The sequence below is a fragment of the Dokdonella fugitiva genome, assembly GCF_014138265.1.
Lineage (GTDB): Bacteria > Pseudomonadota > Gammaproteobacteria > Xanthomonadales > Rhodanobacteraceae > Dokdonella_A > Dokdonella_A fugitiva_A.
On sequence record NZ_JACGXL010000005.1, the window covers coordinates 165,390 to 277,356 of the forward strand.

General features: G+C 69.2%; 112 protein-coding genes, 5 tRNA genes and 1 other RNA gene (2 of these 118 only partly in view). 74 read left to right on the top strand and 44 right to left on the bottom strand.

All coding sequences use genetic code 11. The annotated features are described in order from the left end of the window. From FHW12_RS15345 to FHW12_RS15395, 11 genes are all read left to right on the top strand, one after another. On the top strand, positions 1-21 hold the 3' portion of the coding sequence (locus FHW12_RS15345) for a glycine zipper 2TM domain-containing protein (RefSeq protein WP_182531919.1). 519 nt of this gene lie to the left of the window's left edge; the window shows 21 of its 540 coding nt (coding positions 520-540); its start codon lies beyond the left edge, outside the window; its stop codon occupies positions 19-21. A 454-nt stretch (positions 22-475) separates the two neighbouring features. After that, entirely contained in the window at positions 476-1,483 is a 1,008-nt protein-coding gene (locus FHW12_RS15350) for an N-acetylornithine carbamoyltransferase (RefSeq protein WP_182531920.1), read from the top strand. A gap of 39 nt (positions 1,484-1,522) precedes the next feature. Then, positions 1,523-2,719, top strand: a complete 1,197-nt coding sequence (locus FHW12_RS15355) for an argininosuccinate synthase (RefSeq protein WP_182532143.1) — start codon at positions 1,523-1,525, stop codon at positions 2,717-2,719. Next, positions 2,716-3,810, top strand: a complete 1,095-nt coding sequence (locus FHW12_RS15360; RefSeq protein ID WP_182531921.1) for an acetylornithine deacetylase — start codon at positions 2,716-2,718, stop codon at positions 3,808-3,810. Before FHW12_RS15355 ends, FHW12_RS15360 begins: the two co-directional genes overlap by 4 nt. Before the next feature lie 103 nt (positions 3,811-3,913). Further along, positions 3,914-5,221 (top strand): acetylglutamate kinase, encoded by a 1,308-nt coding sequence (locus FHW12_RS15365; protein WP_182531922.1) that lies wholly within the window; start codon positions 3,914-3,916, stop codon positions 5,219-5,221. Between the two features lie 28 nt (positions 5,222-5,249). Beyond that, complete coding sequence (gene argC / locus FHW12_RS15370) at positions 5,250-6,206, top strand: N-acetyl-gamma-glutamyl-phosphate reductase (protein ID WP_182531923.1); 957 nt, start codon at positions 5,250-5,252, stop codon at positions 6,204-6,206. A gap of 52 nt (positions 6,207-6,258) precedes the next feature. Continuing rightward, complete coding sequence (proS, locus tag FHW12_RS15375) at positions 6,259-7,602, top strand: proline--tRNA ligase (RefSeq protein WP_182531924.1); 1,344 nt, start codon at positions 6,259-6,261, stop codon at positions 7,600-7,602. Next, entirely contained in the window at positions 7,599-8,894 is a 1,296-nt protein-coding gene (argH, locus tag FHW12_RS15380; RefSeq protein WP_182531925.1) for an argininosuccinate lyase, read from the top strand. Before proS ends, argH begins: the two co-directional genes overlap by 4 nt. A gap of 76 nt (positions 8,895-8,970) precedes the next feature. Further along, positions 8,971-10,005 carry a PIG-L deacetylase family protein gene (locus FHW12_RS15385; RefSeq protein ID WP_182531926.1) on the top strand — a complete coding sequence of 345 codons (1,035 nt, stop codon included), beginning with the start codon at positions 8,971-8,973 and terminating at the stop codon, positions 10,003-10,005. 27 nt (positions 10,006-10,032) lie between these two features. Further along, on the top strand, positions 10,033-10,881 hold the full coding sequence (locus FHW12_RS15390) for an alpha/beta hydrolase family protein (RefSeq protein ID WP_310735260.1): 849 nt from the start codon (positions 10,033-10,035) through the stop codon (positions 10,879-10,881). 178 nt (positions 10,882-11,059) lie between these two features. Next, positions 11,060-11,416: a hypothetical protein gene (locus tag FHW12_RS15395; RefSeq protein ID WP_182531928.1), complete on the top strand. Its 357-nt coding sequence runs from the start codon at positions 11,060-11,062 to the stop codon at positions 11,414-11,416. Between the two features lie 85 nt (positions 11,417-11,501). Here the strand turns inward: FHW12_RS15395 and FHW12_RS15400 are convergent, their stop codons facing one another. Next, positions 11,502-12,194: a hypothetical protein gene (locus tag FHW12_RS15400; protein WP_182531929.1), complete on the bottom strand. Its 693-nt coding sequence runs from the start codon at positions 12,192-12,194 to the stop codon at positions 11,502-11,504. A gap of 386 nt (positions 12,195-12,580) precedes the next feature. Here FHW12_RS15400 and FHW12_RS15405 point away from each other — a divergent pair, with 386 nt between their 5' ends. Then, positions 12,581-13,714, top strand: coding sequence for a site-specific integrase (locus FHW12_RS15405; RefSeq protein WP_182531930.1), 1,134 nt, complete (start codon positions 12,581-12,583; stop codon positions 13,712-13,714). An 82-nt stretch (positions 13,715-13,796) separates the two neighbouring features. Here the strand turns inward: FHW12_RS15405 and FHW12_RS15410 are convergent, their stop codons facing one another. From FHW12_RS15410 to FHW12_RS15435, 6 genes are all read right to left on the bottom strand, one after another. Further along, positions 13,797-14,522, bottom strand: a complete 726-nt coding sequence (locus tag FHW12_RS15410; protein WP_182531931.1) for a S1 family peptidase — start codon at positions 14,520-14,522, stop codon at positions 13,797-13,799. A 16-nt stretch (positions 14,523-14,538) separates the two neighbouring features. Continuing rightward, complete coding sequence (locus tag FHW12_RS15415; RefSeq protein WP_182531932.1) at positions 14,539-15,279, bottom strand: DUF6988 family protein; 741 nt, start codon at positions 15,277-15,279, stop codon at positions 14,539-14,541. 13 nt (positions 15,280-15,292) lie between these two features. Beyond that, on the bottom strand, positions 15,293-15,607 hold the full coding sequence (locus FHW12_RS15420) for an HIRAN domain-containing protein (protein ID WP_182531933.1): 315 nt from the start codon (positions 15,605-15,607) through the stop codon (positions 15,293-15,295). Between the two features lie 429 nt (positions 15,608-16,036). Beyond that, positions 16,037-16,561: a hypothetical protein gene (locus tag FHW12_RS15425; RefSeq protein WP_182531934.1), complete on the bottom strand. Its 525-nt coding sequence runs from the start codon at positions 16,559-16,561 to the stop codon at positions 16,037-16,039. A gap of 156 nt (positions 16,562-16,717) precedes the next feature. Continuing rightward, a complete protein-coding gene (locus FHW12_RS21840; protein ID WP_428993631.1) occupies positions 16,718-16,849 on the bottom strand; it encodes a DUF4224 domain-containing protein in 132 nt (43 codons plus the stop codon). 78 nt (positions 16,850-16,927) lie between these two features. Beyond that, the gene (locus tag FHW12_RS15435; RefSeq protein WP_182531935.1) at positions 16,928-17,551 is read right to left on the bottom strand and encodes a hypothetical protein; all 624 of its coding nucleotides are present in this window, start codon (positions 17,549-17,551) and stop codon (positions 16,928-16,930) included. 92 nt (positions 17,552-17,643) lie between these two features. Between FHW12_RS15435 and FHW12_RS15440 the strand changes: the two genes are divergently transcribed. The 15 genes from FHW12_RS15440 to FHW12_RS15510 all read left to right on the top strand — a co-directional run bounded on the left by FHW12_RS15440 (position 17,644) and on the right by FHW12_RS15510 (position 27,229). Further along, positions 17,644-17,844: an excisionase family DNA-binding protein gene (locus FHW12_RS15440; RefSeq protein ID WP_182531936.1), complete on the top strand. Its 201-nt coding sequence runs from the start codon at positions 17,644-17,646 to the stop codon at positions 17,842-17,844. Beyond that, on the top strand, positions 17,841-18,047 hold the full coding sequence (locus FHW12_RS15445) for a hypothetical protein (protein ID WP_182531937.1): 207 nt from the start codon (positions 17,841-17,843) through the stop codon (positions 18,045-18,047). Before FHW12_RS15440 ends, FHW12_RS15445 begins: the two co-directional genes overlap by 4 nt. 125 nt (positions 18,048-18,172) lie before the next feature. Next, entirely contained in the window at positions 18,173-18,376 is a 204-nt protein-coding gene (locus FHW12_RS15450) for a hypothetical protein (protein WP_182531938.1), read from the top strand. Continuing rightward, entirely contained in the window at positions 18,373-18,549 is a 177-nt protein-coding gene (locus FHW12_RS15455) for a hypothetical protein (protein ID WP_182531939.1), read from the top strand. The genes FHW12_RS15450 and FHW12_RS15455 overlap by 4 nt, the downstream gene beginning before the upstream one ends. Continuing rightward, positions 18,546-19,007, top strand: coding sequence for a hypothetical protein (locus FHW12_RS15460; RefSeq protein WP_182531940.1), 462 nt, complete (start codon positions 18,546-18,548; stop codon positions 19,005-19,007). Before FHW12_RS15455 ends, FHW12_RS15460 begins: the two co-directional genes overlap by 4 nt. 4 nt (positions 19,008-19,011) lie before the next feature. Beyond that, complete coding sequence (locus FHW12_RS15465; protein ID WP_182531941.1) at positions 19,012-19,485, top strand: hypothetical protein; 474 nt, start codon at positions 19,012-19,014, stop codon at positions 19,483-19,485. Between the two features lie 97 nt (positions 19,486-19,582). Then, positions 19,583-19,846, top strand: coding sequence for a hypothetical protein (locus FHW12_RS15470; RefSeq protein WP_182531942.1), 264 nt, complete (start codon positions 19,583-19,585; stop codon positions 19,844-19,846). A gap of 357 nt (positions 19,847-20,203) precedes the next feature. Continuing rightward, positions 20,204-20,560 carry a helix-turn-helix domain-containing protein gene (locus FHW12_RS15475; protein ID WP_182531943.1) on the top strand — a complete coding sequence of 119 codons (357 nt, stop codon included), beginning with the start codon at positions 20,204-20,206 and terminating at the stop codon, positions 20,558-20,560. 21 nt (positions 20,561-20,581) lie between these two features. Beyond that, a complete protein-coding gene (locus FHW12_RS15480) occupies positions 20,582-21,466 on the top strand; it encodes a hypothetical protein (RefSeq protein WP_182531944.1) in 885 nt (294 codons plus the stop codon). After that, entirely contained in the window at positions 21,466-21,828 is a 363-nt protein-coding gene (locus FHW12_RS15485; RefSeq protein ID WP_182531945.1) for a head decoration protein, read from the top strand. The genes FHW12_RS15480 and FHW12_RS15485 overlap by 1 nt, the downstream gene beginning before the upstream one ends. Positions 21,829-22,007: 179 nt before the next feature. Further along, positions 22,008-22,196, top strand: a complete 189-nt coding sequence (locus FHW12_RS15490) for a hypothetical protein (RefSeq protein ID WP_182531946.1) — start codon at positions 22,008-22,010, stop codon at positions 22,194-22,196. A gap of 14 nt (positions 22,197-22,210) precedes the next feature. Then, complete coding sequence (locus FHW12_RS15495; protein WP_182531947.1) at positions 22,211-22,411, top strand: hypothetical protein; 201 nt, start codon at positions 22,211-22,213, stop codon at positions 22,409-22,411. A gap of 276 nt (positions 22,412-22,687) precedes the next feature. Next, positions 22,688-23,185, top strand: coding sequence for a hypothetical protein (locus FHW12_RS15500; protein WP_182531948.1), 498 nt, complete (start codon positions 22,688-22,690; stop codon positions 23,183-23,185). Next, complete coding sequence (locus tag FHW12_RS15505; RefSeq protein ID WP_182531949.1) at positions 23,178-26,921, top strand: tape measure protein; 3,744 nt, start codon at positions 23,178-23,180, stop codon at positions 26,919-26,921. Before FHW12_RS15500 ends, FHW12_RS15505 begins: the two co-directional genes overlap by 8 nt. Beyond that, entirely contained in the window at positions 26,918-27,229 is a 312-nt protein-coding gene (locus FHW12_RS15510) for a hypothetical protein (RefSeq protein ID WP_182531950.1), read from the top strand. Before FHW12_RS15505 ends, FHW12_RS15510 begins: the two co-directional genes overlap by 4 nt. Before the next feature lie 24 nt (positions 27,230-27,253). Here the strand turns inward: FHW12_RS15510 and FHW12_RS15515 are convergent, their stop codons facing one another. Together FHW12_RS15515 and FHW12_RS15520 are read right to left on the bottom strand one after the other, a co-directional pair. After that, entirely contained in the window at positions 27,254-27,523 is a 270-nt protein-coding gene (locus tag FHW12_RS15515) for a hypothetical protein (RefSeq protein ID WP_182531951.1), read from the bottom strand. 57 nt (positions 27,524-27,580) lie between these two features. Continuing rightward, the gene (locus FHW12_RS15520) at positions 27,581-28,036 is read right to left on the bottom strand and encodes a hypothetical protein (RefSeq protein ID WP_182531952.1); all 456 of its coding nucleotides are present in this window, start codon (positions 28,034-28,036) and stop codon (positions 27,581-27,583) included. Positions 28,037-28,059: 23 nt separating this feature from the next. Between FHW12_RS15520 and FHW12_RS15525 the strand changes: the two genes are divergently transcribed. The 3 genes from FHW12_RS15525 to FHW12_RS15535 all read left to right on the top strand — a co-directional run bounded on the left by FHW12_RS15525 (position 28,060) and on the right by FHW12_RS15535 (position 30,158). Further along, positions 28,060-28,413 carry a hypothetical protein gene (locus FHW12_RS15525; protein ID WP_182531953.1) on the top strand — a complete coding sequence of 118 codons (354 nt, stop codon included), beginning with the start codon at positions 28,060-28,062 and terminating at the stop codon, positions 28,411-28,413. A 379-nt stretch (positions 28,414-28,792) separates the two neighbouring features. Next, positions 28,793-29,293, top strand: a complete 501-nt coding sequence (locus FHW12_RS15530) for a hypothetical protein (protein WP_182531954.1) — start codon at positions 28,793-28,795, stop codon at positions 29,291-29,293. A 181-nt stretch (positions 29,294-29,474) separates the two neighbouring features. After that, a complete protein-coding gene (locus FHW12_RS15535; RefSeq protein WP_182531955.1) occupies positions 29,475-30,158 on the top strand; it encodes a hypothetical protein in 684 nt (227 codons plus the stop codon). Positions 30,159-30,200: 42 nt separating this feature from the next. Here FHW12_RS15535 and FHW12_RS15540 read toward each other — a convergent pair whose 3' ends face one another. The 5 genes from FHW12_RS15540 to FHW12_RS15560 form a co-directional block, all read right to left on the bottom strand. Next, a complete protein-coding gene (locus FHW12_RS15540; protein ID WP_182531956.1) occupies positions 30,201-30,443 on the bottom strand; it encodes a hypothetical protein in 243 nt (80 codons plus the stop codon). Between the two features lie 93 nt (positions 30,444-30,536). Further along, positions 30,537-30,905, bottom strand: coding sequence for a hypothetical protein (locus FHW12_RS15545; protein WP_182531957.1), 369 nt, complete (start codon positions 30,903-30,905; stop codon positions 30,537-30,539). 34 nt (positions 30,906-30,939) lie between these two features. Next, a complete protein-coding gene (locus FHW12_RS15550; protein ID WP_182531958.1) occupies positions 30,940-31,227 on the bottom strand; it encodes an ADP-ribosyl-(dinitrogen reductase) hydrolase in 288 nt (95 codons plus the stop codon). Between the two features lie 218 nt (positions 31,228-31,445). Continuing rightward, a tRNA-Pro gene (locus FHW12_RS15555) sits at positions 31,446-31,522 on the bottom strand. Positions 31,523-31,614: 92 nt separating this feature from the next. After that, positions 31,615-32,076: a cytochrome P460 family protein gene (locus FHW12_RS15560; protein ID WP_182531959.1), complete on the bottom strand. Its 462-nt coding sequence runs from the start codon at positions 32,074-32,076 to the stop codon at positions 31,615-31,617. 173 nt (positions 32,077-32,249) lie between these two features. Here FHW12_RS15560 and hisS point away from each other — a divergent pair, with 173 nt between their 5' ends. Genes hisS through FHW12_RS15575 form a run of 3 tightly spaced genes read left to right on the top strand, consistent with a single transcriptional unit; the run spans position 32,250 to position 35,847 of the window. After that, entirely contained in the window at positions 32,250-33,635 is a 1,386-nt protein-coding gene (gene hisS / locus FHW12_RS15565) for a histidine--tRNA ligase (RefSeq protein WP_182531960.1), read from the top strand. After that, positions 33,632-33,940: a hypothetical protein gene (locus FHW12_RS15570; RefSeq protein WP_182531961.1), complete on the top strand. Its 309-nt coding sequence runs from the start codon at positions 33,632-33,634 to the stop codon at positions 33,938-33,940. The genes hisS and FHW12_RS15570 overlap by 4 nt, the downstream gene beginning before the upstream one ends. Next, positions 33,937-35,847 carry an HAL/PAL/TAL family ammonia-lyase gene (locus tag FHW12_RS15575; protein ID WP_182531962.1) on the top strand — a complete coding sequence of 637 codons (1,911 nt, stop codon included), beginning with the start codon at positions 33,937-33,939 and terminating at the stop codon, positions 35,845-35,847. The genes FHW12_RS15570 and FHW12_RS15575 overlap by 4 nt, the downstream gene beginning before the upstream one ends. 62 nt (positions 35,848-35,909) lie before the next feature. On the opposite strand, the gene FHW12_RS15580 is transcribed toward FHW12_RS15575, so the two are convergent. The 4 genes from FHW12_RS15580 to gloB all read right to left on the bottom strand — a co-directional run bounded on the left by FHW12_RS15580 (position 35,910) and on the right by gloB (position 39,434). Next, positions 35,910-36,446 (bottom strand): hypothetical protein, encoded by a 537-nt coding sequence (locus tag FHW12_RS15580; RefSeq protein WP_182531963.1) that lies wholly within the window; start codon positions 36,444-36,446, stop codon positions 35,910-35,912. 10 nt (positions 36,447-36,456) lie between these two features. Next, a complete protein-coding gene (locus FHW12_RS15585) occupies positions 36,457-37,239 on the bottom strand; it encodes an enoyl-ACP reductase FabI (RefSeq protein WP_182531964.1) in 783 nt (260 codons plus the stop codon). A 105-nt stretch (positions 37,240-37,344) separates the two neighbouring features. Further along, positions 37,345-38,679: a transglycosylase SLT domain-containing protein gene (locus FHW12_RS15590; RefSeq protein ID WP_182531965.1), complete on the bottom strand. Its 1,335-nt coding sequence runs from the start codon at positions 38,677-38,679 to the stop codon at positions 37,345-37,347. After that, positions 38,676-39,434 carry a hydroxyacylglutathione hydrolase gene (gene gloB, locus FHW12_RS15595; protein ID WP_182531966.1) on the bottom strand — a complete coding sequence of 253 codons (759 nt, stop codon included), beginning with the start codon at positions 39,432-39,434 and terminating at the stop codon, positions 38,676-38,678. Before gloB ends, FHW12_RS15590 begins: the two co-directional genes overlap by 4 nt. A gap of 193 nt (positions 39,435-39,627) precedes the next feature. On the opposite strand from gloB, the gene FHW12_RS15600 reads away from it, so the two are divergent. Genes FHW12_RS15600 through dnaQ form a run of 3 tightly spaced genes read left to right on the top strand, consistent with a single transcriptional unit; the run spans position 39,628 to position 41,509 of the window. After that, on the top strand, positions 39,628-40,320 hold the full coding sequence (locus tag FHW12_RS15600; RefSeq protein WP_182531967.1) for a methyltransferase domain-containing protein: 693 nt from the start codon (positions 39,628-39,630) through the stop codon (positions 40,318-40,320). Then, the gene (gene rnhA, locus FHW12_RS15605) at positions 40,317-40,781 is read left to right on the top strand and encodes a ribonuclease HI (RefSeq protein ID WP_182531968.1); all 465 of its coding nucleotides are present in this window, start codon (positions 40,317-40,319) and stop codon (positions 40,779-40,781) included. The genes FHW12_RS15600 and rnhA overlap by 4 nt, the downstream gene beginning before the upstream one ends. Further along, a complete protein-coding gene (dnaQ, locus tag FHW12_RS15610) occupies positions 40,778-41,509 on the top strand; it encodes a DNA polymerase III subunit epsilon (protein WP_182531969.1) in 732 nt (243 codons plus the stop codon). Before rnhA ends, dnaQ begins: the two co-directional genes overlap by 4 nt. Positions 41,510-41,694: 185 nt before the next feature. Here the strand turns inward: dnaQ and FHW12_RS15615 are convergent, their stop codons facing one another. Then, positions 41,695-42,399, bottom strand: coding sequence for a PP2C family protein-serine/threonine phosphatase (locus FHW12_RS15615; protein ID WP_182531970.1), 705 nt, complete (start codon positions 42,397-42,399; stop codon positions 41,695-41,697). A 186-nt stretch (positions 42,400-42,585) separates the two neighbouring features. Here FHW12_RS15615 and FHW12_RS15620 point away from each other — a divergent pair, with 186 nt between their 5' ends. Both FHW12_RS15620 and FHW12_RS15625 read left to right on the top strand, forming a co-directional pair. Then, a complete protein-coding gene (locus FHW12_RS15620) occupies positions 42,586-44,271 on the top strand; it encodes an amidohydrolase (protein WP_182531971.1) in 1,686 nt (561 codons plus the stop codon). 460 nt (positions 44,272-44,731) lie between these two features. Continuing rightward, positions 44,732-45,931 (top strand): GGDEF domain-containing protein, encoded by a 1,200-nt coding sequence (locus FHW12_RS15625; RefSeq protein ID WP_182531972.1) that lies wholly within the window; start codon positions 44,732-44,734, stop codon positions 45,929-45,931. 143 nt (positions 45,932-46,074) lie between these two features. Here the strand turns inward: FHW12_RS15625 and FHW12_RS15630 are convergent, their stop codons facing one another. The 4 genes from FHW12_RS15630 to FHW12_RS15645 all read right to left on the bottom strand — a co-directional run bounded on the left by FHW12_RS15630 (position 46,075) and on the right by FHW12_RS15645 (position 49,829). Next, on the bottom strand, positions 46,075-46,401 hold the full coding sequence (locus FHW12_RS15630; protein WP_182531973.1) for a PGPGW domain-containing protein: 327 nt from the start codon (positions 46,399-46,401) through the stop codon (positions 46,075-46,077). 97 nt (positions 46,402-46,498) lie between these two features. Beyond that, positions 46,499-47,473, bottom strand: a complete 975-nt coding sequence (locus tag FHW12_RS15635) for a hypothetical protein (RefSeq protein WP_182531974.1) — start codon at positions 47,471-47,473, stop codon at positions 46,499-46,501. Then, positions 47,470-48,375, bottom strand: a complete 906-nt coding sequence (locus FHW12_RS15640) for a hypothetical protein (protein ID WP_182531975.1) — start codon at positions 48,373-48,375, stop codon at positions 47,470-47,472. Before FHW12_RS15640 ends, FHW12_RS15635 begins: the two co-directional genes overlap by 4 nt. A 986-nt stretch (positions 48,376-49,361) precedes the next feature. Next, complete coding sequence (locus FHW12_RS15645; protein ID WP_182531976.1) at positions 49,362-49,829, bottom strand: hypothetical protein; 468 nt, start codon at positions 49,827-49,829, stop codon at positions 49,362-49,364. Between the two features lie 168 nt (positions 49,830-49,997). Between FHW12_RS15645 and FHW12_RS15650 the strand changes: the two genes are divergently transcribed. The 5 genes from FHW12_RS15650 (at position 49,998) to FHW12_RS15670 (ending at position 53,645) form a co-directional block, all read left to right on the top strand. After that, entirely contained in the window at positions 49,998-50,831 is an 834-nt protein-coding gene (locus FHW12_RS15650) for a hypothetical protein (protein ID WP_182531977.1), read from the top strand. A gap of 222 nt (positions 50,832-51,053) precedes the next feature. Then, positions 51,054-51,803: a hypothetical protein gene (locus FHW12_RS15655; protein ID WP_182531978.1), complete on the top strand. Its 750-nt coding sequence runs from the start codon at positions 51,054-51,056 to the stop codon at positions 51,801-51,803. A 75-nt stretch (positions 51,804-51,878) separates the two neighbouring features. Next, the gene (locus FHW12_RS15660; RefSeq protein WP_182531979.1) at positions 51,879-52,397 is read left to right on the top strand and encodes a hypothetical protein; all 519 of its coding nucleotides are present in this window, start codon (positions 51,879-51,881) and stop codon (positions 52,395-52,397) included. Between the two features lie 476 nt (positions 52,398-52,873). Then, positions 52,874-53,176, top strand: coding sequence for a hypothetical protein (locus tag FHW12_RS15665; protein ID WP_182531980.1), 303 nt, complete (start codon positions 52,874-52,876; stop codon positions 53,174-53,176). A 31-nt stretch (positions 53,177-53,207) separates the two neighbouring features. Next, positions 53,208-53,645, top strand: coding sequence for a hypothetical protein (locus FHW12_RS15670; RefSeq protein WP_182531981.1), 438 nt, complete (start codon positions 53,208-53,210; stop codon positions 53,643-53,645). Between the two features lie 170 nt (positions 53,646-53,815). Here the strand turns inward: FHW12_RS15670 and FHW12_RS15675 are convergent. From FHW12_RS15675 to rnd, 6 genes are all read right to left on the bottom strand, one after another. After that, positions 53,816-53,891, bottom strand: a tRNA-Ala gene (locus FHW12_RS15675). 81 nt (positions 53,892-53,972) lie between these two features. Then, positions 53,973-55,286 carry a threonine synthase gene (gene thrC / locus FHW12_RS15680; RefSeq protein WP_182532144.1) on the bottom strand — a complete coding sequence of 438 codons (1,314 nt, stop codon included), beginning with the start codon at positions 55,284-55,286 and terminating at the stop codon, positions 53,973-53,975. Between the two features lie 11 nt (positions 55,287-55,297). After that, the gene (locus FHW12_RS15685) at positions 55,298-56,221 is read right to left on the bottom strand and encodes a homoserine kinase (RefSeq protein ID WP_182531982.1); all 924 of its coding nucleotides are present in this window, start codon (positions 56,219-56,221) and stop codon (positions 55,298-55,300) included. Further along, on the bottom strand, positions 56,218-58,713 hold the full coding sequence (thrA, locus tag FHW12_RS15690; protein WP_182531983.1) for a bifunctional aspartate kinase/homoserine dehydrogenase I: 2,496 nt from the start codon (positions 58,711-58,713) through the stop codon (positions 56,218-56,220). The genes FHW12_RS15685 and thrA overlap by 4 nt, the downstream gene beginning before the upstream one ends. Positions 58,714-58,808: 95 nt before the next feature. Beyond that, complete coding sequence (locus FHW12_RS15695; RefSeq protein ID WP_182531984.1) at positions 58,809-58,958, bottom strand: hypothetical protein; 150 nt, start codon at positions 58,956-58,958, stop codon at positions 58,809-58,811. Positions 58,959-59,103: 145 nt separating this feature from the next. Continuing rightward, positions 59,104-60,216 carry a ribonuclease D gene (gene rnd, locus FHW12_RS15700; protein ID WP_182531985.1) on the bottom strand — a complete coding sequence of 371 codons (1,113 nt, stop codon included), beginning with the start codon at positions 60,214-60,216 and terminating at the stop codon, positions 59,104-59,106. A gap of 56 nt (positions 60,217-60,272) precedes the next feature. Between rnd and FHW12_RS15705 the strand changes: the two genes are divergently transcribed. Together FHW12_RS15705 and FHW12_RS15710 are read left to right on the top strand one after the other, a co-directional pair. Then, positions 60,273-62,201: a formylglycine-generating enzyme family protein gene (locus FHW12_RS15705; RefSeq protein ID WP_182531986.1), complete on the top strand. Its 1,929-nt coding sequence runs from the start codon at positions 60,273-60,275 to the stop codon at positions 62,199-62,201. Positions 62,202-62,312: 111 nt separating this feature from the next. After that, positions 62,313-64,868 (top strand): serine/threonine-protein kinase, encoded by a 2,556-nt coding sequence (locus tag FHW12_RS15710; RefSeq protein WP_182531987.1) that lies wholly within the window; start codon positions 62,313-62,315, stop codon positions 64,866-64,868. Positions 64,869-64,937: 69 nt separating this feature from the next. Here FHW12_RS15710 and FHW12_RS15715 read toward each other — a convergent pair whose 3' ends face one another. From FHW12_RS15715 to FHW12_RS15725, 3 genes are all read right to left on the bottom strand, one after another. Continuing rightward, the gene (locus FHW12_RS15715; protein WP_182531988.1) at positions 64,938-65,330 is read right to left on the bottom strand and encodes a DUF6165 family protein; all 393 of its coding nucleotides are present in this window, start codon (positions 65,328-65,330) and stop codon (positions 64,938-64,940) included. 80 nt (positions 65,331-65,410) lie between these two features. Further along, positions 65,411-65,501 (bottom strand) — tRNA-Ser (locus FHW12_RS15720). A gap of 48 nt (positions 65,502-65,549) precedes the next feature. Continuing rightward, entirely contained in the window at positions 65,550-66,629 is a 1,080-nt protein-coding gene (locus FHW12_RS15725; protein WP_182531989.1) for a glycosyltransferase family 9 protein, read from the bottom strand. 70 nt (positions 66,630-66,699) lie between these two features. Here FHW12_RS15725 and FHW12_RS15730 point away from each other — a divergent pair, with 70 nt between their 5' ends. The 14 genes from FHW12_RS15730 to FHW12_RS15795 all read left to right on the top strand — a co-directional run bounded on the left by FHW12_RS15730 (position 66,700) and on the right by FHW12_RS15795 (position 78,181). Beyond that, a complete protein-coding gene (locus tag FHW12_RS15730; protein ID WP_182531990.1) occupies positions 66,700-67,446 on the top strand; it encodes a 3-deoxy-D-manno-octulosonic acid kinase in 747 nt (248 codons plus the stop codon). Beyond that, positions 67,443-68,204, top strand: a complete 762-nt coding sequence (locus FHW12_RS15735) for an MBL fold metallo-hydrolase (RefSeq protein WP_182531991.1) — start codon at positions 67,443-67,445, stop codon at positions 68,202-68,204. The genes FHW12_RS15730 and FHW12_RS15735 overlap by 4 nt, the downstream gene beginning before the upstream one ends. Beyond that, entirely contained in the window at positions 68,204-69,259 is a 1,056-nt protein-coding gene (gene moaA, locus FHW12_RS15740; protein ID WP_182531992.1) for a GTP 3',8-cyclase MoaA, read from the top strand. The genes FHW12_RS15735 and moaA overlap by 1 nt, the downstream gene beginning before the upstream one ends. Next, on the top strand, positions 69,260-69,742 hold the full coding sequence (gene moaC, locus FHW12_RS15745; RefSeq protein ID WP_182531993.1) for a cyclic pyranopterin monophosphate synthase MoaC: 483 nt from the start codon (positions 69,260-69,262) through the stop codon (positions 69,740-69,742). It begins immediately after the preceding gene. After that, a complete protein-coding gene (locus tag FHW12_RS15750; RefSeq protein ID WP_182531994.1) occupies positions 69,739-69,978 on the top strand; it encodes a MoaD/ThiS family protein in 240 nt (79 codons plus the stop codon). Before moaC ends, FHW12_RS15750 begins: the two co-directional genes overlap by 4 nt. A gap of 11 nt (positions 69,979-69,989) precedes the next feature. Then, positions 69,990-70,412 (top strand): molybdenum cofactor biosynthesis protein MoaE, encoded by a 423-nt coding sequence (locus FHW12_RS15755; protein ID WP_182531995.1) that lies wholly within the window; start codon positions 69,990-69,992, stop codon positions 70,410-70,412. Between the two features lie 192 nt (positions 70,413-70,604). Next, on the top strand, positions 70,605-74,195 hold the full coding sequence (locus tag FHW12_RS15760; RefSeq protein ID WP_182531996.1) for a reprolysin-like metallopeptidase: 3,591 nt from the start codon (positions 70,605-70,607) through the stop codon (positions 74,193-74,195). Between the two features lie 152 nt (positions 74,196-74,347). Continuing rightward, positions 74,348-74,476, top strand: a tRNA-Ser gene (locus tag FHW12_RS15765). Positions 74,477-74,530: 54 nt separating this feature from the next. Next, positions 74,531-74,622, top strand: a tRNA-Ser gene (locus FHW12_RS15770). A gap of 51 nt (positions 74,623-74,673) precedes the next feature. Then, positions 74,674-74,770, top strand: an RNA gene (gene ffs / locus FHW12_RS15775) — signal recognition particle sRNA small type. Positions 74,771-74,999: 229 nt separating this feature from the next. Further along, positions 75,000-76,640, top strand: coding sequence for a DNA polymerase III subunit gamma/tau (gene dnaX, locus FHW12_RS15780; protein ID WP_182531997.1), 1,641 nt, complete (start codon positions 75,000-75,002; stop codon positions 76,638-76,640). Positions 76,641-76,803: 163 nt separating this feature from the next. Further along, positions 76,804-77,127: a YbaB/EbfC family nucleoid-associated protein gene (locus tag FHW12_RS15785; protein ID WP_182531998.1), complete on the top strand. Its 324-nt coding sequence runs from the start codon at positions 76,804-76,806 to the stop codon at positions 77,125-77,127. Next, a complete protein-coding gene (gene recR / locus FHW12_RS15790) occupies positions 77,127-77,723 on the top strand; it encodes a recombination mediator RecR (protein ID WP_182531999.1) in 597 nt (198 codons plus the stop codon). The genes FHW12_RS15785 and recR overlap by 1 nt, the downstream gene beginning before the upstream one ends. Positions 77,724-77,836: 113 nt before the next feature. Further along, a complete protein-coding gene (locus FHW12_RS15795) occupies positions 77,837-78,181 on the top strand; it encodes a histidine triad nucleotide-binding protein (RefSeq protein WP_182532000.1) in 345 nt (114 codons plus the stop codon). Positions 78,182-78,187: 6 nt separating this feature from the next. On the opposite strand, the gene FHW12_RS15800 is transcribed toward FHW12_RS15795, so the two are convergent. The 5 genes from FHW12_RS15800 to FHW12_RS15820 form a co-directional block, all read right to left on the bottom strand. Next, positions 78,188-78,724, bottom strand: coding sequence for a Slp family lipoprotein (locus FHW12_RS15800; RefSeq protein ID WP_182532001.1), 537 nt, complete (start codon positions 78,722-78,724; stop codon positions 78,188-78,190). A 73-nt stretch (positions 78,725-78,797) separates the two neighbouring features. Next, on the bottom strand, positions 78,798-79,373 hold the full coding sequence (locus tag FHW12_RS15805; RefSeq protein ID WP_182532002.1) for a Slp family lipoprotein: 576 nt from the start codon (positions 79,371-79,373) through the stop codon (positions 78,798-78,800). Positions 79,374-79,470: 97 nt separating this feature from the next. Then, a complete protein-coding gene (locus FHW12_RS21640; RefSeq protein WP_182532003.1) occupies positions 79,471-81,414 on the bottom strand; it encodes a transglutaminase TgpA family protein in 1,944 nt (647 codons plus the stop codon). Further along, complete coding sequence (locus FHW12_RS15815; protein ID WP_182532004.1) at positions 81,407-82,399, bottom strand: DUF58 domain-containing protein; 993 nt, start codon at positions 82,397-82,399, stop codon at positions 81,407-81,409. Before FHW12_RS15815 ends, FHW12_RS21640 begins: the two co-directional genes overlap by 8 nt. 2 nt (positions 82,400-82,401) lie before the next feature. Next, positions 82,402-83,352, bottom strand: coding sequence for an AAA family ATPase (locus FHW12_RS15820; RefSeq protein WP_182532005.1), 951 nt, complete (start codon positions 83,350-83,352; stop codon positions 82,402-82,404). Between the two features lie 192 nt (positions 83,353-83,544). Here FHW12_RS15820 and FHW12_RS15825 point away from each other — a divergent pair, with 192 nt between their 5' ends. From FHW12_RS15825 to FHW12_RS15870, 10 genes are all read left to right on the top strand, one after another. Next, on the top strand, positions 83,545-84,786 hold the full coding sequence (locus FHW12_RS15825) for a lipoprotein-releasing ABC transporter permease subunit (protein ID WP_182532006.1): 1,242 nt from the start codon (positions 83,545-83,547) through the stop codon (positions 84,784-84,786). Then, the gene (gene lolD, locus FHW12_RS15830; RefSeq protein ID WP_182532007.1) at positions 84,779-85,480 is read left to right on the top strand and encodes a lipoprotein-releasing ABC transporter ATP-binding protein LolD; all 702 of its coding nucleotides are present in this window, start codon (positions 84,779-84,781) and stop codon (positions 85,478-85,480) included. Before FHW12_RS15825 ends, lolD begins: the two co-directional genes overlap by 8 nt. Before the next feature lie 95 nt (positions 85,481-85,575). Continuing rightward, the gene (locus FHW12_RS15835; protein ID WP_310735261.1) at positions 85,576-87,948 is read left to right on the top strand and encodes a DNA internalization-related competence protein ComEC/Rec2; all 2,373 of its coding nucleotides are present in this window, start codon (positions 85,576-85,578) and stop codon (positions 87,946-87,948) included. A 33-nt stretch (positions 87,949-87,981) separates the two neighbouring features. Continuing rightward, the gene (locus tag FHW12_RS15840; protein WP_182532009.1) at positions 87,982-88,650 is read left to right on the top strand and encodes a MotA/TolQ/ExbB proton channel family protein; all 669 of its coding nucleotides are present in this window, start codon (positions 87,982-87,984) and stop codon (positions 88,648-88,650) included. A gap of 10 nt (positions 88,651-88,660) precedes the next feature. Further along, positions 88,661-89,092: an ExbD/TolR family protein gene (locus tag FHW12_RS15845; protein WP_182532010.1), complete on the top strand. Its 432-nt coding sequence runs from the start codon at positions 88,661-88,663 to the stop codon at positions 89,090-89,092. Further along, positions 89,089-90,876, top strand: coding sequence for a lipid A export permease/ATP-binding protein MsbA (msbA, locus tag FHW12_RS15850; protein ID WP_182532011.1), 1,788 nt, complete (start codon positions 89,089-89,091; stop codon positions 90,874-90,876). Before FHW12_RS15845 ends, msbA begins: the two co-directional genes overlap by 4 nt. A gap of 65 nt (positions 90,877-90,941) precedes the next feature. Continuing rightward, the gene (gene lpxK, locus FHW12_RS15855; RefSeq protein ID WP_182532012.1) at positions 90,942-91,934 is read left to right on the top strand and encodes a tetraacyldisaccharide 4'-kinase; all 993 of its coding nucleotides are present in this window, start codon (positions 90,942-90,944) and stop codon (positions 91,932-91,934) included. A gap of 203 nt (positions 91,935-92,137) precedes the next feature. Then, positions 92,138-94,837 (top strand): magnesium-translocating P-type ATPase, encoded by a 2,700-nt coding sequence (gene mgtA / locus FHW12_RS15860; protein ID WP_182532013.1) that lies wholly within the window; start codon positions 92,138-92,140, stop codon positions 94,835-94,837. Positions 94,838-95,006: 169 nt separating this feature from the next. Further along, a complete protein-coding gene (locus tag FHW12_RS15865) occupies positions 95,007-99,473 on the top strand; it encodes a DEAD/DEAH box helicase (protein ID WP_182532145.1) in 4,467 nt (1,488 codons plus the stop codon). 153 nt (positions 99,474-99,626) lie between these two features. Next, entirely contained in the window at positions 99,627-100,160 is a 534-nt protein-coding gene (locus tag FHW12_RS15870; RefSeq protein ID WP_182532014.1) for a DUF4142 domain-containing protein, read from the top strand. A gap of 75 nt (positions 100,161-100,235) precedes the next feature. Here FHW12_RS15870 and FHW12_RS15875 read toward each other — a convergent pair whose 3' ends face one another. Then, positions 100,236-101,474 (bottom strand): dicarboxylate/amino acid:cation symporter, encoded by a 1,239-nt coding sequence (locus FHW12_RS15875; protein WP_182532015.1) that lies wholly within the window; start codon positions 101,472-101,474, stop codon positions 100,236-100,238. Between the two features lie 199 nt (positions 101,475-101,673). Between FHW12_RS15875 and FHW12_RS15880 the strand changes: the two genes are divergently transcribed. Next, positions 101,674-101,937, top strand: coding sequence for a hypothetical protein (locus FHW12_RS15880; RefSeq protein ID WP_182532016.1), 264 nt, complete (start codon positions 101,674-101,676; stop codon positions 101,935-101,937). Between the two features lie 15 nt (positions 101,938-101,952). Here FHW12_RS15880 and FHW12_RS15885 read toward each other — a convergent pair whose 3' ends face one another. Further along, positions 101,953-102,402: a YbaY family lipoprotein gene (locus FHW12_RS15885; protein WP_182532017.1), complete on the bottom strand. Its 450-nt coding sequence runs from the start codon at positions 102,400-102,402 to the stop codon at positions 101,953-101,955. Between the two features lie 114 nt (positions 102,403-102,516). On the opposite strand from FHW12_RS15885, the gene thpR reads away from it, so the two are divergent. Continuing rightward, positions 102,517-103,089, top strand: a complete 573-nt coding sequence (gene thpR, locus FHW12_RS15890; RefSeq protein WP_182532018.1) for an RNA 2',3'-cyclic phosphodiesterase — start codon at positions 102,517-102,519, stop codon at positions 103,087-103,089. A gap of 71 nt (positions 103,090-103,160) precedes the next feature. Here the strand turns inward: thpR and FHW12_RS15895 are convergent, their stop codons facing one another. Beyond that, positions 103,161-103,586 (bottom strand): OsmC family protein, encoded by a 426-nt coding sequence (locus FHW12_RS15895; RefSeq protein WP_182532019.1) that lies wholly within the window; start codon positions 103,584-103,586, stop codon positions 103,161-103,163. 119 nt (positions 103,587-103,705) lie between these two features. Here FHW12_RS15895 and FHW12_RS15900 point away from each other — a divergent pair, with 119 nt between their 5' ends. After that, a complete protein-coding gene (locus FHW12_RS15900; RefSeq protein ID WP_182532020.1) occupies positions 103,706-104,419 on the top strand; it encodes a pseudouridine synthase in 714 nt (237 codons plus the stop codon). A 74-nt stretch (positions 104,420-104,493) separates the two neighbouring features. On the opposite strand, the gene FHW12_RS15905 is transcribed toward FHW12_RS15900, so the two are convergent. Beyond that, a complete protein-coding gene (locus FHW12_RS15905; RefSeq protein ID WP_182532021.1) occupies positions 104,494-104,991 on the bottom strand; it encodes a Rid family hydrolase in 498 nt (165 codons plus the stop codon). A 201-nt stretch (positions 104,992-105,192) separates the two neighbouring features. On the opposite strand from FHW12_RS15905, the gene FHW12_RS15910 reads away from it, so the two are divergent. Further along, the gene (locus tag FHW12_RS15910) at positions 105,193-106,614 is read left to right on the top strand and encodes a M20/M25/M40 family metallo-hydrolase (protein WP_182532022.1); all 1,422 of its coding nucleotides are present in this window, start codon (positions 105,193-105,195) and stop codon (positions 106,612-106,614) included. 100 nt (positions 106,615-106,714) lie between these two features. On the opposite strand, the gene FHW12_RS15915 is transcribed toward FHW12_RS15910, so the two are convergent. The 3 genes from FHW12_RS15915 to FHW12_RS15925 form a co-directional block, all read right to left on the bottom strand. After that, positions 106,715-107,392: an HAD family hydrolase gene (locus FHW12_RS15915; RefSeq protein ID WP_182532023.1), complete on the bottom strand. Its 678-nt coding sequence runs from the start codon at positions 107,390-107,392 to the stop codon at positions 106,715-106,717. A 116-nt stretch (positions 107,393-107,508) separates the two neighbouring features. Continuing rightward, positions 107,509-108,225 (bottom strand): YebC/PmpR family DNA-binding transcriptional regulator, encoded by a 717-nt coding sequence (locus FHW12_RS15920; protein ID WP_182532024.1) that lies wholly within the window; start codon positions 108,223-108,225, stop codon positions 107,509-107,511. A gap of 183 nt (positions 108,226-108,408) precedes the next feature. Continuing rightward, on the bottom strand, positions 108,409-111,246 hold the full coding sequence (locus FHW12_RS15925) for a S53 family peptidase (protein WP_182532025.1): 2,838 nt from the start codon (positions 111,244-111,246) through the stop codon (positions 108,409-108,411). A 121-nt stretch (positions 111,247-111,367) separates the two neighbouring features. On the opposite strand from FHW12_RS15925, the gene FHW12_RS15930 reads away from it, so the two are divergent. After that, a protein-coding gene (locus tag FHW12_RS15930; protein WP_182532026.1) for a queuosine precursor transporter crosses the window boundary here: on the top strand, positions 111,368-111,967 show its 5' portion. Its footprint extends 156 nt past the window's final position; only the first 600 of its 756 coding nucleotides appear in the window; it begins with the start codon at positions 111,368-111,370; its stop codon lies off the right edge, out of view.

Genomic DNA, 111,967 nt, shown 5'->3' on the forward strand with positions numbered 1-111,967 from the left:
AGCGTCGAGCCTGCCGAGTAGGGCGGCATGGGCGGCATCCACCGACGAATCAAGGCCGGGCCGCTGCGCCCGGCCTTTTCGTTTGCGGCGTCGGATTTTTCGCACCGACGTATTGCGCCGCACCAGATTTGCCGTTAAGGTCCGTCGACCTCATCCGAGTCCACCCGCGAGCACGATGCCCCGAATCGCCGTCCAGCCGCAGATCGTCACCAGCGCCCGCATGGCCGCTGGCATGACCTCGCGCGCGCGTCGACCGGAACCGTGCCATTCCGCCGGGTAGCCTGTCGCGCGTTCTTCACACGAATCGACGAAAAACCCGGCCTACGCGCCGGGTTTTTTTTTGTTTTTCCACGATCCATCGCCTGTACGCGGCTCCCTCCGCGCGAAGAACAAACCGAGATGTACCCGTGCGCGGCTCCCTCCGTGCGAAGAACCGGCCCTCCGTGGCCGGACTTTCAACTGACAGCAGGTTCCGATGACAACTCGCCATTTCTTGAGTACCCAGGACTGGTCGCGCGCCGACCTCGACGCGCTGCTCGCGCAGGCCGCCGCGTTCAAGCGGACGAAGGCGGGGCGCGAACTCGCCGGCAAGTCGATCGCGCTGCTGTTCTTCAATCCGTCGATGCGCACGCGCACGAGCTTCGAACTCGGCGCGTTCCAGCTCGGCGGCCACGCGATCGTGCTCGCCCCCGGCAAGGACGCGTGGCCGATCGAGTTCGACGTCGGCGCGGTCATGGACGGCGAGGCCGAGGAACACGTGGCCGAAGTCGCGCGCGTGCTCTCGCGCTACGTCGATCTCATCGGCGTGCGCGCGTTCCCGAAGTTCCAGGACTGGTCGGTCGATCGCGAGGATCGCGTGATCCGCACGTTCGCCAAGTACGCGACCGTACCGGTGATCAACATGGAGACGATCACGCATCCGATGCAGGAGCTCGCGCACATCCTCGCGCTGCAGCAGCACTTCGGCACGAGCGACCTGCGCGGCAGGAAGTACGTGCTGACCTGGACCTACCATCCGAAGCCGCTCAACACCGCGGTCGCCAACTCCGCGCTGCAGATCGCCACGCGCTACGGCATGGACGTGACCCTGCTGTGCCCGACGCCCGACTACGTGCTCGATACGCGCTACATGGACTTCGCGCGTGCGAACGTCGCCGAGAACGGCGGCTCGCTGAGCGTGAGCCACGATCCCGACAGCGCCTACCGCGGCGCGCACGTCGTCTACGCCAAGAGCTGGGGCGCGCTGCCGTACTTCGGCCGCTGGGCCGACGAGAAGCCGATCCGCGATGCGCACAAGCACTTCATCGTCGACGAACGCAAGATGGCGCTCACCGACGGCGGCGTGTTCAGCCATTGCCTGCCGTTGCGCCGCAACGTCAAGGCGACCGATGCGGTGATGGATTCGCCTGCCTGCATCGCGATCGACGAGGCCGAGAACCGCCTGCACGTGCAGAAGGCGGTGATGGCGAAGCTCGCCTCCTGATGGTTGCCTGACGAAACCACCCCGACTTTCGAGACATCCATCATGAGCAAAGACATCGTCCTCGCGTTTTCCGGCGGCCTCGACACGAGCTTCTGCGTGCCCTACCTCAAGGAGCGCGGCTGGGCCGTGCACACCGTGTTCGCCGACACCGGCGGCGTCGACTTCGACGAGCGCGCCTACATCGAACAGCGCGCGCACGAGCTCGGCGTCGCGTCGCACGTGACCGTCGACGGTGGTCCGGCGATCTGGAACGGCTTCGTCAAGCCGTTCATCTGGGCCGGCGAGGGCTACCAGGGCCAGTACCCGCTGCTCGTCTCGGACCGCTACCTCATCGTCGACGCGGCGATCCGGCGCGCGCACGAACTGGGCACGCGCGCGATCGCTCACGGTTGCACCGGCATGGGCAACGACCAAGTGCGCTTCGATCTCGCCGTGAAGGCGCTCGGCGACTACGAGATCGTCGCTCCGATCCGCGAGATCCAGAAGGAGCACACGCAGACGCGCGCCTACGAGCAGGCGTACCTCGAAGAGCGCGGCTTCGCCGTGCGCGCCAAGCAGAAGCACTACACGATCAACGAGAACCTGCTCGGCGTGACGATGTCGGGCGGCGAGATCGACCGCTGGGAAGCGCCCGGCGAAGGCGCGCGCGGCTGGTGCAAGCCGCGCGCGGAATGGCCGCCGCAGCCGATGCGCGTGACGATCGGCTTCGAGGACGGCGAGGCCGTGCTCGTCGACGACCAGACCTTGCCAGGGCCGGTGCTGCTCGGCGAACTCAATCGCGCGTTCGCCCACTACGGCGTCGGCCGCGGCCTCTACACGGGCGACACGACGATCGGCCTGAAGGGACGCATCGTGTTCGAGGCGCCCGGCCTCACCGCGTTGCTCGTAGCGCACCGCGCGCTCGAGGAAGCGGTGCTGACCAAGCAGCAGAACCGCTTCAAGCCCGAGGTAGCGCGCAAGTGGGTCGAGCTCGTCTACGAAGGTTTCTTCCACGACCCGCTCAAGGCCGACCTCGAGGCGTTCCTGAAGAGCTCGCAGCGCCAGGTCACCGGTCTCGTCACGCTCGAGACGAACGGCGGCAGCGTGCACGCGGTCGCGGTGCAGTCGACGCACATCCTCAACACGAAGGGCGCGACCTACGCGCAGTCCGCCGACTGGGGCGTCGCCGAAGCCGAAGGCTTCATCAAGCTGTTCGGCATGAGCTCCACCGTGTGGGCGCAGGTCAACCGCCCGTGAGCAGCCTGCTCGCCCGCACGCTCGGCCACCTCGACGCGCTCGTCGGTTTCGACACGCGCAATCCGCCGCGCGCGATCGGCGCCGGCGGGATGTTCGATTACCTGCGTGCGCAGTTGCCCGGCTTCCGCGTCGACGTGACCGACCACGGCGACGGCGCGGTGTCGATGCTCGCCGTGCGTGGCGCGCCGCGGCGCGTGTTCAACGTGCACATGGACACCGTGCCGGATTCGCCCGCGTGGAGCGCGGATCCGCATCGCCTGCGCGTGACCGGCGAACGCGCGATCGGCCTCGGCGCGTGCGACATCAAGGGCGCGGCCGCGTGCCTGCTCGCCGCGGCGGCCGACACGCGCGGCGACGCGGCGTTCCTGTTCACGACCGACGAGGAAGCGAACGACGCGCGCTGCATCGCCGGGTTCCTCGCGCGCGACCACGGTTTCGCCGAAGCGATCGTCGCCGAGCCGACGCGCTGCGAGGCGGTGCTCGCGCACCGCGGCATCAGTTCCGTGCTCATGAAGTTCCGCGGCGTCGCCGGCCATGCATCGGCCGCGCAGGCGCTGCAGGCGAGCGCGCTGCACCAGGCCGTGCGCTGGGGCGGCGCTGCGCTCGAACTCGTCCAAGCGCAGGCGCACGCGCGCTTCGGCGGCCTCACCGGCTTGCGCTTCAACATCGGCCGCGTCGAGGGTGGCATCAAGGCGAACGTGGTCGCGCCGTCGGCGGAACTGCGCTTCGGCTTCCGCCCGTTGCCGTCGATGTCGATCGACACGCTGCACGAGCGTTTCGCGACGCTCGTCGACGCCGGTGCGATCGAGCGCTACGAGGAGACGTTCCGCGGGCCGGCGCTGCCGGCCGGCGACGTCGCCGACGCCGAGCGTCGCCGCCTCGAGGCGCGCGACCTCGCCGATGCGCTCGACCTGCCGATCGGCAACGCGGTCGACTTCTGGACCGAAGCCGCATTGTTCTCGGCGGCCGGCCTCACCGCGATCGTCTACGGCCCGGGCGACATCGCCCAGGCGCACGCCGCCGATGAATGGGTTTCGCTCGACCAACTCGCCGCCGCCGCGGCGACCTACCAACGCCTGCTGGAGCACTGAGTCATGAACGCCTTGCTGTCCGCCGCCGCCGCCCTGCACTCGACCGTCCGCAACGACGATCGGGGGGCGCTTCCGGCATCCGTTCGCTGAGCGTCCGCTGACGATGAGCGACATGCGCACGACGATCGTCCGCCTGCTGTCCAACATGGCCAGCACGAAGGAGATCCAGCAGTACCTCAAGCGCTTCTCGCAGCTCGACGCGGCGCGTTTCGCCGTGGTCAAGGTCGGCGGCGCGATCCTGCGCGACGAACTCGACGCGCTGGTGTCCTCGCTCGCGTTCCTGCAGCAGGTCGGCCTCACGCCGATCGTCGTGCACGGCGCGGGTCCGCAGCTCGACGAGCGCATGCGCGAGGCCGGCATCGAGAAGCGCACGGTGGACAACCTGAGGGTGACCGACGCCGCCGTGCTCGCGGTCGTGCGCCAGGTCATGCGCCAGGAGAACCTGCGCCTGGTCGAGGCGCTGCAGGCACAGGGTGTGCGCGCGACCTCGATCCAGTCGGGCGTGTTCGAGGCCGACTTCCTCGACCGCGACGTGTACGGTCTCGTCGGCAAGGTCGTGCGCATCGACACCGACGGCATCCAGGCCGCGATCAAGGTCGGCTCGATCCCGGTGATCGCCTCGCTCGCCGAGACGGGCGAAGGGCAGATCGTCAACGTCAACGCGGACTTCGCCGCGAACGAACTCGTGCAGGTGCTGCAGCCGTACAAGATCGTCTTCCTCACCGGCACCGGCGGCCTGCTCGACGAGCACGGCAAGGTGATCGACTCGATCAACCTGTCCACCGAGTACGAACACCTGCTCGCGCAGCCGTGGATCAACGGCGGCATGCGCGTGAAGCTCGAGCAGATCAAGGACCTGCTCGACGGCCTGCCGCTGTCGTCGTCGGTGTCGATCACGCGTCCGGCCGAACTCGCCAAGGAACTGTTCACCCACAAGGGCTCGGGCACGCTCGTGCGGCGCGGCGAGCGCGTGCTGCGCGTGACTGCGTGGGACGAACTCGATCGCGGTCGCCTCAAGCAACTCGTCGAATCCGCGTTCGGCCGCCGCCTGCTGCCCGACTACTTCGAGCGCACGCGCCTGCTGCGCGCCTACGTCAGCGAGAACTACCGCGCGGCGGTGATCCTCACCGACGAGGGTGGGCAGGTCTACCTCGACAAGTTCGCCGTGCTCGACGACGCGCAGGGCGAAGGCCTCGGCCGCGCCGTGTGGCAGGTCATGCGCGAGGAAACGCCCCGGCTGTTCTGGCGCTCGCGCCGCGGCAATCCGGTCAACCCGTTCTACTTCGCCGAGAGCGACGGCTGCATCAAGCTCGCGAAATGGAAGGTGTTCTGGTACGGCATCGACGGCTTCGACGCGATCGAACATTGCGTCGAGCATTGCCGCGATCGCGCGCCTACCCTGGTCGACTGAAGCGGCACGGACGAGAAGACGGGAACACATGACGACCGCGAAGAACACCATCGGTATCGTCGGCGCGCGCGGCCACACGGGGGCCGAGCTGATCCGGCTCGTCGCGGCGCATCCGCGGCTCGAACTCGCGTTCGTGTCGTCGCGCGAGCTCGCGGGACAGCCGGTGCGCGATCACGTCGCCGAGTACGACGGCGCGCTCCGCTACGAGAACCTCTCGCACGAGGACGTTGCCGCGAAGGGCGCCGACGCGGTCGTGCTCGCGCTGCCGAACGGCAAGTCGGCCGAACTCGTCGCGGCGATCGATGCCGCGAAGCCGGCGACGGTCGTCGTCGATCTCTCGGCCGACCATCGCTTCGACGAGCGCTGGTACTACGGCCTGCCCGAGCTCACGCGCGGCGCCTACGCGGGCCAGCGCCGCATCAGCAATCCCGGTTGCTACGCGACCGCGATGCAGCTCTCGATCGCGCCGCTGGTCGACGAACTCGCCGCGCCGCCCGCGTGCTTCGGCGTGTCCGGCTACTCCGGCGCAGGCACCACGCCGTCGGACAAGAACGACCCGGCCAAGCTGCGCGACAACCTCATGCCGTACGCGCTCGCCGACCACGTGCACGAGCGCGAGGTGACGCGCCGGCTCGGCGTGCCGGTCGAGTTCATGCCGCACGTCGCGCCGCATTTCCGCGGCATCACGATGACGGTCAACCTCTGGCTCATGCATCCGTCGACGCGCGACGCGGTCCGCGCGCGCTACGCGTCGTTCTACGACGGCGAGCCGCTCGTGCGCGTCGTCGACGAGGCGCCGTGGGTCAGCGCGATCGCCGGGCGCCATCACGCGGAGGTCGGCGCCTTCACGCTCGCCCCCGGCGGCAAGCGCGTCGTCGTCGTCGCGACGCTCGACAACCTGCTCAAGGGCGCGGCGACGCAGGCGCTGCAGAACCTCAACCTCGCGCTCGGCTTCGACGAGTGGACCGCGATCCCGCGACCGTGACGCGCGACCCGCGCCGCGCCCCGTCGATCGTCCACTCCTGGAGCACACCGTCATGCGTCTCTCCCGCTACTTCCTGCCGACCCTGAAGGACAATCCCGCCGAAGCGCAGATCGCCTCGCATCGGCTCATGCTGCGCGCCGGCCTGATCCGCCAGGAGGCGGCCGGCATCTACGCCTGGCTGCCGCTCGGCCTGCGCGTGCTCGAGCGCATCGCGCGCATCGTGCGCGAGGAACTCGACCGCGCCGGCGCGATCGAGCTGCTCATGCCGACCCTGCAGCTCGCCGACCTCTGGCGCGAGAGCGGTCGCTACGACGCCTACGGGCCGGAGATGCTGCGCATCCGCGACCGCCACGAGCGCGAACTGCTGTATGGGCCGACCAACGAGGAGATGGTCACCGAGATCGTGCGCGCGGGCGTGAGCTCGTGGCGCGAACTGCCGCGCAACCTGTACCAGGTGCAGTGGAAGTTCCGTGACGAACAGCGGCCGCGCTTCGGTGTCATGCGCGGCCGCGAGTTCCTCATGAAGGACGGCTACTCGTTCGACCTCGACGAGGCCGGCGCGCGCCGTTCGTACCAGCGCATGTTCGTCGCCTACCTGCGCACGTTCGCGCGGCTCGGCGTGAAGGCGATCCCGATGCGCGCCGAAACGGGACCGATCGGCGGCGACCTCTCGCACGAGTTCATCGTGCTCGCCGACACCGGCGAGTCCGACGTGTACTGCGACCGCGCCGTGCTCGACCTCGCCGTGCCCGGCGTGGAGGTCGACTACGACGGCGACCTCGAAGCCCTGATCCGCGCCTGGACGTCGCCGTACGCGGCGACCTCGGACGTGCACGACGCCGCGCGTTACGAAGCCGAGGTGCCGGAAGCGCGGCGCCTGCACACGCGCGGCATCGAGGTCGGCCAGATCTTCTACTTCGGCACCAAGTATTCGCAGCCGATGCGCGCGCAGGTGACGATGCCCGACGGCAGCGCGCGCCTGTTGCACGGCGGTTCGTACGGCATCGGCGTGTCGCGCCTCGTCGGCGCGATCATCGAGGCCTGCCACGACGATGCCGGCATCGCCTGGCCCGATGCGGTGGCGCCGTACGCGGTCGGCCTGCTCGACCTGCGCCCCGGCGATGCGGCGACCGGTGCCGCATGCGCGGGCCTGTACGCACGCCTGCAACGCGCGGGCGTGGGCGTGCTGTTCGACGACACCGCCGCGCGCGCCGGCGAGAAGTTCGCGCGCATGGACCTGATCGGGCTGCCGTGGCAGCTTTCGGTCGGGCCGCGCGGGCTCGCGCAGGGCACGGTCGAACTCAAGCGGCGCGCGAGCGACGCGCGCATCGAACTCGACGTCGACGCGGCGATCGCCCGCATCGCCGGCATTCCATCCAACGGAGACATCCCGTGAGCGACCTCCTCTGGCAGAAGGCGGGTACCCGCACCGACGAGCGCGTGATGCGCTTCCTTGCCGGCGACGACGTGCGGCTCGACCGCGAGTTCTTCCTCTACGACATCGCCGCGAGCGAAGCCCACCTGGAAGGCCTGGCCCATATCGGCATCGTCAGCGAGGACGAGCGCCACGAGCTCATGGTCGAACTGGAAAACCTCGCTTGGGATTTCCGCAACGGCCAGTTCGTGCTCGACGAGAAATACGAGGACGGCCACTCCGCGATCGAAGCGCATTTGACCGAGCGCCTGGGCGACACCGGGCGCAGGCTGCATACCGGCCGCAGCCGCAATGACCAGGTCTTGGTCGCCACGCGGCTCTGGCTCAAGGCCAAACTCGCCGTCTTGCACGCGCTGTGCATCGACGTCGCGAAGATCGCGCTCGATCGCGCGGCGGCGTCGCCGCTGCCGCTGCCCGGCTACACCCACCTGCAGCGCGCCGTGGTGTCGTCCACCTCGATGTGGTTCGCCGGCTTCGCGGAGGCGTTCATCGACAACACGCAGCGCGCACGCGACACGCTGGCATGGATCGACGCCAATCCGCTCGGCACCGCCGCAGGCTACGGCGTCAATCTACCGCTCGACCGCGAGCACACCAGCGAGGTGCTCGGCTTCGCCCGCCTGCAGGTGTCGCCGGTCTACGCCCAGCTGTCGCGCGGCAAGTTCGAACTCGCCGCGCTCGACGCGCTCGGCTCGGCGCTGCTCGACCTGCGTCGCCTGGCCTGGGACTTGTCGCTGTTCACCACCGCCGAATACGGTTTCGTGGCGCTTCCCGCCGAGTACACGACCGGTTCGTCGATCATGCCGAACAAGCGCAATCCCGACGTGGTCGAGCTGATGCGCGCGACCTACGCCAGCGTCGCCGCGGCACGCACCGAAATCGAACAGTTGCTGTCGCTGCCGTCCGGTTACCAGCGCGACCTGCAGTTCTCCAAGGGGGCGCTGGTACACGGCTTCGCGCGTGGCCTGGCGGCGCTCGAACTGCTGCCGGACCTTCTCGCGCGCATGCAATGGAACGAAACCGCCATGCGCGCTGCGATCGAACCGTCCATGTACTCGACCGACGTCGCGATCGAGCAGGCCGCCGAGGGCGTGCCGTTCCGCGAAGCGTATCGCCGTGCCGCCGCGGCCGCGGACGAAGCGGGGCAGGGACGAACGCCCGAGGCGAGCCTCGCCGCACGCGTGTCACCGGGCGCGGCCGCGGACCTGCGCCTCGCCGAGCTGAATGCGCGCCTCGCCAGCCTCGCCGCGTGATGCACGCCGTGCGAGCGATGCGCTAGGCTGTCGCTGCCGCGCCCCGGGCGGGGCCGTACCGAAGGGATGAAGGTCGATGCCGGCGTCGCTGCCGCTTTCTGCACAGGATCGCCTGCTCGTCATTGCGCCGCACCCGGACGACGAGACGCTCGCCGCCGGTGAACTGATCCAGGCCGCGCTCGCCGCGGGTGCCGCCGTACGCGTGCTCTACGCGACCGACGGCGACAACAACCCGTGGCCGCAGCGCTGGATCGAGAAGCGCTGGCGCATCGACGCGTCCGCGCGCGAGCGCTGGGGCCGTCGCCGCCGCGACGAGGCGGCCGCCGCGCTCGCCGCGCTCGCGCCCGAACACGCGGTCGAGGTCCGCCATCTCGGCTGGCCCGACCAGGGCCTCACCGACGCGCTCATGCGCGACGACGCCCCCGTCGCGCGATTGCAGCTGGAGTTCGATGCATTCGCGCCGACGCATGTCGTCATGCCGAGCCTCGCAGACCGCCACCCCGACCACAGTGCGTTGCACGTGATGCTCGAACTCGCGCTGTTGCGCCGCGGATGCGCGTGCCAGCGGCTCGCCTATCTCATACACGCCGACGACGGCGCGGATGGCGTCGTGCTGCCGCCGCTGCCGCAGCGACAGGCGCGCAAGCGCGCCGCGATGGAGGCCTACGCGAGCCAGCTTTCGTTGAGCCGCGGGCGCCTGCTCGCGCTCGCGATGCGCGCGGAACACTACGTCGCACTCGACGCGCCGGTGCCGCGCGAGCACGCCGGGCTGCGCGTGTCGCGGCCGCGCGCGGGGCGCTGGCGCGCGCATGACCTGCTGCTCGTGCTCGCGAACGGCGACCGCACCTTGCGCTTCCGCGCGCGCCTGCCGCGGCGCGCGCGCGCGTTCACGCTCGAAACGCAAGGCTGCATCCTGCATGCGCGCATCGACGGCGACGCGATCGAGGTCGCGATGCCGGCGACGCTGCGCGCGTGCGTCGCCTGGGCCAAGCTGCATCGCAGCGACGCGCGCGTGGTCGTGTTCGATCGCGCGACCTGGCACGCCGTCGACGTGGCGAGCGGCGCCGTACCGGCGCCGCTCGATGCGCGCGTCGCGACGGGGCTCGGCTGAATGGCGGGCGCGGAACCGGAACGCACGGTGCGTGAACGTGTCGTGCCCGTCGTCGCGGGTGACGGTGCGCGCGCGGAACTCGCCCTCGTCGAGCCGACCGGGTCGGTACGCGACGTGCTGCTGTGGTTGCCTGCGCTCGGCGTCACCGCGCGCAACTACCTGCCATTCGCGCGTGCACTGGCGGCGAACGGCGTCGCCGTTGCGTTGCACGAATGGCGTGGCGCGGGTTCGAGCGACCGTCGCGCGGGACGGTCGCTCGACTGGGGTTATCGCGAGCTGCTGCTCGAGGACATCCCGGCGAGTCGCGCCGTCCTGCGCGAGCGGTACGCGCACGCCACATCGAGGATCGGCGGGCACAGCCTCGGCGGTCAGCTCGCGACGCTCGTCGCCGCGCTCGAGCCCGCCGACATCGCCGGCCTCGTGCTCGTCGCGAGCGGTTCACCGTACTGGCGCTGCTTCGGCCATCCGTGGCTCATCCGCGCGTTCTACTCGGCGGTCCCGACGATCGCGGCCGCGTGCGGCTATTTTCCCGGGCGCCGGCTCGGCTTCGGCGGGCGAGAAGCACGCGGCGTGATGACGGACTGGTCGCGCAGCGGTCGCAGCGGGCGCTATGCCGCTGAAGGGGTTGCCGTCGACCTCGAGGCGCGCCTGGCGCAGGTTACGTCACCGATCGTCGCGCTGCGCTTCGCCGACGACTGGCTCGGGCCTGCGGCGTCCCTTGACTGGCTCCTGTGCAAGCTTCCTGCTGCGCCGCAAGAGACCGTACTTCTCGGCGAAAACGACCTCGGAAATATCAGGGCGGACCATTTTTCATGGATGAAATCACCCAGTGCCGTAGTCCGTTCGATTATTAGTAAAATCAATGCAAACAGCTAGTTATTGAGTTTACTTGAGATTCGCTGGTATTTATCCTGCGCATCGGGTAACGGAAACTTATCGATATCTGCGGCATAATAGGCGATCAGCCCACCGCCGGTGCGCTTTTGCGGTGCACCGTGCGCCCGCCGGGCCGCGTTCGCGGCCCGCGCCTATTCGGTTCGGAGGTATTCAATCCATGACTTACGACATCGGCATCGGACGCTGCGCCGAAGTGATCGACGACACCGTCGTCGTCAAGCTGGAAAGCGTCATGGTCGAGCGCTTGCAGCCCGGCCATCCGTGGCAGCGTCCCGGTACGAGCCTGCTGCGTCTCAAGCGCAGCCTCTGCAGCGCGACGCGCCCGCCGCAGCCCGACCGCGAAGTGTTCCTCGACCGCGCCGCGCTGGGCAAGCGCACGATGGGTTCGCTCGACATCGCGGGCAATGGTTCGGCCGTCTCGGTCGACCTGCGCGCACTGCTCAACAACCTCGACCCGCAGCCGTCCGCGGGGCCGCAGACGAAGAGCCGCCACGCCGATCGCAAGCAGCGCTGATCCATCGCGCGTCGTCTCAACAAGAAAACCCGGCCAAGGCCGGGTTTCTTTTCGATGCACGCGCGGATCGTGCGGTCGCCGGCACTCACGGCTGCGAAGGCGGTGATGGTTCGACCCCGAGCGCTGCGCTGCTCCGGACCACTGCATCGCCGAGGTAAGCGGTGCGGACGAGTCGCTTCTGAATCGAGGCGGGGCATTTGGCAAGTGCCGCCTGCCTTTCGCTCTCGCTTCCCGAAGAGACGATCATCATGCCGGGCGCCGACAACGGGATGCCGATGAGGTTCCTCGCACGGCTGGTCGTGACGTGAATCCGGCCGATGTAGACCGTCTCGGCGGAGCCCAATGAGAATCGGGCGTCGAATTGCTCGTCCTTGCGCAGGTTGAAGCCGCTGCCTCCGCCGGCGAAGTTCTGGTACGAGATCGTGGAAAAAGCGTAAGTCGCCGGCATCAGCGGCAGGCAGAAGTAGTAGCCCTTTTCTTTCTGCGCAGCGGACGTGAAATCGTATTCGGTATTGTGGCCGAACGCGTCGCCGTGCACCGAGGAAAGCCAGCTCCAGTTTTTCGGATCGGCGACGTCGTGGAAGTTCGCATTGATGGCGTTGAAGGTCTGCCCGCAATCCTCGCCGCGTGGTTCGCAGTCGACTACGTACGTGCCGATCACGTAGGAGCGCGCCGGTTCCGCGATCGCGGCGACGCGCTCTTCGAGAATCTCCTGCTGGCTCGCGCATCCGCTCAATCCGGTGACGAGGACGATGGCGATCGCAAATCCTTGCTTCATCCGTACCTCCGCGGAATCGTGGGTTCTTTCGATCGTGCGTGACCTGTCCGTTGCGAACGCGATGCATGACGACCGCATGGATGCTATCGCATCCGCATCCCCAAACCGGGGCAAATGCCGAGCCTTTCGGTCGAGCCTGTCGGGCCCAGGCGTAGGCATGGTGGGCGCAAACGAAAAAGGCCGCCCTCGCGGGCGGCCTAAGTCGTTGAATGAGTTGGTCGGGGTGACAGGATTCGAACTTGCGACTTCTACCTCCCGAAGGCGAAATAGGTGCGTTTGCGATCAAGGAGATAGCGGGTAACTTGCTGATTTACTGTGTCTCTGTGTGCCAGTTTGTTCCGTGGTACGCTGGATTTTGCTGACACGGTTGCTGACACGAGGCGAAGATGCCTGCTATCCGACGCCAGACGCTCACGAAGGCCGACGTCGAATCCGCGAAGCCTCGCGAGAGCGCCTACCGTCTATGGGATGCGAAGGTGCCCGGGCTCTGCCTGCGCGTTCTGCCGTCCGGCGTGAAGACGTTTGAAGCGCACGTCGCGCGCGGTGTGTCGCGGCGCCTGGGTCGCTTTCCGGTGCTCACGTTGGAGGCAGCGCGCACGAAGGCAATCGCCGCTCTGGCGAATCCTGAGGCGCCGGCGAAGCCTCCGAAGGTTGAGACGTTCGCCGAGTTCCTGGACGAGCGCTACGGCCCTTGGGTGAAGGCAGAGCGCAAGGCCGGCGCGGCGACACTTGCGAGCATCAAGGCGACCTTCGCCGACTCGCTGACGAAGCCGCTCAGCGCAATCACCGCCTGGCAGATCGAGCGCTTCAAGGCGGATCGCCTGCGCGCCGGCATCAAGCCCGCGACCGTGAACCGCGACCTCGTGAGGATCCGTGCAGCGCTCTCCAAGGCGGTGGAGTGGGGCATGCTGCCGGAGCACCCGCTGCGCACTGTGAAGCGCGCCAAGGGCGCCGACGACAGCCGCACGCGCTACCTAACGGCCGTCGAGGAGAAACGCCTACGCGAGGCGCTGGGAGCGCTCAGGCTGAAGCGCCGCGAGCACCTCGTGCCGCTCGTGCTCGTCGCCATGAACACCGGCCTGCGCCGCGGCGAGCTATTCGGACTGCGATGGGGCGACGTGAGCCTCGATCGCGCGCAGCTCACCGTCTCGGCCGCGACGTCGAAGGGGCAGATCGCGCGGCACGTCCCGTTGAACAGTGAGGCGCTCGAGACGCTCGTCGCGTGGAAGCCGAAGGGCGCGAAGGCCGATGATCTCGTGTTCGCCGGCGCCGAGGGTGGGCGCCTGACGAACGTCAACAAGTCCTGGGCGCACCTCGTCGACCAGGCGAAGCTCGATGACTTTCGCTTTCACGACCTGCGGCATCACTTCGCGTCGCGTCTCGTGATGGCGGGCGTCGACCTCAACACGGTTCGCGAGCTGCTCGGCCACACCGACATCAAGATGACGCTGCGCTACTCGCACCTCGCGCCAGAGCATAAGGCGAACGCTGTAGCGAAGCTCGTTGGTGCAAGGGGATGATGCAGGCTTAGGCCGCCTACCTCGATAGCCTGTGCGGCCGGACGAATGTGGTACCGCACCGCCGGAGCGGATAGACCGCAAACTATGAGAGCATTTCTTCCTTAAGGGATCGACCGAGAAGTCGTGGTTGCCAATCCAACAGGGCATCGGCCCGGAGCGCATACGCAACGCTGGTTACTCGATCTTCGGTGAGCCTCTCACCTACGTAGATCCCAATGACTTCGTAGCGGCCACCAGGGTTGGTGGGCCGTAAAATCGGGCTTCCAGAATAGCCGCTCCCAGCGACAGCGCTAAGCTCGATAAAGCTCACTCCGCAAACATTTGGAATGCGCAGATCGAATGTCAGCCGCCTCCGACAATAGCCCTTTGTGAAAACCAGATCAGGCCGGCCAAAATAGGCGCCATTCGGTGCTCGATGTTCGAGGTTCTCATAGAAGCAATCTAATGGGTAGCCGAAGGAAAAATATTCAGCGCTAGCGGCAACGTGTGACGTAGAAAGGTTGAATATCGATCGCCAAGTTCCTTCGCCAAATCGAACTACTGCAACATCTTCCGTTGGATGCAGCTCTACGTCTAGTAACGATAGACCATGCCATAACTTGTCCGATTTGTTTGGAATGAAGAGCGCGCTTGCATTTTCGACGCCGCGAACGACGTGCGCCGCGGTAAGTCCGAAACCGCGCGATCCAATCACAAACCCCGTTCCCAAGAAGGCATCCTTCCGCCGGCTTCTCTCGTCATTCGGATCCGGCACTGTAGTCACGAGCGGGAAGATATAGTCTCGCATCTGGTCGGTTTGCCAAGTCATCGTCTCTCTCAGCCTTCTATACACCACTATCGAGCTTCGCCGCGATGACTTCTTCAGCACGCAGAAGGACGCGTTGAGCGTCCTCATCCTTGCTGCAAATGCTCAACGACGCGTGTGTGGCGAGCAGATCCATTGCGTGCGCGAATGAGACAACCGCGGCCCACTCTTTCAGGGTCGACGTTGGTTCGATTGCCTCACCGGTCAGGTTGTTGTTCACGACTCGCATGCCCCCGTGCGTGTAGCTGCACATCGCGTTGTAGAAGCGGTTGTGAAGGCCTCTGTAGAACCCATCCGTGTGCAACGCGGCGTCGACGGCTTCGGACATCACGCCGAGGCCAGGCCGCCAAGCGTCGTCATCGTTTGCGATGCGCTCCTGTACCTGGTCATCTGTCGCGCAATCAAGAATCCAGAGACCACGCACGAGCCCCTCGAGAATGGGCCTCATGAGCGCGCAGGCCGTGCCGAAACGATTTCCGGGCGACGGCATCGCCAGTAGGAGTCGTATCGAGATGGCGTGCTCGTGAACTTGCGCCAATAGGCTCGCAGCGAACCTTGCGCGATCCGACGCTGGACACTCCGCGTCGTCGAACAGCGGATGGATGGCTCGCTCGCTTTCCTCGTACGCCGCAATCATCTTCGCTAGAGACATACGCGCACCCTCAGCGGCTTCATGCTTTGCTGCCAGCTCAGCCAAATACTCCCTGGCCGCCTTGTCAGCGAGCGCCTCGACGAGCGCCATGATTTCCGGCTCGATCACTTCTACTCACCTGTCAGTCGAACTCGATCGCGATAGAGAGACGAGGGTGCTCACGATCTTCAGGCGCGAACCTTGACGTGACGAACGCGCGCATCACGACACCAGCATCCATCTTCGGCGCCAGCCTCTTCGCCAACGGCGCTTTCAAATGACCCAGCTGTGTCGATCCGAATAGCCAACCAGGCAGGTGGACCCCAATGGCGAATGGATCGAAGTGGTTTGATGGCTCGCGCACGAGTAGCAAGCGAGTTTCTGGCGCGCATCCGGATCTAATCGCAGTAACGTTGTAGAAACCAGTTCCAGCGACAATGGCAGCGATGCGCGGCATGTCCAGATCCCGTCGCCCTCACCGGTTGAATAGCTGAACCGCGCGTGCCATGCAGTATGGGATAGCAGCCCACGCGATGGCCATGCCGGCACCCGCGGCCTGCTGGGGCGCTGAAGTCGCCTGTGAGGTCGTGAGGATCAGTTGTGAGAATCCGATGCCCGCGCAGATCAGAGTCGCGAGCCACAGGATTCGCTCGATGATGCTAGGAGCGCTCCTCTCGCGCGCCGCTCGCTGCTCGCCGGTATCGACACGTGCTCGCACGGATTCCGTTTGTCGCTCGCGCACTGCCGCCACGGCGGATTTTGCGTAGATTGCGCCGCATTCCGGACACGCGGCGGACGCTTCCGGTGAGGCGTTGTCATTGACGTGTCCGCACTTTGCGCAGGTTCTTTGCATGACGTCTATCTCCGACTCGTGGTTTCGCAGGGATTACTTCCCGCACGGATCGCGATGCTCGCGCCTGGCGAATAGGTCGTAACTTTCATCGCGGCCTTGCCCGAAGCGTTTGTCGGGCTTCCTGATCGCCGCGCACGCGGTATTACGCGAGACGCCAACCGACTGCACCGGCGCATAGCGCGTCGAGGAGATAGGTGTATTGCCGACCCAGGTTGTCGTCACAACCTCTACGGATTCCGGGCATGGTGCATGCCGATAGAAGACCTCGCCGTTGGGGACGATGCAGCGATAGGCCTCTGGTGGCGGCGGAGTGGCGGGAGTGGACGGTGCCTTGCTGGCGGCCTCCGAGGCTGCCTTCGCCGCGGCATCTCGTTCCTTTGCAGCTTCTTCGGACGCCTCGCGGACTGCGGGCGAATCGCCAACCGTCTGCAGCTCGTGCATCGGCGCAGCCTTCGCATTCTTCCCGCATGGTGTTTGCGAGAAGACCTTGGCGCCGCCTGGGCCGTCGCAAGTGTAGATGTCGCGCGCGCTTGCGCTGGCGCTCAGCAACGCGAGCACGGCCAGTGCGTGAATTCCCCTGAGCATTTCCGTCCCCTGGTGCTGCTCCTCAGCAGGGGAGCAGAACTCGTGCCATCTTCAGCGAGAGGGTAGGGCGCTGGTGTCGGAAAACGCCGCATGCTCGTGTAGGAAATCTCCTACAACACGGCGGGCCCGTCAGGGCCACTTGGCCTTGGCTGGTCGCCAAGCGGGAATCGCCGGTTTCGCCTCGGGTGAGCCTTCAACGGCCGCCCGCGTAACCACAGGCCAACCGTGCGCGTCGATGTAGTGGCGAATCCCGTTGAGCACGAGCAACGCGACCTGGCGCTTACGCGTCTGCGCGCGTCAGCTTGGCGATCTCGTCGCGAGAGAGGCACAGAGTCATCCCTACTTCACGCGCCTCATCTTTGAGCGAGTTCGCTGCTTCGATTCAGCCTTCCTACGTTCGACCTCCGCGAAAACCTGCATTCCGTCGAACAAGGTCAAGCCGAACTCACGCGTCGTAGATTCCGTGAGCTGGTTCAGCTCGGCATCGCTGATCGTATGCCAAGGTCGAATTCCGAGCGGACCCTCCCACCGATCGGCGAACTGTGTAGGCGATTCGCCAGCTTTGAAAGCGTCCATTGCAGCGTCGTACAAGTCGATTTCCGACTTTGGTTGAGCTGGACATCCGCGCGCATACAACTCGTGCAGTGCAAGGTTATAGAAGCGCTGTTTCGGTGTAGCCAGCTGGGGAAAGGTCTGCGAGATATAGGCATCGCGTGCCGGACCTTCCAAGTCCACGACCATCTCTGCTAGTTCATCCAGTGTGGTGCCCGGTCTCGCCTCGGTAGAGCGCGCCGCCTGCGTGACCAACATTGCGATGGCGTCGCTTAAGGACACGCCGCGATGATGCGCGAGCAGGTCAAGCGCCAACTTCAGCTTGGTGGACAGGCGAATGCTGAATTGCTCCAGGGACTGACCTGGTGGAGTCTTTCGAGGGCGGCCTGGCTTGCGCTTTTGAGTCGTCATGTTTTCAGTCTACAAACACTACTTGACAGGCGCCACTGCATGCGGGAGAGTGTCACTGCAATTTGCAGTGTAAAAACACTAAGGAGACTGATATGCAGCCACAGCTTGCTTACACGGTCGACCAGGCATGCGAGGCGCTCGCCATGAACCGGTCGCGCATCTACAAGGCGATTGCCGATGGATCGATCAAGACGTTCAAGACCGGCCGCCGGCGTATGGTCTCGGCAAAGGCCCTCGAGGAATACGTCGCGAAGCTGGAACGGGAGGCAGAGAAGGGGAGGGCAGCGGCATGAACCTCGCCATCCTGCCAAGGCAGCGAAGCCTCGAGGAACTGCTCGCCGATGCTGCAGCCGGCTCGCAGCGCATGAGCATCGCGACGCGCAGCTGGCCAGGATTCGCTCCGGGCGTGCCGCAGATCGACGAAGCGCTCAACACGGTCGCAGGCCTGCAGAAGACGCTCGCCGAGCTGCGCGCGAACCGTGAGGCGAACCGATGAGAACGGGCAAAAGAAAAGGCCGCAGCGTCAACTGCGGCCTTTTGCATTTCTGAGCCCACCCGAAGCACCACCAACGAACAGGCTCGCGCACCATACCACTGCGCCGGGTCCGGAGGCAAAAGCCGATGGAAACCACCACCGCAACACCCAAAGCGGCAACGCTCACGCAGCGCGACATCGACGAAGCCAGCTGCATCCTGTCCGAAGCGCGCGCCGTAGCGCACGGCATGATCGAAGCCACGAACGGCGACACCCAGGGAGCATTCGGCGCGCTCTCGCGACTGATCACCAGCGCGAAGGAGATCATCGACGGCGAGGTGCGTGCATGAGCCCCGTCGAACGGCAAGAGGCAATCCACGCAAAGCTCACGCAGGCTGCCGCGATATGCGGCCTCCTCGCAGAACATTGCGACGGCGACTTCAACGCAGCCAGCTCAGCCATAGCCGCGCGAGAACTGATCTTCGACGCGCGCACGCTCACGGATATGGGAGGGCCAGTATGAGCCTGCCACCGGAGGAAGTTGCCGAACTCGCGCGAATCGTCGACGAGAGATGCCGCGCGCGCGAAGCCGCATCGAGGAACTTGCAGGTCCGTAGGCCGCGCCGTTGTCGCGGGAAGCCCAAGCTCCGCGTCGTCGTGACATCGACACCCAAGCCGCTACCGCCTGGATTCGAGTACGACGCTGCGCGCTATTTCGGTTGGATGCCTACGAACGACGACGCTGCCGAATCGGCGCGCTTCGCGGCGCTGGCGATCTACTTCGAGCGCTGGCTTGTGGCGCGCCGCACGCCGGCCGATCGGGGAGACGACTGGATCAAGCGGTATGCCGAACCAGATCTCCTTGCTGTGTACGACCACATCATCGCATCGAACGAGCGGTATGCAATCGAGTGCGGACGGCCAAGGCTCGTGCGATCGAACGGCCGCGCTGTGCTGCACGACAACAGGATCGGAGGTTGACCAGGTGAAGCGAATCCCCGAGAAGAAGCGAGGGACGCTCAAAGGCCGGCGCTCGGGGATGCCGCCATTCGTCGCGATACCGCACTACGTGATCGACAGCGAGGAATTTCGCGCGCTGTCCGGCAGCACAGTGAAGCTGATCGTCGAGCTGCTCCGCCAGTTCAACGGGAAGAACAACGGACTGCTTTGCACCGCACTGCTGCGGAGGCATCGACACTGGGGCGTGCAGAAGCTCGTGCGATGCACCAGAGAGGCGGAGGAGGCGCAGTTTCTCCTCCGCACCAAGCAGGGCGGCATGCGCATCGGGGCTACCTTCCACGCGTTGACCTGGCTGCCGCTCGACGAATGCGACGGCCGGATCGACTACCCGGCGGAGAAGGTCCCGTCGCACGCCTGGCGGCGCGACGCCCAGTCCCGAAACGGGACGTGGCCAAGTCCCGAAACGGGACGTGGAGACCCGATTTCGGAGGCCGCCTAGGTCCCGAAACGGGACGTGTAGACGCCATTTTTCGACCATTCCCACGTCCCGAAACGGGACACCTTCTAGATATCTACCAAGCGGAGCGCGTTTGGCGATGGTTCCCGAGCAACTGGCTTTGAGCTTCACCGCTGCTGCTTCAACGGCTGCTGGTGAAATTTGGGCCTCGAAAATCGAGCCGGCACTGAAGCTGACCCTGAAGACGCCTGGCTGGAACGGCCGGACGGCGCCGCCGCAGTTCGTCGATCTGGGGTGCGGCTGCGAGCTGGTGGTGATCCCTGCGTACCTGTGGCGCGCGCGCGTGCAGGCGAACTACCGTGGACGGAGACACGATGTCATCGCGCTGCCGAGGGCAAGCTGATGGCGAACGCCTGCCGAACGCCTGCCCGGAGGCCTGCGACGGTTTCGCCGTCGACGGCGATTTGCCGGGAAAAGCGGCGTCACGCGCTACAGGCTGTGACGTCACGCGTGACAGGACGGGCGCGGAAACCGTTCCGTCTGGGTTTCCACGCGACCGAGACGCGTGCACGCGTGCTCGACGCGTGAGGACTCACGGAGGGCTCAGTGAGTCGGATGCTGCTAGCAATGCTGCTAGCACGCGACAGGTTGCGACTCGACGCGACTCCGGAAATCCTCCGGAGGACCTCCGGAATCCGTGCGCGATTCGTTCAACGATTCGTGCAACGCGAGCAGGTGGATGCCGTGGCACGGAGGCCGAGTGAAGCGAATCATCGGCCGCCAGTGCAAGACGAAGCCGCGGCAGCAGGCGACGCCGGCCGTGGAGCCCACTGCCGCGCCCGAGCGCATCATGCTGCCTTCGGGCTTCGAAGCGATCATCGAGCGGCCTCGCTTCCATCCGAACGCACTGGGCGAGATCAGCCAAGCGGAGGCTGCGCGCTATCTGGGTATCTCGGAGCGAACGCTTCGCGACCACATTCGCGACGGGCTGGCGCATCCGCCTTTCAAGCAGCGCGCCGGGCGACGCTGGTTCAACCTCGACGCGCTCCACGCTTGGGCGATTGCCGAAGGAACGGAAAACAACGGAAAAGGACGGAAATTCGCGGAAGCGGCATAGCGGCGCGCACGATGCGTTCCCATGAACGCGACGACCACTGCCGGACCGATTCCCCTCAACTCGATCGAGCTGCAGACGCGCATCGACGCCGAGCGCAGCCGCCTGCACATCGAGCAGAACCTCCTCGTCGATCTCGAAGGGCAGCGTCTCGCGCCGCTCGAGGCTGGCGACGACGAAGCGCTGGATCGCGTCGAGGCACAGATCAATGCCTGCAACGATCGACAGTCCCGCATCCAGGAGCGGCTCGAGATCCTCGAGCGTCGCCTGACCGAAGCGACCGAGCGCGAGCGCCAGCAGGATCTCGACGCCGTCGCCGCACGCGGCCACCGCGCCCGCGTCCTGGGGGAACAGATCATCGCGGAGTACGGCAAGAGGGCCCCGGAACTCGCGGCTCTCATCGAGCGCCTCGCGGCCTGCGATCAGATCGTCAATGAGGCCAACACGATCCTGAGTCGGGCAAATCGCGACAGCGACCTGATCCCTTCGCCGAATGCTATTCGCTGCCGCCCGCGTCGCCGCTGGACGGAAACCGTCCGCAAGACGGTAGGCCCTAGTGATCGCGGGCATCCGGCGTACGGCCTCGAATACACGCGTGCTCGGCACTCCCCCACCGTGCACGTCGGGCGTGAGGCGTTCGACCTGTTCGTCGAAGCCGACGTCGAAGTCGAGATGACCGATTGCGGTGATCGACCTGATCCACTGCAGGACGCCGTCGTGCTGCCTGCGCTCGGGCCGGCCGCCGACGCCAACACCGGCCTCGTGCCGCTGTGGGACCGCGGCTCGAATCACCGCGCTTGTGCCAGCGAAGCCGTCGTCGCGGAAGTTCGCGAGCGGATCGATCGCGATCCCAATGCCAGCGACGCCCCCGTGAAGCGCAAGAAGAGCACCGACAGAGGAGAAGCCTGATGTCGTCGACGCAACCGCGCGCCGCACTCGCGCCCCTCGTGAGCGAGCTGCCGATGAGCATGTCGCGACGAACCGTCACGATCGCCCAGGGCTACGAGCTTGAGGTGGGCAGCGTGCTCGGCAAGGAGACGGCGACCGGCAACTACGCGCCCTTCGACCCGAACGCTACCGACGGCACTGAGACCGCTGCGGCCGTCACGCTGTACCCCGTCAACACCCTCGTCAACGAAGTCGGCGCCGTCGTGATCGACAAGAGCGCGACGCTCAATGCCGCCGAACTCGAATGGCACGGGGCGACTTCCGAGGAGATCGCCGCCGCATGCGAACACCTCCGCGAGTCCAGCGGAGTCCTGATCGAGTGAGCCGTGGCTGGTCCAAGGGTCCAGCCGGCGGTGACCCCAACAACACCGGCAGATGTCGAGCAGGTCTTGGCGCTCCAGCCAGATCGGGCCGCGGCGACATTCATCGAGACCGCATCGCCTCGTGCTCTCCGAGCGGGGCGATGCGGTCGAGAGGTCAACCCATCTGAGAGCACACGAGCATGAACCGACCGAGCAAGCGGCCGCGCACCGAGACCAGCGCCGAGATCTTCGAACGGCGAAGGAAGGAAGCGAGCGAGGCCGCAGCGAGCGCCGATCGCACGATCGACCCGTTCCGCGATCCCGATGCGCTCTACGCACAACGCCGCGCACGAGCCGGCCACAGCGAACGCCTCGCGAACCTCACCTGATCCAAGGACCACGCATGTTCCTCTACGCAATCGGCCAGAGCGTCACGCGCAGCGACAGCTCCCAAGCATCGGGCAAGGTCATCGGACGCGCCGAATACAACTACTGCGACAACCGCTACCAGGTCGTCCGCATGGACGATCGCGGAAACACCATCCAGGAATGGTGGGACGAGGGCGACATCCAGACGCCGCCTGCCAACCGACGGGGTCCCTGACGGAGGGATGGCCTACCGCGGGTGAAACGGCCGCGGTTTTCGACAGTTTTTCGGGTTCCTAGGGCGACAGCAGCAGATGGACGGGAGGCCCTGATTTGTGGGGTATGCGACGGCAATGGGTGAAGTCATCGATTGGCCGAAGCGGCACGCGACTCGTCTCGCCGCGCCACGAGACGACGTCCGGGGGCCCCAGGGTCATCGTAGCGCCCAGCGGGGAAAACGACCGCGGTTTTCGCGCATATCCGGGCCAGAAACTTGCGTGACTGGTGACCAGCGATGATCTGCACGCGCAACGAATTCGCATCGATCGTCGGCATGTCGTCCGGGTGGGTGTCGAAGGCCCTCGACGAGGGAATGCCAGCAAAGCGATCCGGCCGGAAGGGCGAACGGGTCGAGATCGATACCGCGTCTGCGGTGCCGTGGTTGTTGGACCGCGCATCGAAGGACGAGGGACCGCGCGCCGACAGCCAGCGCGAGCGGCTCAATCGCGCTCAGGCCGAACGCGTCGAACTCGAGAACGCGGTGCGACGCGGCCAGCTATGCGAGAAGGCCGACACACTGGAGGTCGTGCTCTCGGCGGTGCGCGCACATGCGGCGCAACGCAACGGCATAGCGAGCCGCTTGGCGAACGAACTCGCCGGCCTCACGCCTGCCGAGATTCGAGTGCGCATCCTCGACGAGCTCCGCCGCTGCGACGAGCGCTTCTCGAACACATTCGGCATTGACGAAGACGAGCACAACGCTCAAGCCGCGCAGGAGAAGCCGAATGGCTAACGACTTCAAGCAAGTACTCGAGATCGCGTTCCAGGTACTCGGGCAGGAGCAGGCTCAGCAACTCGCCGATGCGCTCGACAAGGTCGGCGACGCCGGCAGCACTGCGGACAGCAAGCTCACGCCGCTCGTCGCCGAACTCGAGACGCTCGGCGACACGTCCGCGAAGGTCGCGCTAGCGCTCGATCTCTCGAAGCGCATCGAAGCGAACAACCAGGCGCTCGCCGAGGCCAAGGCGCAGCTCGCCGATCTCAACCGCGAGTTCTCCCGCACCGACAAGTCGAGCGCCGACGTACGGGTCGCCTTCGAGCAGGCGGAGCGGCGCGTGCGCACGCTAGGTGCCGAGGAGCTGCGATTGCAGACGGCGAGCGCGAACGTCGCGACGACGCTGCGATCGCTGGGCATCGACACGAACAACCTCGCTGGCGCACAGGACAACCTCAAGGCGCGCATGAGCGGCGTCGCCGAGAAGGTGAAGCAGACGGCCCAGGCGATCCAAGGATCCGGCGAGGCCGCGCGCAAGGCAACCGCCGAGCAAGCGGGCTATGGGGACCAGATCGCCGATACGGCGCGCAAGGTGGCCGCGATCGGCGCGGCAGCGCTCGGCGTCACCAGTGCGATCGGCCTCGCGAAGCAAGGCCTTGCAGACCTCATCCGAACGGCCGGCGAGTTCCAGAAGCTCGACGTGCAGCTTGACAGCCTCTTCGGCCAAGGAAGCGACGCGGCGCTCGCGTCGATCCAGCAATTCGCGAAGGACACGCCGTTCCAGTTGCAGCAGGTCTCGGAAGCGTTCGTCAAGCTCAAGGCCTTCGGCATCGACCCGCTCGACGGCACGTTCCAAGCCATCGCCGACGAGGCCTCGACGCTCGGCGGTAGCACCGAGACGCTGACCGGCATTGTTCTCGGCCTCGGTCAAGCGTGGGCCAAGCAGAAGCTCCAAGGCGAAGAGATCCTGCAGCTCGTCGAGCGCGGCGTGCCGGTCTGGGAGCTGCTCTCGCGCGCGACTGGGAAGAACGTCACCGAACTTCAGGCGCTCAGCCAGGCGGGCAAGCTCGGTCGCGCCGAGATCGCGCTTCTGATCCAGGAGATCGGGAAGAGCAGCGAAGGTGCCTCGGCGAAGCTCGCCAACACGCTCCCGGGCCAGATCAACAAGCTGCAGTCAGAGTGGGCCTCATTCCTGAACCTGATCGCGAACAGCGGCGCGCTCGAATTCCTGCAGCAGCAGCTCGCGCGACTGCTCGACCAGGTGAAGGCGCTTTCGGAGTCCGGTGACCTGCAGCGCTACGCGAAATCGATCAGCGAGTCGCTCGTGCAGGTCGCGACCGTGGTCGGTCGCACACTCGGCTTCCTGATCGACCACAAGGAAGCGATTGCGGCCTTGGCCCTCGCCTACCAAGGCTTCAAGGCCTACACCTTCCTGCAGCAGATGGATGCGGTGCAGAAGGTCGGCGAGACGCTCACAGGGAACTTCACGAAGCTCTCAGGCGCGACGAAGGGATTCGGCGCTGCGTTGCTCGCGATCCAGGCGGTCGACGCCGTTCAGAACCTACTCGAACTCAACCGCGCGCTCGAAGAGTCCGCCGGCGTGCAACTCGCGCTCGCGCAGGCAGAACGCGAGCGTGCGGAGGCGCAGGCGAACGCTGCGGCCAAGGCCGCCCAGGTTCGCCAGGAGCTCGCGCGCTACGCCGACACCGTCGTCCTTGCCCATTCGAGCGTCGAGCTCCTCGGCGCAGCGGAGCGCACGCGCTACGGGGAGTCGCTGCAGGCGGCGCAGCGCTACTACACCGCAGTCAACGTCCAGGCGAAGCAAGCCGGCGACACGCAGGCCGCGGCGTTCGCCTCGGAGCGGGTCAAGGCGTACGGCGCCGCGATCGAGGAACTTCGCCAGGCGGAAGACGCGCTCGCGCAGGCGGCCGCCACCGCGCACGACAACCTCGCGCTGAAGGCGACCGATCAGGCGATGGCGAAGCTGTTCGAGCTTCGCGATGCGGGCAAGGGCACAGCGGAGGCGATCGAGGGCGCGTTCGAGACGCTAAACCTGCAGGCCAAGCAGGCACCGGCCGCGCTTGCGGGGATCCTCGCGAACGTGCGCGTCGAGGGCGAGAGTACCGCGCGGGTGTTCGATACCCAGCTCGTGGCCGCGCTCGGCAAGCTCGAAGGGGCCTCTCTGGGACAGTTCCAATCGAACGTCGTCACCGCGCTCCGCGACGGCAAGACGAACGCGGCAGACCTGACGCATCTGCTCGATGCCTCGCTGCAAGCCGCTCTCGGCAAGCTCGGCGTGTCCGCAGTGCAGGCAGGCGTGAAGATCACGGCCTCTGGCGCCGAGATGATCGACACGTTCCGGGTCGTCGCCAGCAACGCTCAGGCGACGGGGCAACAGATCGAAGCGGCGTTCGAAGCTGCACTCGCCAGCGCGAAGACGGAGGCCGAGGCGAAAGCGCTTGGCGACGTCCTCAAGGAGGCGCTCGACGCCGGCCTCATCGGCGCACGCGCTGTCGACGACGAGATGGCGAAGCTGCAGGACCGCATCCGGTCCCTGAAGGCCGAAGCCGATCCGCTTGCGGACTCGTTCGCCGCGCTCGGCATCAAGTCCCAGGCCTCGTTGAACGCCGCCGCCGCTGCGGCGCGCACGGCCTTCGAGGCGATCGCACGCGGTGCGCGCGACGGCACCGCGGCGCAGGCGGACGCCGTGCGGGCCTTCAAGGCCTACGCCGACGCCGCGCGCGCGGCCGCGGCGGACAGCGGCGCCGAAGCGAAGGCGCGCGTCGAGCAGCAACTCGAGGTCCAGGCTTCCGCTCTGGGCTTGCGCGACGTCCTCGTCGAGCTCGGCGCGATCGGCAAGGCCGCCGGCGACAAGACGGCGGACGCCTTCCAGGGCGCGAAGGACACGATCGACAACACGGCCGATGCGGCGCAGCGCGCTGGAGATGCCGCCCGCGCCGCCGCCGACGGACAGGACACCTACACGACCGCGCTGACTAACACCCGCGACGCAGCGACGGGAGTCGTCGCGGTGACGAGCGACATGCACGCTGCGCTCGGCACGCTGACCGAACTGCTCAGTCGCGATGCGAACCTGACGACGATCAGCCTGCAGCAAGCGCAGGACCTCCTGCAGCGCCTTGGTCCGCTCGCCGGCGACGCCGCGCAGCTCCTGACGCAGCGTATCAGCGACCTCGAGGAAGCCGCGCGCAGGGCCGAGGAAACGTCGCAGCGGATGAAGGAGGAAGCCGACAGCCTCCAGGACCAGATCGACCAGCTGCAGGGCAATGACGAGAGCATCGAGGACCGCCGGCATGCCAAGAAGCTCGTCGATCTGAAGGCAGAGGCGGAAGCGAACGGCACGGCGAACACCGCCGAGTATCGGCACCTCGTCGATCTCGAGAACCAGCTTCACAGCCTGAAGCAGCAGAACCTGCGGAAGCAGCGAGACGATGAGCGCGCGCAGGCGGAAGAGCGCAAGAAGGCCGAAGACGATCGTTCCGTGACGCCGGCGCCGACCGCAGAGCCGAAGGACCAAACGCCCACGCCGCGCCAACCGACGCCTGCGCCAGCACCTGCGCCAAGCGGGAAGCAGACGATCGAGATCGTCCTGAACGGATCCGTCCTCGCTGCGCTCAAGAGCGCCACGCCGGCCGAGATCGACAGCTTCATGAATAGGGTGCTGATGCCGAGCTTCCTGCGGGAGATCCGGCGCGCTGCGGCAGCGACCGGCTTGGGAGGATCGCTTCGATGAGCACCGGCTCCATTGAGCGCTCGGTGCGGGAACTCATCGCGCGCGCCAAGCTCGACTATCAAATCGACGTCGCAACACGCGACTACCAGTTCGCCGAAGCGAAGCTCTTGCGCAAGTGCCTGCGAACGCGAATCGCCGCGTTGCTTGCCGCGGGGGAACTCCCAGACCTTCGCGAAAAGATCGTGGCGGCGTTCCCCGACGACATCGATGCCGGCATCGACTACTTCCTGGACGCGGCACTCAAGGCAGACGACGCCGCGAACTCGCTGCACTGGTCGTGGGCCAATGCTCTGGCACAGCGAAGCTGATCGATCGTGTCGTCGTCGAGCTGTTCAAGAAGGCGGCGTAGCCTCAGGCCTTCCGCACTCGTCCCAGGGCTCGATCGTGAGCCCTGCGGCGAATGCCTCGAACGCAGCGCGCGCCGCGTCGATGCTCTCGAATCGTTCGATCCATCCGCGCTGTGGCGGCTGCAGGTGATACCAGCGCACCGAGCACCCGTCGCCGTCCCGCAGGTAGTGCCCGAGCTTCTCGCGGCCCATATAGACCGTGGTCACGATCCCGCCTTGGGCGCCGTAGTGATCTGAGACGTACTCGACTCGCATCGCGCGAGCGTCGGCGTGCGCCGTCGCAACGATTGCGACAGGACAGACAACGTTGCCCTAATGGTTGGGCGTGCTCGTCGGGGACTGCGGTGTTGCAATGGACGTCGCGGCATTGGTTGGGGCTTGCGAACTCATCGAGCAGAGTCCAACGCCGGCGGTTGCGCAACCGATCGCAAACGCACCGTACGAAACGGCAACCAGCGTGATGCAGGCCGTGCGCCAGCGCGAAGATCCGGCTTCGTTCCCCCAGTGTTCCCGATGCTGCGCGAAGTATGCGAACCCAGATGCGAGGGCAGCGCTCAGAACGCCCAGGGCGAACATCCCCATTGCAATCACGATCATCGGAGTAACGCTTCGATCTTTCGATATTACTGCGCCGCAGAACGCGAGCATCGCAACTGCGCTCCCTCCATTCACGATCAGCGCCGTGTTCAGCGCTGCCTTCGCAATGTCGATGACGGACTTGAAAGACTCGATGCCCGCCAATTGTATGCGCCTAAGGTTCGGATGCATGGTGCGCTACCTGTGCAATGGCTGTGAAAACTTTCCTGAAAAGACCGGGGAAACAAGCTGCGACGGGAAGGAGAATACTTGACTACCTGGGCCCGGATCGCTCGTGGTCGATCGCGGAGATCAGCTGCGCCAGGATCTCTTCCTCGAAGCGCAGCATTACGACCTTTCTTGAAGTGAAAGCACAGGGCCTCACGCACTTGACCAGAAGCCAGGACGGACCCCGGGCATTTGGCCAGATCGACCGCGAATGCGCGAAAGAGAATCCCTGGCGGGTTACCGGCGCATTGCGCCGACTGATCGGGTGGAACGGTCGCCGGAAGTTCGCTGTTCACGAAGTTGCGCTCAGGAAAAACTATGGTCGTGCGCAGGCGGAATAGCCGGCGCACGATACGGTTGCGTGGAGTAACGCCGAAGCTTCGAACGACGAATGGGCGTTCGCCTAAATTCTTGACTTGAAACAGTGCGTACTCGATGCCGGCCTGGCCAACCGGACCAATGCTGCGGATACCCAAGAACCCATCGCCTTTCACCCGCCGCTCCGCAAAAGCAACCCCCAGCGCAATGAGCACGGCGACAGATGTCGCGATCGCGCCGATCGCCGTTCCCCATGCTGTTAGCGCGGAGACGCTCCAGGGCGCTCTCGATCGCTTCAAGGCGCGTCGTGAGGCCGCGCGCGCCTGAGGCACTTACCGTCAAGGGGGTTAGAGCCTATCCATATCCGCCGATACACTACGCAGTAGCATAGTGGAGGTGGGGATGAGCACGTCGGAAAGGGTCGCAACGGCGGCGCTAATCGTGTCGCTGCTTTCTTTCATCGTTTCTTTGTGCGCGCTCATAAATAACATTCTGGTCGCACGCCGCGACCGAATCGTACTGGTGGTGACGTGTTCCTTTTTTTCGATCACCGAGCGTGGCCCTGTGGTCGCGCTAAAGATTGCCAACCACGGCCGTAGATCTGCGTCTGTAGCAATCATGCATTGGTATAGCGGCGGCCACTTGACGGAGGAGGGTAGCGTCAGGCTTGGGGAGCACGAATCGGTAGTGGTGCCGATCGCGCTAGAACATGTGCTAAGAGATTTTGAAGGGAATGTCGCCGAACTCATCGATGTTTGGTTTGTAGATGATCTCGACAAAGAGTACCGAGCGCGCAACACCGTCGATGATATCGAGCAGCTCCTGAGTCTGCATAGGAAGCAAGCTAGCCCCCTGAAGTTTGAGGTTCCGATATGGGGTTCCCTACGCCGAGATCGCGACTAGGGGGGGGTCCATTACTCTGATACAGCCTGTCCAGCCAGCCGCGCACATTTCCCCAGATCGCGAGCGGCCGTACTACGACCATCACTTCGCGGCATGATGTAGGAGTCAGGAACACCAGTGGCGCTGTTCCGGCTCTAGCCCTCGAATTTTGCGCCACGTCAGACAGCAAAGGAGAGGCAGAATGAAGGCGCTCTATGTTCTGGCGGGCGTACTAGTGATCGGATCTGGCACGTTGGGCGCACAGGGCAATTCGGCTTCGCGCGACACACCTGATCTTTGCAATCCAGGCGGCATGACTCTGAGGGTTACGCTCAACAAGACAACGCTCCAAACAAAAGATGCATCAAGCGCCAGTGGCTACAAGGTCTGGCCCACGAAGGATCATGATCCCGAGCTAATCCGAGAGATATCCTTCACGCCGTCCTGCGCAGGGACGATTGATGTAAAGGCGCAGTTTCGCGGCATTCAGGGGCGCGTCAATCGATCCATCTGCCTTCATGACGATGTCGCTCAAGCGCTTTGCAAAGTAAACCGGAAGAACGATAGTCCAAAAGACTCTGGCGCAAGCATTAGGCTTTCGATCAACGGCGCCGAGATTTGCCGAGACAATGATGGGCCGGCCGGCCCCCCTGCTCCGGATACGCCGAAATGGCATCGAGGGCGCGGCAACTTCAACGAGTACAACCTCTATTGCCCAAAGAAGGACGCGCAAGGCAAAGATGTAGGTGCGCTGCGCTACAACGTTGCAGCCGGATCGAAGCAAGTCGTGGACATGTACATGTGGAATACATATGCCGCCATAAAACCCGACGCAAAATCGGGAGTTGTCCTAACGGTAACGTTCGAGCCTGCCGAAGTGAACTGAACCATAACTCGGCGGAGATCGACAGCGGCGACCTACAGTCGCCTAGCCGGCGTCTTGCGTGACTGCCTTGGCCTTTCGCTTGCGTGGCCGATAGCCAGCGCGGTTGGCTTCCCGCCACGCCAAGACCTCACCGGCAACCCACGTCGCAGGCCGCATCGTCAAGCGCACGGGGAAGTCCGGCCTACAGGCGACCGTTTCCAGCACGGTCCTGGCAGCGAGCCCCAGCAGCTCGCCAACTTCCTCCGCGCCGATCGCGCGAAGCTCGAACGGGATCTTCGATTCCATGAGGGCGAGGATAGGCGGCCGGCGTCGCACGGGCTGAGAATAAAAAGGGCCGCACGAGGCGGCCCTTTTCCATCACAGTGCGTGTCGAGCGCGTTACGCTCGCTTTCGCGCAGGCTCTACCGCCTCATCAGCGACGACTTCTTCCGGCATAGCTTGCGCCGCTTCGATTTTCGACAACGTGCCGAACGCCTCGCGCGCCATGTTCTTAAACTCCATGGTCGTGAAGCGCTGCAGTACGCGGCGGATGAGAGGCTGATAGCCCAAGCCTTCACGGTTCGCGATGAACTTCAGGTCTTGGATCAAGCTCTCCGGCAGCCGGATGGAGATCAGCTTCAGGCCCAGAGATTCGTCGACAGCGAGATCGTGTTCGGCCGGCATGCGCACGGCATGCTCCTTGGACTGTCCAAGCTCGCCCTTCTCGAAGGCGCACTCGTCAGTTTGCTCGATCATCTGCTTGGCCATATGGTCCCCCACAGAGGTCACTCTCTAGTTAGTTTCAGGAACACAACTCCGCGTATAACTTGTCCGAGCCATCCTTAGGCTCGAATGCGGACTTGATTGCGTAGTACGTTGGGTATTCGATATAGACCACCTTCAGAACGCGACCTTTGTCGGTCGGTGCCACGAACCACAGCGACGGAGGATTCGTCGCATGCTTCTCGCGTGAGTCTCGAAATGAAGGACCTTCGCGGTTAAGAAAGCACTGCCAAATCTCTTCGTGCGAGACGTCGTGCTTTTCGCGCAGCTTCTCAGTGACTTTCGGGGAAATGCGGAAGGGCTTCATGCCTGCCTCATCGCGAGGGGTTGGTCACGAGCCATCAATGCCCCCGGTGCTGTCACTTTGACGCACCCTGTATATACAAACGATGAAGGGTAAAACAAGTGCCTGAAGTGTCTGGCCGACGAACGGCAAATTCCTCCGTGGGAGCAATTTTGCAGACGTCTTGCTGACACGCACGAAAAAGGCCGCCCTTGCGGGGCGGCCTAAGTCGTTGAATGAGTTGGTCGGGGTGACAGGATTCGAACTTGCGACTTCTACCTCCCGAAGGTAGCGCTCTACCAGGCTGAGCTACACCCCGACTCGGGACCCGCCGTGGCGGGGCCGCGAATTCTAAACGAGGGTCCGCGCGTGGTGCAACCGTCCGCGTGCGGCTGCGTTCATCCGGGCGGGTCAGCCGCGCAGGCGCGTGTAGACGTGGTCGCGGGTGCCGGGCTTGCTGTGGCAGGCGAGGCAGGCGCTCGCGGCCTTGTCGCCGACGAGCGCGCGCGAGCGGTCGCCGGCCTCGAAATTCTCGAACCCCCAGCCTGCAGTCGCGGCGTAGCGCGTCGAGTCCTTGACCATCACGCCGAGCATCTTGCGCGAGCCCTCGGTGAGCGCATGGTCGGCGTCGCGTGCCTCGAGCGTGTCGTAGACGAGCACGGCGCCGTCGGGGAACGTGCCGCTGCGGTATCCCTCGAGCGCGAGCGGGTTCGCGTACGTATGGTTGATGCCGCCGAGCACGGCGTAGAACGGGTGGCCCGCCTGGATCACCGTCGTCGACACGTGGTGCCAGTCGCGGTAACCGTCGGGATAGGGCACGGTCGCGGTCGATGCGGCGAGTCCGAGTGCGAGCAGCAGGGGATGAAGGGTCATGCGGCCTCCGTGGTGTCGCCTCGATGCTAGCGGTGCGGCGTGCGGGCGCGGGCGGCCCGCTTGCGCGCATCCGCGCACATTCCTGCGCGCCCGCGCGCGGCGAAAAGCCGCCATCTGCTACGCTATTCGTTTCGCGACGCCGTGCGTCGCCGCCCCGCCGTACCGAGGATTCCATGGCTGTCACGCAAGCCCGCACCATGCCCGGCGTGCTCGAGCTGCTGCCGCTCGACCAGGTCGCCTTCCAGTCGATGCTCGATGCGGTGCGCCGCAACTTCGAGCGCTTCGGCTTTCTGGCCGTAGAGACGCCGGTGATGGAGTTCTCGAGCGTGCTGCTCACGAAGGAAGGCGGCGAGACCGAGCGCCAGGTGTATTTCGTGCAGTCGACCGGCGCGCTGCAGGCGGCGAAGGACGGCGAAGTGCCGGAACTCGCGCTGCGCTTCGACCTCACCGTGCCGCTCGCGCGCTACGTCGCCGAGCACGAGCACGACCTCGTGTTCCCGTTCCGCCGCTACCAGATCCAGCGCGTCTATCGCGGCGAGCGCGCGCAGCGCGGTCGCTTCCGCGAGTTCTACCAGTGCGACATCGACGTGATCGGCAAGGACGCGTTGTCGGTGCGCTACGACGCCGAGCTGCCTGCGGTCATCTACGCCGTGTTCCGCGACCTCGACATCGGCGCGTTCACGATCCAGATCAACAACCGCAAGCTCATGCGCGGCTGGCTCGAAGGTCTCGGCCTCGCCGACGCGGAGCGGCAGGCGGCGGTGCTGCGCGAGGTGGACAAGCTCGACAAGCGCGGCGTCGACGCCGTGCGCGAGACGCTCACCGGCGAGGCGTTCGGCCTTTCCGCCGATGCGGTCGCCAAGCTGCTCGACTTCGTCGCGTTCCGCTCGACCTCGCTCGCCGATGCGCTCGCCAAGCTCGCGTCGCTCGGTACCGGCAGCGAGGCGCTCGAGCAGGGGCGCGCCGAGCTCGTCGAGGTGCTGAACCTCATCAAGGCGTTCGGCGTGCCCGAATCGCACTACGCGCTGAACCTGTCGATCGCGCGCGGCCTCGACTACTACACCGGCACGGTCTACGAGACGACACTCAACGAGCATCCGCAGATCGGCTCGATCTGCTCGGGCGGTCGCTACGAGAACCTCGCGAGCCACTACACCAAGTCGAAGCTGCCCGGCGTCGGCATCTCGATCGGCGCGACGCGCCTGTACTGGCAGCTGCGCGAAGCGGGCCTGCTGAAGGGCGGTCGCAGCACGGTGCAGGCGCTCGTCGCTCAGATGGACGACGCCGAGCTGCCTCGGTACCTCGCCCTCGCGACCGAGTTGCGCTCGGGCGGCATCAACACCGAAGTCGTGGTCGAACCCGGCAAGCTCGCCAAGCAGTTCAAGTACGCCGACCGCGCGGGTATCCGCTTCGTGCTGGTGCTCGGTTCCGACGAGATCGCGAAAGGCACGGTCACCGTCAAGGACCTGCGCAAGCAGGACCAGTTCGAGGTCGCGCGTTCGGAGCTCGTCGAGGCGTTGCGCGTGGAGATCGAGCAGGCGACGGTGATGCCCGCATGATGCGACGCGTATTCGCGATCGCCGGCACCCTGCTTCTCGCCGCGTGCGAGCCCGGCGGGTTTTCCTCGACGCGCATCGACGATCACACGTATCGCGTCGAACTGTCCGCGTGCAGCACCCGCTTCAGGAGCGAAAGCGAGGTTGCTCAAGTACGGCGTCGCCTCCAGAACGAGGCCGACAGGCTCTGCGGACGAGGAAAGGCGGCGGCAATGGAGGAGCCCGAGCAGGTCATTCGCAGCAGCGCAGGTTCCGTACTCGGCGAATGCTCGATGCTCGCCCTCGAATCCACCTTGACGTGCAAATGAGCGACGTGAGCGAAATCCTTCTCGACGGCAACAGCCTCACCCGCGACCACGTCGCGGCGATCGCGCGCGGCGCGCGCGTGCAGCTCGACACCACGCAGCTCGCGCGCGTGCAGCGCGCGGCGGACTTCCTCGCCGACAAGGTCAGCTGCGGCGAGCCGATCTACGGCGTGACCACCGGCTTCGGCAGCAACGCCGACAAGCTGCTCGGCGCGCATCGCATGCGCGACGAGCTGCCGGGCGGCAACCCGCAACCGCGCAGCGAGACGTTGCTGGAGGAGCTGCAGCACAACCTCGTGATCACGCACGCGGTCTGCGTCGGCGAACCGTTCGACGCGGGTGTCGTGCGCGCGATGCTCGGCATCCGCATCAACACGCTCATGCGCGGGCATTCCGGCATCCGGGTGTCGACGCTCGAGGCGCTCGCCGCGCTGCTCAACCGCGACGTGATCCCGGTGATCCCGCAGAAGGGTTCGGTCGGCGCGAGTGGCGATCTCGCGCCGCTGTCGCACCTCGCGATCGTGCTGCTCGGCGGCGGCGAGGCGTTCTTCGGTGGCGAACGCATGGCCGGTGCGCGCGCGCTGGAGCGCGCGGGACTCGCGCCGATCAAGCTGTCGTTCAAGGAAGGCCTCGCGCTCAACAACGGCACCACGCAGATGCTCGCGACCGCGGCGCTCGCACTCGAGCGCCTCGGCGACCTGCTCGACACGGCCGACCTCGCGGCGTCGATGACGCTCGACGCGTTCGCCGGTCGCAGCGGCGCGCTGCGCGAGGAAGTGCATGCGCTGCGTCCGCACCCGGGCCAGGTCGGCACCGCGCGCCACGTGCGCGACCTGCTCGACGGCTCGACCCTCGTCGACATCGCCTACCACCTCGTGCCGCGTTTCCGCGGCTGGTCGGCCGACGCATGGAGCGATGCGCAGGACCAGCAACAGAGTTTCGACATCGCATGGGACTGGGTGCCGCCGTCGCAGCGCCACGGGCGCGAGGCGTTCTACCGCCGCTTCCTGCCGTTCAAGGGCGGCAAGAAGCACCAGCCGCAGGACGCGTACTGCCTGCGCTGCATGCCGCAGGTGCACGGCGCCGTGCGCGACGCGTACGAGCAAGCGTGCCGCGTGATCGACATCGAGCTCAACGCGGTCACCGACAATCCGCTGATCTTCCCCGATGCACCGGACGCGCGCGTGATCGAGGAGCAGGTGATCTCGGCCGGCCATTTCCACGGCATGCCGCTCGCGCTCGCAATGAGCTACGTGAAGGCGGCGATCCCGGTGCTCGCGTCGATCTCCGAGCGACGCCTCAACAAGCTCGTCGATCCGGCCACCAACGACGGCCTTCCGGCGTTCCTGATCGGCAACGAGGACGCGACCGACTCCGGCTTCATGATCGTGCAGTACACCGCCGCCGCGCTCGTCAACGACCTCGCCACGCGCGCGCATCCGGCGAGCGTCTACTCGGTGCCGACCAGCGCGAACGCGGAAGACCACGTCTCGATGGGCGCGAACGAAGCGCGCCACGTGCTCGACATGACCGAAGACCTCGCGCACGTGCTCGCGCTCGAGCTCTACACCGCGGCGCAGGCGCTCGATTATCGCCAGGACATGCTCAACGCCGCGCGCCGCCTCGCCCAGCGCGGCGACTGGCGCGCGCTCGCCGCGAAGATCGCCAACGCACCCGACACGACGCACCCGGCGCGCAAGCAGTTCGAAACCGAAGTGCAGGCACTCGCGAAGTCGCTCGCCGAAGCCGCCGACTTCCACGCCGGCGCCGCGGTGCGCGCCGCGCACGCGAAGGTCCGCGAACGCATCGCGTTCATGGCGCGGGATCGCGCGATGGACGGCGACGTCAGGGTGGCGTGCGACATCGTCCGGGAAGGCATCCTGCCGACGCGTCGGCACGACGACCGCTGACGACGTATCGCCGCATCGCGGGTGGAATGGATGCCCGTTCTACCCGCGCTACGTGCTGCACGTCAGCGCGCGTGTGCTTCGCGGGCGGGCGTGTCGTCGGGCCACAGCCGCGCGACGATCGCTTCCGCGTCGGTGACGCCTTCGCGCGTGTAGCGCGTCCATTCGTCGGGTTTCGGCGGCCGGTTCGTCGGCACGGCGCCCCACGCGCTCACGCGCAGAGCGAACACGATCGTGCCCTTGCTCACAGCGAACGGTTTCACCGCCTGCACGGCGTCGACGAGCGCGGGTTCGCTCGCGCGCGGCAGGTTCGGCCACACGTCGAGCCACGCCTTCGAGCGCCCATCCGGGCGCACGGCAAGCACGAGGAAGCCCGAGGTCGGGCGCGGTGGATCGACGCCGGCGAGCGCCTTCGTCGCGGCCGCTTCGATCGACGCGATGTAGCCGTTCATCGCCTGCGCGCCGCCGGGCACGCGCTCGCGCAGCGTGGCTTCCGATTGCAGCAGCACGAAGCCGAGCGTGCGCCAGGACGGCGCGGCGGCGCGCGCGGGCGCCGCCGCGAGCAGGGCGAGCATCGCGACGACGATCGTCAGGCGATGCATCGCGCGGGACTCAGATGCCGGTCATGCCGAGCGTGTTGTAACCCGCGTCGACGTAGGTGACTTCGCCGGTGATGCCCGACGCGAGGTCCGAGCAGAGGAACGCGGCGGCGTTGCCGACTTCCTCGATCGTGACGCTGCGGCGCAGCGGCGCGTTCTCCTCGACGTGGTCGAGCATCTTGCGGAAGTTGGCGATGCCGGACGCGGCGAGGGTCTTGATCGGGCCGGCGGAGATCGCGTTCACGCGCGTGCCTTCCGGGCCGAGGTTGTAGGCGAGGTAGCGCACGTTCGCCTCGAGGCTCGCCTTGGCCAGGCCCATCACGTTGTAGTTCGCGAGCGCGCGCTCGGCGCCGAGGTAGGTGAGCGTGAGGATCGAGCCGCCGCGGCCCTTCATGAGCGGTCGCGCGGCCTTGGCCATCGCGGCGAGGCTGTAGCTCGAGATGTCGTGCGCGATCGCGAAGTTCTCGCGCGTGAGGCCGTCGAGGAACTCGCCGGCGAGCGCTTCGCGCGGCGCGAAGCCGATCGAGTGGATGAGGATGTCGAAGCCGTCCCAGTGCTTGCCGAGGTCGGTGAACAGGCCTTCGATCTCGGCGTCCTTGGTGACGTCGCACTTGAGCACGATGTTCGAGCCGAATGCGGTCGCCGCTTCGTCGACGCGATCCTTGAGCTTCTCTTCGACGTAGGTGAAGGCGAGCTGGGCGCCTTCGCGGTGCATCGCGTTGGCGATGCCCCAGGCGATCGAGCGCTGGCTGAGGATGCCCGTGACGAGGGCGCGCTTGCCGTGCAGGAAACCCATGTGCTCTCCAAGATCGTCGCAGCGGAAAGCATGGATTCTAGCAGCGCGCATTCCGGCAGCGGCGCCCTACGTCCGCGTACGTCCTTGCTGCCGCCGGCGCGGTGCTCAGCCCGCGTCGAGGCGGAGCTTGTCGCCCAGGTGCAGGGTGCGGCCGGCTTGCGGATTGAGCTGCTGCAGGCGGCGCAGCGGGATGCCGTAGCGGTGCGCGACGCCGGACAGCGTGTCGCCGGAAGCGATCACGTGCACGCGCGTGCCCGCCGCGGTCGCGGGCTCGTCGACGGGTTCGGCTTCGTGGCCCGGCAGCAGCAGGCGCGTCGCCGGCAGCACGGTGGCGTCCTCGTCGATCGCGTTCGCGGCGGCGAGCGCGCCGACCGGCACGCCGAGCTGGCTCGCCCAGCTGCCGATGCCGCTCGTGCGCGCGGCGCGCTCCTCGCGCCAGTCGTTCCAGAGCGGCTGCGGCATCGCCTGCGAGGCGACGAGGAAGCGCTCGACGCGCGTCTCGGGCAGCAGCAGCCGGTGCGGCACGCCGTCGGGCATGCGGTTGCGCCGATAACCCGCGTTCCAGCGCTTGAGGTCGTCGAGCGGCACGCCGGACAGGCGCGCGGCGAGGCGCAGGTCCATGCCGATGGGGAGGTCGGTCACGCGCAGGCGCGTGTCGGGTCCGGGCTCTGGCAAGGTGACGTGGAAGCGCGCGGGATCCTCGACGATGCAAGCGAGCGCGAGCAGGCGATCGAGATGTTCGTGCGTGATGCGGTTGAACTTGAACTGCGCGAGCTCGCCGGCCTCGAGGTCGCGCGCGTCGCGGCCGCCGAGCAGCTTCTTGACGCGGAACTCGCCGCTGTTGAACGCCATGTCGGCGAGGCGCCAGTCGGCGAACTCGCGGTAGTAGTCGGCGATGAGGTCGAGCGCGGCGTGCGTGGACGCGAGCGCGTCGAGGCGGCCGTCGTAGTCCTTGCGCACGAGGAGGCCGGCTTCGCGTGCGGTGTCGGGCACGAGCTGCCACATGCCCGCGGGTACGTCGCCGCGCGTGGGGATCGGCCGGTACGTGCTCTCGACGTACGGCAGCATTGCGAATTCGCCGGGCAGGCCGCGCTGTTCCAGCTCGTCGACGACGAGGCCGAGGAACGGCAGCGCTTCCTTCCAGCTCGCGACGAACGCGCGCGGCGACTGCGTGTACGCCTTCGCCCAGCGCTGCACGCCGGGGCTGTAGTCGCAGCCTTGCATCGCGAACAGGCTGCGCAGGCGGCCCCAGGTCGAGCGCTCTTCGGCGCTCGTGCTCGTCGTCGGCGGCGGACTCGGCGAGGGCGTCGATGCGGGTGTTTCCGGTGTCGGCACGGCGGGCGGCGGAACCTGCGGCGCGCGCGTCGGCGGAGTCGCGCACGCGGCGAGCAGGAGCAGGCCGCCGCCTAGCAGGGCAGTGCGCGCGTCGATGCGGATCACGGCGCGGGCATCCGGAACGCGTCCTTGCGCCGACGCAGTTCGGCGAAGCGCGCGACGCGATCGTCGATGCCGATCGTTTCGCGCAGCGCGGGCGCGTCGATGCGCAGGAACGGGTTGGTCGCGCGCTCGTCGGCGAGCGTCGACGGCACGGTCGGTTCGCCGCGCGCGCGCTGCGCGTCGGCCTGCACGGTGCGTGCGGCGAGCGCATCGTTGGACGGATCGACGCCGTGCGCGAACGCGCAGTTCGCTTGCGTGTACTCGTGCCCGCAGCACACGCGCGTGTCGCCGGGCAGCGCGGCGAGCCGCTCGAGCGAGGCGAGCATCTGCGCGGGCGTGCCTTCGAACATCCGGCCGCAGCCGACGCTGAACAACGTGTCGCCGCAGAACAGCACGCCTGCGCCGTGGTAGGCGACGTGGCTCAGCGTGTGCCCGGGGATCGCGAGCACGTCGAACGCGAACGCAGGCCGTTCGAGCACGACATGGTCGCCGCCGCCGACGCGCGCGTCCGCGTGCTCGATGCGTTCGTCGCGCGGTGCGTACACGCGGCAGCCGTGGCGCGCGGCGAGCGCGCGCGCGCCACCGATGTGATCGTTGTGATGGTGCGTGAGCAGGATCGCGCGCAGGCGCAGGCCGTGTTCGGCGAGCGCGCGCTCGACCGGCGCTGCTTCGCCGGGGTCGACGACGAGCGCATCGCCACCCTGCGCGAGCAGCCAGATGTAGTTGTCGGCGAGCGCGGGCAGGGCGAGCAGGGTCATGAACGCCGGACTATAGGCCAGGCCTGCGGGCGGCGACGTTAAACGATCATTAGGCCGGCGCGGGTCGCGCTACACTGCGCAGCTGCGAGGTGGTCGCGCTGGCGGCCACCCGCGATGGATCGACGACCAAGTCCTTGATCCTTGAACGAGAGTCGCCGAAGCGACTGCCGCCACCCTGGGGTTTGCCTGCCGCGTGATCACCGGTCCCGACAACCTGTTCGTCCTGCCGGAGTTCGAGGCACTGCTGCGCGAGGAACTCGCGCGCGTGCCCGCGCTCGTGCTGCGCCAGCCCGCGGGCGCGGCGTTGCTGATGCAGGCGAGCGCGTCGAACCGTGCACTGCCGGCCGACCTGCGCCACCTGCGCGCGACGCGCCTGCACGTCGAGGACGGCGGTTTCGCCGGCGACGCGCGCTGCACGAGCGACGCGCTCCCTTACGAAAGCGATGTGTTCCAGTTCATCGTCGTGCAGCACGCGGCCGACGCGCTCGCCGCGCCGGAAGCGCTCGTCGACGAACTCGCGCGCGTGCTCGCGCCCGGCGGCACGCTGCTCTGGTTCGGCCTCAATCCGTGGAGTCCCTGGATGCTCTGGTTGCATTGGCAGGCCCGGCGCGGCGTCGCATTGCCGCACGCGCGCCATTCCGACACGCTGCGCCGTCGGCTGCAGCAGGCGCAGCTCACGCCGGGCAGCGGCGCGACACTCGGCGCGTGCTGGCCTTCGCTCGCGCCGCGAGGCGACGGCTCGCGCCTGCTCGCGCCACTGCGTGGTGCCTGGATGCTGCTCGCGTCGAAGCAGCGCGCGGTGCTCACGCCGCTGCGCCCACGACCGTTGCGCTCGGTCACGCCGCATCCTTCGCTCGCCGTGCCGAGCCGGCGCGTGCGCGCATGAGTGCGGCGAAGCAGGCGGTCGAACTGTTCACCGACGGCGCCTGCCTCGGCAATCCGGGGCCGGGTGGCTGGGGTGCACTGTTGCGCTTCGGCGACCGCGAGAAGGAACTCAGCGGTGGCGAGGCGCAGACCACCAACAACCGCATGGAACTCATGGCCGCGATCGCCGGGCTGGAGGCGCTGACGCGCCCGTGCGCCGTCGACCTCACGACCGACTCGCAGTACGTCAAGCGTGGCGTCGAGGAATGGATGGCGCGCTGGCGCGCGAACGGCTGGCGCACGAGCGACAAGCAGCCGGTGAAGAACCGTGACCTGTGGGAACGCCTGTCCGCCGCGCTCGCCTCGCACGAGGTACGCTGGCACTGGGTCAAGGGCCACGCCGGCCACGACGAGAACGAACGCGTCGACGTGCTCGCCCGCGAAGCGGCGCTGGTCGTCGCAGGACGCAAGGAACGGGCGTGAGACAGGTCATCCTCGACACCGAAACCACCGGCCTCGAAGTGCAGCGCGGCCACCGCGTGATCGAGATCGGCTGCATCGAACTCGTGCAGCGTCGGCGCACCGGGCGCGAGTTCCACACCTACCTCAATCCCGACCGCGAGATCGACGAAGGCGCGCGTGCGGTCACCGGCATCGCCGACGAATTCCTGCTCGACAAGCCGCGCTTCGGCGAGATCGCGCGCGAATTCCTCGACTTCATCGACGGCGCCGAACTGATCGCGCACAACGCGAGCTTCGACGTCGGCTTCCTCGACGCCGAACTCGCGCGCGCGGGCGTCGAAGACCCGCGCATCGCCGCGCGCGCGCAGGTGCTCGACACGCTCGTCCTCGCGCGCGAGAAGTTCCCCGGCCAGCGCAACAGCCTCGACGCGCTGTGCAAGCGCCTCGACGTCGACAACAGCCACCGCGGCCTGCACGGCGCGCTGCTCGACGCGAACCTGCTCGCCGACGTCTACCTCGCGCTGACCTCGGGCCAGGGTGCGCTCGGCTTCGGCGACGAGAGCGCGCCCGGCGAAATCCGCGTCGCGGCGGAACTGCGCATCGTCGCGCGCCCGCGCGTGCTGCGCGCGCTCGACGCCGAGATCGTGCTGCACGAGGCGCGCATCGCGGCGATCGACAAGGCGAGCCGCGGGGCATGCGTGTGGCGTCGCCTCGAAACGGAAGCGGCGTCGATCGCGGCCACTGCGTAGGTGCGAGCAGGGCGGGACGCGGCGGCGCGGGAAGGTCGATGAAGGCGAGACGCGTGGCCGCGAGTCCCACCGGGTTCGACGAGGCGTGATCGCAGGTCGATGGTGGGACTCGCAGTCGAACGCCTTTGCATGCCCGCGCCGTGTCGTGCCGCTGCGACCGCCCTACGTCATGATGGTCGCCGCGTTCAGCGCGCGCGGACGAGGATCACCGTAACGTTGTCCGACCCACCCCCCTCGAGCGCCGCGAGCACGAGATGGTCGACGCACTCCTGCGCCGACAGCTCGGTGCGGCCGACGATCGCGGCGATCGCGCTGTCCTTCACCTCTTCGGTGAGGCCGTCGCTGCAGATGAGCAGTTGCATGCCGGGGTTCAGCTCGCCGCGCATGCTCGCCACGCGCAGCGACTGCGGGTCGGTGACGCCGAGGGCCTGGGTGACGACGTTGCGGTGCGGGTGGTTGCGCGCCTGCTCGCTCGTGATCGCGCCCTGGTCGATCAGTTCCTGCACGTAGGAGTGGTCCTGCGACAGCTGCTTGAGGCCGTCGTTCCACACGTAGATGCGGCTGTCGCCGACCCAGGCCACCTCGAACCCGCCGTCCTTGGACAGGCGCATCGCGGCGATCGTCGTGCCCATCGGCAGCGCTTCGGAGCGGCGCGTCGAGTGGCGGATGATCTCCTCGTCGGCGATCTGGATCGCGCGCACGAGTTCGGTGCCCTTGCTCACCTCGCGCACGAGCGTGTCGCGCGCGAGCGCGCTCGCGACCTCGCCGTGCTCGTGCCCGCCCATCCCGTCGGCGACGAGCCACAGGCCGAGGTCCGCGTCGGCGTAGTAGGTGTCCTCGTTGTGCTCGCGGCGCAGGCCGACGTGGGTGCTGTGTCCGAATTCGATCATGCGCGGTGTGCAAACTCCCTGAAGGACCCGCGCAGCGGGCGGCAGCGGCCCTGTCCCGGCGCCGTCCGGGCATAGGATGCCGCCGACGTCGCGCCGGGCGCAAGCAACGGTCGCGCCGGGGCGCGGTACCCGCGCAGGTGCCGGACCCGCTATCGTTGCGGAATTCCAGTCGCCGCGGGGACTTCGATGCGCATTTTTCACTATTCGCTGCCCCTCGCGCTGGCGATGGCCCTCGGCTCGGCGACCGCGGCGGCGGGCGAACTGCTGGTCGACCACGTCGACGGCTACACGCTCGACGGCGCGGGCAAGCTGCGCCGCTTCGAGGCGATGCGGGTCGCCGACGGCAAGGTCGTCGCGACCGGCTCGCACGCCGAGCTCGTGCGCAAGGCGGGCAAGGCCGAGGTCGTCGACGGCGGCGGCCACGCGCTGCTGCCCGGCCTGATCGACGCCCATGGCCACGTCATGGGCCTGGGCGAGATGAAGGTGCGCGCGGACCTGGTCGGCACGTCCTCCCTCGACGACGCGCTCGCGCGCGTGCGCGCGTTCGCCGCGAAGCACCCGGACGACGTCTGGGTCATCGGCCGTGGCTGGAACCAGGTCGTGTGGAAACTCGGCCGTTTCCCGACCGCAGCGGAACTCGACCGCGCGGTCGCCGACCGCCCGGCCTGGATGCACCGCGTCGACGGCCACGCGGCGTGGGCGAACGCCGCCGCGCTGCGCATCGCCGGCGTCACCCGCGACACGCCCGACCCACCGGGCGGACGCATCGAGCGCGACGCGCAAGGCGACCCGAGCGGCGTGTTCGTCGACGCGGCGATGGCGCTCGTCGAGCGGCACGTGCCCGCGCCGACCGAAGCGGAGGCCGCGCGCATGCTCGACGCCGCGCTCGCCGAGATGGCCCGCGTCGGCCTCACCGGCGTGCACGATCCCGGCATCGATGCGGACACCTACGCGCTGTACCGCCGCTACGCCGACGAGCACAAGTTGACCGCGCGCATCTACGCGATGATCGGCGACGTCGGCGACGACTTCGACACGATCGCCGCGAACGGTCCGCTCACCGGCTACGGCGACGGCTTCCTCGACGTGCGCGCGGTCAAGCTCTATGCCGACGGCGCGCTCGGCAGCCGCGGCGCGGCCCTGCTGGCGCCGTACTCGGACGATCGCGCGAACACCGGCCTGCTGTTCCACGCGCCGGCCGAAATGACCGCGATGATCGACAAGGCGGTCGGCAAGGGCTACCAGGTGTGCATCCACGCGATCGGCGATCGCGCCAACCGCGAAGTGCTCGACGCGTTCGCGAGCGTGTACGCGAAGCGCCCCGACGCCCGCGCGCTGCGCAACCGCATCGAGCACGCGCAGGTCGTCGCACCGGCCGACATCCCGCGCTTCAAGGCGCTCGACCTCGTCGCCTCGATGCAGCCGACGCACGCGACGTCGGACATGAACATGGCCGAGGACCGCGTCGGTCGCGAACGCCTGCGCGGCGCGTACGCGTGGCGCACGTTCCTAGAGCAGGGCACGCGCATCGCCGGCGGCTCGGATTTCCCGGTCGAATCGGCGAACCCGTTCTTCGGCCTGTATTCGGCGGTCACGCGCCAGGACCACGACGGCCATCCGCCGCACGGCTGGCACGCGGAGCAGGCGATGACGCGCATCGAGGCGCTGCGCGCGTTCACGCTCGACGCCGCCTGGGCCGGCCACGCGAGCGAATCGCTCGGCACGCTCGAACCGGGCAAGCGCGCCGACTTCATCCTCGTCGACCGCGACTACTTCACCGTCGCGCCGTCCGAGATCTGGAAGACGCGCGTGCTGCAGACCTGGGTCGGCGGCAAGCGCGTGTATGCCGCGGAGACGCCCGCGGCGCGGTGAACGAACCCGTGGACGACCGGACTCTCGCGCGGGGAGCGTGGTCGCACCATGGGTGGGGGCGAGGAAGCTGCGCGATGATTTCGCGCGTTTCCCCTCATCCGCCTCCGGCACCTTCTCCCGCGAGCGGGAGAAGCGAAAGGCATCCCATCCACTCGCGTGCGCATTACGCCTTGCCCGCTTGCGGGAGAGGTCGCGCCGCAGGCGCGGGCAAGGAAGGCCCGCGACCGCTTCGCATCGTTCCCCTCATCCGCCTCCGGCACCTTCTCCCGCGAGCGGGAGAAGGAAACGGCATCCCATCCACTCGCGTGTGCATTACACCTCTCCCGCTTGCGGGAGAGCGCGCCGCAGGCGCGGGTGAGGGAAGGCCCGCGACGGTCTCGCAGGGTTCCGGTGCCACCACCGAGCTGGCATAGTGGCGACGACGGAATCCCCGGCTTCCGGTGCCCAGCGTCGCGGTTGCATGCCTGATTCCTCCCTCTTTCCGCTCGACATTCCCACGCTCGCCTTCAGCCGCGGCCTGATGCAGATCATGCTCGCGGGCCTGCTCGTGTACGTCGGTCGACGGCACGAGCAGGGCGCCGGTGCGCGCTTGTGGGCGGCGGGCTTCCTGCTCAACGGCATCTCGCTGTTCCTGTTCTCCATCACCGCGCACGGTATCTGGGACACCGTCTGCGTCGTCGGCAACCACCTCGCGCTCGGCGCGGGCAGCGCCTGCCTGCTGCTCGGCTTCTGGGCGTTCGGGCGCCAGCGCGCGCAGCCGTGGCTCGCCGCGCTGGTGGTCGTGATCCCGCTCGTGGCGCTGCTCGCGTTCGAAGGCGCGTGGCCGAACGCGCGCCTGCGCGTGCTCACCACCGCGTTCGGCCAGCTCGTGTTCCTGCTCGCGTTGCAGGCGAGCCTGCGCCGGCCGCCGCGGCACGAGATCGAACACATCTACCGCCGCCTGCGCGTGCTCGCGCTCGTCTACGCGGCCGTGCTCGTCTGGGCGTACGCGGTCGTCGCGAACGTGCTGCCGACGTCGTCACGCCTGGACATCGGTTACCACCTCGCGATCTTCAGCGTGGCATCGCTGCTGTTCATGCTCTCGCTCGCGGTCACCTGCCTCGCGCTGCAGTTCGCCCTGCTCGCCGCGCGCAACGAGGACCTCGCGATGGTCGACTGGCTCACCGGCCTGCTCAACCGCCGCGGCTTCTTCCGCGCGATCGCGCACGGCGACACCGGCCGCGCCGATGCGGAGCGCATCGGCAGCGTCGTTGTGCTCGACATCGACCACTTCAAGCGCATCAACGACCAGCATGGCCACGCCGCCGGCGATCGCGTGCTGCAGGCCGTCGCCGACCGCCTGCGCGAACTCGCCTCGCCGTCGGACCTCGTCGCGCGCATGGGCGGCGAGGAGTTCTGCGTCGCGATGCCCGGCGCGCGACGCGAACACGCGTTCGCACGCGCCGAGGCGATCCTCGCGCACTGCCGCAATACCACCGTGCCCGCCGCCGACGGCCGCGCGATCCGCTTCACCGTGAGCGCGGGCGTGTGCGAAGCCTCGCCGACGCTGTCGATCGACGATGCGCTCGCGCAGGCGGACGCGGCGATGTACGCGGCGAAGCGCGAAGGGCGCGATCGGGCGATGGCCGCGCACGACCTCGAACACGACGCGCGCGCATGACGCGATGCGGCGCGACTCGTCGCCGCGGCGACGCCGGACGCAGGATGGGACGCGACCCGTAAGGCGGGAGGCAACTGCACGGCGGCGAGTCCCGCCGCGTTCCTCGATGCGCGCGTCGTGCGCATGCCGTCGCGGGAGCGACTTCAGTCGCGATGCTTCTCCCGTCGCCGCGCACGCCACCCTGCCACCACGCGCATCGCGACGAGATCGAGCCGGTCCATGAAGCGCGCGACGAGCACGGACTCTTCCGCGAGCAGCACCGCGCCGGCGAGCATGACGAGCAAACCCGGTCCGGGCAGCACGATCATCGCGAGCCCGAGCACGATCAGCACGAGCGCCGCCACGATCACCGCGACGCGCACCCAGCCCGGCGTGTCGCCGCGATGCGCGCGCTGGTGATGCGCCTGGAAACGCTGGCCGCGCGGCACGGCGAGGAACGCATGCCAGCGTGCTTTGAGGGTGCGGAACATGCGGGTCCTGCTGGGAGCGTGGGGACTATCGTGGACAGGGTGTCCTGAACGGGCCTCGTCCACGCAATCAGTCGAGGGAGGACAGGCCTCTGCGGGTTCAACGCCCGGAGCAGCACCGCGCATACAGGCGGCGGCCTTCCGCTTCGGCCTGCGCGAGCGCCGATGCGTCGAGCGCGCGTGCGCTGCGGTTGAGCAGCCAGGTCATCCGGTCGCGCTCCATCGCGGTCAGCTCCGCAGCCTGCAGGGCGGCGTATGCGTAGGCGTGCGCGCGCGCCGCATCGACGGCGTACAGGTTGATCGTCGCCGATTCGGCGTAGGCGCCGGCGAGGGCGACGAGTGCCGACGTGTCGCCGAGGCGTACCGCTTCGTCGAGGTACGCGCGCGCCTTGTCGCGGCGCGTGATCGCTTCGTCGACGTCGGCGACGACGGCCGCGACGCCATCGTACTCGGCCATCGCGAGGCGCGCGTATTCGCGCATCGCGTAGGTGTCGCCCGATTGCGCGGCGCGATCGAGCGGGTCGAGCCAGTGCGCGACGAGGTCGCGCGGCAAGGCCGCGCAGTCGGCGCGTCGTTTCGCGTTCTCGTTGATCCGCTGCATGGTGTTGGCGCGGCGTGTCTCGCGCTGGGCTTTGGTCAATTGGTCGTCCGTGAGGTCGTTCATGATGTACTGACGATCGCTCTCGTCCGAAGCCTCGGTCGCGCGCAGCCCGTACGGCGTGCAGGTACTCAGCTGCGACGTCAGTTCGATGGCCGCCCTCGTGTCGCCGGCGTCCGCCCATGCCTGCACCTGCTTCACCGCATCGCCGAACGGCGTGCGGTCGTCGGGCCATTGGTGCGCGCGGACCGCGGGCGGTGCCGAACGCCGCGGCGTGGCAGCGGCCGCCGGCGTTGCGCTCCGTGCAGGTGTCGGCGCGACGGGTGCGGGCGTGACCGGTGCAGGCGTGGCGGACGGCGCGGCGAGCGGCGAAGGCGCGGCGACGGTCGCAGGGCGATCGCGCATGAGCGCGAACAACACGCCGGCGGCGAGCGCGACGCTGCCGACCGCGATGGCATAGCGGCGAATCCTCGTCATGGCGACCCCGGCGACATGCAACAGGCGGCGAGATCGCGTGCCGCACGGCGCGCGCGCTCGCGCGCGCCGTCGTCGAGCGCGGCGGCCGCTTCATCGAGCAGGCCGGTCAGCGCCGCGGGCGCCATTTCAGCCGAGCGTGGCGTCAGCGAGTACGCGTACAGATAGCGATAGGCGGCTTCCGCGTCCTCGGGATAGAGCGTGCCGTGGGCGTAGTGCAGGTACATCTGCTGCAACGCGAGCGCATCGCCGCCGGCGAGCGCTCGCTCGAGGTAGTCGCGTGCGAGCCGCTTGCGCTCGCGCAGTTGCTCCGCATCGACGATCGCCGAGCGCGCGTTGTAGGTCGCGAACGCGAGGTTTCCGTACAGGGCCTGCGCATCGGCGTCACCGAGCGCGGCGGCGCGCTCGGTCCAGTGGAACGCGAGCGGCCGCGGATCCTGTTCGTCGATGCCGCCCGCGTTGGCGCAATCGCGCGCCCTCTGCGCCTGGTTCGCCTTCAGGCGCGCGAGCAGGGCGTCCGGGCCGAGCGGATGGCCGTCCACGTTGAGCGTCACGCCTCGTGCGGTCGCTTCGACCACCCACGATTCGAGCTGCGCGTCGTCCACCGGCACGTAGCCGTTGCATTGGGCGAACGCGCGGCCGAGCCGCGCGGCGGCGTGCGCGTCGCCGCGCTCGGCCCGCCGTTCGAGTTCCGCGCGCACGTCGACGAAGGGGCGATCGTCGAGGTCGTCCGCGGCCTTGGTCGAGGGCGGGGCCGTCGAGGTTCGCGGCGAGCCGGCGGAGGCCGATGCGCCCGCCTTGCCTGCGCGCGTCGGTGCGTCGGCGGTGCCGGAGGACGTGGCAACGTGCCGGTACAGCAGCGCGGCGCCTGCGATCACTGCCAGTGCCAGTACGAGCCATCGCATGCGTCCGTGATCCCTCACATCCACCATCCTTTCCGTCGGTGCGAAACCGGCTTGTCGTCACGAGGCGCAGACAGAGCCCACGGACGACTTGGAAGCCGGAATCTACCCGATTTGCGGTCGGCAACGGAGGCGTCACGGTGGCCCGCACCCGTTCGGAGGTCGACGCACGTAGGGTGCGCCCTGGCGCACCACGCCCCGTGGCGTGGGAACGATGTGCGAGGCACGCCTGCTCGAACATCACCTCGCCCGCTTGCGGGAGAGGTCGCGCCGCAGGCGCGGGTGAGGGGAAGGCACGCGAGCCCTCGCATCGATTGCCCTCATCCGCCTCCGGTCCTTTCTCCCGCAAGCGGGAGAAGGGACAACGGCACGTTGGGTGCGCCCCGGCGTACCGGCGCCTCGTCGTCACCGGATGCGGCGCGCCAGGGCGCACCCTACGATCCTCGTGCCGTCATTCCCGCGAAAGCGGGAATCCATGGGCGTCGTCACCACGTCGAGCCGACGCGCGACGCAGCCCGCATCACGCGTGAGCGAACCGTCCTCGCGCGCGAATCATCATGACTCGCATGCGAGTACCGACGGGTGATGCGCGAGCCCGGTCGTATCGCGTGCGAGCGGTCACGACTCGCGGTTTCGTGCGCGCGGTTGCAACCTCACGCGCGGCCGCTCGCTCGCCAGCGAATGCGATGGGCACGGTACGCAGCCGCACTCGCGCGCCAATCGCCGCGACTCGCGTGCGAGTCCGGCGCATTCACGGTCGAGGCAGGGTCACTCGGCGATCGCGCCATTTTGCGCAGGCGCCACGCCCGGGCACTGCCGATCGGCGTTCGCAACGAGGCGATCCACGCGCGCGGGGCAGTGACCCGGTTGCACGGAGCGGAGATCGAACGCGGCGATGCCATGCATCACCCGCACCCGGAAAGCAGGCAACAAAAAAGCCGCATCGCTGCGGCTTCGTCGTCCTCCTGCGAGAGGGGAGGAGCGGGCGGTCAGGCCGCCTTCGCCTCCGGCACCTTGGGCCGGCGCGAGAACCGCGCACCGAGCGTCTCGCGCAAGCCCTCCAGGCCCTGGTGGCGCCCGGTGACCTTGAGCAGCGCATAGCCCTGAAGCGACGCCTGCATGATCGTCGCGCCGACCACCGTGTCGGTATTCGACAGGCGCTCGCCGAGGCGGATCAGCCGCTGCATGCGCGGCCGCATCCAGTCCAGCGCATCCAGGCTCTGCTGCACGTCCGTCAACCCCATGCTCTGCGGCACCAGCTGCCGGTTCTGGTCGAGCAGCGACAGCGTCTGCCGGCAGAACGCCTCGGACTTGTCGCCCATCTTCATGAGCCGGCGACGCTCGCCCGCCGGCATCGCGACCAGCGCCGCGAACTGCGCCTCCAGCTCGGTCAGCGCCGCATCGATCGCGGTGGCCTGGGCATCGGTGAAAGAGAGCGAAAGGGTAGCTTGGGACATGGATACTTCTCCTCGTGGAGTGGGACGGCGCCCGGACGCCCCTATGGCGGGCGGGCGTGTGCCGGGTGGCACGAGGGGTATTGGAGCAGGGGTGGGTCGCATAGGTTGAGACTGGGAGTCGGCACGGACGGCGTACGCTTAGGGTCGTCCGGAGGCGGAGGCGATGACATGGCGACCTACAATCTCGATCTCGACGTTCTCAACGCCCTATTTCAGGAACGCGTGCGTCGCGTCGCGATGATGATCGGTCTTGTGCACAACATTCGCGACAATGAATTGGTGGTTCGATATCAGCTTGGCGCATCACCTGTGGGAGTCGAGCTATCACACCTTCCGCCCACTCAGTCGCCTGAGGAAATAAAATTGGCGCGGCATGGCTTGGCCGTATGGGTTCTCGCGTGCGCCCTGAGAGATTTAGTGGAATCATTCGAGCGCATTCTCGAGCCCGTCTACTATTTCGGGACGTTTGGACGTTCGCGCCTCAATGAAATTCCGTTCGAAGATGTCGAGCCTATGAGAGAGAAGTTCGAGAAGGGCGGGCTCGATCTGAAGATCGTGCGGCTTCGCAAGCATCTTGGGATCGACGTTCAGTATGCGGAGGAGTTCGCGTCATTGAACAAGGTGCGAAACTGTCTGACCCACCGCAGCGGCATAGTCCAGAAGTGGGACTGCGACAATTCAGATTGTCCACATTTGACCGCTAGGTGGCTCGGCTTTGACCCTAAGGTTGAATGGCCTGATGGGCGTCGCGAATTGGTTGTGCCCGGAATGGTTGTTGAGGGCGGTCCGACTCTTCTTGTCGAAGTAGTTCAGAGGACTAAGCGGTTTGACCTCGGTGCTAGCCTGTACTTTGAAGCGCACGAGCTTTCGGAATTGCTCTTCATGTTCTCGCAAGCTTCGATGGGATTTGTGCACGCAGCCGGCCCGTCGCTCAAGAAGTTCGCCTCAAACGAGCAAAGCGCGGCCAACGAGGTGGTGAAGGAATTCATCCGAGCTCCATAGGGAGAGGCAAGGCATGCCGGCCAAGACAGACGAACAACTGCGATACGACCGCCTACATTTTGCTCGCAAGGATTTCCAAGCTGTTCTCGCGCTGGCAGCCGAGATGTTGACGGGCCGAATGTACAGCCGCCCCCGAGGCACGCCTATGCCGGCGCGCTTCAACTACAACCGCGGAATCAAAGGGGACGGAGTAATTTTCCGTTTGAATTGCGGAGCTTGGAGATGGCCGCGCCGATCCAGGGAGGGTATATGCGCCAAAGCTTCATTCGCCCCATCGCCGCCATCGTTGGTCTGCTCTGCGCAGCAAGCCAAGCCTCTGCCGCGATTTGCATGCCGTGTCCGGGCTGCTCGGACGGGCAGATGCTCCAAGCCGCCGTCGACAAAGGGCAAGGTGCGCGACTCGTCTGGAACCCGACCGACGGCAGTATTCGCGAGTATCGCGTGACGTGCGGCATCGACAGCGCGGGCGATGCGTCGATCGCAACCGACAACGACCACGGCAAGAGCGGTGTCGAGCTGAACGCCGCCACGACGCCATGCACGGGCGTCGAAGGCGCGGTACCGCAAGTCATGCAGGACGTCGCCGCGGCGCTGCTGCGGTTCTCGAACGCGACAGGCGGAACGTACAAGGCTGTCGCGGAGATCCACGCGAACCGCTGGTCGATCCGCACGCAGCCGAATCCCTCGGCGCGCGACTATCTCGCGGACGCGAACTATCGCGCGCAGCTGCACGATCGCGTCGAGCAGGAAGGGCTTGCGTCCATCCCGGGGACGGTCGGCGAGGTGATGCCATACCTGATGGAGACTGACGTGGTATCGCGGGCGTTCACCGACCACGTCGAAACCGTCGTCACGATCATGTTCGACGACGGATCGAAGGTCGACGTGCGATTCGAGGTCGGCCAGCCGCCAGCGTATGTGAAAGGTACGGCTCGCGATGCAGCGAACAGTCGCCTCCCGGACATCGGGTGAGCGGTGTGGATAGGCGATTCGGCGGAAGTCGCAGGGTAAAGTACGTCGTCGTGGCCGACATGCCGGGTATCATGAATGCTGGAACTCGATAGCCCGCGCTGGTCCGAGCTTGCGCATGCGTATGGGCCCGCCTCGGACATTCCCGCGTTGCTTCGACAGCTGGACTCATTGCCGGCCACGCGGGAAAGGGACGAGCCCTGGTATACGTTGTGGAGTGCACTGGCGCATCAAGGGGACGTTTACCCGGCGTCGTTCGCGGCGGTCCCCCATGTAGTCGCGGCGCTCGCCACCGCGCCCGAGCGTGCGGACAGCAGCTACTTTCATTTCCCGGCGTGGGTGGACGTCTGCCGCTTCCGCAAGAACGTCGAGATACCTGCCGACCTTCGGGCGGCCTACGTCGAAGCGCTCGCGAAACTGCCCGGCCTCGTCGCGGCTGCATCGTCGCGCGAGTGGAGCGAGGAGTTCCTTGCGTGCGCGCTCGCCGCGATCGCTGCGGCCAAGGGCTATCCTGCGGTGGCCGAGGCTGCCCAGGAACTCACGCCCAGAGTGGCGGATGCGTTCGTCGAATGGTTCTACGAGAACTGGGCAGGCTGATGGGACGCAAGGCAAGGATCCGATCAATCGAAGCGCGCATTGCCGAGCACGAGAAATACAGGCGCCAATGCAAAGTCCGCATTGGGCCCTCGTTCCTCCTCTCTCTTTTCGCGCTGACGGTCGCGTCCTTCATTCTTTGGCGTGACCCTCATTCTTGGCGGCTCACTGCACTCGTCGTCACTTTCCCTTTGCTTTTCACCGGCCTCGAGGCCTGGGGATACGTCCGCCATGACCGAGCAATCCGGCGCCTGCGTAGCGACTCCACGGCAGTTTGAGTTTGCCGACGTCGGCTCGCGCGCAACGAGTAAGCGACGACTTGGTGCACCGGGCGATGCGAGCGGGGTCGGTTTTCGCCAGCGGTGCTCGCGGGCGCCGTATGCAAGACCATGCGGAAATGGGACTTCCGTTGAATTTCGGTCCGAAAAAGTGATGGGCCAGCGTTGATCGCGCGTCTGGGAGAACTAGCTACGATCTGCGTGGTCGATCCTTCCCGCATTCTTCCGTTGAAGGTCCAGTTGTCCGTGCTCGAAATGCCCCGTTCCAACACCGTTCGTCGGCTCGGCATCATCCTGAGCTGGGTGATCTGGATTGCGGCTCCTTGTGCCGCGATCTTCGGCCACAAGGCGCAGCTCTATGTCGTGGCGATGTGGCTGCTTGGCTTCGTGCCTTACCTGATCGCACTCCAGGTGATTGAGCCGTGGCTCTTGCGGCGTTCCGCAAGCCGTCGAGGCGCTGTCCTTTCGCCGCGTGAAGAAGCGAAAAACCCCGAGCCGCGTTGATTGCGCGGCCATGATCATGCATAAGGTAGCGATGAGCGCGACCCCTTCGACCGAAGTCGTACGCATCGAACAACGGACCTGCGACTGCGGTTGCGCGCAGCCCTATCCCTCGCATGTCGGGCTTCTCCGCTACGGGGCGTCGGAGACGGTGTTCGAGGCAGCCTTGATGCATGGCGAGGCCAAGCAGCCGCATCTGTGGGTGCTGCTCGGCACGGGACCGTGGTTCGACGATGACTCCCGCAACTGCTGGCTCACCGTCCATGCCTGGCTCGACGACGGCAACATCCTGACGTCCATAGCGGACCCGTCCGGGTCGCCGTTCACGGACGAGGACGCGTGCGGCGGGCGCTGGCTGTCGCGCGAAGACGTACTCGCGCAGGAAGGCGCCCTCGAATGGGCGATTGCGCGTCGCCTGCAGCTGGTCGCGCAGGTTCCCGCCATTGCGTTGCATCTTGGTGCGGAAGCCTGACGATGAAGATGCTCGATGGCGACGGCGTCCGACGCACGGCCAATGGATGCCCGCGTTCGCGGGAATGACGAGAGCAGGCATGTCGCTCGCCTCGTTGCGCCGTCCTCCGAGCCCCGAAAACGAAAAACCCCCGAAGGATCACCTTCGAGGGTTCGTCGACACTGAATGAGTGGTGGAGCGGAGGAGGATCGAACTCCCGACCTTCGCATTGCGAACGCGACGCTCTCCCAGCTGAGCTACCGCCCCACGTGCAATCCGCGGCTGGGGACCGCGAAAGGGCGCGCATGATAACCCGCGTTTCGCCGATCGCCAACCCCTGCGTGCGGGTCAGGCGGCGGGCGCGGGTTCCGGATGGGCCAGTAGGGCGGCGCAGAGGTCGGCGTAGTCGGCGCGGATCGGTTCGGCCTCGGCCGGGCGCGCGAGCAGCGCGGCGAGCGCGGGCGGCGTGTCGACCGGGTGGCCGAGCAGGGGTTCGATGATCGTGTCGAACTTGGCCGGGTGCGCGGTCGCGACGACGACGGCGTCGCCGTGGTCGCCCGCGGCGCGGCGGCGGTCGAGCACGTGCAGCGCGGTCGCGGTGTGCGGGCAGACGACGAGACCGCGCTCGGCATAGGCGCGCAGGGTCGTGCGGATCGTCGCGTCGTCGACCGCTTCGGCGGTCACGGCACGGCGCAGGTCGGCGTCATCCGGACACAGCCAGCGCAGGCGTTCGAAGTTGCTCGGTGCGCCGACGTCCATCGCGTTGGCGAGCGTGGCGACGCTCGCGCGCGGCGCGTAGTCGGCGCCGGCGAAGAAGTCGGGCAGGGTGCGGTTCGCGTTGGTCGCGAGCACGACGGCACCGATCGGCAGGCCGCAGGCACGCGCGAGGATCGCCGCGAACGCGTTGCCGAGGTTGCCGGTCGGCACGATGAACAGCGGTGGCGCGCCGCCTGCGCGCCGGTGTTGCAGCGCGGTGAGGGCGTAGTACGCCATCTGCGGCAGCAGGCGGCCGAGGCTGATGCTGTTGGCCGAGGTGAGCGCGACGCGCGCCTTCAGCGCGTCGTCGGCGAGCGCGCGCTTGACCAGCGCCTGGCAGTCGTCGAACGAGCCCGCGACGCGCAGCGCGCGCACGTTGTCGCCGAACGCGCCGAGCTGGTGCGCCTGGCGCGGCGACACGCGACCGTCGGGGTAGAGGATGACGACGCGGAAGCCCGGTCGGCGATGGAACGCGGCGGCGACCGCGGCGCCGGTGTCGCCGGAGGTGGCGACGAGGACGGTGCGTACCGCATCGACGTCGCGCGGGCGCAATCGTGCGAAGCACGCCGCGAGGAACCGCGCCGCGAAATCCTTGAACGCCGCGGTCGGGCCGTGGAACAGCTCGAGCAGCCCCGTGTCCTGCGCGATCGCGCGCAGCGGCGCGGGAAGGTCGAGCGCTTCGGCGCAGATCGCGTCGAGTTCATCCGCGAGTGCATCGCCGGCGAAGAACGGTCGCAGCAGGCGCGAGGCGATCGCGGGCAGGCTGTCGCAGCCGTCGAAGTCGGCGACGTCGAACCTCGGCAGCGACGCGGGTACGTAAAGGCCGCCGTCGGGCGCGAGGCCGGCGACGAGCGCGGCGCCGAGGCCGATCGCGGGCGCGTGGCCGCGCGTGCTCACGTAGGTCATCGGGCCGTTGCTCACGCGACCACCCGCGCGGCCGGGCCGGCGACCGGCGAGATCCACGCCTCGCTCGCGTAACCGACGTCGGAGAACGCGGCGCGCATGAAGCCCGCGACCGAATGCGCGGTGCCTTCGTCGGCACACCAGGCGAACACGCTCGGGCCTGCGCCGGAGATGCTCGCGCCGAGCGCACCGGCCGACAGCGCCGCCTGCTTCACGCGATCGAAGCCGAAGATCAGCGACGCGCGGCGCGGTTCGACCAGCACGTCGTCGAGGCCGGCACGGATGAGTTCCATGTCGCGCTCGTGGCAGCCGGCGAGCACCAGAGCGAGGTTCGCGCTCTGCGCGACGAAGTCGGACAGCGCGTACGACCCCGCGAGTGCCGCGCGCGCAGCACGCGTCTCGAGCACGGCGGCCGGATGCACGAGCGCGCAGTGCAGCCCGCGCGGCACCGGGATCGGCACGAGCCGGTTCGCGGTCGACAGCACGAGGCCGCCGAGCAGCATCGGCCCGACGTTGTCGCCGTGGCGGCCGCCGCTCGCGAGCGCTTCGCCGTCCAGCGCGAACGGATAGAGTTCGTGCCGGTCGAGCGGGTCGCCGAGCAACGCGTTCGCGGCGACGAGCGCGGCGACCGCCGAGGCGGCCGAGCCGCCCATGCCGGAACCGAACGGGATGCCCTTGTCGATCTCGATCTCGAAGCCGGCGGGGATCCGCAGCGCGTTGCGGAACGCGATCACCGCCGCGCCCGCGGTGTTCTTCGCCGCTTCCATCGGCAGCGGTTGCGTGCTGCCGCGGATCGCCGCGATGCGCACGGTCGGCTCGGGGATGTGGCGCACGATGACGCGGTCGCCGGGGCCGGCGATCGAATGGCCGAGGATGTCGAAACCGACGCCGACGTTGCCGACGCTCGCGGGCGCGAAGGCGATGACCTGGTTGGTCACAGGCGCGCTCCGAGCGTCGCGGCGACGCGCAGCACGTCGGCGAACACGCCGGCCGCGGTGACCTCGGGGCCCGCGCCGGGTCCTTGCACGACGAGCGGGTTGTCGCGGTAGCGGCGCGTCGTGAACTGCACGATGTTGTCGGTCAGGCGCAGGTGCGCGAACGCGTGGTCGGCCGCGAGTTCGGCGAGGCCGACGCTCGCGCGGCCGTCGCGGTCCAGCCGTGCGACGTAGCGCAGCACGCGCCCGGCATCGCGCGCGCGGGCGTGGCGTGCGGCGATCGCGGCATCGAACTCGGACAGGCGGTGCATGAATTCCTCCACGGATGCGGCGCGCAGCGATTCCGGCACCAGGCTTTCGACCGCGACGTCGGCGAGGTCGATGCCGACGCCGGCCTCGCGCGCGAGGATCACGAGCTTGCGCGCGACGTCGGTGCCGGACAGGTCGTCGCGCGGGTCCGGTTCGGTGTAGCCGAGCGCGTGCGCTTCGTGCACGAGCGCGGAAAACGCCACCGAACCGTCGTAGCGGTTGAACAGCCACGCGAGCGTACCCGAGAAGATGCCTTCCGCGGCGAGCAGTTCGTCGCCGGTGTCGAGCAGGTCGCGCAGGGTCGAGATGACCGGCAGGCCGGCGCCGACGGTCGCTTCGTAGCGGAAGCGCGCGCCGCGCGCGCTCGCGGTGCGGATCGCCTGCCAGCGCTCGCGCGGCCCGGCGCCCGCGTGCTTGTTCGGCGTGACCACGTGGATGCCGGCGCCGAGCCAGGCGGGGTAGCGCGCGGCGACCGCATCGCTCGCGCTGCAGTCGACGATGAGCGCGTGCGGCAGGTGTTCGGCCTGCACGTGGCGGGTGAACGCGTCGAGGTCGCCGCCGTCGCTGGCGGAATCCTTCCACGCCGCGGCGCCTTCGGCTTCGCCGAGCCACTGGAGAGCGCGCGTCGCGACCGCGCGCACGCGCAGGTCGAGCTGGTGTTCGCGCAGCAGGCGCGCACGCGCGGCGTCGAGTTGCGCGAGCAGCGCGGCGCCGACCTTGCCCGGCCCGACCACGCCGATCGACACCGTCTGCGGCGACAGCCAGAACGCCGCGTGCGCAGCGCGCAGCGCACGCGCGGTGTCGGCCGCGTCGACCGCGACCGAGATGTTGCGCTCGGACGCGCCTTGCGCGATCGCGCGGATGTTGATGCCGCAACGGGCGAGCGCGCCGAACAGGCGCGCGGCGACGCCGGGCTGGCCGGCCATGCCGTCGCCGACCGCGGCGAGCACGCTGATGCCGGCGGCGACGCCGACGCTGGCGATCTCGCCGCGCGCGAGTTCGGCGACGAACGCTCGGCGCAATGCGGCTTCCGCGCGCGCCGCGTCCGCTTCGCGCACGACGCAACAGATCGAATGCTCGGACGAACCCTGCGAGATCATCACCACCGACACACTCGCCGCGTGCAGTGCGCCGAACGCGCGCTCGGCGGTACCGGGCACGCCGATCATGCCGGCGCCTTCGAGCGTGAGCACGGCGAGGTCGCGCACCGCGCTGAGCCCTTTCACGGGTGGCTGCGCCGCGTCGCCCGCCGGCTCGGTGCCGATCGACGTGCCGGCATGGTCGGGGCGGAACGTGTTGCGGATGCGCACCGGCAGGCCGCGCGCGATCGCCGGCGTGAGCGTCTGCGGGTGGATCACCTTGGCGCCGAAGTAGGCGAGTTCGCAGGCTTCGTCGTAGCTGAGCGCAGCGAGCGGGATCGCGTCGGGCACGAGGCGCGGGTCGGCCGACAGCACGCCGTCGGTGTCGCCCCAGAGCGTGAGTTCGCTCGCGCCCGCGAGCGCGGCGAAGATCGCGGCCGAGTAGTCGCTGCCGTTGCGGCCGAGCACGGTCGCGCGGCCTTCGCGCGTGCGCGCGACGAAGCCGGTCACGACCAGCCAGGGTTGCGGGTGGCGCGTGCGCCAGTCGGCGTAGCGTGCGCCGCTCGCCTCCCAGTCGACGATCGCGCCGAGCTCGCCGTGGCCGACGACGAGCACGTCGCGCGCGTCGAGGCAGGCGCAGGCGCGGCCGTCGTGCGCGAGCAGGTCGGCGAGCATGCGCGCCGACCAGACTTCGCCGAGGCCCTGGATCGCTTCGGCCGCCTCGCGGCTCGGCGTGCCGAGCACGGCGAGTGCGGCGAGCAGGTTGGCGAGCTCGGCGAAGCCGTGCTCGAGCCAGGCGAGCGTCGCGCCGGCGTCGGCGCCGAGCAGGTCGAGCGTGGTCGCGAGGTGGCGTTCGCGCAGTGCGGCATGCGCACCCTTCCAGCCGTCGTCGCCGCGCACGGCGGCGTCGGCGAGCGCGATCAGCGCGTCGGTGGTGCCGCGCATCGCCGAGACGACGACGAGCTGGCGCGGATCTGCCTGCGTCGCGAGGATCGCGGCGACGCGGCGGAAACAGCTCGCGTCGGCGAGGCTGGAACCGCCGAACTTGTGCGCTGCGCACGGTGGCGCGGCCGCGGCGGCGGGCAGGGCAGGAGCGTTGCGGGACATCACGAGCCTCCGGTTGGAGGCCCCGCTGCGAGGGACTCGGGCGGTTCGCTGCGGCCCGGTTCCCTTGCGAGGGACGGGGCCGTTTGCGTTTGGAATCAGTCGCGCGCGGGCACCCGTACCACGATCGTCGTCGACGTCGTCGTGGTCGTGCTCGTCGTAATCGTGCGCGTCATCGTCGCGCACGCGCCGGTGCCGCGGTCGGTGACCGCGCGGTCCGTCAGGGCATGGAGGCGACGAAGCAGCATGGGCCGAGTCTGACGGGAGCTACCGGGGGGTTGTCAAGCGCCGACCTTCCGCATCGACCGCGCCCGCTCCGTTCGCGATGCTCTCCGCAGGAGCGCACCCTGTGCGCGACCGCAACGCCGAACGCCGCGCGGCGGCGCGCGCGCCCTACGGCAGTCGTTCCATCAATGCGTCGTGCAGCACCTCGCGCCGCCAGCCTTCGAGGGCGGCCGGCCAGCGGCGGGTGGCGAGCAGCGATTCGAGGTGGCGGCGCGCGCAGAGCAGGCCGTCGGGGAGGCCGAGTTCGGTCGCGCGCGCGACGACGGCCTCCTTGAGCTTGGCGACCACCTGCTTGTCGCGCGCGTCGGGCGCGTGCGGGATCGGCGTGAACTCGCGTTCGTCGTCGGCGATCGGCGCGCGCAGCACCTCGAGCAGGTCGGCGCGTTGCGCGCTGCGCAGCGCGCGCAGGCCCTTGGTGCGATCGGCGAGTTCGTTCGCCTCGCGCGGCGGTCGCGCGACGAGGTCGAGCGCGTGCGCATCGTCGAGCAGCCACGAACGCGGGCGGTCGACCGTGCGCGCGGTCGCCTCGCGCCAGCGCAGCACGCGGCGCAGCAGCGCCTGCTTGTCGCGCGGCCAGTCGGCGGCGCCGCGCAGGCCGAGCTGCGGCTCGGGGTCGGGCTCGCGGTTGCGCGCGCGTTCGAGCAGGCGTTCGCAGTCCTGCTCGAACCAGCCGAGGTAACCGCGACCGACCAGGCGCGCGGTGAGCTGCTCGTGCAGTTCCGGCAGGTGCACGACGTCCTGTTCGGCGTAGTCGAGCTGCTGCGGGCTCAGCGGGCGGCGCAGCCAGTCCGAGCGCGTCTCGGCCTTCGGCAGTTCGACGCCGGTGATCTCGCGCACGAGCTTCTGGTAACCGAGCCCGGCGCCGAGGCCGGCGAACGAGGCGGCGATCTGCGTGTCGAACAGGCGCGCGATCGCGCATTGCCAGGTCGCGAGTGCCTCGAGATCCTCGCCGGCGCTGTGCATGACGATCGTGTGCGCGGGGTCGGCCAGCACGCGCGCGAGCGGCGCCGGGTCGACCTCGGCGATCGGGTCGACCAGGGCGATCCGCGGCCCGACCTGCACCTGCACGAGCGCGAGGCGCGGCAGGAAGGTGTCGGTGCGCATGAACTCGGTGTCGAGGCCGACCAGTGTCGGTACGTCGGCGAGCAGGGGTTGCAGCGCGTCGCTGCGTTCGATCCATTCGGCCAAGCGGTGGAACTCCTGTCTGTACGGGAGATGCATGCAGTCGCCGCACAGGCCTTCACCGCACCGCTGCGAGCATCGATAATCGACCCACGATGCCCGGTACCGAAGTCGCACGCAAGCAGCACACCCTCGGCGGAGCCGCCGGCATCGTGCTGCTTGCGTTCGCGCTCGTCTACCGCTTCTTCCCCGGCGTGCTGCACGTGGAGCCGCAGGCGCAGCAGCCGGTCACCGCCAGCCAGCCCGGCCTGCATCCGCCCGCGGGCACGTGGTCGGCCGTGCGGCCGGCCTCGACGACCGTGCCGGCGCCGACCAGCGAGGCCGAGCCCGAGGTCGGCACCTCGTTCGCCGACGCGGTGCGCATGGGGCCGCCGATCGCCACGACCAAGGAAGTGGCCGCGCTGCTCAAGCGCGCGCGCAGCGCGGAGGAGAAGGGTGCGCTGTTCGAGCCGAAGGACGGCAACGCCGTCGCGCTCTACCGCGCGGTGCTCGCGTCGGCACCGAACAACGTCGACGCGGAAGCGGCGCTCGAGCGCATCGGCGGCGCCGTGCGCGACTGGGCCCTTGCCGCGGTCGACCGGGGCGACGAGCCCGCTGCGCAGCGCTACCTCGCCGCCTATGCCGACCTGCCGCATCCCGACGACGAACTCGCCGGCCTGCGTACGCGCGTGAAGACCCTGCACCAGATCGTGCCGCTGCTCGCCGACGCCGCCTCGCGCGTCAAGGCGGGCAAGCTCACCGGCGACGGCGACGACAACGCGCTCGCGACCTACCGCGAAGTGATGAAGCTCGATCCGGGCAATCGCCTCGCCGACGCCGGCCTCGCGACGATCGAGCGCGATTTCCTCGACCGCGCGCTCGCGCAGGCCGCGCAGGACGATTTCAGCGGCGCCGACGCGACGCTCGGCACCGCGTCGGCGATCCGCCCCGGCTCGCAGGCACTGCTCGAGACGCGCTCGCGCGTCGACGGCATCCGCCGGCAGCGCGCCGAAACCGTGCTCGCGCAGGCGCGCTCCGCGCTCGACGCCGGCAACGCCGACCTCGCCGAGCAGCTCGCCAAGAAGGCGCAGGCGATCAGCCCCGACCTCGCCGGCATCGACGACTTCAACCTGCGCCTGCGCAATGCGCGCCTGTACGCGAGCCTCGCGCCGGGCGAGCTCATCCGCGACCGCTTCCTCGACGTCGCGGGCACGGCGCCCGCGCTCGTGGTCGTGCCGACCGGCGAGTTCGTGATGGGCTCGCCCGCCGACGAGACCGGCCACCAGGACGACGAGGAGCCGCAGCGGCGCGTGCGCATCGCGGTCGGCTTCGCGCTCGGCCAGGGCGAGGTCACCGTCGGACAGTTCCGCGAGTTCGTCGCGGCGACCAAACACGTGACCGACGCCGAGAAGCTCGGTTCGGCCGCGGTCTACGAGGAAAGCTCCGGCCGCATCGCCGACCGTCGCGGCATGAGCTGGCGCAACGACTACCGCGGCGAGCGCGCGAGCGACAACCTGCCGGTCCTCAACGTCTCGTGGAACGACGCGAGCGCCTACCTCGAATGGCTGTCCGCGCGCACCGGCAAGCACTACCGCCTGCCGACCGAGGCGGAGTTCGAGTACGCCGAGCGCGCCGGATCGGCGACGCGCTTCAGCTGGGGCGACGGCGACCCCGACCACGTCGTCGGCAACTTCACCGGCGAAGGCGACCGCTCGCCGAGCAAGCGCAGCTGGACCAGCGCGTTCCCGCACTACAGCGACGGCTACTGGGGCCCGGCACCGGTGCGCAGCTTCGCCGCGAACCGCTACGGCCTGTTCGACATGGAAGGCAACGTGTCCGAATGGGTCGAGGACTGCTGGCACGACAACTACACGCGCGCGCCGCGCGACAGCGCGGCCTGGGTCAACCCCGGTTGCGAGCGGCGCGTCGTGCGCGGCGGCTCGTGGGGCAGCGACCCGGACCAGGTGCGCTCGGCATTCCGCATCGCCGCGCGCAACGACACGCGCAGCGCGCGCGTGGGCTTCCGCGTCGCGCGCGACCTGTAGCGCAGGGCAGGGGCGCACGGGTGGCGCCCGGAATGCGATGATGGGCGCGGCCCGACCGACAGGACGCAGCGTGCCGCACCCATCCGATTCCCTACGCAGGCGGCGCGTCGCATGAGCGAACCCGGGCCGCCGCTGTTCGATGCCGACCGCTGGCGCGTGCTGCGTGCGCTCGTCGATCGCCTCGACGCGTTGCCGCCCGGGGAGCGCGAGGCCGAGCTGGATCGGCTCGCGCAGATCGACGACGCGCTCGCCGCGTCGGCACGCGAGCTCGTCGCCGACGAGCAGCGCGCGCGCACCGAAGCCCTCGACGCACCGCTGCAGCGCCTGCTGCCGACGCTCGACGCGGAGCCGGAGCGCCGCTTCGGCACGTTCCGCCTGCTGCGCCGGATCGGCAGCGGCGGCATGGGCGTGGTCTACCTCGCCGAACGCTGCGGCACCGACTTCACCCAGCGCGTCGCGCTCAAGCTGCTCGACGGCGACGCCGCGCGCGTCGCCGAACTCGCCGCACGCGAGCGCCGCGTGCTCGCCGCGCTCGCGCACCCGAACATCACCGCGTTCGTCGATGCCGGCATCGACGGCGATTGCGCCTGGCTCGCGATGGAATACGTCGACGGCGAACCGCTGCTCGACTACTGCGAGCGGCACGCGCTCGACGTCGCGCAGCGCGTGTTGCTGTTCGACCAGGTCTGCGCCGCGGTCGCGCATGCGCACGCGCAGCTCGTCGTGCACCGCGACCTGAAGCCGTCGAATGTGCTCGTCGGCGCCGACGGCGTGGTCAAGCTGCTCGATTTCGGCATCGCGCTCGTGCTCGACGCGCGCAGCGAACAGGCGCCGGCCACGCGCGTGTTCACCCCCGAGTACGCCGCGCCCGAGCAGCTGCGCGGCGAGCGCGCGAGCACCGCGACCGACGTCTACGCGCTCGGCCTGCTGCTGTTCGAACTGCTCAGCGGCAAGCGCCTGCCCACGCACGAAGGCCGTGCCGCCGACGTCGACTGGAGCACCGCCGAGCTCGCGCGCCAGGCCGCCACGGCGAAGCCGGGCACGCACACCACCACGGCGGAGCCGCCGACCGCGCCGCGCCTGCTGCGCGGCGACCTCGGCCGCATCATCGCGCACGCGCTCGCCTACGAGCCGGCGCGTCGTTACGCGTCGGTGGCGTTGCTGCGCGAGGACCTGCATCGCTGGCTCGACGACCGCCCGCTGACGATCGTGCGGCCCGGATTCGTCTACTCGGCGACGCGCTTCGTGCGCCGCCACCGCGCCGCGGTCGCGGTCGCCGCGATCGCGTTCGCGGCGCTGCTCGGCGTCGCCACGGTCGCGCTGTGGCAGGCGCAGCGCGCGACGCGCATGGCCTCGCGCGCGGAGCACGCGCAGGCGTTCCTCGCCTCGCTGTTCAAGGACGCCAACCCGTACCAGGCGCAGCGTGGCGGCAAGACGCCGGTCGAGCTGTTGCGCAATGCGGCCCAGCGCATCGACACCGAGTTCGCCGACGCGCCCGACGTGCAGGCCGAGCTGCGCGCGACGATCGCCAACGTGCTCACGCGCGTGGGCGAACCGAAGCTCGCGCGCGAGCTGCTCGAACGCAGCGTCGCGCAGTTGCGCGAGCTGCACGGCGACGACGCGCCGCCGCTCGGCGTCGCGCTCGGCGCGCTCGCACTGGCGGCGAGCGAGAGCGGCGATACCGCTGCCGCGCGCACGGCTTACCAGCAGGCGTACGCGATCCTGCGCGACGCCGGCCCGGACTACGCCCGCGACCGCATCGAGGCACTCACGGGGCTCGCCAAGATGGCGAATTTCGCCGGCGACCGCGCCGAGGCGCAGCGCATGCACGAGGCGGCGCTGGCCGAGCGCACGGCGGCGGAAGGGCCGGACAGCCCGGACATCGCGATGGACCTCATGAACCTCGCCAGCGACGCGCTCTACCAGGAGCGCTTCGCGCAGGCGGAGGACCTCGCGACGCGCGCGCACGCGATGCTCGAGCGCACCCTCGGCAAGGGCCACGCGCGCGCGATCTACGTCGACAACGTGCTCGGCCTCGCGCAGCTCTACACGGGGCACTTCGACCTCGCGCTGGCGACGCTCGCAGCGACCGTCGCGCAGGCGCGCGCGACCTTGCAGGCGGGCGCGCCGATGATCGCCATTCCGCTGTCCGCGCTCGGCACGACGCAGTACTTCGCCGGCGACGACGCCGCGGCGATCGCCTCGCTGCGCGAGGCGCGCGCGATCATGGATGCGGGCAAGGTCGCGCGGCGCGGCCGCACCAAGCTCATGCTCGGCCTCGCCGAATGGCGCGCGCGCGACCCGGCCGCGCCGGCGACGCTCGCCGACAGTCGCGCGGACCTCGCGCATTCGCCCGACGACATCGCGTTCCTCGCCTGGGCCGATGCCGCGTACGGCGCCGTGCTCGCCGCGCGTGGCGAGCAGGGCGAGGGCGAGAAGCTCGCCCGCGCGGCCCGCGCGAACCTCGCCGGCAGCGGCGAGGCCGGCAGCGTGCGCATGGCCGAGGTCGACCGCCTGCTCGCCGGCATCATCGAACGCGGCGCGCCGGACGAAGCGCGCACGCTGCGCGAGGAAGCCCTCGCGACCTGCCGCCGCGTCTACGGCGATGCGCATCCGCGCACGCGCGCATTCGCGGCCGAATTCGCCGCAGGCAACAGCGTCCCGTAGGCCGGGTCCCGGCCCACCGTCTTTTCGCTCGTGCCGGCTTCCGCCGTCGCCGCGCGCCGCGGCGAGGCCTCAGCGGTAGTCCTGGTAGGACTTTTCCTCGACCAGGGTCGAGCCGAGCTTCTCGTTGATCTCGCGCTTGACCGCGGCGCGCTCGTCGTTGCGGAAGTAGACCGCGCGCGCGAGTTCGATGAACTCGTCGTCGAACGCCTTCGCCTTTTCCTTGAGGCGGATGCGGTCCTCGATGTCCCACAGCGCCTGGTTCACCGCGCGCAGGCGCGCGCGCTCGTCGCCGATGTCGGTCTTCGAGGCGGGGTGGGCGGCCCAGGTCGAGCCGAGCAGGTCGAGCTCGGTGCGCACGTTGGCGACTTTCGCCGGGTCGCGGATCTGCTCCGCCTTGATCTCGAGGATCGTGATCTTGTCGATCAGCTCGCCGAAGGAGACCGGGGTGGAAATCGTGCTCATGGCTCGCTCGCTGTCGCGGGGCACCGACGTGGCCGACGCCGGAAATGAACAAGGGGCCTCGCGGCCCCTTGCTTCGAAACTGGCGGAGAGGGTGGGATTCGAACCCACGTTACGGCATAACCGTAAACCGGATTTCGAATCCGGCGCATTCGACCACTCTGCCACCTCTCCGGAGTGGGCCGCGGATGATACGTGGGTCGGTCCGCCAATACAACCGGATCAGGCCCGCGCAGCCGCCCCGCGGTGCTGCGCGTCGAACGCCGCGAGCCGTTCGAGCACGTCGTCGACGCCGATCAGGTCCATCACGCCCGGATACTCGAGCTTGGTCCCCCAGGGCAGCGCCTCGGCCGGCTTGCGGCGGAACTTGCGCGCGGCCGCGTCGTAGCGGTCGACGCACCATCGGCGGTCTGAATAGGGGCCCGAGCGCACCGGGTTGCTCGCCGCGTGCAGGCCGAGCACGGGCGTGCCGACCGCGTTCGCCATGTGCATCGGGCCCGAATCGGGGCAGAGCACGAGCGTCGCGCGCTGCAGCAGCGCGAGCAGCTGCTTGAGCGTGTCCTTGCCGACGAGGTCGAGCGGGCGCGAGCTCATGCCGGCGAGGATCGCGTCGGCGAACTCGCGCTCGAACGCGCTCGGGCCGCCGCACAGCACGACGCGCCAGCCGAGCGCGAGCGCGGCGTGGTCCATCGCGGCGGCGTAGCGCTCGGGGCGCCAGTTGCGCAGGCGATGGCTCGACACCGGGCTCACCAACAAGGTCGGCGCGTCGCCGGGCAGGTGGCGTTCGGCGAACGCGTGTGCCTCGCCGGGAATCGGGATGTCCCAGCGCACCTCGGTCTGGCGCAGGCCGAGCGGCTCGAGGAAGCTCGCCATCGCGTCGAGCACGTGCTGGCCGTGGCGCGCGGCGATGCGGCAATTCACGAACAGCCCGTGCAGGTCCTTCGAGCGCGCGCGGTCGTAGCCGATGCGCAGCGGCGCCTTGACGCTGAGGCTGAGCAGGTTCGAGCGCAGCGCGACCTGCATGTGCAGCAGCGCGTCGAAGCGCCGGCCGGCGAGCTTCTCGCGCACGGTGCGGTGGCCGGCGCGCCCGGCGTGCTTGTCGAACACGATGAACTCGACCCCGGCGAGGTCGCCGACGAGCTTGTGCTCGAGCTTGCCGATCAGCCAGGTCAGGCGCGTGTCCGGCCAGTGCGCCTGCAACGTGCGCACCATCGGCACGACGTGGGTGACGTCGCCGATCGCCGACGTGCGCAACAGGCAAAGGGATGCCGGTTCGGTGCCGGCCGCTGCAACTTGTTCCATGCGGTGCTTGCTACCATCTACGGACGATGCGCGCCGGGTCGGGCGCAAGAGGTGGAAACTTGGCAGACGCATGATCCAGGCGCAAGTTCAATCGACGGCCGACGGCGCGATCGTCTACGACGCCGCGCTCGGCACCGTGCCGACGGCCGACTGGTTCGACGCGGCCCATTGGGGGTCGCTCGGGCGGGCCGCGGGCGGCCGTGGCGGCGTGTTCTTCGTGCGGACGCCGGTCGGCGCGTGCGCGTTGCGGCACTACCATCGCGGCGGCCTCGCCGCGCGCGTGAGCGCCGACGCGTACCTGTGGACCGGCGCGTCGCGCACGCGCGCGTTCCGCGAGTTCCGCCTGCTCGCGCGCCTCGCGAACCAGCAGTTGCCGGTGTCGCTGCCGGTCGCCGCGCGCTACCGCCGCAGCGGGCTCGGCTATCGCGCCGACCTGCTCACGCGGCGCATCGAGGGGACCGAGACGCTCGCCTCGCGCCTCGCGCGGGGCGACCTCGACGCGCTGCTCGCGCAGGACATCGGCCGCACGATCGCGCGCTTCCACCTCGCGGGCGCGTGGCACGCCGACCTCAACGCGCACAACATCCTGGTCGGTGGCGACGACGGCGTCAGCCTGATCGACTTCGACCGCGGCCGCATGCGCAAGCCGCGTCTCGCCTGGCAGCAGGCGAACCTCGCACGCCTGCTGCGCTCGCTGCTCAAGCTCGGCGCGCGCCGGCTCGACGGTTTCGAATCGCGTTTCTGGCATCCGCTGCTCGCGGCCTACCACGATGCGATGGCGCAGCGCGCGCTCGCAGCGCCCGGAGCGGCGTCGTGAACCTCGTGCTGCGTTTCCTCGGCGTCGGCAGCGCGCAGGCGCCCGAACTCGGTTCGGCCTGCGCCGTGCTCGAGCGCGATGGTGCGCCGCTGCTGATGATCGACTGCGGCGCGGAAGCGCTGTCGGCGTATCTCGACCACTACGGCGCGCCGCCGCACGCGCTGTACGTGACGCACACGCACATGGACCACGTCGCCGGGCTCGAGCGGCTGTTCTACCGCACCTACTTCGACGACGCGCTGCGCGGCCGCACGCGCCTCTACGCGCACGCCGCGCTGGTGCCGCTGCTGCAGGCGCGCGTCGCCGACTATCCGGAAGTGCTCGCCGAAGGCGGTGCCAACTTCTGGGACAGCTTCCGCCTCGTGCCGTGCTCGCGCGGCTTCTGGTGCGACGACCTGTGGTTCGACGTGTTCGCGACGCGCCACCATGCGCCGAACACCTCGTTCGGCCTCGCGCTCGCCGGCAGCTTCGTCTGGACCGGCGACACGCGGCCGGTGCCGGAGGCGCTCGCCGTCCACGCGGCGAACGCCGAACTCGTCGCGCACGACTGCGCGCTGCGCGGCAATCCGTCGCACACCGGCCTCGACGACCTCGAGCGCGAGTACCCCGCCGCATTGCTGCGCCGCTTCATGCTCTACCACTACGCGAGCGAAGCGGACGCCGCCGCGATGGAGCGGCACGGCCTGCGCGTCGCGCGCCGCGGCGACGTCGTCGCGCTCGCGCCGCCGCTCGCGCGCGCACTGCCGGGAGCAGCCTGATGGGCGCGCCGATCCCGGTCCGCGTGGAAAGTGCCGATCAGGCAGCGTCGCAGCTCGACCGGCGCGGCCGCCGCCTGCGCGACCTGCGCATCTCGGTGATCGATCGCTGCAACTTCCGCTGCCCGTACTGCATGCCGGAGGACCAGTATCCGCGCGACCACGAGTTCCTCGGCAAGGCCGAGCGCCTGCGCTTCGAGGAAATCGAGCGGCTCGCGCGCGTATTCGCCGGCCTCGGCGTGCACAAGCTGCGCCTGACCGGCGGCGAGCCGCTGCTGCGGCGCGAGCTGCCCGTGCTCGTGCGCACGCTCGCACGCATTCCCGGCATCGACGACGTCGCGCTGACGACCAACGGCAGCCTGCTCGCCGCGCACGTCGACGCATTGCGCGAAGCGGGGCTCGGTCGCATCACGATCAGCCTCGACACGCTCGACCCGGGCACGTTCCGCGCGATGTCGGGCGGGCGCGGCGACGTCGCCGACGTGCTCGCCGCGATCGTCGCGGCCGAGCGCGCGGGCTTCGCGCCGCTGAAGATCAACTGCGTCGTCATGCGTGGCACCAACGACGGCCAGGTGCTCGACCTGCTCGAGCACTTCCGCGGCAGCGGCCACATCGTGCGCCTCATCGAGTACATGGACGTCGGCACCTGCAACGACTGGCGCCGCGACCTCGTCGTGCCGAGCGCGGAACTGCGCGCGCGCATCGCCGCGCGCTGGCCGTTGCACGAACTCGATCCGAACTACGGCGGCGAGGTCGCGCAGCGCTGGGCGTTCGCCGACGGCGCCGGCGAGATCGGTTTCATCAGTTCGGTGAGCGAGCCGTTCTGCGGTGATTGTTCGCGCGCGCGGCTGTCGGCGGACGGGCGGCTCTACACCTGCCTGTTCGCGGGCACCGGTTGCGACCTGCGCACGCCGCTGCGCACGGGGGCGGACGACGCCACGCTCGCCGGCCTCGTCGGCGCGGTGTGGAACGCACGCGACGACCGCTACAGCGAGGCGCGCAGCGAGGCGACGCTGGCGCGGCGCGACCGCGTCGAGATGTACTCGATCGGAGGCTGAATGGCGAAGCTCACGCACGTCGACGGGCAGGGCCGGCCGCGCATGGTCGATGTCGGCGCGAAGGCGGTCACGCGCCGCGAAGCGACCGCGGAAGCGCGCGTGCGCTTCCCGCCCGCGGTCGCGCGCACCCTGCGTGCGCAGGGCATGCAGTCGGCCAAGGGGCCGGTCGTCGACACGGCGATCATCGCGGGCACGATGGCGGTCAAACGCACGCACGACCTCATCCCGTTCTGCCACCCGCTGCCGATCGAGCAGTGCCGCATCGACATCACCGTCGTCGACGACGACCTGCTCGTGCGCTGCACCGTCGCGCTCAGCCACAAGACCGGCGTCGAGATGGAGGCGCTGACCGGCGCGAGCGTCGCCGCGCTGACCATCTACGACATGTGCAAGGCGCTCTCGCACGAGATCGTCATCGACGGCGTGCGCCTCGTCGAGAAGCGTGGCGGCAAGCGCGACGTGCGCGCCGGACGCACGCGATGAATCTGAAGCTGCTGTATTTCGCCAGCCTCGCCGACCGCGCGGGGCGCAGCGAGGAAACGCGCGACAGCGCGGCGCGCACACCGCGCGAGCTGTACGTCGAAGTCGCCGCGGTGTACGGCTTCGCGTTCACTGCCGATCGCCTGCGTGTCGCGGTCAACGGTGCGTTCGTCGGCTGGGACCACGCGCTCGGCGCAGGCGACGAGGTCGTGTTCCTGCCGCCGGTGAGCGGGGGCTGAGGCATGCGCGCATGACGGCCCGGCGATTCCGCCTCGGCGAGGAACCGATCGACGTGGCCGCCGAGCGCCCCGCCCTCGACCACGCCGCGGCCGGCGCCTATGCGAGCTTCGAGGGCTGGGTGCGCGACCACAACGACGGTCGCAGCGTCCGGCAGCTCGACTACCAGGCCTATCCCGCGCTCGCGCTGGCCGAAGGCGAGGCGATCCTCGCCGAGGCGGTCGCGCGCTTCCGCGTGCGCGAGGCACGCTGCGTGCATCGCGTCGGCCGCCTCGCGATCGGCGACCTCGCGGTCTGGGTCGGTGTCAGCGCCGACCACCGCGGCGACGCGTTCGAGGCCTGTCGCTGGATCATCGACGAAGTGAAGCGGCGCGTGCCGATCTGGAAGAACGAGCACTACGCCGACGGCGAATCGGGCTGGCTCCACCCGACGTGACTCCGTCGCGCGGCGGAATCGTCGCTGCGCAACGTCCCTCCGCGGGGCGGAATCCTTGCTACACACGTCCTGTTAACGTCGTCGGGTTGGGGAACCCGGTGCGTCGTGCCCGGCCGTGTCGACGGTCGGTCGGATGGCGGCCGACCATGCAGGGACGTCCGTGTATCCGCGTGCGAAATGGGGGTTGTGAGAGTGAACAGGTATTCGATCAAGGCAGGCATGCTGCTCGTGCTCGGCATGTCCGCCACGGCGGCGTGGGCGAGTCCCAGCGAGGCTTACTGGCACGACGACGCGGCGCGCAATCCCGCGCCTGGCGCGCCGCACCCGGCCGCGTGGCGGTCGCTTTCGCTCGATACGAGCGATGTCGCGCGCTACCTGAAGGCCGCGCATGAGCGCGGCATCGCGACGTCGATCGCGCTGCCGCAGCCGGACGGCGGGTTCGCCGACTTCATGGTCGTCGATTCGGGCACGTTGCCGCCCGAACTGCAGGCGAAGTATCCGGACATCCTGAGCTTCAAGGGCAGCGACGCACAGGGTCGCCCGGTCCGCCTCGACGTGTCGCCAATGGGCTTCCAGGCGATGGTGTTCGATCCGGCCGGCATCTGGGTCGTGCGCCCGGAAGTGCTCGGTGCCGGCTCCAGCTACATGAGCTTCAAGCGCAGCGGCCTCGCGATCCCCGACGGCATGGGGCGCTGCGACGTGCACGAGCAGGGCATCGATGCGGCCGGCAAGCACCTCGTGCCGAGCCAGCCGATGACGCAGACCGGCGTCAACCATCGCGTGTATCGCGCCGCGGTCGCGGCGAACCACCAGTACATCGCCGCGGTCGGCGGCGGCACCGTCGCCGGCGGCCTCTCGGCGACCGTCGTCGCGATCAACCGCGTCACCCAGGTGTACGAAACGGAGATGGCGATCCAGCTGACGCTGGTGCCGAACAACGACCTGCTCATGTACGCGAGTACGTCGGGAGATCCGTTCGGCAGCAACGGCACGGGCGTCATCAACAATTCCACCTCGGTCATCAGCGGCGTGATCGGTGCCGCCAACTACGACATCGGCCACGTGTTCACGACCGGCAGCGGCGGCGTGGCCGGGCTCGGCAACGTCTGCGGCAGCAGCAAGGGGCGCGGCACGACCGGCCTGCCGAACCCGACCGGCGACGCGTTCTACATAGATTTCGTCGCGCACGAGATGGGCCACCAGTTCGGCGGCAACCATCCGTTCAACGGCACCGGCGGCAACTGCTCGGGCGGCAACCGCAACGGCCCGACCGCGTACGAGCCGGGCAGCGGCTCGACCATCATGGCTTATGCGGGCATCTGCAGCGCGGACGACCTGCAGCCGCATTCCGATCCGTACTTCCACGCGATCAGCCTGCAGGAAATCAACAACTACACGAACGGCGGCGGCAACTGTTCGGTCAACACCGTCAACGACAACCACGCGCCGGTGATCGACAGCGGCAGCCTGCCGACCGGGTACACGATCCCTGCGCGCACGCCGTTCGTGCTGAGTGCGTCGGCGAGCGATACCGACGCCGCCGACACCGTCACCTATTCGTGGGAGGAGTGGGATCTCGGTGCCGCCGCACCGCTGACGACCGGCGACAACGGCAGCAGCCCGATCTTCCGCGCATGGCCGCCGACCGTGAGCGGCGCGCGCATGTTCCCGAAACTGTCCACCGTGCTCACCGGCACCGCGCTCAAGGGTGAAACGCTGCCGACGACCACGCGCGCCCTGAAGTTCCGCCTGACCGCGCGCGACCAGCGCCCGGCCTTCGGCACGACGCAGAGCGCGGACATCACCGTCAACGTCGTCAACAGCGCCGGCCCGTTCCAGGTCACCGCGCCGAACACCGCGGTGTCGTGGGCGCAGGGCAGCACGCAGTCGGTCACCTGGGACGTCGCCAACACGACGGCCGCGCCGGTCGGTTGCAGCGCGGTCGACATCGCGCTGTCCGCCGACGGCGGCCAGACGTTCCCGTACGGCCTCGCCAGCGGCGTCGCCAACTCCGGCAGCGCGAGCGTCACCGTGCCGGCGATCGCGACGACGCAGGGCCGCGTCAGCGTGGCGTGCGCGAACAACATCTTCTTCGACATCTCGAACGCCAACTTCACCATTCCCGCGGCAGCGGGAACGTTCACCGTCGGCGGCAGCGTTTCCGGCCTCGCCGGCGGCGGGCTGGTGTTGCAGCTGAACGGCGGCGACGACATGGCGGTCGCGGTCAACGGCAGCTTCACGTTCCCGGCCGCGCTGGCCGGCGGCGCGGGCTACGCCGTCACCGTGGGCGCGTCGCCCGCGCATCCGGCGCAGACCTGCGCGGTGGCGAACGGCAGCGGCACGATTGGTGCGGCCAATGTCAGCAACGTCTCGATCACGTGCACGACGACGCCCGCAGCGACCTACACGATCGGCGGCAGCGTGAGCGGTCTGGTCGGCAGCGGCCTCGCGCTCAAGCTCAACGGCGGCACGGCGTTGCCGATCGCGGCGGACGGTCCGTACACGTTCCCGAACGCGCTCGCCGACGCCAGCGTCTACACGGTGATGATCTCGTCGCAGCCGGCGGGTCAGACGTGCACGCTCGCGCACGCGAACGGCACGCTCACGGGCGCGAACGTCACCAACGTCGACGTCAACTGCACGGGCGGCGGTGCGAGTTACACCGTCGGCGGCAGCGTGAGCGGCTTGACCGGCAGCGGACTCGCGCTGTCGCTCAATGCGGGCGCGCAGACCGTTCCGGTCGCCACGAACGGCGTGTTCACGTTCCCGACCGCGCTCGCCGATGGTTCGGCGTACGCGGTCACGGTCGGCACGCAGCCGTCGGGACAGACGTGCTCGGTCGCCAACGGCAGCGGCACGATCAGCGGCGCGAACGTGACCAATGTCGCGGTGACCTGCGCGGCCATTCCGACCTATACCGTCGGCGGCACGGTCAGCGGGCTCGCCGGCGGCAGCGTCGGACTGTCCCTGAATGGCGGCGCGCAATCGCAGTCGGTCGCCGCGGACGGCTCGTTCGCGTTCCCGACCGGACTCGTCAACGGCGCGACCTACACCGTGACCATCGCGACGCAGCCGTCGCCGCAGACCTGCGTGGTCAGCAACGGCAGCGGCACGATCGCGGGCGCCAACGTGACCGACGTGGCCGTGACCTGCGCGGGCATCGACGCGATCTTCACCGACGGCTTCGACGGCAACGCGCTGCCCGGCCAGCCGGTGCAGGACCCGGGCTTCGAATCGACCACCGCGGACGGCGGCAGCAATCCGTCGTGGGAGAGCGTCGACGGCAACGAAGGTGCGGGCGGTGGCACGAACCTCTACAGCGACCTCGGCGAATTCGACACGCTTCCGATCCACGACGGCCACTGGGTGACCTGGTTCGGCGGCTGGGGCGGCGGCGCGGAAATCCAGCACGTCGCGCAGAGCGTGACGATCGCGGCCGGCGCGCCGCGCTACCTCAACTTCTGGCGTCTCATCGATTCGCTGCCGGACGCGGCCGGCACGCTGACGGTGTCGATCGACGGCAATGCGGTCGACACGCTCGACGTCAGCAGCGCGACGCCCGATGCGGCCTTCACGCAGCAGTCGATCGACATCAGCGCCTATGCGAACGGTGCCGCGCACGTGATCCGCTTCCAGTACCAGTACGACGACGCGGGTGGTTCGGGCGTGGACGGCAACGTGTTCATCGACGACGTGACGGTCGACGCGACGTCGGCGAGCCCGCGCCCGGCGCCGGTGCGTCCGCATCGATCGCTGGGCACGCGGCACAAGCACGCGCGCTGAAGCGTCGCGATCCGCTTCCGAGGCCTCCCTCCGGGGAGGCCTCTTTTTTGCTCGAGGCACTGCGCGCTCGTCCGCCGGCACGGTCCGCGCGAGGCGCTTGTAAGCGCCTGTACCTGCTAGTATCCTGCGCGGCCCGCCGAGCGGGCATGCGTGCGGAGAGGTGTCCGAGTGGTTGAAGGAGCACGCCTGGAAAGTGTGTAAACGGGTCAAACCGTTTCGCGGGTTCGACCAATTCGTCGGGAACGAATTGGGACAGCCGCAGGCTGGCCCCTCGCGCCGCGAGGGGTGAGGCGCAGGAAGCGCCGAACAATCCCGCCCCGCACGCAGCAAGTTACGGAGAGGTGTCCGAGTGGTTGAAGGAGCACGCCTGGAAAGTGTGTAAACGGGTCAAACCGTTTCGCGGGTTCGAATCCCGCCCTCTCCGCCAGATTTTGTTCCGATCACGTGCCCGTGCGTGATCGCCGTTTTATGGTGGCTCCGTCGGTTCTCCCGCGACGATAACCAGCAAACCCGGTCAGGCCCGGAAGGGAGCAGCCGTAGTTGGTGATTCGGGTGCCGGGATGCAGCTGGCGGAGCCGCCACCTCGTATCCGGATGTCCGAACTCGTCCATCGGGACGAGTCCGGACTCGCCGCGTCCGGCGCAGCTCCGTACGCGGCTCCGCCGGAAGCGCTCGCTTCGCCCCGCTCCTGCGGGCGCGCCGTCCTCGCGCGCAGGACGTCCGGTATCGTTCAGCACGCGCGCAGCGCGCACGGTCCGCTAACATCCGCGTTGCTACAATCGCGAACCCAGCAGCGGATCTCCGATGTCCTACCAAGCCCTCGCGCGCAAGTGGCGCCCGCGTCGCTTTTCCGAACTCGTCGGGCAGGAGCACGTCGTGCGCGCGCTCACCCACGCGCTCGACAGCGGGCGCCTGCACCACGCGTTCCTGTTCACCGGCACGCGCGGTGTCGGCAAGACGACGATCGCGCGCATCTTCGCCAAGTCGCTGAACTGCGAGAAGGGACCGACCTCGAACCCGTGCGGTGAATGCGCGGCGTGCGCCGAGATCGACGCCGGCCGCTTCGTCGACCTGCTCGAGATCGACGCGGCCAGCAACACCGGCGTCGACAACGTGCGCGACCTCATCGAGAACGCAATGTACGCGCCGACGCGCGGGCGCTACAAGGTGTACCTCATCGACGAAGTGCACATGCTGTCCAAGCCCGCGTTCAACGCGCTGTTGAAGATCCTCGAGGAACCGCCGCAGCACGTGAAGTTCCTGCTCGCGACGACCGATCCGCAGAAACTGCTCGTGACCGTGCTGTCGCGTTGCATCAAGTTCAACCTCAAGCGCCTTTCGCCGGAACAGATCGGCGGCCAGATGCGCCACATCCTCGGCGCCGAGCACGTCGCGTTCGACGACGAAGGCATCGACGTACTCGCGCGCGCGGCCGACGGCTCGCTGCGCGACGGCCTGTCGCTGCTCGACCAGGCGATCGCGCACGGCGGAGGCGCGCTGCACGCGCACGAAGTGCATGCGATGCTCGGCACGGTCGAGCGCGCGAAGGTGCGCGTGCTGCTGGAGATCCTCGCCGCCGGCGACGGTGGCGCGCTGCTCGCCGAGGTCGAGCGCATCGCGGAGTTCTCGCCCGATTTCGCCCAGGTGCTCGACGAGCTCGCCGGGTTGTTGCATCGCATCCAGTTGCTGCAGCTCGTGCCCGACGCGGCCGGCGACGACGGCGCCGAACTCGGCGCGCTCGCGTCGCGCCTGGCTGCGCAGGACGTGCAGCTGTGGTACCAGATGGCGGTGACCGGCCGGCGCGACCTGCCGCTCGCGCCGACGCCGCGCGTCGGTTTCGAGATGGCGTTGCTGCGCATGCTCGCATTCGTGCCGGCCGGCGCGATGGGCGCGACCGCCGCGCGTCCGACCGCGCCGCCTCGCGCGGCCGCGGCGCCGGCGTCGGCCCCGGCGCGCGCCGATGCACCACCGCCGCTGCCACGCGAATCGCCGCGCAGGATCGAGCCGGCCGTCGAGGCGCGAATCGATCCGCCGCGTGCGTCGAAGCCCGACGCGTCGGCGGCACCGGCCGACTGGGCCGGCCTGATCGATCGCGCAGGCCTGCGCGGGCCGGTCGGCCAGCTCGCGCAGAACGCGACGCTCGTCGCGATCGAAGGCAACGTCGTGCGCCTCGCGATGGACCCGTCGTACGAACATCTCGCCGAAGGCTCGATGGTCGGCCTGCTCGAACAGCGCCTCGGCGGCGCGCTTGGGCGCGACGTCAAGGTGAGGTTCGAACGCGCCGCGTCCGGTGCGCAGACGCCCGCGGAGCAGCGCACCCGCGCCGAGACCGCGCGCCGCTCCGCCGCCGAGGAAGCGGTGCAGGGCGATCCGTTCGTGCAATCGATGATCGAGACGTTCGGCGCGCGCGTGATCCCCGACAGCATCCGCCCCACCGACGGCTGAGTGCGTTTGAAAATGTGGCCGATGCCACCTGGTTGAGTGCTTCATCTGAAAAGTGCGGTCATGGATGGCCGCCGTTGGACCAGCCGAAGGAAATGGCGTACCCACATCCACAACCTACCCAGATCACGGCGATCCCGGACGGATCGCAAGGATGAACCGACCCATGAAAGGCCCCCTCGCCGGACTGATGCAACAGGCGCAGCGCATGCAGGAAGAGATGAAGCGCGCGCAGGAAGAGATTGCGCAGATGGAAGTCACCGGCCAGGCCGGCGGCGGCCTCGTCAGCGTGCGCATGAGCGGTCGCCACGAAGTGCGCGCGGTCACGATCGACCGCAAGCTGTTCGCCGACGATGCGGAGATGGCGGAAGACCTCGTCGCCGCCGCGTTCAACGACGCGGTCAACAAGGTCGCCGCGCTGAGCCGGCAGAAGCTCGGCAACCTCACCTCCGGCATGAACCTGCCGCCCGGTTTCAAGCTGCCGTTCTGATGTCGAGTTCGCCGCTCCTCGCCGACCTGGTCGAAGCGCTGCGCTGCCTGCCCGGCGTCGGCGCGAAGACCGCGCAACGCATGGCCTTCCACGTGCTTGAACGCGATCGCGCGGGCGCGCGTCGCCTCGCCGAGCGGCTCGCCGCGGCGGTCGAGCGCATCGGCAACTGCACGCGCTGCCGCACGTTCAGCGAGGAACCCTTGTGCGCGCTGTGCGCGAGCTCGACGCGCGAGCGCAGCCTGCTCTGCGTCGTCGAGACGCCGGTCGACCAGCTCGCGATCGAACAGGCGACCGGCTATCGCGGGCAGTATTTCGTTCTGCTCGGGCGCATCTCGCCGCTCGACGGCCTCGGCCCGAAGGAGCTCGGCCTCGACCTGCTCGCGCAGCGCCTCGCCGAGGGCGAGGTGCAGGAACTCATCGTCGCGACGAACCCGACCGTGGAAGGCGAGGCGACCGCGCACATGCTCGCCCAGCTCGCGCGCGCGGCCGGCGTGCGCGCGAGCCGGCTCGCGCACGGCGTGCCGCTCGGCGGCGAGCTCGAGTTCATCGACCGCGGCACGCTCGCGCACGCGTTCGGCGGCCGCCAGGTGCTGTAGCAGCGACGGGATTCGCTCGAGCTGCCACGACGCGTCAGGCCATCGCCGCGCGGCTTGCGCGTACCGTTGCAAGCTGCGAGCCTGTGCGAACCCGTTTCCGATTCCTGGCGCCCATGACCGACACCCTGTTCGCGAAGATCATCCGTCGCGAGATTCCCGCCGACATCGTCTACGAAGACGACGACCTGCTCGCATTCCGCGACATCAATCCGCAGGCGCCGGTGCACGTGCTGTTCATCCCGAAGCGGCCGTTCGCGACGCTCAACGACCTCGGCGACGACGACGCGGCGCTGGTCGGCAAGCTCGTCCTCGCGGCCTCGCGCTGGGCGAAGGCGCAAGGTTTCGCCGACGACGGTTACCGCGTCGTGATGAACTGCAACCGCGATGGTGGCCAGACCGTGTTCCACATCCACCTGCACCTGCTCGCCGGACGCGCGATGCACTGGCCGCCCGGCTGAGCGGCGTCACATGAATTGCGGCGGGTGCGCGCGCGGCGGATCGGGCCAGGTGCGGCCGTCGCTCATCTGAACGACGGGCAGGCGTGCGGTGCAGCCTTCGGGCATCTGCTTCACGGCGGTCGCCTTCCAGGTGACGAAGGCGGTGTTCGGCGGCAGCGTCCTGCAGTTCTCGCTGACGACGCGTTCGCGCACGGGCCCGAGCTTGCCGGTGACCGCGACCTGGCGGCCGACTGCGTAGTCGTCGACCGACAGCGCTTCGCTGCTGCACGCATAGAAGATCTGCCCCGGCTCGAGCCGCGTGTCCGGTCGCCCGTCGCGCCGCGCGAGCGGGAACGCGAGCACGCCGATGCACTGGCCGCTCTCGCCCGATTCGCGTTCGAAGATGCGCCCGCCCCAGAGCACGGTCGCGCCTTCATGGTTGCCGGCGACGGCTTCCGCGGGCGACGAGAACACCTTCGAGGTCGCTGCGCCGTCGGCGGCCATCACCGGCAGGGCGATGACGGCGGCGAGGATCGCGCACGGCAACGGACGCGTCAGGATCATGGCGGCGGCTCCTCCGGGAATGGCCGGAGGATGCTACGCCATCGCGCTGTGCGGTTAGTTGCGCGAAGCTCGCCTACTTGCCGCGCGGCGTGGGCGCGGGCTGCGGATCCGGACGGCGGTCGCGGATGATCACCGGCGGTCCCCAATAGCCCCAGCCGGGCCCGAAGTAGCCCCAGCCCGGACCGTAGCCGTACAGCCACGGGTCGTAGTAGTACGGCGAGCGCACGTACAGAGGCCGCTTCGGCCAGAGGTAGACCGCGCTCGCGTTCACGTGCGGATAGGCGTAGTCGAACTGACCGACCTTGCCGTGGTCGGTGCCGCTCACCTGGCCGACGACGGTGATCTCGCGCCCGCGATCGAATTCCTCGGGATCGTAGAAGCCCGCGTGGCAGGCCATGAAACGACCCTGGCTCGCGTCGCGGCCGGTCGGTCGTGCGCTCGCGTCGAGGTCGCGTGCGAGGATCTCGAAGCAGGTCGTGTCCTGCATCGGCTCGACCTTGATGATTTCTCCGCCCCAGCGGACCTGCTGGCCGTCCGCGCGCGCGTCGCGCGGCGTGGTGGCGGCGTACTGCCCTTGCAGTGGTGCGGGAACCGTCGCGCAGGACGCGAGGCCGGCGGCGAGCAGGGCGATCGTGAGTGAGTGACGCATGGCGAAACCTTGGTCGGCGACGGTTCGGGACGCCGTCTGCATGCCGCACCCGGGCATAGTACTCGACGCGCCTGAATGCCGGTTCGTCGCAATGCGCTCAGCGTGGTCGGGACAGGCGCACGGCACGCAGGCGCCGATCGAGCGCGGCGACGCGCGTGGGCGTGGGCTCGGCGGCGCCGTAGCGCAAGGCGACGTACTCGTCGACGAGCGGATCGATCGCCGGTGCCAGCGCAGGCACGGCTGCGTGTACGCGTGCGCGCAGGTCGAGCGGGCCCTCCGCCGCGCGCTCGTCGATGCCGGTGCGCGCGAGCCGGCTGCGAAAGCGCGTCCATGCGCGGTCGAGTGCATCGCCGACGCGGACGCTGGTCTCGCGCATCGACCACGCGGCCGCGAGCAGCATCGACAGGCCGAGCACGCCGGAGAGCGCGAGCAGGAGGTCACCCTGTGCCGCGTCGGTGATGCCCAGGCTCGAAAGCAGGTTGCGTTGGCTCAAGGCATCGAAGCGCACGATCGAAAGCGTCCACAGGCGGCTGGCGACGTCGAAGCGGTTGCGCATCTCGCGCAGCCACTCGGCGCCGAACCAGGCCTGGGCGCCGTTGGCGTCCGGGGCGCCGAGTTCGACGCGCGCCGGACTCACCGCAGCGGTCGGATCGACGCGTTGCCATCCGGTTCCTTCGCGCCAGACCTCGGCCCACGCGTGCGCGTCCGATTGGCGCACGAGCAGGTAGCCGCCGCTCCACCAACCGCCCTGGTAGCCGGTGACGACGCGCGCGGGAATGCCGGCGGCGCGCATGAGGAACACGAACGCGGACGCGTAGTGCTCGCAGAATCCCTGCTGCGAACCGAACAGGAAATCGTCGACCGAATCGCGCGCGAGCAGCGGTGGCGACAGCGTGTAGGTGAAGCTGCCGCGGAACATCGCGAGGGCCGCCTTCACGACGTCGCGGTCGTCCTTCGCCTGCTCGCGCCAGCGTTGCGCGAGCGCGCGTGCCTGCTTGCCGTAGCCGGTGGGCAGGCGCAGCATGCGCAGGCGCTCGCGGCGATCGAGCGACGGCGCCGCGTGCGCATCGACGTCGGAACGCAGGTGGTATTCGCGTGGTTGGGTCACGGACCTGCCGGCGACGATCACCTGGTCATCATCGAGGCGAGTGCCCTCCGGGGCGAACAGCGGCAGGTCGAGCGCCGGCATCCAGGGACGGTCGGTCGCCTCGAGCGTGATCGTGTAGTCGTACGACCGCCCGGTCGCGACCGGCGCCGCGGCGCCGCCACGTGGTCCGCCGAGCCGCCGCGACCAGGTCGTTCCATCGAAGTCCGTGAGCACGATCGTGCGGAAATACAGCGACGCGTTCGGTGGCCGGCTCGCGGCGAATTCGACGCGGAAGGCCGGCGAGTCGTCCTGCATCAGCTGCGAGAACTGTCCGGGCGCCATCGTTTCGCTGAGCCCGGAGCGACCGAGGCCGTCGTCGCGCGAACCCCACAGCGGGGCCTGCAGCCGTGGCAGCAACACGAACGCGGCAGCGCCGAGCGGCAGGCTCGCGGCGAGCAGGATGCCGGCGAGGCGAAGGTCCGCGCGCAGCGGTCGGTGCGCCCGCAGCGGCGCCGGCTGCAATGCCGAGAGCGCAGCGAGGATCAGCACGAGCACGCCGCCGACGAGCGTGCAGAACAGCAGTGACTGGGTGAACAGCAGCGACGACATCAACACGAACGAGGAAAAGCCGATCGCCACGCGCGCGTCGCGCGTGCGTTCGGTTTCGAGCAGCTTGAGGCCGAGCAGGCCGCACGCGAGCGCGCTGCCGGGCCCGCGACCGAACACGTTGCCGTAGCGCGTGACGATGACGACGAGCAGCAGCACGGTCAGCAGCACGCGCGTCCAGCTGGAGATCGTCGCGCTGCCGCGCCGGCGCGCGAACACGCGCAACGCGATCGCCGCGGCCAGCGCCGCGGCCAGCCAGGGCGGCAGGTGCGCGAGGTGGGTCGCGATCGTCGCCGCGACGGCGATCGCCGTGCGTTCGAACTGGAGGCGGTCGAGGCGGTCAGTCACGCACGGCCCCGCCGCTGGGCGGCATCAGCGCGAGCGCGCGCAGGCAGGCGCGCAGGTGGTCGGCACCGGCACCCGGGCCGAGCGCGTCGTGCGGGAGGCGCAGCGTGTACGTTCGTCGCGCGTGCTCCGCGGCGACCACCCAGGCGGCGAGTCGGCTGATCTTCGACTCGCCGTCGAGGCCGCGCAGCGCCGCGTGATCGAGCGTGAGCGCCTCGCCGGAATGCCGTTCGACGTCGCGCACGAGCAGGCTGTCGTGGCGCACGGAGGCCTTCCAGGCGATCAGGCGCGGTGGGTCGCTCGGACGGTAGTCGCGCAGGCCCGCGTGTTCCTCGCTGGCGCCGGCCTGTTGTTGTTCACCCATGCGGCCTTCGCCGGCCGGCAGCGGCGGCGTCGGCCGCTCGAGCGCGGGATAGACGAGGAAGTCGCCGTCGGGATGCATCCAGCTCCAGATGCGGAACAGGCCGAACGGGTATTCGGTCCAGACGCGCACGCGACCCGGGCGTACCCAGCCCCGCCGCGTCGCGTCGAGCCGGAGCGCTACATCGGCAGGCACGTTCGCCTGCAGCGCGAACGCGGTCTGGACGTCGCCGAGCTGCAGCCTGAGACCGGCGCGGCCGCGCGTGCCGGGATCGAAACGCAGGTCGAGCGCGAGCACATCGCCCGCGTGCGCCTCGGCGGCGTGCACGCGCACGAGCTGCAATCCGCTCATGCCGCGGAATCCGGCGAACACGCTCGCGCCCGCCGTGCTCGCGAGCAGGCAGGTGAACAGCACCGCCGCGTTGTTGGCGTAGTTCAACGCGCCGACCAGCATCACGAACAGCAACGCGGCGAAGCCGAGGCCGAAGCGCGTCGGCAGCACGTAGATGCGGCGGCGATCGAGCCGGATCGGCAACGGCTCGGGACGTCGCAGGCGGGTCAGCGCGGGCAGTCGCCGCTCGGCGAAGGCGAGCACGCGCAGGCGCCACGACGCGAGGGGGCTTTCCATGTTCAGCGGACCGGCGTGGCCTCGAGCAACTGGGCGACCAGCCGCGTGCGGTCGATGCGCGCGTTGGCGCCGAGCCCGAGGCGATGGCCGGCGACGAACGGGAACACCGCCTGCACGTCCTCCGGCACGCAGTGCGGGCGCCCCGATAGCAGCGCATGCGCGCGCGCCGCGGCGAGCAGCGCGAGGCCGGCGCGCGGCGACAGGCCGATGCGGATCTCGGGATGGTCGCGGCTGGCGGCGAGCAGCGCTTGCACGTACTCGATCAGCGCCGGACTCGCGAGCACGCCCGCGCAGGCCTGGCGCAGCGCGAGGATCTGCTCGGGGCCGAGGCAGGGCGTGAGCGCGGCGATCACGTCGCGGCGGTCGCTCGCGCCGAGCATCGCGCGCTCGGCGTCGCGGTCGGGATAGCCGAGGCTCATGCGCAGCATGAAGCGGTCGAGCTGCGAATCGGGCAGCGGCCACGTGCCGGCGAGGTCGAGCGGGTTCTGCGTCGCGACGACGAAGAACGGCGGCGCGAGGCGGTGCGTCGTGCCGTCGACGGTGACCTGGCCCTCGGCCATCGCCTCGAGCAGCGCGCTCTGCGTCTTCGGCATCGCGCGGTTGATCTCGTCGGCGAGCAGCAGCTGGGTGAACAGCGGCCCCGGGTGGAACTTGAACACGCCCGCTTCGCGCTCGTAGATGCCGACGCCGATGATGTCGGAAGGCAGCAGGTCCGAGGTGAACTGCACGCGCTGGAAGCCGAGCCCGAGCGTGGCGGCGAGCGCGTGCGCGAGCGTGGTCTTGCCGACGCCGGGCAGGTCCTCGATCAGCAGGTGGCCGCCCGCGAGCAGGCAGACGAAGGCGAGACGAACCTCGTGCGGCTTGCCGAGCACGACGGTATTGACCTGGCGCACGCCGCGCGCGAGCGCATCGCGCAAGTCGGCGGGCAAGGGCGGGGTGGCGGTTTCGTTCATGCGGCTCCGTGTCGCGTGGATTTCGTACACCGGTCGCGGTCGCCGGCCGACTTGCCGCGCCGGCGGCCTTGCGGCACTCTGCACCGCCGTTGCGGTCGAACGCAACGACGCGGCGCCAACCGTCGCTGCGACGTCAGGACACGCGCCGATCGGCGCGCCGGCCCGGCGAACGACCCGAGGACCGCCCGCACGATGTTCCGCCCACTCGAAGTCTTCATCGGCCTGCGCTACACGCGCGCGAAGCGGCGCAACCATTTCATCTCGTTCATTTCGCTGGTGTCGATCCTCGGCATCGCCGTCGGCGTCACCGCGCTGATCACCGTGATCTCGGTCATGAACGGCTTCGACAAGGAGCTCAAGGACCGCATCCTGGGCATGGTATCGCACGCGACCATCGAGGGCATCGGCGAAAGCGTGCGCGACTGGCCCGAAGCGCTGAAGGTCGCACGCGCCGATCCGCACGTGCTCGGTGCCGCGCCGTACGTCGAACGCCAGGCGATGCTGCAGGGCGCGCGCGTGAGCGGTGCGATCATCCGCGGCGTCGACCCTGCGCTCGAAGCGAGCGTGTCCGAGGTCGGCACGCGCATGGTCGAAGGCAAGCTCGACGACCTCGTACCCGGCAGGTTCGGCATCGTGCTCGGCAAGGAGCTCGCGATGACGCTCGGCGTCGGCGTCGGCGACCTCGTCACGGTGTTCGCGCCGGAGTTCAGCGCGACGCCGATCGGCGCGATCCCCCGCATGAAGCGCTTCACCGTCGTCGGCGTGTTCGAGGCGGGCATGCAGGAATACGATTCCGGCCTTGCCGTCGTCGCGCTGCAGGATGCTCAGACGCTGTACCGCCTCGACGGCCCGACCGGCATCCGCCTGCGCCTCGACGACATGTTCCAGGCGTTCCCGGTCGGCCGGCAGCTGTCGCAGCAGCTCGGCCAGTTCTACCGCGTGACCGACTGGATGCAGGGACACAGCAACTTCTTCAAGGCGATCGCGATGGAGAAGAAGGTGATGTTCCTGATCCTCTCGCTGATCGTCGCGGTCGCCGCGTTCAACCTCGTGTCGACGCTGGTCATGCTCGTGCAGGACAAGCAGGCGGACATCGCGATCCTGCGCACGCTCGGCCAGAGCCCGGCGTCGGTGATGGGCACGTTCATGGTGCAGGGCGTTCTCGTCGGCACGCTCGGCATCGCGCTCGGCGTGCTGTTCGGCGTGCTGCTTTCGCTCAACCTCAGCGCGATCGTGCACTGGATCGAGCGTACCTTCCACGTGACGTTCCTCTCGCCGGACGTCTACTACATCAGCGAGCTGCCGAGCGACCTGCACGGATCCGACGTCGCGTGGATCACGCTCACCGCATTCCTGTTCTGCACGTTCGCCACGCTGTACCCCGCGCGGCGCGCGGCGAAGACCGATCCCGCGGCGGCGCTGCGCTATGAGTGACCCGGCCATGGACGATGTCGTGCTTCGCGCGGACAAGCTCGCCAAGACCTACCAGGAGGGCAAGCTGCGCACCGACGTGCTGCGCGACGTCGACCTGTCGGTGCGGCGCGGCGAGACGGTCGCGATCATCGGCGCCTCCGGCACCGGCAAGAGCACGTTGCTGCACATCCTCGGTGGCCTCGACGCGCCGAGCGCGGGCGACGTCAGCGTCGGCGGCAAGGTGATGTCGCGCTTGTCGGACCGCGCGCGCGGCGAGCTGCGCAACCGCGCACTCGGTTTCGTCTACCAATTCCACCACCTGCTGCCCGAGTTCACCGCCGTCGAGAACGTCTGCATGCCGCTGCTGATCCGCGGCGGCGCGATCGGCGAGGCGCGCGCGCGCGCGGTCGCGCTGCTGCAGCGGGTCGGCCTCGGCGAGCGGCTCGAGCACAAGCCGGGCGAGCTGTCCGGCGGCGAACGTCAGCGCTGCGCGGTCGCGCGTGCGCTCGTCACGCGACCGGCCTGCGTCCTCGGCGACGAGCCGACCGGCAACCTCGACGAGCGCAACGCGGCGCAGGTGTACGACCTCATGCTGGAGCTCAATCGCGAGATTGGCACTGCGCTCGTGCTCGTCACGCACGATCCGAAGCTTGCGGCGCGCGCCGACCGCGTGCTCGAACTTTCCGGCGGCAAGCTGCACCCGCGCCCCACCTAGCGCGGCGAAACACCGGCAGGGCCGCGACGGAGCGCGGTCGAAGGCAAGGACGAGGCGAGGGCAGGATGCTCGAAGCGCGGATACCGATCGTCGGCGTGGCTGCGGCCGCCGCGATGCTGTGCGGCGCGCTCGCCGTGCATGCGCTACCGGCGCTGCCGTCGCGCGGCATCGACCTCGCGCTCGCTGCGCTCGCCATGCTCACGCTGTCGCGTCCGCGCCTGCGTGCCGTCGGCTGGCTGCTGCTCGGCTTCGCCTGGTGCGCATTCCGCGCCGATCTCGCGCTCGCCGCGCGCCTGCCTGCAGAACTCGAGGGTCGCGACGTGCTCGTCATCGGCACGGTCGACGGCCTGCCGCTGCGCCGCGACGACGCGACGCGCTTCGTGCTGCAGGTCGAGCACGCGCGCCTCGACGGTATCGGCCTGCCGTTGCAAGGGCGCGTGCGCGTCTCCTGGTACGACGGCGCGCCGGACGAACTCGCCGCTTGCGACCGCTGGCAGTTGCTGCTGCGCCTCGAGCGTCCGCGTGGCCTCGTCAATCCGGGCGGTTTCGACGCCGAGCGACAGGCACTCGAGCGCGGCATCGTCGCGGTCGGCTACGTGCGCGATACCGACGACGATCGCCGGCTCGGCGCGCGCGCCGCCTGCGTCGATCGCCTGCGCGAAGCGATCGCCGCGGGCATCGGCGCGCGCGTCGCCGATCCGCACGACGCGGCGCTGCTGCGCGCGTTCGCGATCGGCGACACGCGGGGACTCGACCAGGGCGATTGGGAGGTCGCGCGCGCGAACGGCATTCCGCACCTGATCGCGATCTCGGGTTTCCACGTCGGTGTCGCCGGCCTGTTCGGCGTCGCGCTCGCGTGGCTGCTCTGGTGCGCGAGCCCGCGGCTCGCGCTGCGCGTGCCGTACCCGCTCGCGCGCGGGCCGGCCGCGCTGCTCGCGGCGCTGCTTTACGGCGTGCTCGCGGGCGGCAGCTTGCCGACCGTGCGCACGCTCGCGATGATCGCGGTCGTCGCCGCGATGCGCTTCGGACGGCGCGGCGGCGGTGGCGCGCACACGCTCGCGCTCGCCTTGCTGGCGATCCTCATCGTCGATCCGCTGGCGACGCTCGCGGCCGGCTTCTGGCTCTCGTTCGTCGGTGTCGCGTTCCTCATGCTCGCACTCGGCCCCGTGCGTGGCCGCCTGCGCTTCCTGCGCGAACTCGGGCTCGGCCAGCTCGTCATGACGATCGCCCTGCTGCCGCTGTCGGTCTGGTTCTTCGGCGAAGCGTCGCTGGTCGGCGCGCTGTCGAACCTCGTCGCGGTGCCGGTGATCAGCTTCGTGATCGTGCCGCTGTGCCTGCTCGCGGTGCTCGCGCTGCTGCTCGTTCCCGCCGCGGCAGCAGTGCCACTCGCGCTTGCCGCGGCGGTCGCGCACGCACAGTGGTGGCTGCTGCAACACGCTGCCGGGTGGCCAGGCGCGCACTGGTGGTTGCCCGAAACCGTGCCGTGGGCGACCGGGCTCGCCGTCGTCGGCGCAGCGTGGCTGTTCCTGCCGCGCGCGGTGCCGGCGCGCCTGCTCGGGTTGCTGCTGTTCCTGCCGCTGCTCTGGCCGGCACGCCCATTGCCGGCGGAGGGTGCGTTCGAGGCGGTCGTCATCGACGTCGGGCAAGGCCTCTCGGTGTTCGTGCGCACGCATGGGCACGCGCTGCTGTTCGATGCCGGCGCGCGCTATCCGTCCGAGTTCGACCTCGGCGAGGCCGCCGTGCTGCCGGTCCTGCACGCGCTCGGCACCGACCGGCTCGACCGGTTCGTGATCAGCCACGGCGACAACGACCACGCGGGCGGTGCCGTCGCGGTCGCGCGTGCGTTTCCGGACGCCGCGCGCTCGAGCGGCGAACCGGAGCGGCTCGCGCTCGACGCCGCGTCGTGCCGCGCCGGCGAGGCCTGGGAATGGGACGGCGTGCGCTTCCGCATGCTCGGCCCGCGCGCGGATGCCGAGGTCGCGACCGCGCGCGGCAACGACCGGTCCTGCGTGCTGCTCGTCGAGGGACGTGCCGGCCGGCTGCTGCTGCCCGGCGACATCGGCGGCCGCGTCGAAGGCGACGTCGCCGCCGCGGCCGGGGACGGACCGCCGCTCGCGCTGGTCGTGCCGCACCACGGCAGCCGCAGTTCGTCGAGTCCGGCCTTCCTCGCGGCGCTGCATCCGGCGATCGCGATCGTTTCGGCCGGATGGCGCAACCGATTCCACCATCCGGCGCCCGACGTCGTCGCACGCTATGGTGCGATCGGTGCGACCCTCGTCAACACCGCGGACGCTGGCGCCGTGCGGATCGCCTTTCCCGCCGACGCGCCGCCGCGGATCGTCGCGCGGGAACGCGACCGCCAGTGGCGCTACTGGCGCGAGGGCACGCCCGGCGGTGGCGCCGTCGGCGCGCCGTCGCGTGGCGCGGCGTCGACATCCTCACAGACAGCATCAGCCGCGCTGCTATGATGCGGGCAGCAAACGTTATCGGAAGGGTGTCACGTGTTCGAACTCCTGATGGCCGGCAGCTGGGCGATGCTGCCGATCCTGATCTGTTCCGCGGTCGCGCTGGCGATCATCCTCGAACGCTTCTGGACCTTGCGTCGCAAGACCGTCGTACCCCCGGGGCTCGGCAGCGAAGTGCGCGAATGGGCGCGCACGCGCAAGCTCGACCCCGAGCATCTCAATGCGTTGCGTACCAATTCCCCGCTCGGCGAGCTGCTCGCTGCCGCGCTCACCGTGCGCAACCGTCCGCGCGAGGTCATCAAGGAACGCGTCGAGGACACCGGCCGCCACGTCGTGCACCGGCTCGAGCGCTTCCTCAACACGCTCGGCACGATCGCGCTGATCTCGCCACTGCTCGGCCTGCTCGGCACCGTGTTCGGCCTCATCCGCATGTTCTTCGCGGTGATGGTCAGCGGCGTCGGTGATCCGCTCAAGATGGCCGGCGGCATCGGCGAGGCGCTCGTCTGCACTGCGGCCGGCCTGTGCGTGGCGATCCCCGCGTATGCGTTCCACCGCTACTTCCGCAGCCGCGTCGCCGGCCTCGTGGTCGAGATGGAACGTCAGGTGTTCCTGCTCACCGACGAACTCACCGCGACGACCGAGGCCGCGCCGTCCGCCGCGGCCGGTGCCGTGCGCGTCGCGCGCGCCGCGAGCACCGCGAGCTGAGGCGGCCGACGTGAGGATCGCCGCCGCCCGCCGCGAGGACGATTTCGAGATCAACGTGATCTCGCTCATCGACGTGCTGCTGACCCTGCTCATGTTCTTCGTGCTGACGACGACGTTCGTGCAGAACTCGCGCATGCAGGTGAGCCTGCCGCAGGCCGAGTCGAGCGAGCAGACCGAACAGCGCGACGCGTTCGTCGTGCTGATCGATCGTGACGGCCGCTACTACATCGACAACAACGAAGTGCTGAACCCGGGACTCGATTCGCTCAAGGAAGCGATCTCGCGCTTCGCCGGCGACGATCGTTCGCGTGCCGTCGTGCTGCGCGCCGACGCGATGACGCCGCACCAGGCGGTCGTCACGGCGATGGACGCGCTCGGCCAGCTCGGCTTCACGCGCCTGTCGATCGCGATCGCGCAAGCGCAGGCAGCGGGCGCGAAGTGAGCCCGGCAGACGCGGCAACGCGTTCGAGCCTGGCGGTCTACCTGCGGCTGCTCGGCTACGCGCGCCGCTACTGGTTCGTCGCGGCCGTCGTCGTCGTCGCGATGGTCACCGACGCGGCGTGCATGGGCCTGTTCGCCGGCACGATCAAGCCGATGCTCGACAACCTGTTCATCGCGCGCGATCCGGTCAGCATCTTCTGGATCCCGATCGTCATCGTCGCGATCTTCGCGCTGCGCAGCCTCGCCATCTACGCGACCGACTTCGGCACCGCCTACATCGGCCGCGGCGTCGTGCAGCAGCTGCGCCAGCAGGTGTTCGACCACTACCTGCGCCTGCCGGCGTCGTTCTTCGACTCCGAGTCGTCCGGCCACCAGATCGCGCGCATCACCTACAGCTCCGAGCAGGTCGCGCAGGCGACCACCGACGCGGTCAAGATCGCGATCGTCGACGGCCTCAGCGTCGTCGCCTACGTCGCCGTGATGCTGCGCGCGAGCGTGCAGCTCACGCTCGCGCTGCTGGTCATGGTGCCGCTCGTCGGCGCGCTCGTGGTCTGGGTCGGGCGGCGCTACCGGCGCATCAGCCGGCGCATCCAGGGCTCGATGGGCACGGTCAGCGGCGTGATCGAGGAAGTGGTCGGCGCGAACCGCGAGGTGAAGGTGTTCGGCGGGCAGGCATACGAGTCCGCGCGTTTCAACGAAGTCTCCGACCAGGCGCGCCGGCTCGGCCTCAAGGTCGCCTCGACCAATGGCTTGTCGAGTGCGCTCGTGCAGCTCATCGCGGCGGTGTCGCTCGCGCTGATCATCTACTTCGCGACGCGGCCGTCGATGCTCCATGTGTTGTCGCCGGGTGCGTTCACCTCGCTGATCCTCGCGATGGGCGGCATCCTGCCGTCGCTGAAGCGCCTCACCACGGTACAGGCGAACCTGCAGCGCGGCATCGCCGCCGCGGACGAGATCTTCGGCCTCGTCGACACGCCGCCGGAGCGCGACGAAGGCACGGTCGAACTCGACCGCTGCCGCGGCGACATCGTGCTGCGCGACGTCCGCATGCGTTACCCCGGCGCGACCCGCGCCGCGCTCGACGGCATCGACATCACCTGCGCGCACGGCAGCGTCACCGCGCTCGTCGGTCGATCGGGTAGCGGCAAGTCGACGCTCGCGAGCCTGCTCCCGCGTTTCCACGAACCGTCGTCGGGCGAGATCCTGCTCGACGGCCGCCCGCTCGCCGACTACACGCTCGCGAGCCTGCGCCGGCAGATCGCCTGGGTCGGACAGGGCGTCGCGTTGTTCGACGACAGCGTCGCGCGCAACATCGCCTACGGGGCGCTCGTCGATGCGAGCGAGGCCGAGATCGTCGCCGCGGCCGAAGCCGCCAACGCGATGGAGTTCATCGGCCAGTTGCCGCAGGGCATCCACAGCCGCGTCGGCGCGGGCGGCAGCCTGCTCTCCGGTGGCCAGCGCCAACGCATCGCGATCGCGCGCGCGCTGCTCAAGAACGCGCCGATCCTCATCCTCGACGAGGCGACCAGTGCGCTCGACAGCGAGTCGGAGCGGTTGGTCCAGGACGCGCTGCAGCGGCTCATGCGCGATCGCACGGTGATCGTCATCGCGCACCGGCTGTCGACGGTCGAGCACGCGGACCAGATCGTCGTGCTCGATCGCGGCGGCGTCGTCGAACGCGGCACGCACGCGGCGTTGCTCGCGCGCAACGGCAGCTACGCCGCGCTGCACCGGCTGCAGTTCAAGGACGCACCGCAGGCGCCGCCCGCCCGCATCGGCGCCTGAGCCGTGCCCACGACCACACCCGTGCTGCCGTCCGCTCGCGACCTCGCGTTCGCCGGGGCGACGCGTTGAGCGCGTTCGCCACGCGCATCGCGCGCATCTGGTACGACGGCGTGCCGGTGCCGTGGTGGCTGCGCGCGCTCGTGCCGGTCTATCGCGGTCTGCGCGCGCTGCATCTCGCGCCGTACCGGCTCGGCCTGCGGCGTGCCGCGCGCGTCGCGGCGCCGGTCGTCGTCGTCGGCAACCTGACCGCGGGCGGCAGCGGCAAGACGCCGCTCGCGATCGCGCTCGCGGAGAAACTGCGCCTGCACGGTTTCCGGCCCGGCGTCGTCAGCCGCGGTTACGGCGGGTCGGAGGAAGGACCGTTGCTGCTCGACGACCTGCCCGATCCGCGCCGCGTCGGCGACGAGCCCTGCGTGATCCGCCGCCGCGCCGGCGTCGAGGTCGCGGTCGGGCGCGACCGTGCGCGCGCCGCTGCGCTGCTGCTCGAACGCGGCGTCAACGTCGTGATCGCCGACGACGGCCTGCAGCACGTCGCGCTCGCGCGGGACATCGAGATCTGCGTCATCGACGGCCAGCGCCGCTTCGGCAACGGCCTGCTGCTGCCGGCGGGGCCGTTGCGCGAGCCACCCGCGCGCCTCGGCACGATCCCGTTCCGCGTCTGCAACGGCGGCGCCGCGCAGGCGGGCGAGGTGCCGATGCGCCTGGTCGGCGACGTCGCCGTGCCGGTGCAGCGTACGGCGATGACGCGACCGCTCGAGTCGTTCGCCGGCCAGCGCGTGCACGCGGTCGCCGCGATCGGCAATCCCGAGCGCTTCTTCCTCGCGCTGCGCGCGCACGGCATCGAGGTCGTGCCGCACCCGTTCCCCGACCATCACGCGTTCGTCGCCGGCGATCTCGCGTTCGGCGACGAGCGGCCCGTGCTGATGACCGAGAAGGACGCGGTCAAGTGCGTCGCGTTCGCCGACGCGCGCCACTGGTGCGTGCCGGTCCGCGCGGAATTGCCCGCTCGGTTCTTCGAGGCGGTAATCGAACGCCTGCGCGCGCTGAAAGCGCCATGAAAGCAATATCCGGCGACAATCCCCGGGCGCGCCGACATGGCGCGTGCCCATCCTCGTGCGAGGTTCCCTCCGTGGACAGTTGCAGTAGCCCCAGACGAAGCAGCGCTGCCTCCGCGGAGCGAATGGCCGGCTGACGCGACCGCGTCGGCATCGCGGCGATTCCTCGTGGCGGCAGTGTTCCGCCACGACATCCGGAGTCGCCCATGTTCAAGTTCCCGATCCCCTTCGGCACGTCGCCGCTCGCCGCATTCGCGGCTGCGGTACCGGCCGCGCTGCGCCTCGAGCGTGACGGCCGCGCGACCACGGCCGAGCCGCATCCGCTGATCGAATTCGTCCGCCTCGAGCCCGCGGCCGCGCTCGCGCGTGCCGGCGTCGACGGCGAAGGCCTCGAACTCGACGAAGTCGCCGCACGCCTCGCCGAGCACGGCCCGAACGCGGTCGCGCAGGAGCGCCGCCGGCCGTTCCTGTCCGAGATCGCCCATCGCTATTTCACCAACCCGATCAACGTGCTGCTCAGCGTGCTCGCGGTCGTTTCCTGGCTCGGCGACGACGCGATGGGCGCGGTGATCATGCTCGCGATGGTGTTCATGGCGGTGTTCCTGTCGTACTTCCAGGAAGCGCGCACCGGGCGCGCGGTCGAGCGCCTGCGCAGCATGGTCAGCAACACCGCGACGGTGCGGCGCGTGCCCGCGGCCGGCGACGACGGCGTGCGGCCGCCGGCGGCGAAGGTCGAGGTGCCGATCGAGCAACTCGTGCCCGGCGATGTCGTGCACCTCGCCGCGGGCGACATGATCCCGGCGGATCTCCGCCTGCTCGCGGCGAAGGACCTGTTCGTCAACCAGTCGGCGCTGACCGGCGAGTCGATGCCGGTCGAGAAGTTCGCCGCGGCGGATGCGGACGCCGCGGCGCCGCTCGAGGCGCGCAACCTCTGCTTCATGGGCAGCAACGTCGTCAGCGGCAGCGCGATCGGCGTCATCGTCGCGACCGGCGCGTGCACGACGTTCGGTGCGCTCGCCGGCTCGATGACCGGAGCGCGCGTGCAGACGAGCTTCGACAAGGGCGTGCAGCGCTTCGCCTGGCTCATGATCCGCTTCATGGCGGTCATGGTGCCGCTCGTGTTCCTCGTCAACGGCGTCGTCAAGGGCGCCTGGCTCGACGCGTTCATGTTCGCGGTCGCGGTGTCGGTCGGCCTCACGCCCGAGATGCTGCCGATGATCGTCACGATCAACCTCGCCAAGGGCGCGATGGCGATGGCGAAGAAGGACGTCGTCGTCAAGCGCCTCAACGCGATCCAGAACTTCGGCGCGATCGACGTCCTGTGCACGGACAAGACCGGCACGCTGACCCAGGACAAGGTCATCCTCGAGCGGCACGTGGACGTGCTCGGCGAAGAGGACGAGCGCGTACTCGAGTTCGCGTTCCTCAACAGCCAGTACCAGACCGGCTTGCGCAATCTGCTCGACGTCGCGGTGATCGAGCGCCTCGACGTCGACGCGCGCCGTCGCCTGCAGGAGGAATACACGCTGGTCGACGAGGTGCCGTTCGACTTCACGCGCCGGCGCATGTCGGTGATCGTGCGCGACCGCGCCGGGCGTCATTTCCTGATCGCCAAGGGTGCCGTCGCGGAGATGCTCGGGATCTGCGCGCGCGTGCACGTCGCCGACGGCGAAGCGGTCGCCGACGAAGCGCGCCTCGCCGACGCGCGCCAGGTCGCGCGCGACATGAACGACGACGGCTTCCGCGTGATCGCGCTCGGCATGCGCGAGATCGAGGCGAAGGCGGCGTACTCGCTCGCCGACGAGGCCGGCCTCGTGCTCACCGGCTTCGTCGCGTTCCTCGACCCGCCGAAGGACAGCGCGGCGGACGCGATCCGCGCGCTCGCCGACAACGGCGTCGCGGTCAAGGTGCTGACCGGCGACAACGACATCGTCACGCGCAACGTCTGCCGCCAGGTCGGCCTGCGCGTCGACCGCTACCTGGTCGGCCCGCAGGTCGAGGCGATGAGCGACGAGCAGCTCACCGTCGCGACGCGCGACACGCAGGTGTTCGCGCGCCTCAATCCCGCGCAGAAGGTGCGCGTGATCGAGGCGCTGCACCGCGACGGCCACGTCGTCGGCTTCATGGGCGACGGCATCAACGACGGCCCGGCGCTGCGCGCCGCCGACGTCGGCATCTCGGTCGACAGCGCCGTCGACATCGCCAAGGAGGCGGCCGACATCATCCTGCTCGAGAAGAGCCTGATGGTGCTCGAAGAAGGACTGCTCGAAGGCCGCAAGGTGTTCGGCAACATCCTCAAGTACATCAAGATGACCGCGAGCTCGAACTTCGGCAACATGTTCAGCGTGCTCGGCGCGAGCGCGTTCCTGCCGTTCCTGCCGATGGCCGCGGTGCAGATCCTGCTGAACAACCTGCTGTACGACTTTTCGCAGACCTCGGTCGCGACCGACGACGTCGACCCTGAATACCTCGCGCGCCCGCGCCAATGGGACATGCCCGCGATCACGCGCTTCGTGCTCTGCATCGGCCCGGTCAGCTCGTTGTTCGACTATGCGACGTTCGCGCTGCTGTGGTTCGTGTTCAAGGCGAACGCGCCGGAGCACGCGGGCCTGTTCCAGACCGGCTGGTTCGTCGAGTCGCTGCTGTCGCAGACTCTGATCGTGCACGTGATCCGCACCGGCCGGCTGCCGTTCCTGCAGAGCCGCGCGAGCCTGCCGCTGACGATCACGGGCGCCGCGATCTGCCTGGTCGGTGCGCTGCTACCGTACTCGCCGCTCGCCGCCAAGTTCGGCTTCGTCGCGCTGCCGGGGCTGTACTGGCTGTATCTCGCGGTGATCCTGGTGGCGTACATGGCGCTCACCCAGGTCGTGAAGGCGAAACTGATCCGCCGTTTCGGCCTGCTGTAGGGTTGGCCGGAGCGTTCGAGGGTAGGCCGGCCGCGCGCCTGCGCGGCCGGCGGCACGCAGATGGGCCCGCCGACGGGTTCGGAATACGCTTGAGTTCGGCCGCGACCGGCCGCACCCTAGGCTGGGCGGCCGTCTCATGATCCGAGACGGCCGCGTGCAGACTGCCGCGATGCCGCTCGATACCTTCCATCCCGCCGTCGCCGCCTGGTTCCGCCGCGCGTTCGACGCCCCCACCCCGGCGCAGGCCGAGGCGTGGCCTGCCATCGCGTCCGGCCGGCACACGCTGATCGCCGCGCCGACCGGCTCGGGCAAGACGCTCGCCGCGTTCCTCGCCGCGATCGACGACCTCGTGCGCCGCGGCGTCGAGGGCGGCCTGCCGGACGAGACTGCGGTCGTCTACGTGTCGCCGCTGAAAGCGCTGTCGAACGACGTGCGCATCAACCTCGAGCGGCCGCTCGCGGGCATCCGCGACGAACTGCTGCAGTTGTGGCTGCCCGACGTCGAGATCCGCACGACGGTGCGCACCGGCGACACGCCGCAGGCGGAGCGCGACCGCATGCGCAAGCGCCCGCCGCACATCGTCGTGACGACGCCGGAGTCGCTCTACATCCTGCTCGGCTCGGCGTCGGGGCGGCGCATGCTATCGACGACGCGCACGGTCATCGTCGACGAAATCCATGCGCTCGCACCGAACAAGCGTGGCGCCCATCTCGCGCTGTCGCTCGAACGCCTCGACGCGCTGTGCGGCCGCCGCCTCGTGCGCATCGGCCTGTCGGCGACGCAGAAGCCGATCGGCGAGGTCGCGCGGTTCCTGACCGGCGAAGATCCTCGCGTCGTAGGTCCCGTGGCCGTGGACCCGGTCGTCGCGGGCGCAGGCACAGGCCCGGACGATGCGCCAGCGAGCACGGTCAGCGACATCGCCTGCACGATCGTCGACGCCGGCCACGTGCGTGCGCGCGACCTCGCCCTCGAGTTGCCCGAGGCACCGCTCGAAGCCGTGATGTCGGGCGACGTCTGGGGCCAGGTGCACGCGCGCCTGGAGGCGCTGATCGGCGCGCACCGCACGACGCTCATCTTCGTCAACACGCGGCGCATGGCCGAGCGCCTCGCGCGCCACCTCAGCGAGAGCCTCGGCAAGGACAAGGTCACCGCGCACCATGGCAGCATGGCGAAGGAGCACCGCTTCGACGCCGAGCAGCGGCTCAAGCGCGGCGACCTCAAGGCGCTCGTCGCGACCGCTTCGCTCGAACTCGGCATCGACATCGGCGACGTCGACCTCGTCTGCCAGATCGGCACGCCGCGCGCGATCTCGACGTTCCTGCAGCGCGTCGGCCGCTCCGGCCACGCGGTCGGCGGCACGCCGAAGGGACGCCTGTTCCCGCTCTCGCGCGACGAACTGGTCGAGTGCACGGCGCTGCTCGACGCCGTGCGCCGCGGTGAACTCGACACGCTGCACGTCGAGGCGGCGCCGCTCGACGTGCTCGCGCAGCAGGTCGTCGCCGAGGTCGCGAGCCGCGAGTGGCGCGAGGACGAGCTGTACGACGCCGTGCGCCACGCGTATCCGTTCGCGCGCGTCACGCGCGAGCAGTTCACCGCCGTGCTGCGCATGCTCGCCGAGGGCTACACGACGCGCAATGGCCCGCGCGGCGCCTACCTGCATCGCGACGCGGTCAACGGCGTGCTGCGCGCGAGCCGTGGCGCGCGCCTCACCGCGCTGACGTCGGGCGGCGCGATCCCCGACACTGCCGACTACGAAGTCGTGCTCGAGCCGCAGGCGACGATGATCGGCAGCGTGCACGAGGACTTCGCGGTCGAGAGCATCGCCGGCGACATCTTCCAGCTCGGTAACCACGCCTACCGCGTGCTGCGCGTCGAACGCGGGCGCATCCGCGTCGAGGACGCGCAGGGCGCGCCGCCGACGATCCCGTTCTGGCTCGGCGAAGCGCCCGGGCGCAGCGACGAACTGTCGTTCGCGGTGTCGCGCCTGCGCGAAGACATCGAAGCGCGCCTCGCGTGCGACGACGCGCTGCCCGGCGAACTCGCCCAGAGCGTGCAGGAGACCGCCGACTGGCTCGTCGGCGAAGTCGGCATCGACGCGAACGGCGCGCGCCAGATCGTCGACTACCTCGGCTCGGCGAAGGTCGCGCTCGGCGTGCTGCCGACCCAGCACACGCTGGCGATGGAGCGCTTCTTCGACGAATCGGGCGGCACCCAGCTCGTCATCCACACGCCGTTCGGCAGCCGCATGAACCGCGCCTGGGGCCTCGCATTGCGCAAACGCTTCTGCCGCACGTTCAACTTCGAGCTGCAGGCGGCCGCGACCGAGGACGCGATCGTGCTGTCGCTGTCGACGAGCCACAGTTTCCCGCTCGACGAAGTCGCGCGCTACCTGCATTCGAACAGCGTGCGCGACGTGCTCGTGCAGGCGCTGCTCGACGCGCCGATGTTCGGCCTGCGCTTCCGCTGGAACGCCACCACGTCGCTCGCGTTGCCGCGCTTCCAGGGCGGCAGCAAGGTGCCGCCGCAGCTGCAACGCATGAAGGCGGAAGACCTGCTCGCGCAGGTGTTCCCGGACCAGGTCGCCTGCCTCGAGAACATCGTCGGCGAGCGGCAGATCCCCGAGCATCCCCTGGTCGACCAGACCCTGCACGACTGCCTGCACGAGGCGATGGACATCGACGCGCTCGTCGCGCTGCTGCAGCGGCTCGAGCGCGGCGACGCGCGCATCGTCGCGCGCGACCTCACCGGGCCGTCGCCGCTCGCGGCGGAGATCCTCGGCGCGAGGCCGTACGCGTTCCTCGACGACGCGCCGCTGGAGGAGCGCCGCACGCAGGCGGTCGGCAGCCGGCGCTGGAGTTCGCCCGAGCACGCCGACGACCTCGGCCGGCTCGACCAGGACGCGATCGACGCGGTGCGCGAGGAAGCCTGGCCGCAGGCGCGCGGCGCCGACGAACTGCATGCGGCACTGATGGGCGTCGCCTACGTGACGGACGCCGAGGCGCGCGCGAATCACGGCTGGTCGCAGTGGCTCGAACGCCTCGTCGCGGATCGGCGCGTCGCGCGCCTGTCGATCGACGCCGGCGACGGCGAAGCATTCGTCTGGGTACCGGCCGAGCGCTTGCCGCAGTTCGCGGTGGTTTCGCCCGACGCGGCACGCGATCCTGCGATCGACGCGCCGGCGGAGTACGCCGCGGTCGCGTGGACACCCGAGGATGCGCTCGTCGAGATCCTGCGCGCGCGCATGACCGCGCTCGGCCCCGTGCGACCCGCGGCGATCGCGGCGTCGCTCGGGCTCTCGCGCTCGGCCGTCGATCTCGCGCTGCTCGCGCTCGAGCGCAACGGCTTCGTTATGCAAGGCCGCTATTCGAGCGAAGCACTCGCGCTTGGCGGCGAGATCGAATGGTGCGAACGGCACCTGCTCGCGCGCATCCATCGCTACACGGTCAAGCGCCTGCGCCGCGAGATCGAACCAGTCGAACCGCGCGATTTCATGCGTTTCCTGTTCGACTGGCAGCGCGTCACGGACGGCACGCGCGTGAGCGGGCCGGATGCGCTCGCCGGGGTGCTCGCCCAGCTCGAAGGTTACGAGGCACCGGCGTCGGCGTGGGAAGGATCGATACTGCCCGCGCGCGTCGACGGCTACGAGATCGCCTGGCTCGACGCACTGTGCCAGGCCGGCCGTCTGGTCTGGACGCGCCTGCGTCCGCGCAAGGGCAGTGGCGAACGCGCGGGCGGACCGGTGCGCGCGACGCCGATCGTGCTGCTGCAGCGGCGCAGCATCGACACCTGGATGGCGCTCGCGAACGGCGCCGGTGCCGACGCGCCCGCGCTGTCGTCGCGCGCGCAGGTCGTCGCCGAGCATCTCGCGAAGCAGGGTGCGTCGTTCTTCGACGAACTGCTGTCCGGCACGCGCCTGCTGCACGTGCAACTCGAGGAGGCGCTCGGGGAGCTCGTCGCGTCAGGTCTCGTCCACTCCGACAGCTACAGCGGCCTGCGCGCGTTGCTCGTGCCGTCGTCGAAGCGGCCGTCGACCGCGCGACGCCGGCACGGACGGCGCAGCGCGCTGTTCGGCATCGAGGATGCGGGGCGCTGGGCGCTCGTGCGACGCGGCGGTAATGCGCGCGGCGAAGCCGACGAGGCGATGGTCGAACACGTCGCGCGCGTGCTGCTGCGGCGCTACGGGGTCGTCTGCTGGCGCCTGCTCGCGCATGAAGCGGAATGGCTGCCGCCGTGGCGTGAGCTGCTGCGTGCGTACCACCGCCTCGAGGCGCGCGGCGAGATCCGCGGCGGGCGCTTCATCGCCGGCATCGCGGGCGAGCAGTTCGCGATGCCCGAAGCGGTGGCGGCGCTGCGGGCGGTGCGCCAGCGCCCGCTCGACGGGCGCTTCGTCTGCGTGAGCGGCGCCGATCCGCTCAACCTTACCGGCGGCCTGCTCGCGGGCGACAAGGTGCCGTGCGTCGCCGCGGCGCGCGTGCTGTATCGCGACGGCGTGCCGGTCGCGCAGCGCATCGCGGGCGTCGTCACGTTCGCGGGCACGCCGGTGCCGGCCGACGAACAGGCAATGCGCGCGCACCTGCTGCGCGACCGCCCGCTGCGCGCGGTGGCGGGGCCTGCGGACGGCCAGGAAGAAGAATGACGACGGCGCGTGCGCCGAGCGCGCGATTGAGCGCGCGCTTCGCCGTGTTCAAGAAGATGAACCCGCGCCGACCACGATCGTGCGCGCATACGCGTCGTTAAGGCGGTCGCGCCGATAGTCGGGCCGCCTGCTTCTTCCCACGAGGAGACGACCATGCGCAAGATCCTTCTCGCCGCGGCACTCGCGGCCCTTTCGTTCGGTGCCAGCGCGCAGATGCGCGAGGCGATCGAGGTTCCGCCCGGTGCACTCGACCAGGCCGACGTCGATTTCCTGCGCACCGCCGACACCGCCAACATCGACCAGCTCACGTTCGCGATGCGCGTGACCGGCCGCGACCGCACGAGCGTGCGTTCGCTCGCCGAGAACGTGCTGAGCAGCCATCGCAAGTCGGACGACGCGCTGCGCCTGCTCGCGGCCGCCAAGCACGTCGACCTCGACCACCGCATGTCGCCGCGCGCACAGTCGGAAGCGGACGATCTCCTGCGTCGAGACGTCAATGTCGACCGCATGTACGTCGAGGACCTCGCGCGCGACAGCGCCGACATGATCGCGCTGTACGAGAACGCGCGCGACACGAGTCGCGACCCGGACATCCGCCAGTACGCCGACACGATGCTGCCGGCGCTGCGCAGCAACGAGCGTCAGGCGCAGGATCGCCTCGCGCGTGCCGGTCTCGCGCGCGAGTGATTTAAGAAGGTCGGTTGCGCGATCCGCGTGGCGCGGCGCGAAGCGTCGTCCGCGAAGCCGATCCCGACCGGCGCGTTATTCCGCCTCGTCGCGCGTCCAGCGCGCGACGAGGCTGTTCGCGGTGAGGTCGCCCGTCACGTTGCCGACCGTCGCGAAGACGTCAGGCACGGTGTCGACCGCGAGCAGCAGGCCCAGCGGTTCCACCGGCAGCCCCATCGTCGAGGTCACCGGCATCGTCGCCGCCATGAAACTCACCTGCCCGGGCAGACCGACGGCACCGAGGCTGAGCACGACCGCGAGCGCGGTCGCTACCGCGAGTTGCGCGAGCGGTACGTCGACGCCGTGGATCCAGGCGACGAACGACGCCGCACCGATGTACTGCATCGGGCTCGTCAGGCGGAACAGCGACACCGCCATCGGCAACACGAGGGCCGAAACGGCACGCGGATGCCCGAGGCGGTCGCGCGCGCTCTCGAGCATCGCGGGCAAGGAGGCAAGCGAGGACTGCGTGCTCGCCGCGACGACCTGCGGCGGCAGCAGGCCGGCGACCCAGCGCCGCGGCGCTTCGCCGCCGAACGCGATCGCGACGGGGTAGAGCAGCAGGGTCATCGCCGCATAGGTCACGCACTGCATCGCGATGTAGCCGCCGAGCGCACTCAGCACGCCTGCGCCGGCGTGCGCGCAGACCGCGAAGATCAGCGCGAACACGCCGAGCGGCGCCGCCCACAGCACCCAGCGCACGATCACGATCATCGTGTCGGCGATCGCCTGGAAGAATTCGATCATGCGCTCGCGCCGCGCCGCCTCGATGCGCGTGAGTGCGAAGCCGAAGAACAAGGCGAACACGACCAGCGGCAGCATCGCGCTCTGCGCCGCGGCCGCGATCGCGTTGACCGGGATCACGCCGGCGAACCAGTCGCCGAAGCCGACCGAGGCCAGCGCGCTGCCACCGGCCGGAATCGCCGCGCGCAGTTTCTCGATCGCCGCCGGATCGCGCGGCAGCAGCGCGAGCAGCAGCGGGTCGACGATCGCCGCGAACACGGCACCCGCCGACAGCAGCAGCGCGAACACGACGATCGCGCGCCGCGCGATGCGACCGGACGCGGCGGCGTCGTTGGCGGCGCTGACGCCGACCACGACGAGCGCGAGCACGAGCGGCACGACGGTCATCTGCAGCGCGTTGAGCCAGAGCCGTCCGATCGGCTGGGCGAACGCGACCGCGCCCGCGGCGAGGGCGGGATCGAGCCAGGCGAGCAGGAGACCGGAGACGGCGCCGGCGAGCAGGCCGAGCAGGATGCGGATCGTGTTCGACATGCGGGGTTCCGGTGGGTGTGTGGATTGCACTACGGTCGCGCGAGCGGTGGCAGCACGGCCCTCGCGATCCGTCTCCACTTCTGATTCTGAACGAACCATTGAGGCAACGCGGACTGAATGCGACGGATGCAATCCGCTCAGTGTCGATTCAACGCGATCGGCGTAGCGTGAGCGCTACCTCAGAGACGAGGTACGCGTCATGAAAACGATCTTGAAGACTGCCCTCGGACTGACCTTGCTCGCGGCGCTGAGTGGTTGCGTCTACGAGCCGGGCTACGTGCGCCACGACGGTTATCGCGGCAGCGTCTACTACAGCAGCCGCTACGACTATCGCCCCGACGCTTATTACTACGACTACTGGCCGGGCTATTACGCCTATCCGACGATCGGATTCGGCGTGCGTTACGACCATTTCCACCATCGCCGGCCGCACGACCGTCGCTACGATCATCGCCGCCACTGATCGCGGCCGCGACGTCTACGGCGTCGCCACCCGCACGAGGCGGAACTCGACCGGCGCCGCCGCGCCGGGCGTTACCGGCACGCGCGCGTCGGTCGCGAACAGGAGACGGCCATCGGCTTCGCGCAAGGTCGCCCGCAGGCTGTACCGACCGCCGGCGTCGACGCGCGCGGGATCGTAGGGCAGATCGAACGCGTAGGGTGGTGCGTGCAGGTCGCCGTAGCTCATCCGCGCGACGGTCGCCGAGCCTGCAGTGCCGGGTGCGTCGGCGATGCGATCGTCGATGAGTTGCACCTCGAGCACCGCACCAGGCGACATCAGCATGCGTTCGAGATAGGACGCGCGACCGTGCACGACCGGCGCCGGCTGCTGCGGCGTGACCGACTTGCCACCGCCACGGTCGGGCGCCGGCCCGGACTGGCAGGCGGCGAGCGCGACGACGACGATGGACAGCAGGATAGGGCGCATGGCCGACGTCCGGAATGCGGTGCGGACGTTGTACCACCGGCGCGGGCCGGCGTGCACGCGACGCCGGCGCGCACGTCGGAAGCGCGCGAGCTTTTCACGGATCGCGCTAGACTGATGCCGATGCAAGGCGATCTTCCCGGCTTCGCGCCCGTACGGGCGACGCACAACCTGTTCTTTGCACTATCGCCGGCGGCGGCGACCCGCGCGGCGATCGCGGCCGCCGCGGACGCGCTGCGCGCGGAGGGCGATCCGCGCGGGCGCTGGCTCAAGCCGCCGCGCTACCACCTCACGCTGCAGTTCCTCGGTACGTTCGAGCAGCCGCCCGCCGATCTCGTCGCACGCGCGGTCGCCGCCGCAGCGCAGGTTTCCTTGCCGACGTTCGATTTCAAGCTCGACGTCGTCGGCAGCTTCGGCGCACGCAGCATGCCGGTCTGGCTCGGTTGCCAGGAACCGCCGCCGGCATTGCTGCAGTTGCACGATGCGCTCGGTGCCGCGCTCGCGCGCCTCGGTTGCCGTACGCACGGCACGAGTCGGCTCGTGCCGCACGTGACGATCCTGCGCGACGCGGAGCGCGCGCTGCGGCAGCCGCTCGCGCGCCCCATCGCCTGGCATGTCGACGAGTTCGTGCTCGTCGACAGCCGGCCACCGGATCCGTACCGCGTGGTCGGGCGCTGGCCGCTCGCCTGAGTGGACGCGAGGAGGCTGGTGCACGTCCCGAGCCGGATCCGATCGATGCAGACGAGCGTAGCGAGGGCGTTTCAGCCGAGCAGCGTCGCGTCCATCGTGATCGTCGCGTTGAGCACCTTCGAGACCGGGCAGCCTTCCTTCGCCTTGGTCGCGAGTTCCTGGAACTTCGCCGCGTCGAGGCCCGGCACCTTCGCGCTCACGGTCAGGTGGCTCGCGGTGATCGCGAAACCCTCGCCGACCTTCTCGAAGGTGATCTCCGCCTTCGTCTCGATGCGTTCGGGCGGCGTGCCGGCGCCACTCAACTGTGCCGACAGGGCCATCGAGAAGCAGCCCGCGTGCGCGGCGCCGATGAGCTCCTCGGGGTTCGTGCCAGGACCGTCCTCGAAGCGCGACTTGAAACCGTAGGGCGCGTTGTCGAGCACACCCGTTTCGGTCGAGATCGTGCCCTTGCCTTCCTTGAGGCTGCCGGTCCATACCGCGGAAGCATGCTTCTTCATCGAAAGTCTCCTGGTCCGTAGGGAGGAAAACGCGCGACCGGCCTGCGCCGGGAGCGCCAGCCTACCCGCTTCGCGTGACGACGCAACTGCGCCGGTACGCGAACCCTTAGAATGCGCGGATGCGACTGAACAAACACATCGCCGAGAGCGGACACTGCTCGCGCCGCGAGGCCGACCGCCTCATCGCGGAGAAGCGCGTCACCGTCAACGGTGTGCCGGCCGGCATCGGCACGCAGGTGGAAGAGGGCGACGACGTGCTCGTCGACGGCCAGGCGCTGCTCGCGCGCAAGGCGGGCGCGAAGGGGCGGCGCCACGTCTACATCGCGCTCAACAAGCCGGTCGGCATCACCTGCACGACCGAACGCGAGGTCGGCGGCAACATCGTCGATTTCGTCGACCACCAGCAGCGCATCTTCCCGGTCGGGCGCCTCGACAAGGATTCCGAAGGCCTGATCCTGCTGACCAGCAACGGCGACATCGTCAACGAGATCCTGCGCTCGGAGAACCGCCACGAGAAGGAATACCTCGTCGCGGTGAACAAGGCCGTCACCCCCGAGTTCCTCGCCGGCATGGCACGCGGCGTGCGCATCCACGGCCAGCTGACCAAGCCGTGCCGCACCGCGCGCATCGCCAAGTTCGGTTTCCGCGTCGTGCTCACGCAGGGCCTCAACCGGCAGATCCGCCTGATGGCCGCCGCGTTCGGCTACCGCGTGACGCAGCTGCGTCGCGTGCGCATCGTCAACATCAAGCTCGGCGCGCTCAAGCTCGGCCAGTGGCGCAATCTCACCGAAGCCGAACTGCGCGGCCTGCTGCCCGATCGCACGGACTGGTGAAGCCATGGGGCAAGCCGATGCCCGAGGCCGACGCGAAGATCGGCCGGAAGGTCGATGCGCAAACCTGAGCGTCGCTAGCGTGTCGACGCGGGGACGCGCTGCACGACGAGGCGCTTGCCCGCGCCGACCACGGCGACCGCGCGCATCTCCACCGGCGCGCCGTCGGCGAGCAGTGCGGTCGTGCCGATCGCGGTCCACGCCGGATAGCCGGTCGGGAAGAATTCGTCGTGGATGGAGAGGAAGCGTTTGAACTCGGCCTGGAACGCCGGCGTGTCCTTCGGCTCGCGATGGAACGTGGTGATCTCGACGACGTCCGCGAGCGTCGCGCCCGCGGCCTTCAGGGTCGCATCGAGGCGCTTGAACATCGCGCGGATGCGCGCGTCGTAGTCGTCGCCGGGGCCGGCCGGGATACCCGATACGATCACCGTGTCGCCGACGCGCACGGCCGGGGCGTAGTGCCAGTCGTCGTAGGCGGCGTCCTGGCGCGGCGGAATAACGATCGTCTTGCTCGGCGCAATCGCCGCACAGCCAGCGAGGGCTGCAGTGAGGAGGGCGGGAGGGAGGATGCGCATGCGTCGTCGTCGGGATAGCGGCCCACGCGGCCGCGCCCTACGGTAATACGGCAGACGCACCCGCGAGCCGTCCATCGCGCCGGAACGTGCGCAGGCCGCGCCAGAGGATGCGCCGCGCGGATGTTTGCGCGGTGTAAAGCGCCTTGCCGCGCGCGGTCGCGCGATCCATGCTTGCGATTGGTGCCGAAGAGGAAACGCCCGATGCCGCAGAACCGCCTTGCCTCGATGCTCGTCGCCGCGCTCGCGGTCGTCTCGCTGCCTGCCGGGGCGAAGAAGCCCGATGCCGGCGAGGCGTCGTTCCGCGCGCTGTACAAGCAGCTCGTCGAGATCAACACGACGCTTTCGGTCGGCAGCTGCACCGAAGCGGCCAAGGCCATGCAGGCGCGCCTCGTCGAGGCCGGCATCGCCGCGGCGGACACGCAGGTACTGGTGCCGCCGCAACGGCCGAAGGACGGCAACCTCGTCGCGACGATCAAGGGCAGCGATCCCTCGTCGACGGCGATGATCCTGCTCGCGCACCTCGACGTCGTCGAGGCCAAGCGCGAGGACTGGGTGCGCGATCCGTTCAAGCTCGTCGAGGAGGACGGCTGGTTCTACGCGCGCGGTGTCAGCGACGACAAGGCGATGGCCGCGGTGTTCACCGACAGCCTGATCCGCTACCACGAGGAAGGCTTCAAGCCGCGCCGCGACATCCGCCTGCTGCTCACCTGCGGCGAGGAGACCTCGGACACCTTCGACGGCGTCGAATGGCTCATCAAGGAACATCCCGAGCTCACGCGCGCGGCGTTCGCGCTCAACGAAGGCGCCGGCGGCGAACTCGACGAACACGGCAAACCGATCGCGCTGCAGGTGCAGGCAGGCGAGAAGGTCTACCAGGACTTCCGCCTCGAAGTCACCGACAAGGGCGGCCACAGTTCGCGTCCGACGAAGAAGAATCCGATCTACGCCTTGAGCGCGGCGCTCGGCCGCATCGGCGCATACCAGTTCCCGATCAGCGTCAACGACGCGACGCGCGGCTACTTCAAGGCGCAGCTCGAGCTCGCGCCGCAGGCGGTCGCCGAGGACATCAAGGCCGTGCTCGCCGATCCGCCCGACGCGGCCGCGGCGGATCGGTTGTGGACGCTCAATCCTTCGTGGAACAGCATGCTGCGCACCACCTGCGTCGCGACGATGGTCGACGCGGGCCACGCGCCGAACGCGCTGCCTCAGCGCGCGGGCGCGAACGTGAACTGCCGCATCCTGCCCGGCGTGCCGCTCGAAGCGGTGAAGAACACGCTTGCGCGACTCGCCGGCGACGCCGACATCACGATCAATGCGGTCGGCGAACCGAGCCCGGTCGGCCATGCGCCGAACCTGTCGCCGACGATCATGGATCCGGTGCGCAAGGTCGCCGAGACGATCTGGCCCGGCGTCGCGATCGTGCCGACGATGGCGACCGGCGCGACCGACGGTCGCTTCCTCAATGCAGCGGGCACGCCGACCTACGGCCTCTCGGGCATGTTCCACGACGTCGAAGGCAGCCACGCGCACGGACTCAACGAGCGCATCCGCGTGAAGTCGCTGCTCGACGGCCGGCATTTCCTCTACGAGGTCGTGAAGCTCTACGCCAACGCGAAGGAGTGACCGGTGGCGGGCCGGGGCCCGCCGATGTGCGCGTAGCCGGACCGCGGTCCGCCGCCCTCGATTCGCGATGCCTTGCGAGACGGGCCGGGGCCGACCTGCGTCAGCGCCCGCCGACTTCGTCGATGTGGCGCAACAGGTCGGCCGGATCCTCGAACACGCGGTACGCACCCGCGCGTTCGAGTTCGTCCTGCGAATAGCCTCCCGAGAGCAGGCCGATGCCGAGCGCGCGGGCGCGGCGCGCGGCGAGCATGTCCCACACCGCGTCGCCGACCACGGTCGCTTGTTCGATGCCGACGCCGAGCTGGTCCGCCGCGGCGAGGAACAGGTCGGGATCAGGCTTGGCATAGCGCACGAGGTCACGCGTGATGACCGGCACGCGCGCAGGATCGACGCCGAGCGTGGCGAGGACCGGCCCGGCCGTCTCCATGCGGCCGCTCGTCGCGATCGCCCACGGGATCGACGAGGCCGACAGGTAGGCGACGAGTTCGCGAGCCCCGGGCAGCGGCCGGATCATGCCCGAGCGGCGGTTGTACGCGGCCGCGTGCGCCTTGCGCAGGCGGTCGGCGCGCGCGTCGTCGATCGTGATGCCGCTCTCGCGCAGCAGGATGTTGATCATGAGGCCGCCGCTCATGCCGATGCGCCGGTGGATGCGCCAGACCGAGAGCGAGATGCCCTCGCTCTCGAGCGCCTCCTGCCAGGCGAGCACGTGTTCGTAGACGCTGTCGACGAGCGTGCCGTCGAGATCGAACAGGAAGGCGGTCGGCGGCGAGGTGAGCATGGCGGAGCGTCCGGCAGCGGAACCGCAGTCTAGCGTCGGTGTCGAGCCACGTCGTGCAGCCGGAAGCGGGCGCGGTCCGGCGCGCTGCCGGCTCGCGCTTCGCACATCGACGCGCGTCAGTCGCCCAACGCGGCGTTGTGGTAGACGTCCTGCACGTCGTCGAGTTCGTCGAGCCAGTCGAGCAGGTCGCGCAGGGTTTGCGCGGTTTCGCCGCTCACCTCGACGCGGTTCTCCGGGCGCATGACGATGTCGGCCGACAGCGGCGAGAGGCCGGCGGCGGTGAGCGCCTTCTTCACGTCTTCGAACGCATCGGGCGCGCACAGCACGGTGCCGCGTTCGCCTTCGGCGACGACGTCGTCGGCGCCGGCATCGAGCGCGACTTCGAGCAGCGTGTCCTCGCTGCCGGCGGCGCTCGTGTCGAACACGAGTTCGCCGACGCGCTTGAACTGGAACGCGACCGAACCCGAGGTGCCGAGGTTGCCGCCGTGCTTGGACAGCGCATGGCGCACGTCGGCGACGGTGCGCACGGGGTTGTCGGTCATCGCGTCGATGATGAGCGCGACGCCGGACGGGCCGTAACCCTCGTAGCGCAACTCCTGCATGTCGTCGGCGCCGTCCGCACCGGAACCGCGCTTGATCGCGCGCTCGATCGTGTCCTTCGACATGTTGGACGACAGCGCCTTGTCCATCGCGACGCGCAAGCGCGCGTTGCCGGCGGGATCGGCGCCGTTGCGTGCGGCGATCGTGATCTCGCGGATGAGCTTGGTGAAGATCTTGCCGCGGCGAGCGTCCTCGGCGTTCTTGCGGTTTTCGATGCTGGGGCCTCTGCCCATGGGAATTCCTGTGTCGCTGGTGGTCGATGACGAAGGCCGTCGCCGGCGGGGCCGGTCGCGGTTCGTCATTCTACTTCGCCATGCCGGGGGCGCGTGCGGGCACGCGCCATGGCGATCGCGGCCGCCGGCCGTGGCGCCGGATGGAACGCCGCCCGGTTGCGGCGGCGTTCGTTCCGGCGATGGTTACAGGTGGCAGCCGGCCGGTGCCGGCGTGAGGCGCGAGAGTTCGAGCGTGCCGTGCTGGCCGCCGTTCGTGCCGGCGTCGAACGCATAGGTCAACGTCGCCGACGTGCAGCTGTGGAAGGTCAGGCTCGCGCTGCCGACGGCGGTCGTCGTCGTCGGCGTTGCGCTGGCGAACGCGCCGCCAGTGCTTTCGTACAGCGGGATCGCGTTGATCTGCGCGCCCGACGGCAGGGTTGCCTGCAACGTGTACCAGCGCTGCGTCGTCGCGTCGGCACCCGCGGCCGCGCCCGCGGCGAACGTGTACCACGCACCGAACAGCACGTGCTGCGCCGGGTTGAGGTCGAGCACGAGACCCTGGCCGCTGTCCTTGGCGACGTCGGCCCAGACGCCGGAAAGGAGGTAGTGCCCGGCGCTCGCGCCATTGTTGCCGTTCGTCGCGCAGGTGACGTTCGACAGCTGGCGCGTGAGCGACATGACGCCGCTGAAACCGTCGACGCTGTAATCCAGCGTGCCGTGCGTGCAGTCGTAGAAGTTCAGCGTCGCGGCGCCGACCGGGGCCGTCGTCGTCGCCTGCAGCGTGTGCAGGCTGCCACCGGTCGTGCGATACACCGGCAGGATCGCCGTGGTGCCTGCGACCTCGCCCTGGATCGTGTACCAGCGCGCACCGTCGCCCGCCTCGGTGCCGTAGGTGAACCAGCCACCGAACAGCAGGCCGCTGCCCGGCCCGTAGAAGTCCGGGTGCACGGTCATGAGGATGCCCTGGCTCTGCGCGGTCGGGGCGGCCCACGATCCGCTGATGCCGTGCTGGTTGAGGACCACGCCAGGAGGCTGCGCGCCACGCCAGTTCGCCATCAGGTGGTCGGCGGCGATCGAGCCCAGACCCGTCGCGCGGTCGTAGCCGTCGGTCACGGCATAGCCTTGCAGGCCGCCGGCGAGGCCGTCCGGGCCCGGCGTGCTGTTGTTGCACAGGCTCGGCACCGCGACGTCGCAGGAAGCGACGCCGCTGCTGCCGGGGGTCACGTCGTGGAAGACCGCATAGGAAGGATGCGCGGCAAGTGCGTATAGCCGCGGGTTGAGATTGCCCTGGCCGCCGCTGTAGTTCTCGGCGATGCGCGCGACGATGCCCGCCATTGCGGGTGCCGAGGCCGACGTGCCGCTCGAAACGAGGAAACTGAAGCGGCCGGCGCTGACCGTGCATGGCCCGCGTTGCGCCGCCATGCAGGTGAAATAGCCGTCGTGGCTCGAGGCGGTCAGGGCGACGTCGGGCGTGTTGCGCAGCGCGTTCGCAGGCACGCCCGCGCCGACCTGCCAGGCTGGTTTGGGAATGTAGAGGCTCGTGCCGCCGCCGGTCGCGCCATGCGTGGTGCTGCCGTCGTCGCCGACCGGTTCGTTCCACGCGCCCTCGGGAATGTAGCCGCGCGCCGAAAGGTAGTTGTGGCCGTCGTCGGCGTTCCAGTACTGCGACGGGTCGGCTCGATCGGCGAATTCGGTGCCGCCGACGCAGGTGACGTAGCCCGATGCGCACAGCACGTTGATCGCGAGCGACTGGCCGGCGGTCGGCGGCTTGGTGTGGTCCTCGCAGCCGGCGGCGCCGGAGTCGCCCGACGCTACCAGCACGGAAATGCCTTCGGCCGCGGCCTGCGCGAACAGCCCGTCGAGGTAGTGCGCGATCGACGCACCGTTGTCAGGTTCGCAGCTGAGGAAGCTGATGCTGAGGATCTTCGCCGGCGGCGGCGAGGTGTCGATCACGTATTCGATCGCGTCCTGCACGCCGTTGCGCGTGTCGCTGTCGGCCGCGACGACGAGCTTGATGTCCGCGCCCGGCGCGCTGGCGCCGGCGAGTTCGACGTCGAGCGTCGCCTCGAACTGGTCGCCGATCTCGTCGCCCGGATCGGTGCAGCTCGGCGTGCCGCCGGTCGTGCTGCAGGTCGACGCCGGGTCACCCGGGTCGATCGAGCCGGGCGGGACGATGACCTGTGCAGCGCGTGGCGCGGCATGGATGATCGATTGGAAGTTGCTGATGTCCGCCGGATAGACGCGCTCGCGGCCGACGATCGCGATCGATACGCCGCTGCCGCCGACGTTGGAGGCGGGCGGGGTATCGAGGCCGTAGATGCGCGCGAAATCGGCCGGGAAGACCACGTAGTCGCAGCCGTCGGCGCCGCAGCTCGTGCTGGCCGGGGCGGGTGCGCCCTTCGCGATCGAACCGCCGCGCGGCGCACTCATGCGATGGCTCGGGCGGAACGCGACCGTGTCGAGTCCGACCACGCCGCGCACGGCGGATGCGAACGCGGCGGGCACGCGCGGCTCGGACTTCGCGCCGATGCGGCGGCCCTGGTCGCCGTCGAACCATGCGAGCGACGTGTCGAACGCGCGCGCGACGTCGCCGCTGCGGCCGCTGACGATCACGCGCGTGCGCGCCGGCGCGATCGCTTCGACGCGCAGTCCTTCGCTGCGCAGCCAGTCCGACAGCGCGTCGAGGTCGTGCGCGCTCGCGCCGTAGCGTTCGCCGATCTGCGCGGCGTCGAGCCACTGGTGGAAGCGCGGCGACTGCGGGTCCTGCTGGTCGCGCAGCAGCGCGTCGAATGCAGCCTGGCGTTCGGGCGTGCGATTGAGCAGCACGCTCACGCGATCGAGCCGCAGGTCGGCGTCGACTTCGCCGCGCGCGTGCTCCGCGCGAGCCCACGCTGGCCGCGTGCCCGCGAGCGCCACGCGCTTGGTGCCGTCGACCGCGGCCTTGACGAGGTCGCCGTCGGCCGCGCGCGCCTGCACACCGGCCGCCGCGAACGCGGCCAGCACGAGCATGCAGACGATGCGCGCACGGATTCTTTCGTTCATGTTCATCGCCGGAGAAAGGGAAAAAGCGACCTTAAGCGCGGTCGCGCCGACCCGCAAGCGCTGCTGCATCGTGCGAGCAGACACAGACGCTATGATGGCGACCCACCACGAGGGGGCGTCCATGAGTGCATCCACGACCGCGGCGCGTGCGCCGGGGTTCCGCTACTACGACCTGCTCGTCGGCGGCATGGTCGCGGTCCTGCTCTGTTCGAATCTGATCGGCCCGGCCAAGGTCTGCACCGTGACCCTGCCGCTGCTCGGCGCGCTCACGTTCGGCGCCGGCAACCTGTTCTTCCCGATCAGCTACATCTTCGACGACGTGCTGACCGAGGTGTACGGCTACTCGCGCGCGCGCCGCGCGATCTGGGCCGGCTTCGCCGGCCTCGCGTTCGCGAGCGTGATGACGTTCGTGATCATCGGCATGACGCCGAGCCCGGAAGAGCCGTTCAACGAACGCCTGCAGCCCGCGCTCGAGATCGTCTTCGGCGCGAGCTGGCGCATCATGCTCGCCTCGATGCTCGCCTACTGGATCGGCGACTTCGCCAACTCGTGGGTGATGGCGAAGATGAAGCTGTGGACGAACGGCCGCTGGCTGTGGACGCGCACGATCGGTTCGACCATCGTCGGCGAGGGCCTGGACAGCATCACGTTCTATCCGATCGCGTTCGCCGGCATCTGGTCCGGCCAGACGATGCTCAAGGTCATCGCGTTCAACTGGACG

Coding starts and splice junctions, on each gene's coding strand:
- FHW12_RS15350 (WP_182531920.1), top strand. CDS start 476: ATGACAACTCGCCATTTCTTGAGTACCCAGGACTGGTCGCGCGCCGAC.
- FHW12_RS15365 (WP_182531922.1), top strand. CDS start 3,914: ATGAGCGACATGCGCACGACGATCGTCCGCCTGCTGTCCAACATGGCC.
- argC (WP_182531923.1), top strand. CDS start 5,250: ATGACGACCGCGAAGAACACCATCGGTATCGTCGGCGCGCGCGGCCAC.
- proS (WP_182531924.1), top strand. CDS start 6,259: ATGCGTCTCTCCCGCTACTTCCTGCCGACCCTGAAGGACAATCCCGCC.
- FHW12_RS15385 (WP_182531926.1), top strand. CDS start 8,971: ATGCCGGCGTCGCTGCCGCTTTCTGCACAGGATCGCCTGCTCGTCATT.
- FHW12_RS15395 (WP_182531928.1), top strand. CDS start 11,060: ATGACTTACGACATCGGCATCGGACGCTGCGCCGAAGTGATCGACGAC.
- FHW12_RS15400 (WP_182531929.1), bottom strand. CDS start 12,194: ATGAAGCAAGGATTTGCGATCGCCATCGTCCTCGTCACCGGATTGAGC.
- FHW12_RS15405 (WP_182531930.1), top strand. CDS start 12,581: ATGCCTGCTATCCGACGCCAGACGCTCACGAAGGCCGACGTCGAATCC.
- FHW12_RS15410 (WP_182531931.1), bottom strand. CDS start 14,522: ATGACTTGGCAAACCGACCAGATGCGAGACTATATCTTCCCGCTCGTG.
- FHW12_RS15420 (WP_182531933.1), bottom strand. CDS start 15,607: ATGCCGCGCATCGCTGCCATTGTCGCTGGAACTGGTTTCTACAACGTT.
- FHW12_RS15435 (WP_182531935.1), bottom strand. CDS start 17,551: ATGACGACTCAAAAGCGCAAGCCAGGCCGCCCTCGAAAGACTCCACCA.
- FHW12_RS15440 (WP_182531936.1), top strand. CDS start 17,644: ATGCAGCCACAGCTTGCTTACACGGTCGACCAGGCATGCGAGGCGCTC.
- FHW12_RS15445 (WP_182531937.1), top strand. CDS start 17,841: ATGAACCTCGCCATCCTGCCAAGGCAGCGAAGCCTCGAGGAACTGCTC.
- FHW12_RS15450 (WP_182531938.1), top strand. CDS start 18,173: ATGGAAACCACCACCGCAACACCCAAAGCGGCAACGCTCACGCAGCGC.
- FHW12_RS15455 (WP_182531939.1), top strand. CDS start 18,373: ATGAGCCCCGTCGAACGGCAAGAGGCAATCCACGCAAAGCTCACGCAG.
- FHW12_RS15460 (WP_182531940.1), top strand. CDS start 18,546: ATGAGCCTGCCACCGGAGGAAGTTGCCGAACTCGCGCGAATCGTCGAC.
- FHW12_RS15470 (WP_182531942.1), top strand. CDS start 19,583: ATGGTTCCCGAGCAACTGGCTTTGAGCTTCACCGCTGCTGCTTCAACG.
- FHW12_RS15480 (WP_182531944.1), top strand. CDS start 20,582: ATGAACGCGACGACCACTGCCGGACCGATTCCCCTCAACTCGATCGAG.
- FHW12_RS15485 (WP_182531945.1), top strand. CDS start 21,466: ATGTCGTCGACGCAACCGCGCGCCGCACTCGCGCCCCTCGTGAGCGAG.
- FHW12_RS15490 (WP_182531946.1), top strand. CDS start 22,008: ATGAACCGACCGAGCAAGCGGCCGCGCACCGAGACCAGCGCCGAGATC.
- FHW12_RS15495 (WP_182531947.1), top strand. CDS start 22,211: ATGTTCCTCTACGCAATCGGCCAGAGCGTCACGCGCAGCGACAGCTCC.
- FHW12_RS15500 (WP_182531948.1), top strand. CDS start 22,688: ATGATCTGCACGCGCAACGAATTCGCATCGATCGTCGGCATGTCGTCC.
- FHW12_RS15505 (WP_182531949.1), top strand. CDS start 23,178: ATGGCTAACGACTTCAAGCAAGTACTCGAGATCGCGTTCCAGGTACTC.
- FHW12_RS15510 (WP_182531950.1), top strand. CDS start 26,918: ATGAGCACCGGCTCCATTGAGCGCTCGGTGCGGGAACTCATCGCGCGC.
- FHW12_RS15515 (WP_182531951.1), bottom strand. CDS start 27,523: ATGCGAGTCGAGTACGTCTCAGATCACTACGGCGCCCAAGGCGGGATC.
- FHW12_RS15520 (WP_182531952.1), bottom strand. CDS start 28,036: ATGCATCCGAACCTTAGGCGCATACAATTGGCGGGCATCGAGTCTTTC.
- FHW12_RS15530 (WP_182531954.1), top strand. CDS start 28,793: ATGAGCACGTCGGAAAGGGTCGCAACGGCGGCGCTAATCGTGTCGCTG.
- FHW12_RS15535 (WP_182531955.1), top strand. CDS start 29,475: ATGAAGGCGCTCTATGTTCTGGCGGGCGTACTAGTGATCGGATCTGGC.
- FHW12_RS15540 (WP_182531956.1), bottom strand. CDS start 30,443: ATGGAATCGAAGATCCCGTTCGAGCTTCGCGCGATCGGCGCGGAGGAA.
- FHW12_RS15545 (WP_182531957.1), bottom strand. CDS start 30,905: ATGGCCAAGCAGATGATCGAGCAAACTGACGAGTGCGCCTTCGAGAAG.
- FHW12_RS15550 (WP_182531958.1), bottom strand. CDS start 31,227: ATGAAGCCCTTCCGCATTTCCCCGAAAGTCACTGAGAAGCTGCGCGAA.
- FHW12_RS15560 (WP_182531959.1), bottom strand. CDS start 32,076: ATGACCCTTCATCCCCTGCTGCTCGCACTCGGACTCGCCGCATCGACC.
- hisS (WP_182531960.1), top strand. CDS start 32,250: ATGGCTGTCACGCAAGCCCGCACCATGCCCGGCGTGCTCGAGCTGCTG.
- FHW12_RS15570 (WP_182531961.1), top strand. CDS start 33,632: ATGATGCGACGCGTATTCGCGATCGCCGGCACCCTGCTTCTCGCCGCG.
- FHW12_RS15575 (WP_182531962.1), top strand. CDS start 33,937: ATGAGCGACGTGAGCGAAATCCTTCTCGACGGCAACAGCCTCACCCGC.
- FHW12_RS15580 (WP_182531963.1), bottom strand. CDS start 36,446: ATGCATCGCCTGACGATCGTCGTCGCGATGCTCGCCCTGCTCGCGGCG.
- FHW12_RS15585 (WP_182531964.1), bottom strand. CDS start 37,239: ATGGGTTTCCTGCACGGCAAGCGCGCCCTCGTCACGGGCATCCTCAGC.
- gloB (WP_182531966.1), bottom strand. CDS start 39,434: ATGACCCTGCTCGCCCTGCCCGCGCTCGCCGACAACTACATCTGGCTG.
- rnhA (WP_182531968.1), top strand. CDS start 40,317: ATGAGTGCGGCGAAGCAGGCGGTCGAACTGTTCACCGACGGCGCCTGC.
- FHW12_RS15615 (WP_182531970.1), bottom strand. CDS start 42,399: ATGATCGAATTCGGACACAGCACCCACGTCGGCCTGCGCCGCGAGCAC.
- FHW12_RS15620 (WP_182531971.1), top strand. CDS start 42,586: ATGCGCATTTTTCACTATTCGCTGCCCCTCGCGCTGGCGATGGCCCTC.
- FHW12_RS15625 (WP_182531972.1), top strand. CDS start 44,732: ATGCCTGATTCCTCCCTCTTTCCGCTCGACATTCCCACGCTCGCCTTC.
- FHW12_RS15630 (WP_182531973.1), bottom strand. CDS start 46,401: ATGTTCCGCACCCTCAAAGCACGCTGGCATGCGTTCCTCGCCGTGCCG.
- FHW12_RS15635 (WP_182531974.1), bottom strand. CDS start 47,473: ATGACGAGGATTCGCCGCTATGCCATCGCGGTCGGCAGCGTCGCGCTC.
- FHW12_RS15640 (WP_182531975.1), bottom strand. CDS start 48,375: ATGCGATGGCTCGTACTGGCACTGGCAGTGATCGCAGGCGCCGCGCTG.
- FHW12_RS15645 (WP_182531976.1), bottom strand. CDS start 49,829: ATGTCCCAAGCTACCCTTTCGCTCTCTTTCACCGATGCCCAGGCCACC.
- FHW12_RS15650 (WP_182531977.1), top strand. CDS start 49,998: ATGGCGACCTACAATCTCGATCTCGACGTTCTCAACGCCCTATTTCAG.
- FHW12_RS15655 (WP_182531978.1), top strand. CDS start 51,054: ATGGCCGCGCCGATCCAGGGAGGGTATATGCGCCAAAGCTTCATTCGC.
- FHW12_RS15660 (WP_182531979.1), top strand. CDS start 51,879: ATGCTGGAACTCGATAGCCCGCGCTGGTCCGAGCTTGCGCATGCGTAT.
- FHW12_RS15670 (WP_182531981.1), top strand. CDS start 53,208: ATGAGCGCGACCCCTTCGACCGAAGTCGTACGCATCGAACAACGGACC.
- thrC (WP_182532144.1), bottom strand. CDS start 55,286: ATGACCTACGTGAGCACGCGCGGCCACGCGCCCGCGATCGGCCTCGGC.
- thrA (WP_182531983.1), bottom strand. CDS start 58,713: ATGTCCCGCAACGCTCCTGCCCTGCCCGCCGCCGCGGCCGCGCCACCG.
- FHW12_RS15695 (WP_182531984.1), bottom strand. CDS start 58,958: ATGCTGCTTCGTCGCCTCCATGCCCTGACGGACCGCGCGGTCACCGAC.
- rnd (WP_182531985.1), bottom strand. CDS start 60,216: ATGCATCTCCCGTACAGACAGGAGTTCCACCGCTTGGCCGAATGGATC.
- FHW12_RS15705 (WP_182531986.1), top strand. CDS start 60,273: ATGCCCGGTACCGAAGTCGCACGCAAGCAGCACACCCTCGGCGGAGCC.
- FHW12_RS15710 (WP_182531987.1), top strand. CDS start 62,313: ATGAGCGAACCCGGGCCGCCGCTGTTCGATGCCGACCGCTGGCGCGTG.
- FHW12_RS15715 (WP_182531988.1), bottom strand. CDS start 65,330: ATGAGCACGATTTCCACCCCGGTCTCCTTCGGCGAGCTGATCGACAAG.
- FHW12_RS15725 (WP_182531989.1), bottom strand. CDS start 66,629: ATGGAACAAGTTGCAGCGGCCGGCACCGAACCGGCATCCCTTTGCCTG.
- FHW12_RS15730 (WP_182531990.1), top strand. CDS start 66,700: ATGATCCAGGCGCAAGTTCAATCGACGGCCGACGGCGCGATCGTCTAC.
- moaA (WP_182531992.1), top strand. CDS start 68,204: ATGGGCGCGCCGATCCCGGTCCGCGTGGAAAGTGCCGATCAGGCAGCG.
- moaC (WP_182531993.1), top strand. CDS start 69,260: ATGGCGAAGCTCACGCACGTCGACGGGCAGGGCCGGCCGCGCATGGTC.
- FHW12_RS15750 (WP_182531994.1), top strand. CDS start 69,739: ATGAATCTGAAGCTGCTGTATTTCGCCAGCCTCGCCGACCGCGCGGGG.
- FHW12_RS15755 (WP_182531995.1), top strand. CDS start 69,990: ATGACGGCCCGGCGATTCCGCCTCGGCGAGGAACCGATCGACGTGGCC.
- dnaX (WP_182531997.1), top strand. CDS start 75,000: ATGTCCTACCAAGCCCTCGCGCGCAAGTGGCGCCCGCGTCGCTTTTCC.
- FHW12_RS15785 (WP_182531998.1), top strand. CDS start 76,804: ATGAAAGGCCCCCTCGCCGGACTGATGCAACAGGCGCAGCGCATGCAG.
- recR (WP_182531999.1), top strand. CDS start 77,127: ATGTCGAGTTCGCCGCTCCTCGCCGACCTGGTCGAAGCGCTGCGCTGC.
- FHW12_RS15795 (WP_182532000.1), top strand. CDS start 77,837: ATGACCGACACCCTGTTCGCGAAGATCATCCGTCGCGAGATTCCCGCC.
- FHW12_RS15800 (WP_182532001.1), bottom strand. CDS start 78,724: ATGATCCTGACGCGTCCGTTGCCGTGCGCGATCCTCGCCGCCGTCATC.
- FHW12_RS15805 (WP_182532002.1), bottom strand. CDS start 79,373: ATGCGTCACTCACTCACGATCGCCCTGCTCGCCGCCGGCCTCGCGTCC.
- FHW12_RS15815 (WP_182532004.1), bottom strand. CDS start 82,399: ATGGAAAGCCCCCTCGCGTCGTGGCGCCTGCGCGTGCTCGCCTTCGCC.
- FHW12_RS15820 (WP_182532005.1), bottom strand. CDS start 83,352: ATGAACGAAACCGCCACCCCGCCCTTGCCCGCCGACTTGCGCGATGCG.
- FHW12_RS15825 (WP_182532006.1), top strand. CDS start 83,545: ATGTTCCGCCCACTCGAAGTCTTCATCGGCCTGCGCTACACGCGCGCG.
- lolD (WP_182532007.1), top strand. CDS start 84,779: ATGAGTGACCCGGCCATGGACGATGTCGTGCTTCGCGCGGACAAGCTC.
- mgtA (WP_182532013.1), top strand. CDS start 92,138: ATGTTCAAGTTCCCGATCCCCTTCGGCACGTCGCCGCTCGCCGCATTC.
- FHW12_RS15865 (WP_182532145.1), top strand. CDS start 95,007: ATGCCGCTCGATACCTTCCATCCCGCCGTCGCCGCCTGGTTCCGCCGC.
- FHW12_RS15870 (WP_182532014.1), top strand. CDS start 99,627: ATGCGCAAGATCCTTCTCGCCGCGGCACTCGCGGCCCTTTCGTTCGGT.
- FHW12_RS15875 (WP_182532015.1), bottom strand. CDS start 101,474: ATGTCGAACACGATCCGCATCCTGCTCGGCCTGCTCGCCGGCGCCGTC.
- FHW12_RS15880 (WP_182532016.1), top strand. CDS start 101,674: ATGAAAACGATCTTGAAGACTGCCCTCGGACTGACCTTGCTCGCGGCG.
- FHW12_RS15885 (WP_182532017.1), bottom strand. CDS start 102,402: ATGCGCCCTATCCTGCTGTCCATCGTCGTCGTCGCGCTCGCCGCCTGC.
- thpR (WP_182532018.1), top strand. CDS start 102,517: ATGCCGATGCAAGGCGATCTTCCCGGCTTCGCGCCCGTACGGGCGACG.
- FHW12_RS15895 (WP_182532019.1), bottom strand. CDS start 103,586: ATGAAGAAGCATGCTTCCGCGGTATGGACCGGCAGCCTCAAGGAAGGC.
- FHW12_RS15900 (WP_182532020.1), top strand. CDS start 103,706: ATGCGACTGAACAAACACATCGCCGAGAGCGGACACTGCTCGCGCCGC.
- FHW12_RS15905 (WP_182532021.1), bottom strand. CDS start 104,991: ATGCGCATCCTCCCTCCCGCCCTCCTCACTGCAGCCCTCGCTGGCTGT.
- FHW12_RS15910 (WP_182532022.1), top strand. CDS start 105,193: ATGCCGCAGAACCGCCTTGCCTCGATGCTCGTCGCCGCGCTCGCGGTC.
- FHW12_RS15915 (WP_182532023.1), bottom strand. CDS start 107,392: ATGCTCACCTCGCCGCCGACCGCCTTCCTGTTCGATCTCGACGGCACG.
- FHW12_RS15920 (WP_182532024.1), bottom strand. CDS start 108,225: ATGGGCAGAGGCCCCAGCATCGAAAACCGCAAGAACGCCGAGGACGCT.
- FHW12_RS15925 (WP_182532025.1), bottom strand. CDS start 111,246: ATGAACGAAAGAATCCGTGCGCGCATCGTCTGCATGCTCGTGCTGGCC.